Origin of the sequence: Stenotrophomonas sp. TWI587, assembly GCF_039674145.1 — a bacterium.
Taxonomy (GTDB): Bacteria; Pseudomonadota; Gammaproteobacteria; order Xanthomonadales; family Xanthomonadaceae; genus Stenotrophomonas; species Stenotrophomonas maltophilia_AY.
Genome location: NZ_JBDJMW010000008.1, coordinates 1 through 112,935, shown reverse-complemented (window position 1 = coordinate 112,935; position 112,935 = coordinate 1). Strand labels below are relative to the sequence as shown.

The 112,935-nt window shown below is 67.1% G+C and carries 103 protein-coding genes, 1 other RNA gene and 1 riboswitch (1 of these 105 only partly in view); of the genes, 36 read left to right on the top strand and 68 right to left on the bottom strand.

Annotated features, from left to right (window positions below):
* The 5 genes from ABE464_RS14290 to ABE464_RS14270 form a co-directional block, all read right to left on the bottom strand.
* Positions 1–75, bottom strand: the 5' portion of a protein-coding gene (locus tag ABE464_RS14290; RefSeq protein WP_346472507.1) for an efflux RND transporter permease subunit. The gene continues 3,051 nt to the left of window position 1, outside the view; only the first 75 of its 3,126 coding nucleotides appear in the window; its start codon is at positions 73–75; the stop codon falls past the left edge of the window.
* On the bottom strand, positions 72–1,169 hold the full coding sequence (locus ABE464_RS14285; protein ID WP_346472506.1) for an efflux RND transporter periplasmic adaptor subunit: 1,098 nt from the start codon (positions 1,167–1,169) through the stop codon (positions 72–74). Before ABE464_RS14285 ends, ABE464_RS14290 begins: the two co-directional genes overlap by 4 nt.
* A 248-nt stretch (positions 1,170–1,417) precedes the next feature.
* Positions 1,418–3,475, bottom strand: a complete 2,058-nt coding sequence (locus ABE464_RS14280; protein ID WP_346472505.1) for a TonB-dependent copper receptor — start codon at positions 3,473–3,475, stop codon at positions 1,418–1,420.
* 69 nt (positions 3,476–3,544) lie between these two features.
* Positions 3,545–4,015: a hypothetical protein gene (locus tag ABE464_RS14275; RefSeq protein WP_346472558.1), complete on the bottom strand. Its 471-nt coding sequence runs from the start codon at positions 4,013–4,015 to the stop codon at positions 3,545–3,547.
* A 247-nt stretch (positions 4,016–4,262) separates the two neighbouring features.
* Entirely contained in the window at positions 4,263–5,246 is a 984-nt protein-coding gene (locus tag ABE464_RS14270) for a LysR family transcriptional regulator (RefSeq protein ID WP_121039345.1), read from the bottom strand.
* A 238-nt stretch (positions 5,247–5,484) separates the two neighbouring features.
* Here ABE464_RS14270 and cysK point away from each other — a divergent pair, with 238 nt between their 5' ends.
* Positions 5,485–6,444 (top strand): cysteine synthase A, encoded by a 960-nt coding sequence (gene cysK / locus ABE464_RS14265; protein ID WP_346472504.1) that lies wholly within the window; start codon positions 5,485–5,487, stop codon positions 6,442–6,444.
* Positions 6,445–6,684: 240 nt separating this feature from the next.
* Positions 6,685–7,284: an O-acetyl-ADP-ribose deacetylase gene (locus ABE464_RS14260; RefSeq protein ID WP_346472503.1), complete on the top strand. Its 600-nt coding sequence runs from the start codon at positions 6,685–6,687 to the stop codon at positions 7,282–7,284.
* 4 nt (positions 7,285–7,288) lie between these two features.
* Here the strand turns inward: ABE464_RS14260 and ABE464_RS14255 are convergent, their stop codons facing one another.
* The 8 genes from ABE464_RS14255 to gap form a co-directional block, all read right to left on the bottom strand.
* Entirely contained in the window at positions 7,289–8,605 is a 1,317-nt protein-coding gene (locus ABE464_RS14255; RefSeq protein ID WP_346472502.1) for a M1 family metallopeptidase, read from the bottom strand.
* A gap of 127 nt (positions 8,606–8,732) precedes the next feature.
* The gene (locus tag ABE464_RS14250) at positions 8,733–9,737 is read right to left on the bottom strand and encodes a class I fructose-bisphosphate aldolase (RefSeq protein ID WP_088432708.1); all 1,005 of its coding nucleotides are present in this window, start codon (positions 9,735–9,737) and stop codon (positions 8,733–8,735) included.
* 151 nt (positions 9,738–9,888) lie between these two features.
* A complete protein-coding gene (pyk, locus tag ABE464_RS14245; RefSeq protein WP_121039358.1) occupies positions 9,889–11,355 on the bottom strand; it encodes a pyruvate kinase in 1,467 nt (488 codons plus the stop codon).
* A gap of 213 nt (positions 11,356–11,568) precedes the next feature.
* Positions 11,569–12,210 carry an HAD-IA family hydrolase gene (locus ABE464_RS14240; RefSeq protein ID WP_259259313.1) on the bottom strand — a complete coding sequence of 214 codons (642 nt, stop codon included), beginning with the start codon at positions 12,208–12,210 and terminating at the stop codon, positions 11,569–11,571.
* On the bottom strand, positions 12,207–13,382 hold the full coding sequence (locus tag ABE464_RS14235; protein WP_346472501.1) for a phosphoglycerate kinase: 1,176 nt from the start codon (positions 13,380–13,382) through the stop codon (positions 12,207–12,209). Before ABE464_RS14235 ends, ABE464_RS14240 begins: the two co-directional genes overlap by 4 nt.
* Positions 13,383–13,496: 114 nt before the next feature.
* Positions 13,497–14,840 (bottom strand): DUF3999 domain-containing protein, encoded by a 1,344-nt coding sequence (locus ABE464_RS14230; RefSeq protein ID WP_346472557.1) that lies wholly within the window; start codon positions 14,838–14,840, stop codon positions 13,497–13,499.
* A 32-nt stretch (positions 14,841–14,872) separates the two neighbouring features.
* Positions 14,873–17,566, bottom strand: coding sequence for a DUF2339 domain-containing protein (locus tag ABE464_RS14225; protein WP_346472500.1), 2,694 nt, complete (start codon positions 17,564–17,566; stop codon positions 14,873–14,875).
* 179 nt (positions 17,567–17,745) lie between these two features.
* Positions 17,746–18,747, bottom strand: coding sequence for a type I glyceraldehyde-3-phosphate dehydrogenase (gene gap, locus ABE464_RS14220; protein ID WP_259259306.1), 1,002 nt, complete (start codon positions 18,745–18,747; stop codon positions 17,746–17,748).
* A 199-nt stretch (positions 18,748–18,946) separates the two neighbouring features.
* On the opposite strand from gap, the gene ABE464_RS14215 reads away from it, so the two are divergent.
* From ABE464_RS14215 to ABE464_RS14205, 3 genes are all read left to right on the top strand, one after another.
* Positions 18,947–19,576 (top strand): OmpW family outer membrane protein, encoded by a 630-nt coding sequence (locus ABE464_RS14215; RefSeq protein ID WP_346472499.1) that lies wholly within the window; start codon positions 18,947–18,949, stop codon positions 19,574–19,576.
* A 209-nt stretch (positions 19,577–19,785) separates the two neighbouring features.
* Entirely contained in the window at positions 19,786–20,601 is an 816-nt protein-coding gene (locus tag ABE464_RS14210) for a S1/P1 nuclease (protein ID WP_346472498.1), read from the top strand.
* 10 nt (positions 20,602–20,611) lie between these two features.
* Positions 20,612–21,418, top strand: coding sequence for an MBL fold metallo-hydrolase (locus ABE464_RS14205; protein ID WP_346472497.1), 807 nt, complete (start codon positions 20,612–20,614; stop codon positions 21,416–21,418).
* 58 nt (positions 21,419–21,476) lie between these two features.
* On the opposite strand, the gene ABE464_RS14200 is transcribed toward ABE464_RS14205, so the two are convergent.
* Genes ABE464_RS14200 through ABE464_RS14190 form a run of 3 tightly spaced genes read right to left on the bottom strand, consistent with a single transcriptional unit; the run spans position 21,477 to position 23,612 of the window.
* The gene (locus ABE464_RS14200) at positions 21,477–22,046 is read right to left on the bottom strand and encodes a hypothetical protein (RefSeq protein WP_346472496.1); all 570 of its coding nucleotides are present in this window, start codon (positions 22,044–22,046) and stop codon (positions 21,477–21,479) included.
* Positions 22,043–23,254, bottom strand: coding sequence for a TonB family protein (locus ABE464_RS14195; protein WP_346472495.1), 1,212 nt, complete (start codon positions 23,252–23,254; stop codon positions 22,043–22,045). The genes ABE464_RS14200 and ABE464_RS14195 overlap by 4 nt, the downstream gene beginning before the upstream one ends.
* Complete coding sequence (locus tag ABE464_RS14190; RefSeq protein ID WP_259259297.1) at positions 23,247–23,612, bottom strand: BlaI/MecI/CopY family transcriptional regulator; 366 nt, start codon at positions 23,610–23,612, stop codon at positions 23,247–23,249. Before ABE464_RS14190 ends, ABE464_RS14195 begins: the two co-directional genes overlap by 8 nt.
* Before the next feature lie 247 nt (positions 23,613–23,859).
* Between ABE464_RS14190 and ABE464_RS14185 the strand changes: the two genes are divergently transcribed.
* Positions 23,860–25,806, top strand: a complete 1,947-nt coding sequence (locus ABE464_RS14185) for an acetyl-CoA hydrolase/transferase C-terminal domain-containing protein (RefSeq protein WP_346472494.1) — start codon at positions 23,860–23,862, stop codon at positions 25,804–25,806.
* A gap of 95 nt (positions 25,807–25,901) precedes the next feature.
* Here ABE464_RS14185 and tkt read toward each other — a convergent pair whose 3' ends face one another.
* The 13 genes from tkt to ABE464_RS14120 form a co-directional block, all read right to left on the bottom strand.
* Positions 25,902–27,911: a transketolase gene (gene tkt, locus ABE464_RS14180; RefSeq protein ID WP_346472493.1), complete on the bottom strand. Its 2,010-nt coding sequence runs from the start codon at positions 27,909–27,911 to the stop codon at positions 25,902–25,904.
* 151 nt (positions 27,912–28,062) lie between these two features.
* Positions 28,063–29,406, bottom strand: coding sequence for a dicarboxylate/amino acid:cation symporter (locus ABE464_RS14175; RefSeq protein ID WP_123730323.1), 1,344 nt, complete (start codon positions 29,404–29,406; stop codon positions 28,063–28,065).
* A gap of 67 nt (positions 29,407–29,473) precedes the next feature.
* A complete protein-coding gene (locus ABE464_RS14170; protein ID WP_346472492.1) occupies positions 29,474–31,177 on the bottom strand; it encodes a BatD family protein in 1,704 nt (567 codons plus the stop codon).
* Complete coding sequence (locus tag ABE464_RS14165) at positions 31,174–32,886, bottom strand: VWA domain-containing protein (RefSeq protein WP_346472491.1); 1,713 nt, start codon at positions 32,884–32,886, stop codon at positions 31,174–31,176. The genes ABE464_RS14170 and ABE464_RS14165 overlap by 4 nt, the downstream gene beginning before the upstream one ends.
* Positions 32,883–33,890, bottom strand: a complete 1,008-nt coding sequence (locus ABE464_RS14160; RefSeq protein ID WP_346472490.1) for a VWA domain-containing protein — start codon at positions 33,888–33,890, stop codon at positions 32,883–32,885. The genes ABE464_RS14165 and ABE464_RS14160 overlap by 4 nt, the downstream gene beginning before the upstream one ends.
* Positions 33,887–34,348: a DUF4381 family protein gene (locus tag ABE464_RS14155; protein ID WP_346472489.1), complete on the bottom strand. Its 462-nt coding sequence runs from the start codon at positions 34,346–34,348 to the stop codon at positions 33,887–33,889. Before ABE464_RS14155 ends, ABE464_RS14160 begins: the two co-directional genes overlap by 4 nt.
* The gene (locus ABE464_RS14150) at positions 34,345–35,268 is read right to left on the bottom strand and encodes a DUF58 domain-containing protein (RefSeq protein WP_346472488.1); all 924 of its coding nucleotides are present in this window, start codon (positions 35,266–35,268) and stop codon (positions 34,345–34,347) included. The genes ABE464_RS14155 and ABE464_RS14150 overlap by 4 nt, the downstream gene beginning before the upstream one ends.
* A 5-nt stretch (positions 35,269–35,273) precedes the next feature.
* Entirely contained in the window at positions 35,274–36,296 is a 1,023-nt protein-coding gene (locus ABE464_RS14145; RefSeq protein ID WP_346472556.1) for a MoxR family ATPase, read from the bottom strand.
* A gap of 139 nt (positions 36,297–36,435) precedes the next feature.
* Entirely contained in the window at positions 36,436–38,412 is a 1,977-nt protein-coding gene (locus ABE464_RS14140) for a type IV pilus secretin PilQ family protein (protein ID WP_346472487.1), read from the bottom strand.
* 20 nt (positions 38,413–38,432) lie between these two features.
* Entirely contained in the window at positions 38,433–38,969 is a 537-nt protein-coding gene (locus ABE464_RS14135) for a pilus assembly protein PilP (RefSeq protein WP_346472486.1), read from the bottom strand.
* The gene (locus tag ABE464_RS14130; RefSeq protein WP_346472485.1) at positions 38,966–39,643 is read right to left on the bottom strand and encodes a type 4a pilus biogenesis protein PilO; all 678 of its coding nucleotides are present in this window, start codon (positions 39,641–39,643) and stop codon (positions 38,966–38,968) included. Before ABE464_RS14130 ends, ABE464_RS14135 begins: the two co-directional genes overlap by 4 nt.
* Entirely contained in the window at positions 39,640–40,461 is an 822-nt protein-coding gene (locus tag ABE464_RS14125; RefSeq protein WP_346472484.1) for a PilN domain-containing protein, read from the bottom strand. The genes ABE464_RS14130 and ABE464_RS14125 overlap by 4 nt, the downstream gene beginning before the upstream one ends.
* The gene (locus tag ABE464_RS14120) at positions 40,461–41,519 is read right to left on the bottom strand and encodes a pilus assembly protein PilM (RefSeq protein ID WP_123730869.1); all 1,059 of its coding nucleotides are present in this window, start codon (positions 41,517–41,519) and stop codon (positions 40,461–40,463) included. The genes ABE464_RS14125 and ABE464_RS14120 overlap by 1 nt, the downstream gene beginning before the upstream one ends.
* A 223-nt stretch (positions 41,520–41,742) precedes the next feature.
* On the opposite strand from ABE464_RS14120, the gene ABE464_RS14115 reads away from it, so the two are divergent.
* The gene (locus ABE464_RS14115; RefSeq protein WP_346472483.1) at positions 41,743–44,163 is read left to right on the top strand and encodes a penicillin-binding protein 1A; all 2,421 of its coding nucleotides are present in this window, start codon (positions 41,743–41,745) and stop codon (positions 44,161–44,163) included.
* 162 nt (positions 44,164–44,325) lie between these two features.
* Positions 44,326–44,973 (top strand): hypothetical protein, encoded by a 648-nt coding sequence (locus ABE464_RS14110; protein WP_346472482.1) that lies wholly within the window; start codon positions 44,326–44,328, stop codon positions 44,971–44,973.
* An 18-nt stretch (positions 44,974–44,991) separates the two neighbouring features.
* Here ABE464_RS14110 and ABE464_RS14105 read toward each other — a convergent pair whose 3' ends face one another.
* Positions 44,992–45,756: an alpha/beta hydrolase gene (locus tag ABE464_RS14105; protein ID WP_346472481.1), complete on the bottom strand. Its 765-nt coding sequence runs from the start codon at positions 45,754–45,756 to the stop codon at positions 44,992–44,994.
* A 96-nt stretch (positions 45,757–45,852) separates the two neighbouring features.
* Between ABE464_RS14105 and ABE464_RS14100 the strand changes: the two genes are divergently transcribed.
* Positions 45,853–46,629: a helix-turn-helix transcriptional regulator gene (locus ABE464_RS14100; protein WP_346472480.1), complete on the top strand. Its 777-nt coding sequence runs from the start codon at positions 45,853–45,855 to the stop codon at positions 46,627–46,629.
* 61 nt (positions 46,630–46,690) lie between these two features.
* Here ABE464_RS14100 and ABE464_RS14095 read toward each other — a convergent pair whose 3' ends face one another.
* From ABE464_RS14095 to ABE464_RS14050, 10 genes are all read right to left on the bottom strand, one after another.
* The gene (locus ABE464_RS14095) at positions 46,691–47,056 is read right to left on the bottom strand and encodes a NirD/YgiW/YdeI family stress tolerance protein (protein ID WP_346472479.1); all 366 of its coding nucleotides are present in this window, start codon (positions 47,054–47,056) and stop codon (positions 46,691–46,693) included.
* Between the two features lie 149 nt (positions 47,057–47,205).
* The gene (locus tag ABE464_RS14090) at positions 47,206–48,483 is read right to left on the bottom strand and encodes a citrate synthase (protein WP_070471144.1); all 1,278 of its coding nucleotides are present in this window, start codon (positions 48,481–48,483) and stop codon (positions 47,206–47,208) included.
* A gap of 316 nt (positions 48,484–48,799) precedes the next feature.
* On the bottom strand, positions 48,800–49,060 hold the full coding sequence (locus tag ABE464_RS14085; RefSeq protein WP_019183873.1) for a type B 50S ribosomal protein L31: 261 nt from the start codon (positions 49,058–49,060) through the stop codon (positions 48,800–48,802).
* Positions 49,061–49,172: 112 nt separating this feature from the next.
* Positions 49,173–50,108, bottom strand: coding sequence for a nucleoside hydrolase (locus ABE464_RS14080; RefSeq protein ID WP_346472478.1), 936 nt, complete (start codon positions 50,106–50,108; stop codon positions 49,173–49,175).
* Positions 50,109–50,195: 87 nt separating this feature from the next.
* Positions 50,196–52,307 carry an ATP-dependent DNA helicase RecG gene (recG, locus tag ABE464_RS14075; RefSeq protein WP_346472477.1) on the bottom strand — a complete coding sequence of 704 codons (2,112 nt, stop codon included), beginning with the start codon at positions 52,305–52,307 and terminating at the stop codon, positions 50,196–50,198.
* 1 nt (position 52,308) lies between these two features.
* Entirely contained in the window at positions 52,309–52,701 is a 393-nt protein-coding gene (locus ABE464_RS14070; RefSeq protein WP_121039448.1) for a RidA family protein, read from the bottom strand.
* Between the two features lie 320 nt (positions 52,702–53,021).
* Complete coding sequence (locus tag ABE464_RS14065; protein ID WP_346472476.1) at positions 53,022–55,181, bottom strand: bifunctional (p)ppGpp synthetase/guanosine-3',5'-bis(diphosphate) 3'-pyrophosphohydrolase; 2,160 nt, start codon at positions 55,179–55,181, stop codon at positions 53,022–53,024.
* Positions 55,182–55,338: 157 nt separating this feature from the next.
* A complete protein-coding gene (gene rpoZ, locus ABE464_RS14060) occupies positions 55,339–55,638 on the bottom strand; it encodes a DNA-directed RNA polymerase subunit omega (RefSeq protein ID WP_005410877.1) in 300 nt (99 codons plus the stop codon).
* Between the two features lie 112 nt (positions 55,639–55,750).
* Entirely contained in the window at positions 55,751–56,416 is a 666-nt protein-coding gene (gene gmk, locus ABE464_RS14055) for a guanylate kinase (protein WP_346472475.1), read from the bottom strand.
* On the bottom strand, positions 56,413–57,273 hold the full coding sequence (locus ABE464_RS14050) for a YicC/YloC family endoribonuclease (protein WP_346472474.1): 861 nt from the start codon (positions 57,271–57,273) through the stop codon (positions 56,413–56,415). Before ABE464_RS14050 ends, gmk begins: the two co-directional genes overlap by 4 nt.
* Before the next feature lie 119 nt (positions 57,274–57,392).
* Here ABE464_RS14050 and rph point away from each other — a divergent pair, with 119 nt between their 5' ends.
* The 7 genes from rph to pepQ all read left to right on the top strand — a co-directional run bounded on the left by rph (position 57,393) and on the right by pepQ (position 64,688).
* On the top strand, positions 57,393–58,121 hold the full coding sequence (rph, locus tag ABE464_RS14045) for a ribonuclease PH (protein WP_346472473.1): 729 nt from the start codon (positions 57,393–57,395) through the stop codon (positions 58,119–58,121).
* Complete coding sequence (locus ABE464_RS14040; protein WP_176988321.1) at positions 58,118–58,507, top strand: VOC family protein; 390 nt, start codon at positions 58,118–58,120, stop codon at positions 58,505–58,507. The genes rph and ABE464_RS14040 overlap by 4 nt, the downstream gene beginning before the upstream one ends.
* Entirely contained in the window at positions 58,504–59,097 is a 594-nt protein-coding gene (gene rdgB / locus ABE464_RS14035; RefSeq protein WP_346472472.1) for an RdgB/HAM1 family non-canonical purine NTP pyrophosphatase, read from the top strand. Before ABE464_RS14040 ends, rdgB begins: the two co-directional genes overlap by 4 nt.
* Positions 59,097–60,314: a radical SAM family heme chaperone HemW gene (hemW, locus tag ABE464_RS14030; RefSeq protein WP_346472471.1), complete on the top strand. Its 1,218-nt coding sequence runs from the start codon at positions 59,097–59,099 to the stop codon at positions 60,312–60,314. The genes rdgB and hemW overlap by 1 nt, the downstream gene beginning before the upstream one ends.
* A 132-nt stretch (positions 60,315–60,446) precedes the next feature.
* Entirely contained in the window at positions 60,447–62,930 is a 2,484-nt protein-coding gene (locus ABE464_RS14025) for a DUF1631 domain-containing protein (protein ID WP_346472470.1), read from the top strand.
* A complete protein-coding gene (locus ABE464_RS14020) occupies positions 62,927–63,277 on the top strand; it encodes a PilZ domain-containing protein (protein ID WP_346472469.1) in 351 nt (116 codons plus the stop codon). The genes ABE464_RS14025 and ABE464_RS14020 overlap by 4 nt, the downstream gene beginning before the upstream one ends.
* 82 nt (positions 63,278–63,359) lie before the next feature.
* Entirely contained in the window at positions 63,360–64,688 is a 1,329-nt protein-coding gene (pepQ, locus tag ABE464_RS14015) for a Xaa-Pro dipeptidase (protein ID WP_346472468.1), read from the top strand.
* A 118-nt stretch (positions 64,689–64,806) separates the two neighbouring features.
* Here the strand turns inward: pepQ and ABE464_RS14010 are convergent, their stop codons facing one another.
* Entirely contained in the window at positions 64,807–66,132 is a 1,326-nt protein-coding gene (locus ABE464_RS14010) for an aminopeptidase P N-terminal domain-containing protein (RefSeq protein ID WP_346472555.1), read from the bottom strand.
* Positions 66,133–66,139: 7 nt separating this feature from the next.
* The gene (locus ABE464_RS14005; RefSeq protein ID WP_346472467.1) at positions 66,140–66,688 is read right to left on the bottom strand and encodes a UPF0149 family protein; all 549 of its coding nucleotides are present in this window, start codon (positions 66,686–66,688) and stop codon (positions 66,140–66,142) included.
* A gap of 199 nt (positions 66,689–66,887) precedes the next feature.
* On the opposite strand from ABE464_RS14005, the gene ABE464_RS14000 reads away from it, so the two are divergent.
* From ABE464_RS14000 to ABE464_RS13965, 8 genes are all read left to right on the top strand, one after another.
* On the top strand, positions 66,888–67,109 hold the full coding sequence (locus tag ABE464_RS14000) for a TIGR02449 family protein (RefSeq protein WP_346472466.1): 222 nt from the start codon (positions 66,888–66,890) through the stop codon (positions 67,107–67,109).
* Positions 67,106–67,405 (top strand): cell division protein ZapA, encoded by a 300-nt coding sequence (locus ABE464_RS13995; RefSeq protein WP_123730298.1) that lies wholly within the window; start codon positions 67,106–67,108, stop codon positions 67,403–67,405. The genes ABE464_RS14000 and ABE464_RS13995 overlap by 4 nt, the downstream gene beginning before the upstream one ends.
* A 131-nt stretch (positions 67,406–67,536) precedes the next feature.
* Positions 67,537–67,721, top strand: a non-coding RNA gene (gene ssrS, locus ABE464_RS13990) — 6S RNA.
* 79 nt (positions 67,722–67,800) lie between these two features.
* Positions 67,801–68,403, top strand: coding sequence for a 5-formyltetrahydrofolate cyclo-ligase (locus ABE464_RS13985; RefSeq protein ID WP_346472465.1), 603 nt, complete (start codon positions 67,801–67,803; stop codon positions 68,401–68,403).
* Positions 68,404–68,411: 8 nt separating this feature from the next.
* A complete protein-coding gene (locus ABE464_RS13980) occupies positions 68,412–68,888 on the top strand; it encodes an EVE domain-containing protein (RefSeq protein WP_313213073.1) in 477 nt (158 codons plus the stop codon).
* 27 nt (positions 68,889–68,915) lie between these two features.
* The gene (gene rpiA, locus ABE464_RS13975) at positions 68,916–69,563 is read left to right on the top strand and encodes a ribose-5-phosphate isomerase RpiA (protein ID WP_346472464.1); all 648 of its coding nucleotides are present in this window, start codon (positions 68,916–68,918) and stop codon (positions 69,561–69,563) included.
* 45 nt (positions 69,564–69,608) lie between these two features.
* Complete coding sequence (locus tag ABE464_RS13970) at positions 69,609–70,061, top strand: DUF192 domain-containing protein (RefSeq protein ID WP_123730294.1); 453 nt, start codon at positions 69,609–69,611, stop codon at positions 70,059–70,061.
* Between the two features lie 62 nt (positions 70,062–70,123).
* Positions 70,124–70,969, top strand: a complete 846-nt coding sequence (locus tag ABE464_RS13965) for a tetratricopeptide repeat protein (RefSeq protein WP_346472463.1) — start codon at positions 70,124–70,126, stop codon at positions 70,967–70,969.
* A 43-nt stretch (positions 70,970–71,012) separates the two neighbouring features.
* Here ABE464_RS13965 and ABE464_RS13960 read toward each other — a convergent pair whose 3' ends face one another.
* A complete protein-coding gene (locus ABE464_RS13960) occupies positions 71,013–71,204 on the bottom strand; it encodes a rubredoxin (protein WP_037553342.1) in 192 nt (63 codons plus the stop codon).
* A 72-nt stretch (positions 71,205–71,276) separates the two neighbouring features.
* Here ABE464_RS13960 and thiE point away from each other — a divergent pair, with 72 nt between their 5' ends.
* Entirely contained in the window at positions 71,277–71,918 is a 642-nt protein-coding gene (gene thiE, locus ABE464_RS13955; RefSeq protein ID WP_346468585.1) for a thiamine phosphate synthase, read from the top strand.
* Positions 71,915–73,204 (top strand): glutamate-1-semialdehyde 2,1-aminomutase, encoded by a 1,290-nt coding sequence (gene hemL / locus ABE464_RS13950; RefSeq protein WP_346472462.1) that lies wholly within the window; start codon positions 71,915–71,917, stop codon positions 73,202–73,204. Before thiE ends, hemL begins: the two co-directional genes overlap by 4 nt.
* Positions 73,205–73,253: 49 nt before the next feature.
* Here the strand turns inward: hemL and azu are convergent, their stop codons facing one another.
* Entirely contained in the window at positions 73,254–73,712 is a 459-nt protein-coding gene (azu, locus tag ABE464_RS13945; protein ID WP_346472461.1) for an azurin, read from the bottom strand.
* A gap of 113 nt (positions 73,713–73,825) precedes the next feature.
* Between azu and ABE464_RS13940 the strand changes: the two genes are divergently transcribed.
* On the top strand, positions 73,826–74,437 hold the full coding sequence (locus ABE464_RS13940) for an HAD-IA family hydrolase (RefSeq protein ID WP_346472460.1): 612 nt from the start codon (positions 73,826–73,828) through the stop codon (positions 74,435–74,437).
* Between the two features lie 32 nt (positions 74,438–74,469).
* On the opposite strand, the gene ABE464_RS13935 is transcribed toward ABE464_RS13940, so the two are convergent.
* The gene (locus ABE464_RS13935) at positions 74,470–75,699 is read right to left on the bottom strand and encodes an acetylornithine transaminase (protein ID WP_346472459.1); all 1,230 of its coding nucleotides are present in this window, start codon (positions 75,697–75,699) and stop codon (positions 74,470–74,472) included.
* A gap of 65 nt (positions 75,700–75,764) precedes the next feature.
* Between ABE464_RS13935 and ABE464_RS13930 the strand changes: the two genes are divergently transcribed.
* The gene (locus tag ABE464_RS13930) at positions 75,765–76,637 is read left to right on the top strand and encodes an ion transporter (protein ID WP_346472458.1); all 873 of its coding nucleotides are present in this window, start codon (positions 75,765–75,767) and stop codon (positions 76,635–76,637) included.
* Here the strand turns inward: ABE464_RS13930 and ABE464_RS13925 are convergent, their stop codons facing one another.
* Positions 76,638–77,603, bottom strand: a complete 966-nt coding sequence (locus ABE464_RS13925; RefSeq protein ID WP_346472457.1) for a YiiG family protein — start codon at positions 77,601–77,603, stop codon at positions 76,638–76,640. It abuts the gene before it with no gap.
* 81 nt (positions 77,604–77,684) lie between these two features.
* Positions 77,685–78,503, bottom strand: a complete 819-nt coding sequence (locus ABE464_RS13920) for an NAD(P)-dependent oxidoreductase (protein WP_346472456.1) — start codon at positions 78,501–78,503, stop codon at positions 77,685–77,687.
* 116 nt (positions 78,504–78,619) lie between these two features.
* Here ABE464_RS13920 and ABE464_RS13915 point away from each other — a divergent pair, with 116 nt between their 5' ends.
* A complete protein-coding gene (locus ABE464_RS13915) occupies positions 78,620–79,291 on the top strand; it encodes a hypothetical protein (RefSeq protein WP_346472455.1) in 672 nt (223 codons plus the stop codon).
* A gap of 69 nt (positions 79,292–79,360) precedes the next feature.
* Here the strand turns inward: ABE464_RS13915 and ABE464_RS13910 are convergent, their stop codons facing one another.
* Complete coding sequence (locus ABE464_RS13910) at positions 79,361–80,023, bottom strand: serine/threonine-protein kinase (RefSeq protein WP_346472454.1); 663 nt, start codon at positions 80,021–80,023, stop codon at positions 79,361–79,363.
* Between the two features lie 102 nt (positions 80,024–80,125).
* Here ABE464_RS13910 and ABE464_RS13905 point away from each other — a divergent pair, with 102 nt between their 5' ends.
* A complete protein-coding gene (locus tag ABE464_RS13905) occupies positions 80,126–82,129 on the top strand; it encodes a VTT domain-containing protein (RefSeq protein WP_346472453.1) in 2,004 nt (667 codons plus the stop codon).
* 53 nt (positions 82,130–82,182) lie between these two features.
* On the opposite strand, the gene ABE464_RS13900 is transcribed toward ABE464_RS13905, so the two are convergent.
* From ABE464_RS13900 to ABE464_RS13890, 3 genes are all read right to left on the bottom strand, one after another.
* A complete protein-coding gene (locus ABE464_RS13900; protein ID WP_346472452.1) occupies positions 82,183–82,761 on the bottom strand; it encodes an LON peptidase substrate-binding domain-containing protein in 579 nt (192 codons plus the stop codon).
* A gap of 12 nt (positions 82,762–82,773) precedes the next feature.
* On the bottom strand, positions 82,774–84,138 hold the full coding sequence (gene mpl, locus ABE464_RS13895) for a UDP-N-acetylmuramate:L-alanyl-gamma-D-glutamyl-meso-diaminopimelate ligase (protein WP_346472451.1): 1,365 nt from the start codon (positions 84,136–84,138) through the stop codon (positions 82,774–82,776).
* 333 nt (positions 84,139–84,471) lie between these two features.
* The gene (locus tag ABE464_RS13890; protein ID WP_259259244.1) at positions 84,472–85,035 is read right to left on the bottom strand and encodes an adenylate kinase; all 564 of its coding nucleotides are present in this window, start codon (positions 85,033–85,035) and stop codon (positions 84,472–84,474) included.
* 141 nt (positions 85,036–85,176) lie between these two features.
* Between ABE464_RS13890 and ABE464_RS13885 the strand changes: the two genes are divergently transcribed.
* On the top strand, positions 85,177–86,433 hold the full coding sequence (locus tag ABE464_RS13885; RefSeq protein ID WP_346472450.1) for a 6-phosphofructokinase: 1,257 nt from the start codon (positions 85,177–85,179) through the stop codon (positions 86,431–86,433).
* A gap of 50 nt (positions 86,434–86,483) precedes the next feature.
* Here ABE464_RS13885 and ABE464_RS13880 read toward each other — a convergent pair whose 3' ends face one another.
* Positions 86,484–86,987, bottom strand: coding sequence for a hypothetical protein (locus ABE464_RS13880; RefSeq protein WP_346472449.1), 504 nt, complete (start codon positions 86,985–86,987; stop codon positions 86,484–86,486).
* A 268-nt stretch (positions 86,988–87,255) separates the two neighbouring features.
* Here ABE464_RS13880 and ABE464_RS13875 point away from each other — a divergent pair, with 268 nt between their 5' ends.
* Complete coding sequence (locus ABE464_RS13875; RefSeq protein WP_346472448.1) at positions 87,256–89,283, top strand: sodium-translocating pyrophosphatase; 2,028 nt, start codon at positions 87,256–87,258, stop codon at positions 89,281–89,283.
* Between the two features lie 60 nt (positions 89,284–89,343).
* Here the strand turns inward: ABE464_RS13875 and ABE464_RS13870 are convergent, their stop codons facing one another.
* From ABE464_RS13870 to ABE464_RS13850, 5 genes are all read right to left on the bottom strand, one after another.
* Entirely contained in the window at positions 89,344–90,072 is a 729-nt protein-coding gene (locus ABE464_RS13870; protein ID WP_346472447.1) for an energy transducer TonB, read from the bottom strand.
* Entirely contained in the window at positions 90,069–90,494 is a 426-nt protein-coding gene (exbD, locus tag ABE464_RS13865; protein ID WP_346472446.1) for a TonB system transport protein ExbD, read from the bottom strand. Before exbD ends, ABE464_RS13870 begins: the two co-directional genes overlap by 4 nt.
* 9 nt (positions 90,495–90,503) lie before the next feature.
* Positions 90,504–91,235, bottom strand: a complete 732-nt coding sequence (exbB, locus tag ABE464_RS13860; protein WP_346472445.1) for a tonB-system energizer ExbB — start codon at positions 91,233–91,235, stop codon at positions 90,504–90,506.
* A 113-nt stretch (positions 91,236–91,348) separates the two neighbouring features.
* The gene (locus ABE464_RS13855; protein ID WP_346472444.1) at positions 91,349–91,741 is read right to left on the bottom strand and encodes a YbaN family protein; all 393 of its coding nucleotides are present in this window, start codon (positions 91,739–91,741) and stop codon (positions 91,349–91,351) included.
* A gap of 49 nt (positions 91,742–91,790) precedes the next feature.
* A complete protein-coding gene (locus tag ABE464_RS13850; protein ID WP_346472443.1) occupies positions 91,791–92,378 on the bottom strand; it encodes a biliverdin-producing heme oxygenase in 588 nt (195 codons plus the stop codon).
* Between the two features lie 163 nt (positions 92,379–92,541).
* On the opposite strand from ABE464_RS13850, the gene ABE464_RS13845 reads away from it, so the two are divergent.
* The gene (locus tag ABE464_RS13845) at positions 92,542–92,799 is read left to right on the top strand and encodes a DUF2789 domain-containing protein (protein WP_346472442.1); all 258 of its coding nucleotides are present in this window, start codon (positions 92,542–92,544) and stop codon (positions 92,797–92,799) included.
* A 93-nt stretch (positions 92,800–92,892) separates the two neighbouring features.
* Here the strand turns inward: ABE464_RS13845 and ABE464_RS13840 are convergent, their stop codons facing one another.
* The 5 genes from ABE464_RS13840 to ABE464_RS13820 all read right to left on the bottom strand — a co-directional run bounded on the left by ABE464_RS13840 (position 92,893) and on the right by ABE464_RS13820 (position 98,653).
* On the bottom strand, positions 92,893–95,808 hold the full coding sequence (locus ABE464_RS13840; RefSeq protein ID WP_346472441.1) for a TonB-dependent receptor: 2,916 nt from the start codon (positions 95,806–95,808) through the stop codon (positions 92,893–92,895).
* Positions 95,809–95,949: 141 nt separating this feature from the next.
* Positions 95,950–96,912, bottom strand: coding sequence for a FecR domain-containing protein (locus tag ABE464_RS13835; RefSeq protein WP_346472440.1), 963 nt, complete (start codon positions 96,910–96,912; stop codon positions 95,950–95,952).
* A gap of 113 nt (positions 96,913–97,025) precedes the next feature.
* Positions 97,026–97,526: a sigma-70 family RNA polymerase sigma factor gene (locus tag ABE464_RS13830; protein WP_346472439.1), complete on the bottom strand. Its 501-nt coding sequence runs from the start codon at positions 97,524–97,526 to the stop codon at positions 97,026–97,028.
* A 127-nt stretch (positions 97,527–97,653) separates the two neighbouring features.
* On the bottom strand, positions 97,654–98,124 hold the full coding sequence (locus ABE464_RS13825; protein WP_346472438.1) for a hypothetical protein: 471 nt from the start codon (positions 98,122–98,124) through the stop codon (positions 97,654–97,656).
* A 37-nt stretch (positions 98,125–98,161) separates the two neighbouring features.
* Positions 98,162–98,653, bottom strand: coding sequence for a hypothetical protein (locus ABE464_RS13820; RefSeq protein ID WP_346472437.1), 492 nt, complete (start codon positions 98,651–98,653; stop codon positions 98,162–98,164).
* 248 nt (positions 98,654–98,901) lie between these two features.
* On the opposite strand from ABE464_RS13820, the gene ppa reads away from it, so the two are divergent.
* Entirely contained in the window at positions 98,902–99,438 is a 537-nt protein-coding gene (ppa, locus tag ABE464_RS13815) for an inorganic diphosphatase (protein ID WP_019183821.1), read from the top strand.
* A gap of 154 nt (positions 99,439–99,592) precedes the next feature.
* A complete protein-coding gene (locus tag ABE464_RS13810; protein ID WP_346472436.1) occupies positions 99,593–100,714 on the top strand; it encodes an HDOD domain-containing protein in 1,122 nt (373 codons plus the stop codon).
* 56 nt (positions 100,715–100,770) lie between these two features.
* Here the strand turns inward: ABE464_RS13810 and ABE464_RS13805 are convergent, their stop codons facing one another.
* The 6 genes from ABE464_RS13805 to thiC all read right to left on the bottom strand — a co-directional run bounded on the left by ABE464_RS13805 (position 100,771) and on the right by thiC (position 110,316).
* Positions 100,771–100,980 (bottom strand): hypothetical protein, encoded by a 210-nt coding sequence (locus ABE464_RS13805; RefSeq protein WP_346472435.1) that lies wholly within the window; start codon positions 100,978–100,980, stop codon positions 100,771–100,773.
* 172 nt (positions 100,981–101,152) lie between these two features.
* On the bottom strand, positions 101,153–104,014 hold the full coding sequence (locus tag ABE464_RS13800) for a TonB-dependent receptor (protein ID WP_346472434.1): 2,862 nt from the start codon (positions 104,012–104,014) through the stop codon (positions 101,153–101,155).
* A gap of 69 nt (positions 104,015–104,083) precedes the next feature.
* The gene (locus tag ABE464_RS13795) at positions 104,084–104,965 is read right to left on the bottom strand and encodes a helix-turn-helix transcriptional regulator (RefSeq protein WP_346472433.1); all 882 of its coding nucleotides are present in this window, start codon (positions 104,963–104,965) and stop codon (positions 104,084–104,086) included.
* A 114-nt stretch (positions 104,966–105,079) separates the two neighbouring features.
* Positions 105,080–107,413 (bottom strand): winged helix-turn-helix domain-containing protein, encoded by a 2,334-nt coding sequence (locus ABE464_RS13790; RefSeq protein ID WP_346472432.1) that lies wholly within the window; start codon positions 107,411–107,413, stop codon positions 105,080–105,082.
* Positions 107,414–107,663: 250 nt separating this feature from the next.
* Positions 107,664–108,341, bottom strand: a complete 678-nt coding sequence (locus tag ABE464_RS13785; protein WP_346472431.1) for an ion channel — start codon at positions 108,339–108,341, stop codon at positions 107,664–107,666.
* Between the two features lie 97 nt (positions 108,342–108,438).
* Complete coding sequence (thiC, locus tag ABE464_RS13780; RefSeq protein WP_346472430.1) at positions 108,439–110,316, bottom strand: phosphomethylpyrimidine synthase ThiC; 1,878 nt, start codon at positions 110,314–110,316, stop codon at positions 108,439–108,441.
* A gap of 141 nt (positions 110,317–110,457) precedes the next feature.
* Positions 110,458–110,559: riboswitch (TPP riboswitch) on the bottom strand.
* 289 nt (positions 110,560–110,848) lie between these two features.
* On the opposite strand from thiC, the gene ABE464_RS13775 reads away from it, so the two are divergent.
* Positions 110,849–112,417 carry a BCCT family transporter gene (locus ABE464_RS13775; protein ID WP_346472429.1) on the top strand — a complete coding sequence of 523 codons (1,569 nt, stop codon included), beginning with the start codon at positions 110,849–110,851 and terminating at the stop codon, positions 112,415–112,417.
* Positions 112,418–112,935: the final 518 nt, after the last annotated feature.

Below are 112,935 nucleotides of genomic sequence, written 5' to 3'. Positions count from 1 at the left end.
GCCCAGCACGACCAGCAGCAGGCTCATCACCACGGCGAAGACCGGCCGCTGGATGGAAATGTCGGAGAGTTTCATCCGGCGGTATCCGGCTGGGCAGCCTGCGCCGGTGCCGGGGTGGCGGGCGCGGCGGGGGCTGCCGCTTCGGCCTGCACTTTCAGGCCCGGGCGCAGCTTGCCGGTGCCGTCCACAACGATGCGGTCACCGGCCTTGAGGCCTTCGCGGATTTCCACCACACCGCTGCGGCGCCCACCGGCAATGATGTCGGCACGCTCCACGGTCTGGTCCTGCTTGACCCGGAACACGTAGGAATCACGGCCAACCTGCACCACCGCGATTTCCGGTATCACCAGCGCCTGGCGCTCCGGACGGAACATGCGCACATCCAGCAGCATGCCCGGGCGCAGCGCGTGATCGGCGTTGATGAAATCGGCGCGGACGGTGACCGCGCGCGTGCCGGGATCGACACGGGTATCGATGGTGGCGACCTCGCCTTCGAAACTGCGGCCCGGGTAGGCCACGCTGGTGGCAGTGACCTTGTCGCCGTTGCTCAGCGAGGCCAGCTCGGCCTCCGGCACCTGGAAGTCCACGTGCATGCGTTCGATGTCATCCAGCGTGGTGATCGCGGTACTCGGCGTCACCAGCGAACCGGCGCTGACCTGACGGATGCCCAGCACGCCGGCGAACGGTGCGCGCACCCGGCGGTCGCCGATGTCCGACTGCATTTCACGCACACGCGCCTCGGCGGCATCGCGGATGGCGCGCTGCGTATCCAGGGTGGAGCTGGCCACCAGCTGCTGGGCCGCGAGTTCGCGCTGCCGCTTGTACAGCTGATCCGCTTCCTGGAAGGTCGCCTGGGCCTGCAGCAGGGCCGCTTCCTGGGCCTGCCCGCGCAGGGTCACCAGCGGGGTGCCGGCGCTGACCTGCTGGCCACTCTCGAAGTGGACCGTCTCGATGATTTCGCTGACCTTGGCGGTGACCGTCACCGACTCGCGCGCCTTCGCCGTGCCCAGCGCCTGCAGGGTGTCGCTCCATGCCGAGGTCTGCACCACCTGGGTGGTGACCGGTACGGCGTCTGCCTGCCGGCGAGCGGTCTCGTCTTTACTGCCACACCCAGCCAATGCGACCAAGGCGATGCCAGCGGCGAAGCGCGCTGCGATGCGTCCCAACATGTAATGCGATCCCGGTTGTTTCTCGACCGCCGAGTGTATAGAGGGCCCGGGTGAAGGCATATGTGCCAAGCGTTTACCGGCGCCTTCACATCTGCCGGTGACGGGCGAAAGCCCTTTCGTGCTGGGGGGCGCGGCACGTGTATCGCCATGTATCGACGCATGTCGAAATGCCCATCGCCGCGCCACCCTGCCCGGGCAGGCGCCGTAAGCGACGGGCGGGACGTGAACGCCCCGCCCGGCTACCGGACTCAGTACCGGTAATTCACTTTCAGCCAGGCGGTGCGGCCGGGCTCGTTGATCCGTACCGGATCGGCCGGGAAGCCGAAATCGGCGCTGCCGGCCAGGTTCAGGTGTTCGCTGTAGGCACGGTCGAACAGGTTGTCGACGCCGGCGCTGAACAGCAGCGCCGGGTTGACCCGGTAGCTGGCGTTCAAGGCCAAGGTGGCGAAGCCGGCGCTGGGGCCCAGATCGCGGGCGACCACGTTGCCCTGCCCCGCCGCGACCCGGCCCTGGTGGGAGACCGCACGCGCCAACGCCCCCAGCGTCCAGCGCCCGCCTTCCCAAGCAGCGCTGAGCCGGGCTTCCAGCGGCGGCATCTGCGGCAGCGCGCGGCCATCATCGCGGTTTTCGCCCCAGGCGTAGGCCAGCGTGCCGCCGAGTTTCCACTGCTGTGCCAGCTGCCACTCCGCGCCCGCCTCCGCGCCGGCAATGCGCGCATCGACATTGCTGGCCTGGCTGGTGCTGCCCATCATGCCGCCCTCGCGATAGGTGAACAGGATGTAGTCCTGAATACGGCCGGCATAGGCCGAGACCCAAGCGTTGAGGCGATCGGTGCGGTACTGCAGGCCGAGATCGAGCTGGGTGGTCTTTTCCGGCTGCACACCGGTGAAGGCGTTGACCGCGCCAGCCGGGCCGAGCGTCGGCGAGAACAGTTCCCAGTAGTCGGGCATGCGCTCGCTGTGCCCGACGCCGGCGTACCAGGTCAGGGCGGGGGCGATGTCGCGCTCGAACCGGACGAAGCCACTGCCCAGATTCTCGCGCCGGGTCTGCCCGGCGGTGGGATTCGGCATGGCCATCATGCCGGCGGTCGCGCGCTCGTCCTTCACCTCGGCACGGTCGATGCGCAGGCCACCGATCCAGCGCTGCGCGGTGCCCTCGCCCAGGGTGATCTCGGTGAATGCCCCGAGGTTCTCGAAGCGCGCATCGGTGCGCCACGGCTGCTGCCGGTACGTGTTGCGCCCCATCGCATTGCGGCTGCGATGGCGGCTGTCCTGCGCATCCATGCCGGCCACGATGGCGATGTTCTGCCAGCGCCATTCCGAAGCGATGCGGCCCCCCGTGGTGCGGCGATCGACATTGGATGCCATCGGCATCGGCATGCTGCTGGCCGGGTTCGGCGTGCGCAACGTGTAGTTGTCCATCACGTGGTCGGCATCGTTGTAGTACAGGTTGGCCTGCAGCCTGTCCCATGCGCCGGGCAGGTTGTCCTTCTCCAAGCGCGCGGCGTAACTGGTGCGCTTGAACGAGGCGCCGTCCATGCCGCGTCCGGCGTAGCGCGCGATCGCATCGCCGGTGCCGGCCGACAGCTCAAGCACGGTATCGGCATCGGGGGTCCAGCCGACCGCGACATCGCTGTTCCACTTGCGCCACCTGGAGGGCACCACGTCGCCGTTGCCGTCCTTGTAGTCGTCCGATTCGGAGCGGTTGCCGTTGACGCGCACGTAGCCCGGCGACGCGCCGGCAGTGAGATCCAGCACCTGGTCATTGCGGTTGCGCGAGCCGACCAGGGCGCTGGCAGTGATGTCCATCCCCGGCTGCTCGAACCGGGGGGTATCGCGCTCGAAGCGCACCGTACCCGCCGAGGCGCCGGCGCCCCAACGCACGCTCTGCGGCCCCTTGATGATGGTCAGCCGATCGAAGGTTTCCGGGGCGATGTAGGACAGCGGGTTGTCCATGCGCGAGGGACAGGCGCCGATCAGGTTGCCTTCGTTGCTGACGATGTTCAGGCGCGAACCGAACATGCCGCGCAGCACCGGATCACCGTTGGTGCCGCCATTGCGGATCGCCGAAAAACCGGGAACCGTCTTCAGATAGTCCGCGCCATCGCTGGCCGGGACCGGCTGCCGCGGCAGGCGCGGATCGGTGACCCAGTGCAACGGCGATGAGGGCGCGGTGGCGGTGACCACCAGCGTATCGAGGGTGCGGGCGTCATCATTGGTGGCATGCAGCGGCAGCGCGACCAGGGCCAGCGACAGGGAAACAGACAGGCGCGTCAGTGCGCCCGCGCTGCGGGAAGAAACAGTCATGGTGGAACTCCAGAAAAGCACACAGGCACGCGCCGCCATCACGGCGACACGGGCAGGAGGGCGGCGGTTTCAGGAGATCGCGGGGGGACCGCGTGCGGCGTGGGCCGGCCAGCGCAGGCTGCGTGGCGTGCCCACCGCGCGCAGGACGCGTGGTGCGATGACCGGCAGCGCCGGCAGCAGCAGGATCAGCACCGCCAGCCACGGCATCAGCCGCGAGGCCATCATGCAGTACTCGCAGGCATCGCCATGGCCGGCGTGCTCGCTCATCGGTGGCGACGATGCGGGGGTGTCGTGGGCGCTTGGCAGGGCGTGCATCGGCATGGGTTGCATCGCCATGTCATGGCGCGCCATGTCGTGCTGCTGCATGTCGTGGTGGTGCACGTCGCGCTGCGCGATGTCGTGCTGCATGTCGTGCCCGGCGTGGGCATCGGGCGGCACGGGCGGCACGGGCATCGCGTGGGTCATGCCGGTCGGCATCAGCATCACCGGCGCCTCGGCATGCGCCTGTTGCCAGCGGCTGACCAGCGGCGCCAGCGCCATCAGCAACGTCGCCACGAAGGCAAGCTGCAACAGGACGGCATACGGGCGACGGCGGACGTTCACCCCGTCATGGTAGCGCCCGAGCGTTGGCCGGCCGACCCGACGCCCTGCGACCAACCGTCGCAGCGGCCCTTTCGAAGCGCCCACCGAACCCCTCAACCCCTCTGGAGAAAAGCCCCCTTCTGTTGAAGGGGGCGCGCCAACGGCGCGGGGTAGAGGGGGAATGCGCGGGCAGCCATCACCGTCGCTAGACGGTGATGGTCTGCGTCAGCGATTCCCACGTCGGCGGCAGCGGCCAGTTGGCCTCCTGGTTGCCGTCGATCACCCGGCGCAGGTCGCGGGTATCGATCTGCGGGGCGAGCACGTGCACCAGCTCCAGCGCGTAATCGCGCAGCACGCGGTCGCGCGGCAGCACCGCCCAGGCGATGCACTCGTCGATCGGCGCCGGGGCCGGCCAGGACCGCAGGTCTTCGTCGCTGGCGTTGACCGCCATTTCCGCCAGCAGGCCCACCCCCAGGCCGGTGCGCACGTAGGTCTTGATCAGGTCCGCATCCAGGGCGGTCAAGGCGATGTCCGGGGTCAGCCCGGCGCTTGCGAAGGCGCGCTGCAGCGAGGAGCTGCCGCGGGTGGAGGATTCGTAGCTGATCAGCGGGTGGCTGGCGAGCGCCTGCAGGTCCGGCGCCGCGCCCGGGCGATCCAGCGCGTGCCCACGCGGCACCAGCACCAGCCGGCGCCAGCGGTACAGCGGAATGGCCAGGCCGGCCGTGGGCTCACCGCCCGCGGTGCTGATGATGGCGATGTCCGCATCGCCCTGGCTGAGCAGGTCCAGCGCGTCGCTTTCAGCAGCCTGCTGCAGATGCACGCTGACCTGCGGGTAGGCCTGCTTGATGCGCGCCACCGCCGGCGGCAGCACGAAGCGCGCCTGGGTATGGGTGGTGGTGAGCACCAGTTGGCCCTGGCTTTCACGGCGCTGGTTGGCCGCATAGGTGCGGATATTGTTGGCCTCGCCCAGGACGGCGCGGGCGCGGCCGATCACTTCCACGCCCGCCGGGGTCACCGCTTCCAGGCTGCGGCCCTTGCGCACGAACAGCAGAAAGCCGAGTTCATCCTCCAGCTGCTTGAGCTGTTTGGACAGGCCGGGCTGGGTGGCGTGCACACGGGACGCCGCCAGCGTGATGTTCAGCTCGGCGTCGGCGATGGCGACCAGGTAGCGAAGTTGAGTCAGCGTCATGGGCGGGCGATACGGCGCATGGAGAGGGGGCCATCCGACTGTAGGGCAAATGCCGTCACCAGCTTATAACCAAACGTTGTTTAAGAAGGTAATCAGGTCATTTCGCGCGGTCATATGCCAGCGGTACGGTCTGACCGACCCCGGCCCGGCCGCGCGCGGGCGCCTTGCGCCGCCACCGGCCCGACCCTTCCCCTGCCGCACGGCCCCCGGGCGGCACCGACTTCTCCGGAGCATCCCCATGGCCCTGTACGACTCCATCCTGGACACCATCGGCAACACCCCGGTGGTGCGCCTGCACCGTCTCGCCCCCGAGCACGTCACCCTGTACGCCAAGGTCGAGTCGTTCAACCCCGGTGGCTCGGTCAAAGACCGCCTGGCGCTGGCGATCATTCTCGACGCCGAGGCCAAGGGCCTGCTCAAGCCCGGCGATACCATCGTGGAAGCGACGTCGGGCAACACCGGCGTGGCGCTGGCGATGGTGGCCGCCGCGCGCGGCTACAAGTTCGTGGCCACGATGGTGGAGACCTTCTCCATCGAGCGCCGCAAGCTGATGCGCGCCTATGGCGCCAAGGTGATCCTGACCCCGGCCGCCGAGCGTGGCTCGGGCATGGTGCGCCGGGCGAAGGAACTGGCCGAGGAACACGGCTGGTTCCTGGCCAGTCAGTTCGCCAACCCGGCCAACCCGGCCTATCACCGCAACACCACCGCCCCGGAAATCCTGCGCGATTTCGCCGGCAGGCGACTGGACTACTTCGTGACCGGTTGGGGCACCGGCGGCACCCTGACCGGCGTCGGCGAGGTGCTCAAGGTGGCGCGACCGGAGACCCGGATCGTCGCCACGGAGCCGGAAGGCGCTGCCCTGCTCAAAGGCGACGAGTGGAAGCCGCACAAGATCCAGGGCTGGACCCCGGATTTCGTGCCGGAGGTGCTCAACCGCGGTGTCTACGATGAACTGCTGACCATCGACGACGCCCGCGCGATCGAGACCTCGCGCCGGCTGGCGGCCGAGGAAGGCATCTTCGTGGGCATCTCGGCCGGTGCCACGGTCGCCAGCGCGCTGGACATCGCCGCCAAGGCCGCACCCGGCTCGGTGATCCTGGCGATGCTGCCCGACACCGGCGAGCGCTACTTCTCCACCCCGCTGTTCGCCGACATCAACGAAGGCTCCGACGACGACTGGCTGGCCGGTCTGCCCTGATCCCGGCGTTGGTCCGTATGAACGAAACGCCCGCCTTGATCGGCGGGCGTTCTGCTTGGTGACGCGCTTCATCTTCCGTGAAGCGATCCGGCGGCATCGTGTGAATGTCAGCCAGCGCCCGCCGGGTCGCACTGCCTGAGACGACGATGACGCAGCCTAGATGTCGCGCAGGTTACGGTGCAGCGCAGGCACGTCATTTCGTTGTATGGACCCGGTATCAGCACGTAAGGAGCGGTACGCATGAAGATCGAAGTGTGGCAGGGCGACATCACGACCCTGGCGGTGGATGCGATCGTCAATGCGGCCAACGAATCCCTGCTCGGCGGCGGTGGCGTGGACGGCGCGATCCATCGCGCAGCCGGCCCGCAGCTGCTCGACGCCTGCCGCGCCCTGCCGGAGATCCGCCCCGGCATGCGCTGCCCGACCGGGGAGGTGCGCGAAACTCCGGCGTTCGATCTGCCGGCAAAGCACGTGTTCCATACGGTCGGCCCGGTCTGGCAGGACGGTCTGCGCGACGAGCCGGCGCTGCTGGCCAACTGCTATTGGAAGTCGCTGCAGCTGGCTGAAAAGCTGGAACTGGAATCCATCGCCTTCCCGGCGATCAGCTGCGGGGTGTTCGGGTATCCGCTGCACCAGGCCGCCCATATCGCCGCCACCGAAACCCTGACCTGGCAGCGCTCGCACCACCAGCCACGCCGGATCATCCTGGTGGCGTACAACGCGGCCACGTACAAGGCCTACCAGTCGGCGCTGGCGGCGGCAGGCCAGCCGGTTGAACCCTCGACCTCGGCGATCTTCGCACCGCTGCCGTTGGGGCTGCCGCCGGCGGCAGCGCACTGACGCGTCAACCGACGCCGTAGACCCACTGCGCGAAAAATGGCTGCAATGATCGGCCGGCCGCGGTTTCCATCGCACGCTGGAAATCGGCGGTCACCACCGACCGCCCATCATTGGCCTGCGTGTACGCACGGATGCCGCGCCAGAACGCGGCCTCGCCCATTTCGCCGCGCAACAGGTGCAGTACGTACGCGCCCTTCTGGTACACCACCGCGCGGTCATCGCCGGTCGGCGCGCTCCAGTCCGCGTACACCAGCGCATGATCCGCGCCCTTGGCACGCAGCGCGTCCAGCCGCGTGCGCCAGATGGTGACCTGCGCCTGGTAGGCCGCCTCTCCCTGCGCCTGCTGGAGGTAGGCGGCGGTCATGAAGTTGGCCATGCCTTCGTTGAGCCAGAAATGTTCCCAGCCGGCGCAGGTCACCCGGTTTCCCCACCACTGATGCGCGGCCTCGTGCGCCATCAACGCGGTTTGGGCGGGGTCTTCCAGCAATTGCTGGCCGTAGCGCTCGGACATCAGCGACAGCCCGGCCATTTCCTGCCCGATCGTGCGGGCCACCAGCGCCTGCTGATAGTCGCCGCGATACGGCAGTCCCGCGCGTGCGGCGAAGAAATCCAACATCGCGCCCGTAGCGGTGAACACGCGCTGCAGCTGCTCGGGCGAGCGCTCCCTGGACAGGAACCGCAAGCCGGTCGCGCCATGCTGCTGTGTGGCTTCGTGATAACGGCCCGCGGTGAAGCCGTAGACATACCCCGGCATCGGCGTCTCCAGATGCCAGCGATGTTCGATGCGCCCATCGGAAAGCGTGCGCACCGGCAGCGCGCGACCGGTCCCGGCGGCCAACAGGCCCGCCGGCAGGGTCACGGACAGGGCCAGCGTGGCGCGCTCGTCGGGGGCATCCACCGACGGCATCCACTGACTGGTCGAAAAGATCGTGTAGACCTCGTCGCGCTCGGGCGCGAATTCCAGGCCATACGGCGGTTGGCCGTGATAGCGGATCGTCACGCTGGCGGTATCGCCGCGCGCAAGCGGTTCGGCCAGCGTGATGTGCACCTTCGCCTCGTCCTGCGCGAATGCCAACGCGCGATCGCCCTGCAGCGCCGCCGTCACCTTGAGCGCGCCGCTGTCCAGCGTCACTGCGCGCAGCGCATGCTCGGCCCGGAACCGCACCGTCTGCTCGCCAGTGACGCGCTTGTGGGCGATGTCGGGCACCAGCGCGACCTCGTAATGCAGCACATCGAAGCCGCGCGATGGCACAGCGTGCGCCGATGCGCTCACCAGCAGCAACGGCAGCACACACAGCCAGATACAGAAGCGAGCGAACATGAGACCCATCCATGCGAAGGTGGACCGCATCGTGCCAGAGCACGCGCGCCTTTGCGCACCGTTGTATCGCGCAAACAAAAACGCCGGCACAAGGCCGGCGTTCTCGTTGACGGTGGTCAGGCGTGAATCAGCCGTTCCACTTTCCCAGGGCGGCCTGGCCGTTTTCCTTGGCGCGATCAAACACGGTCTGCTGTGCCTTGGCGACGTTGGCCTTGGTGTCCTTGGCCCACAGCTTCAGCGCGGCCTGCTGCATGGCACGGCCGTAGGAGAAGCTCAGCGGCCACGGCAGGTTGCCCATCTGGTTCATGGCATTCAGATGCGCGGTGGACTGCTCATCGCTCTGGCCACCGGACAGGAACACCACGCCCGGCAGGATCGCCGGCACGGTGCTCTTGAGGCACATCACGGTCGACTCGGCCACTTCCTCGACGTCGGCCTGCTCTTCGCAGCCCTTGCCGGAGATGACCATCGAGGCCTTCAGGATGGTGCCTTCCAGCAGCACGTTCTGCTGGTACAGCGCGTCGAACAGCGAACGCAGGGTGGCTTCGGTGACTTCGTAGCAGGTCTCGATGTCGTGGTCGCCGTCCATGATCACTTCCGGCTCGACCATCGGCACCAGGCCGCATTCCTGGCACAGCGCGGCATAACGGGCCAGCGCGTGGGCGTTGGACTCGATGCAGGTACCCGACGGGATGCTTTCACCGATGTTGATGACCGCACGCCACTTGGCGAAGCGCGCACCCAGCTTGTAGTACTCCTGAAGACGCTCACGCAGGCCGTCCAGGCCTTCGGTAACCAGCTCGCCCGGGCAGCCGGCCAGGGCATGGGCGCCCTTGTCGACCTTGATGCCCGGAATGATGCCCTGGGCCGCCATGTACTTGGCGAACGGGACGCCGTCCTTGGTGGACTGACGGATGGTCTCGTCGTACAGGATCGCGCCGGAGATGTGCTCGTTCAGCTTGGGCGTGGTGAGCAGCAGTTCGCGGTAGGCGCGACGGTTCTCCTCGGTGTTCTCCAGGCCGACGCTGGCGAAGCGCTTGCCGATGGTGCCGGTGGATTCGTCGATCGCGATGATGCCCTTGCCCGGGGCGACCATGGCCTGTGCGGTTTCAGCCAGCTGTTCGATGCTCATGTACTTCCTGTGGCGGGTGCGGGAAAACGCCAATTATAGACCCCGCCTCCCGTGAACTGACCGTCCACGGAATCTGGAAACGATTCCATCTGAAACGACGAACCCGCGCGGCCGTGAGGCCACGCGGGTCCGGGTGGTGCGGGTGGGTCGGTTAGAGTTCGCCGAGACCGCTCGCACGGCCGTCTTCGCCGACTTCCAGCAGGCGCAGCGTGTTGGTCGCGCCATGGGTTTCCATGTGCTCACCGCTGGTGAAGACGACGCGGTCACCGCTCTGCAGCTGGTTCGCTTCGAACAGCAGGCGGATGCTGCCGCGGGCGGCTTCGCGCGGGGTCAGACCGCGGCTGTCGAAGTTGATCGGGAACACATCGCGCATCAGCGCCATCTGGCGGCGGGCGCCGTCATGGCGCGTCACCGCGAACACCGGTGCCGAGGCACGGAAGCGCGACAGGTAACGCGCGGTACCACCGGATTCGGTCATCGCCACGATCGCACGCACGCCCACGTGCTGGGACAGGAACATGGTGGCCATGGCGATCGCCTGATCGGCACGTTCCAGGTTGCGCGGCGAGGCACCGAAATCGGTCTCGGTCTGGAACTGGCGTTCGGCACCGAGGCAGATACGCGCCATCGCTTCGACCGCCTTGACCGGGTACATGCCCGCGGCGGTTTCGGCCGAGAGCATCACCGCATCGGTACCGTCGATGACCGAGTTGGCCACGTCCAGCACTTCGGCGCGGGTCGGGATCGGGCTTTCGACCATCGACTGCAGCATCTGGGTGGCGGTGATCACCACCTTGTTCTGCGCCAGCGAGGCCTTGATGATCTTCTTCTGCAGGCCCGGCAGTTCGGCGTCGCCGATTTCCACGCCCAGATCGCCACGCGCGACCATGACCACGTCACTGGCGTCGACGATCTCTTCGAGGTTGTCGATCGCTTCGGTGCGCTCGATCTTGGAGACCAGCGCGGCGTAGCAGCCGTGCGACTCGGCGATCTCGCGCGCGTCGTTCATGTCCTGCGCGTTGCGGCAGAAGGACACGGCGATGAAGTCCACGCCGATCTTGGCCACGATGCCGATCAGTTCTTTGTCGCGCTCGGTCAGCGCGCCCAGCGACAGGCCGCCGCCCTGCTTGTTCAGGCCCTTGCGGTCGGACAGCACGCCGTCGTTGAGCACGGTGTTGATGATGCGCTCGCCCTGCACTTCGGTGACCTGCAGCTGCATCAGGCCATCGTCGAGCAGCAGGATGTCACCGGCCACCACGTCCTGCGGCAGGCCGAGGTAGCTCACGCCCACCTGGGTGGTGTCGCCAGCCGGTGCGTTCGGCGAGGCGACCAGGTCGAAGCGGTCGCCCGCCTTGAGCTTGATCTTGCCTTCGGCGAAACGCTCGATACGGATCTTCGGGCCCGGCAGATCGGCCAGGATGCCCACTTCCACGCCAACACGAGCGGCGGCGGCGCGCACATCGGCGGCACGCTTGGCCTGGCCGGACGGGTCACCGTGACTGAAGTTGAGGCGAACCACGTTCACGCCGGCGCGGAAGAGATCCTCCAGCACGCCCGGCGGGTCGGTCGCCGGTCCGAGGGTGGCAAGGATCTTGGTGCGACGCTGACGCTCAATCATGGTTAATGGGCTCCCGTTAAAGGAGTGAAATTAGCACACCCATCACGTCCCATGAATACGATTACACCGCTGGCACGCTTGGGTTTCGCTGTTGTCCTGCAGACAGCGCGAGACGACCGGGCGGACAGCGGTTTGACCGCCCGGCGGCCAGCCCCAATCGCGGCGGGCCTTTGCGCGGGACATGCGGCGGCGTACGGAACGCCGCCGCGGCCCTCAATCGATCAGGGTGAGCAGGTCGTCCGGTGCCTGCGCGAGATGCGCCGCCCCGGCCGCCGTGAGCTCTTCGGCACCGCCGAACCCCCACAACACGCCGATATTGCGCAGACCGTGATGGCGGGCGCCTTCGATATCCATGCGCCGGTCGCCGATCATCCAGCACTGCGCCGCGGTCAGCGACAACCGATGCAGGGCCTCGGCGACCAGCTGCGGCTTCTCGCTGCGGCTGCCATCCGGGGTGGCCCCGATCACATCCTCGAAGCAGTCGCCGAACGGCAGGTGCTCGACGATGCGCCGGGCGTGCGGCTCGTTCTTGGCGGTGACGATCGCCAGCCGATGGCCGCGTTCCTTCAAGGCCTGCACGACCTGGCCGATCCGCGGGTAGACCTCGTGCTCGCGCCAGCCGACCACGTCGAAGCGCTCGCGGTAATACGTCACCGCCTGTTCGACCTGGGCCGGATCGTTGAACAACGGCGCGAAGCTGGTGCGCAGCGACGGCCCGATCCAGCGCCGCAGGTCTGCCTGTGGCGGAACCGGCAGGCCCATCTGGGTGAGCGCATGCGCCACGCACCCGGTGATCCCGACGGCCGAATCGATCAGCGTGCCGTCGAGATCGAAGAACAGCACATCGCGGCTCACGAGCCGCGGGCCTCCAGCGCGGCGACGGCCGGCAGAGTCTTGCCTTCCAGGAACTCCAGGAATGCACCGCCACCGGTGGAGATGTAGCTCACCTCGCCCGCGATGTCGTACTTGTCGACCGCGGCCAGGGTGTCGCCGCCGCCGGCGATCGAGAACGCCGGCGAGGCCGCGATGGCACGGGCCAGCGCTTCGGTGCCATGGCTGAAGGCCTCGAACTCGAACACGCCGACCGGGCCGTTCCAGACCACGGTGCCGGCCTTGGCGATCAGGCCAGCGTAGTGCTGGGCCGTCTCCGGGCCGATATCCAGGATCAGGTCATCCTCGGCCACGTCGGCGACGGCCTTCACCGTGGCGTCGGCGTCCGGCAGGAACTGCTTGGCCACGACCACGTCGGTCGGCAGCGGGATGTCGGCGCCACGCGCCTTGGCATCGGCCACGATCTTCTTCGCGGTGTCCAGCAGGTCCGGCTCATACAGCGACTTGCCGACCGAGTAACCGGCGGCCGCGATGAAGGTGTTGGCGATGCCACCGCCGACGATCAGCTGGTCGACCTTGCCGACCAGGCTGGAGAGCAGTTCGAGCTTGGTGCTGACCTTGCTGCCGGCCACGATCGCCAGCAACGGCGGGGCCGGGGCGAGCAGCGCCTTGGCCAGCGCGTCCAGTTCGGCCATCAGCAGCGGACCGCCAGCGGCGACCGGAGCGAAGCGGATCACACCATGGGTGGAGGCCTGCGCGCGGTGCGCGGTGCCAAAGGCATCCATGACGAACACATCGCACAGCGCGGCGTACTTCTTCGCCAGCGTTTCATCGTCCTTGCCTTCGCCGACATTCATGCGGCAGTTTTCGAGCAGCACGATCGAGCCCGGCGCGACGTCCACGCCATCGACCCAATCACGCACCAGCGGCACCTCGACACCCAGCAGCTGGGACAGGCGCAGCGCCACCGGGGCCAGCGAGTCGGCCTCGCTCCACACGCCTTCTTTTGGCCGCCCCAGGTGCGAGGTCACCATCACGGCGGCACCCTTCTCCAGCGCCAGCTTCAGCGTCGGCAGCGACGCGGTGATGCGCTGCTCGGAGGTGATCTGGCCGTTGTCGATCGGCACGTTCAGATCCTGGCGGATCAGCACGCGCTTGCCGGAGAGATCGAGGTCGGTCATGCGAACGATGGACATAAGCAACTCTTTGGCTCTGAAGAAGGAAGGGCGCCGCACGGCGCAGACGATCATTGTCCCGGCTGCGCGGGTGCATCGCAAATCCATAACAGGGACGGAGGTAGTTAAGCGCGCTTAACTACCTCCGTCCCCGTTAAGACGCGGCTGGCGCAGCAGGCCCACCGCGAAGCCACCGACGATCAGTACGCCGATCACCAGCAGCGCCCACAGCAGCCACTGTTTCCAGTCGCGTTGCGGGGCTACCGCAGCATCGCCGGCGAGGACTTGCGGTGCACCCTGCACGGTCGCCTGCGCCGGTTGCCACTGCGCGCCATGCTGCTCACGCAGCTGCGCGATCACCGTGGCGACCGGTGCCTCCTGGCGCTCGGCACGCACGCTGCCGGCGGCCACCGCAAACGGCGGCTCGCCCTGGCTGAGGAACACCAGCGCTTCGGGCTGGTAACCAAGCTTGAGCGTCGGCGCAGGCATCGACTGCGCCTGGCCGGCCACCAGCTTCCAATAGCGATCACGCGTGCTGCGCGTCAGCGGCTGGGTCTGCGATTGGCGTCGGTCGGCGGCGTCCTGCAGTTGATAGGCCACCCACGGGCCGGCACGCACCTGCCACGGTTGGTCGGCATCATCGCGGCTCAGCAGCGTCCATTGCACCACGCTGTTGTCGGCGGTGGCGATGTCGGCCTGCGCGATGGGGAAGCGCCCATCGAGGTGATACTCGAATTCGCCAGGCTTGCCGGCGGTGCCGGTCAGCGACTGCCAGCGCCACGCGATCGCCTGCGCGGTCGGTGCGAGCTCGGCCTGCACCGTGGACAGCGCCGGCAAGGCATCGGCGCCGATCGGCAGGATCCGGAAGTACTTGGCCTGGCGCGCGATCTCGATGCGGCGCTGCTGCAGGCGGCGACCTTCGTGCTGCAGGTCCACCAGCGGCACGTCGTCGGCGATGCGCAGCCAATCGCGCAGATCGTTGCTCATCTCCACGCGCACGCGCGCCTGCAGCGGCGACTGTGTCTGCCAGTCCAGGCGCAGGGCCTGCACGCCGGACTTGAGGGCACTGGCGTCGATCAGCCAGCCCGCCGGCTGTCCAGCCGCCCCACCCCGGCCCAGCCGCGCTTCCACCCGCCGCACGCTGCCGTCGGTATTGCGCTCGGTCAGCAGCTGCAGGTCATCGCCGGAGGTGCCGGCCATCGGCGGCAGCGGGAACCACGAGAGCGTCTGCCATTGCGGCGCCTGCGCCAGTGGCTGGTCGGCGGCCAGCAACGCCGACGGCAGTGCCTGGCCTTGTGCGTTGAACACCTGCACATCGGCCAGGCGTGGCGATACCGCAGTGCGGTACACGCCATCGTCGAGCGTCAGCCGGTAGGCGCCGGCCTGCGGCTGTGCGAGCTGCAGCGGCCATTGCTGGCGATAGGCCTGGCGGTCGTCGGTGGCCTGGGCCTGGGCCAACGCCAGCGTCGGAACTGCCATCGCAGCGAGGAGGATCAGCGGGCGAAAGGTCTTCAAGACTGTGCCTCCACGGCGGGCTCGGGCGCGCGTGGCGGCGCCGGTGCCAGATAACCCACGACCGTGCACAGCAGGCCGTAGGCGATGAAAGAAGAAATGCCGAGCAGGTTGCCCAGATGCTGGCGGTCGATCAGCACCAGCTTGGCCAGCACCACCCCCATCAGCACCGCGCCTACCAGCCACAGGACACGTTGCCCGCGGCGCGAGCCCCATACCCAGCTGATCACGCCAAGCACGCTCCAGACCACGGTCAGGCTGGTCTGGGCGAGGGTCGAGGACCACAAGTGCTCGTTCCACGGCACCCCACCCCAGTGGTGCACGGCATGCAGGGTGATGCTGGTCAGGGCGACGAAGCCGGCAATCGCCAGCAGCGGTATGCGCAGGGCACGCAGGCGCTCCGGGGCCTGCGCCGACCACAGCCAGCGCGCGGCCAGCACCAGCACCGCCACCTGCGCCAGTTCCACCGGGTTGAGCAGCGGCAGCCACGGCAACGGTGCGGCACCGGCAGGCACCAGCAGCAGACCCGCCCAGCTCACCCCCAGCACTGCGAACAAGGTGGTCTGCAGCGGTGTGCGCATGGCGTCGAAACGCTCGCCGAGTGGCACCGTCAGCCAGCGCCAGCGCAGCAGCGCCACTGCGGTGACCAGCAGCCACGGCAGCAGCATCAGGCCCAGGCCCCACCCTTGCGCCAATGCGAAGCGATCAGCCAGCCACAGGCAGGCCAGCGACACCACCGAGGGCCACAGCAGCCACCACAGGAACTGCGCAGCCAGCGAGCTGCGGTCTTCGCCACCGCGCAGGCACCACAGGCTGCGCACACCCAGCAGCGCGAACACGGCCCAGGCCAGCGCGCCATGACCCGCGAACGGTTGCTGATGTACGTCGGCCTGCCACAGCGCCAACGGGAACGCGGCCAGTACCATCGCCAGCGTGGTCAGTACCAGCGCGCGCGCCGGCCAGCGGCGATGCATCTCGGCGGCCAGCCACGCGGTGACGGCGGCGGCGATCAGCAGCGCGTCGGGCTCGGTGCGGTGGGTGACGAAGCGCAGGATCTCGTGGCTGACACTGCCCAGCCACCACAGCAGGCCCCACAGGTAGTAGACGATGGCCGGCGCATCGCGCTGCGCGCGACGGTAGCTGAAAGCGGCGGCAAAACCAGCCAGTGCCAGCAGCAGGCCACTCATGAAGGTCGGGTTGGCGATGGCCGTGGCGTCCAGATGCCAGTAGTCCGCGCCGACCACGAAGCCGAACGCGGCGCCCAGGGTCAGCAGCGCACCGGCGATCTGCGGCAGCCAGCGCTGCTGGCGCAGGCCCAGCCATGCCAAGGCGGCTCCTTCCAGTGCGAACACGCTGGCGGTGGCGCGTGCGGACAGCGCCAACGGCACCGCCAGCGTCGCAAAGCCCACCGCGAGTACCGCATGCGACTGACCCAGCGCGGTGTAGCGCTCACGCTTGAGCAGCGCCCATGCCAGGCCTGCATACAACGCGGCCAGCGCGAGCGAACACAACGCCAGCAGCAGCCGGTCGTCATGCAGCAGGCCGGCCTGCAGCGAGAACGCGATCAGCGGCGTGCCGAACACCAGGCTGCCATCGATCAGATCGCGCTTTTCCGCGCTCTGCCGGCGCGCGTAGAGGATCGGGATCAGCAGGTAGAAGGCGAAGAACAGCAGCAGGAACGGCTCGGTGCTGGCGAACTTGTCCGCGCTGTACTGAAGCACGCCCCAGGCCGTACCGATGCCGAACGTGAACGCGAAACCGAGCAGATTCAGCGCGCGCCACGGGCGCCACCAGGCAATCGCCAGGATCGCGGCGTTGAGCAAGGCGTAGTACGAGAACAGCGCGACATGGTTGCCGCTGCCGGTGGACAGCCAGATCGGCGCCATGAAGCCGGCCAGGATGCCGAGCACGGCCAGCGTGCGCGAATTCTGCACGACCGCCAGCACGCCCATGCCGGCGATCAGCAGCACGCTGAGCGCAAAGGCCGGCGCGGCGGGAATCAGGTCGTAGCGTTTGAACGCGGCGAAGATGGTCAGCAACAGGACGCCGATCGCCCCACCCTGCAGCGCGAGCGCGAACAGGCGCCGGGTATCGCGCTGCACCCAGCCGAACACCAGCCCGGCCAACGCGGCGACCGCGATGGCGGCCAGGCGCAGCTCGATCGGTGCGTTCAACCAACCCTGGTCGCTGGCGTATTTGAGCAGGGCGGCCACACCGGCCAACAGCACCAGCATGCCGATCTTGACCGGCACGTTGCCCTCGGTGAACCACTGTTTGATGGTGCCGACGATGCGCTCGCCGATGCCGGGGCCTTCTGCTTCGGCCGGCAGGATCGGGGCAACCGGCGGCACGGGCGCCGATGGCGGCAGCGGCGGTGGCATCGCGGCGGCCGCAGCAGCCGCTGCAGGTGCAGGTGCAGCCATGGCGTCCGGGGTCTGGACGGGCGTCTCGACCGCGGGCTGCATGGCGAAGTCCAGCGGCGCGGCCACCGTGTCCACGGATTGGATATCCGTCCAGCGCAGCGGCCGCTCGGGCTCGGCGGAGGCCGACGACGCTTCCCAGGCAGGCCCGGCCGCGCGTTGCTCCAGCGCGGCCACGCGGCGGCGCAGGCCGGCGATCATCACCAGCGCCACGATCAGCAGCAGCGGGATCGCCAGCAGCACCAGCACCAGCAGGACAATCAGAGCTTCCATTCCAGGCCATCCTCAAGAGGTCGCCACGGCTGCGCCCGACAGGCGCAGTGCCGATGGCACGCGGGCCATGCTAATGGATCGGAGGCACGGGCGGGATCAAGGCGCTGATTGGTCTGCCTGAAACGACAGACCCCGGCACGGGGCCGGGGTCTGTGGAATGACGCAGGAACAGCGCTGGCTTACGCAGCGACGACCTTGACCATTTCCAGGCACTTGTTGGAGTAGCCCCATTCGTTGTCGTACCACGACACCAGCTTGACGAAGGTGCCATCCAGCGCGATGCCGGCATCGGCGTCGAACACCGAGGTGTGGGTTTCGCCGCGGAAGTCGGTCGCCACGACCTTGTCTTCGGTGTAGCCCAGGATGCCCTTCAGCGCGCCTTCGCTCTGTGCCTTCACTTCAGCGCAGATCTCGGCGTAGGTGGCTTCCTTCTCCAGCTCGACGGTCAGATCGACCACCGACACGTCCGAGGTCGGCACGCGGAAGCTCATGCCGGTCAGCTTCTTGTTCAATTCCGGGATCACCACGCCGACGGCCTTGGCCGCGCCGGTGGAGGACGGGATGATGTTCTCCAGGATGCCACGGCCACCGCGCCAGTCCTTGTTGGACGGGCCATCGACGGTCTTCTGGGTGGCGGTCGCGGCGTGCACGGTGGTCATCAGGCCACGCTTGATGCCCCACTTGTCGTTGATGACCTTGGCCAGCGGCGCCAGGCAGTTGGTGGTGCACGACGCGTTGGAGACGATCGCCTGGCCGGCGTAGGTCTTGTCGTTCACGCCGAACACGAACATCGGGGTGTCGTCCTTCGACGGCGCCGACAGGATCACCTTCTTGGCGCCCGCGTCGATGTGCTTCTGCGCGGTTTCCTTGGTCAGGAACAGGCCGGTGGATTCGATGACGACGTCCACGCCGACGTCGTCCCACTTCAGGTTGGCCGGATCGCGTTCCTGGGTCAGGCGGATCTTCTTGCCGTTGACCAGCAGGTCGTTGCCGGAGACCTCCACGTCGGCCTTGAAGCGGCCGTGCACGGAGTCGTACTTCAGCATGTACGCCAGGTAGTCCGGCTCCAGCAGATCGTTGATGGCGACGATTTCGATGTCATTGCCGAAGTTCAGCACGGCCGAGCGCAGTACGTTGCGCCCGATGCGACCGAAACCGTTGATGCCAACCTTGATTGCCATGTTCACAAGCTCCTGCAGCCGCGACGGTGCGGCGCCGATGGAAAGGGGTGTTCATTCTAGCAGGGCCGGACCCGGGCAGGCCGTGGGAGCCGAATGGGAACCGGTTACAACAGTAAATACCCGGATTGATCCGGATCAAGGCGCGCAGGCGCGTGGACGGGAAAACTGGCGCCATTCCAACCCGCCACGAGACCGTCTCATGCGCAAGACCTCCCCCCTCCTGCTCTCCAGCCTGGCCGCCGCTCTGGCGCTGGCCGCCTCCCCCGCCATGGCCCAGTCCAAGGGTGACTGGACGATCGGTGCCGGCGTGCACCAGGTTGCTCCGAAGTCCAACAACGGCTCGCTGGCCGGCGGCACGCTGAAGGTCGATGTCGACAACGACATCAAGCCGACCATCACCGGTGAGTACTTCATTGCCGACAACCTCGGCATCGAACTCCTGGCGGCACTGCCGTTCAAGCACGACATCAACATCGCCGGCCTGGGCAACGTGGGCAGCACCAAGCACCTGCCGCCGGTGGTGTCGCTGCAGTATCACTTCAACAGCAAGGGCAAGGTCTCGCCGTTCCTGGGCGCGGGCATCAACTACACCACGTTCTTCAGCGAGAAGACCGGCGGCGCGTTGGCTGGCAGCAAGCTGAAGATGGAAGACTCCTGGGGCCTGGCCGCCCATGCTGGTCTGGACTTCGCGATCAACGACAAGGGCTCGCTGCGCGTGGATGTGCGCTGGATGGACATCGACAGCAAGGTGAAGCTGGATGGCGAGAAGATCGGCACCGTCAATATCGACCCGCTGGCTTACGGCGTGTCGTACGTGTTCAAGTTCTGATCGGCGGATCAGAGCCCAACAAGGCAACACCCTCGCAGCAAGACAATTCCCCGGCTTCGGCCGGGGTTTTTTTTCGATCTTCTTGCAGCTGTTTGGCACGCATGAGGCGGCGGCAGCGTCTGGCCTTCCAGCGAGATGGCCGACCTCAGCCTGCAGCCGGCCAGATCCCGGCAAACCCGCAGCACGGTCAGCCCGCTAGAATGCCGCGGATGAAGATGCCCTCCCTGCTCCCGGCCACCGCGCTTGCGCTGGCCCTCGCCCTTGTTTCCACCGATGCCCTGGCCTGGGGCGCACAGGGCCACCGGCTGGTGGCGCGGATCGCCGAGACCCGGCTGACCCCGCAGACCCAGGCCGAGGTCCACCGCCTGCTCGCTGCCGAGCCGGATCCGACATTGCACGCCATCGCGCCGTGGGCTGACCAGCTGCGGGCCAAGGATCCGGACCTGGGCAAGCGCTCGGCTGGCTGGCACTACGTCAACATCGGCGAAGATAAGTGCCACTACAACGTGCGCAAGCACTGCAAAAACGGCAACTGCGTGGTCGAGGCACTGAAGGCGCAGACCAAGATCCTGCGCGACCGCAGCAAGCCCGACGCCGAGCGCGCGCAGGCGCTGAAGTTCGTCGTGCATTTCGCCGGGGACATCCACCAGCCGATGCATGCCGGCTACGGCCAGGACAAGGGCGGCAACGATTTCCAGGTGCAGTTCAACAACCGCGGTACCAACCTGCACTCGCTGTGGGACAGCGGCATGCTGAACGAGCAGCAGCTGGATGACGACCAGTACCTCAAGCGTCTGCTGGCCCTGCCCGAGCCCAAGCTGGCCAAACGTTCCAACATCGATGTCGATGCTGTCCAATGGGCCGAAGCCAGCTGCCGGATCGCCATTGCACCTGGCGTTTACCCGGACAAGCGTACGCTGGCCCCGAGCTATGCGGCGACCTACCGCCCGGTCGCCGAGCGTGAGCTGCGCGTGGCCGGTGAACGCCTGGCCGTGCTGCTCAACGACACTCTGGGCAAACGCTGAGGTCAGCACCATGTCACTGCACGTCGCCAGTTTCTTCCACCCGGACAGCCACACCTTCAGTTACGTGGTGCATGACCCGGCGACGCTGCAGGCGGCGGTGATCGATCCGGTGCTGGATTACGACCCGGATACCGATGCACTCGGTGCAGGGCCCTTGCAGCCGCTGCTTGCCCATGTGCGCGACAGCGGCCTGAAGGTAGGTTGGCTGCTGGAGACACACGCCCATGCCGATCACATCAGCGCCGGGCGCTGGCTCAAGACGCAGTGGCCCGATGCGACGCTCGCCATGGGCCAGGGTATCGTGCAGGTGCAGCGCACGTTCGCACCGCGCTACGCACTGGACGTGCCGACCGACGGCTCGCAGTTCGACCGTCTGTTCGCCGATGGCGAGCGCTTCGCGCTGGGTGATCTCGAGGGCGAGGTGATCGCCGTGCCGGGCCATACCAGTGACAGCGTTGCGTATCGGATCGGCGATGCGCTGTTCACCGGCGATTCGCTCTTCATGCCCGACGGCGGCACCGCCCGCTGCGATTTCCCGGGCGGTGATGCGGGACAGCTGTACCGGTCGATCCAGCGGTTGCTGGCATTGCCCGACGCGACCCGTGTCTTCATCTGTCACGACTACGGTCCGGGCGGCCGCGAGGTCGCCAATCAAACCACGATCGGCGAACAACGCGCGCACAACATCCATCTGCGCGATGGCATCAGCGAGGCGGACTTTGTCGCCACCCGTCAAGCCCGTGACGCCACCCTGCCCGAGCCGAAACTGATGCAGCCCTCGGTAAAGGCCAACCTCCAGGGCGGTCCGGAAAGGTAGCGCCGGCCGCTGGCCGGCACCCCCTTATTGCCCGGTTGACACAGGTCGCCTTGCCTGTTCAGCGTCCTTGCCGCCGCACCACGTGTTGCCCTTTCACGATCTCGAACGTGAAGCCGTACAGCAGGCTTACCGGCACCGGTTCGATGCGCTCAGCGCCTTCGCAGTCTCCCCGATCCGTCGGCACGCGCTGCGGGGGAAAATGACAGACCGCTGCGGGGGTGTAGCGCCACATCGCCACGGCTTCCTGCGCGGCCTGCATTAGCGGCGCGTTCTCCGGCGCATTGCCGGCCGCGCACTCGCCGCGATCACTCAACGGCACACTGCGCTCCACCCTGCCCTGCGCATCGATCACCACCTGCAGGCACACCATGGTCGGTGCCAGCTCGCGCCGAGGATCGCGCTCCCCGACCACCGGATCGGGCGCCGCGTAGAGCTGCGGCATGCGGTAGCCCTCGGTGGGGCCGAGCTGATACGTCCCCACCTGCGCGCTCCCGGTGGTGCCCCCGCTGGCCTGCAGACGCTGGTGGTCCACGTTCTCGGCACGCGTGTCCACCGTGGTGATCTGATCGTGCCCTGCACAGCCCGACAGAAGCAGCAAAGACAGCGCCGTTGCCACCTCCCGCCTCATCGCGCGGGCTCGTCGTCATCCATGGCGAACGTGACAGGAATCTTCAGCGCCGAGGCGACCGCTTTGCCATTCTTGATCGCTGGTTCGAAGGTCCACTGCTCCGCGGCAGCCACCGACGCCGCATCGAAGATGCCCGCCGGGGTGGCCTCCAGCACGCGCACGCTGGTGGCCTTGCCGTCGGCGTCGACGTTCACCTGCAACACGACCTTGCCGACGATGCCTTGCTCGAAGGCAATCTTCGGATAGGACGGTGGCGGCATCATGCGGGCAGTCGCACCGCGATCGGCCGGCATATCGACCTGTCCCATCCCGCTGACGGCAGCCGCTGCGCTGCCCTGGCTGGCCCAGGCCACTGTGCCCAGACCCACACACAACCCGACCACCAGCACCTGCCCGGCCATCCACGGCAATGCGTTCCGCTTGTGTTCCTTCAACATGGCAATACGCTCCTTCAACATCGGTTGGCTGCGCCAGTGGCAGGCCATCGGCGCAACCGGGTGGACCAACTGCGCCTTCAGCAACGCGTTGGCATAGAGCCGGCGCAGGGCCGGATGCGGGTCGACCGTGCGTGCGTCGCAGGCCAGTTCCTGGTCCCGCAGGAACCGGCGCGCCACCCACGGCAGCAACGGGTGGAACCAGAACACGCAGCGCAGCGCGGCCAACGCGGCGTTTGCCCAGGGATCGCCATGACGGCGGTGGCTGTGTTCATGGCGCAGGATCAGGTCCTGCTCGGCGGGGCTGAACCGCTGCTCGAAGTCCGGGCCGACCACGATCCGCGGCTTCCACAGGCCCACCAGCGCCGGCAGGCCGGGATCGCGACTGGCCTGCCAGCTGCCATCCCCGCGCAGTTGCAGCTTCCCCAGCGCATGTTCAAAGCGACGTTGCGCGCGCCAGCTGAGGCCAGCCATCGCCACTGCGCCCAGCAGCCACACCGCCAACAGCAGCAGCGGCCACTGCGAAGCATCGCTGGGCACGGCAGGCGCGCGCAGGGCCGAGGCCATGACCATCACCGGCTCTGTCTCAGTGATCGGCAGCCGTGGCAGTGGCAGATAAGGCACCACCAGCATCAACGGCAGCACCCACCAGCTGCGATACGCCAGCGCCGCGCCGCCCAGACGCAGCAACACCGGCCGTGCGGCGGCCACCACAAGCGCCGCCAGCGCCAGCCAGACGCTGGCCTGCAGCAACCCATCAAGCAGCTCAGTCATGGTCCAGCTCCCGGATCAGTTGCTTGAGCTCGGCGATGTCCTGCGCGCTGAGCTCCCCGCGCTGGCTGAAATGCGCAACCAGCGGCGCGACGCGGCCATCGAACACGCGATCCAGAAAGCCTTCGCTCTGTTCGGCCACCCAGGCGTGGCGCTGCAGCACCGGCGAATACAGATAGCGGCGCCCGTCGCGGCTGGCACTGATCGCCCCCTTGGTCAGCAGCCGATTGAGCAGCGTCTTGATGGTGGGCTCGGCCCAGTTCCGGCTGGCCAGCGCGGCCATCACCTCATCGGCGCCCAGCGGATGATTGCGCCACAGCACCTCCATCACGACAGCTTCGGCTTCACTGATCTGGCTCATCATTTACACCCGTAATCGACGGTTCGATTACGCCCGTAATCAGCACGGGTGTCAACCCCTTCGACAGCCGGTTCATGCAGCCACTGCCAGCATCGGTGCATGCCCCACGGAGCCCTCGATGAGACGCTGCCGAATATTCGATGACAGCGGTGCACGGTCCCTGCGCACCGGCGATGACGTCGCGCGTCGCCGTCTGTTCAACCCCGGAATGCTGTAATGACCGCATGATTTCGCAGGATAGTGCCGCATGACCGAACACCTGACCGACCTGGACGCCGCCGTCGACTGGCTGCTGCAGCGGGTCGATGGCCCCCTGCGCATCGGCGCACCGCTGGCGCTGGGCAAGCCGCACCGGCTGCTCAACGCCCTGTACGCGCGCGTGGAAAATGATGCCTCGCGGCCGCTGCAGCTGTACACCGCGTTGTCGCTGAACCCGCCGCGCGGCGGCGCCGGGCTGGAAGCACGCTTCATGAAGCCGTTCGCCGAGCGTCATTTCGGCGAGGACTTTCCGCGGCTGGCCTACGCCGATGCGATGGTGCGCGACCAGCTGCCGGCGCATGTGCAGGTGGAAGAGTTCTACATGCAGTCCGGTGCACTGCTCGGCTCGTCGCAGGCGCAGCGCAGCTACACCAGCCTCAACTACACGCACGCCGCCGATGCGGTGGCCCAGCGCGCGCCGCACGCGATCGTGCAGAAAGTAGCCATGCGCGCGAATGACCGACGCCTGTCGCTGTCGTGCAACAACGACATCACCCAGGACACGCTGGATGCGATGGTCGCGCGCGGGCTGCCCCGGCCGTTGATGATCGCCGAGATCGATCCGCAGCTCCCGTATCTGGACGGCTCGGCCACGGTGGATGTGTCGTTCTTCGATCTGGTGATTACCCCGCCCGGGCCGTACCCGGAACTGTTCGGTCTGCCGCGCCAGCCGGTCAGCGATGCCGACTATGCCATCGGCCTGTACGCCAGCACGCTGGTGCGCGATGGTGGCACGCTTCAGATCGGCATCGGCACGCTGGCCGATGCACTCAGCCATGCGCTGGTACTGCGGCATACCGACAACGCACGGTATCGCCAGATTCTGCAGGCGCTGGATCCCGGCCTGGCCCACCACCCCACCGTGCTGGAATGCGGTGGCCTGGAGCCGTTCGAGATTGGCCTGTATGGCTGCAGCGAAATGCTCAACGAAGGCTTCCGCCGGCTGGTCCAGACCGGCGTGATCCGGCGCAAGGTGCATGACGATCTGGCGCTGCTGCAGCGGATCGAGAACGGCACCGCGTGGACCACCGATTACGCCACCCTCGAGGCCGAGGGCCAGTACCTGCACGGTGCGTTCTACCTGGGCTCGCCGGAGTTCTACCAGTGGCTGCGCGACCTGCCCGATGACGAGCGCAGCGCGATCGGCATGCGCCGCATCAGTGAGATCAACCAGCTCTACGGTGGCGATGAAACGCTGGAGCGGATGCAACGCCGCGATGCGCGCTTCTTCAACTCCTGCATGATGGCCACCGCGCTCGGCGCCGCTGTCTCCGATGCACTGGAAGACGGGCGCGTGGTCTCCGGCGTGGGCGGCCAATACAACTTCGTGGCGATGGCGCATGCCCTGCCCGGCGCCCGCAGCGCGCTGATTTTCCGCGCCACCCGTGAGGACAAGGGCGTGCTGCAGTCCAACGTGCGCTGGAACTACGGGCACACCACGATCCCGCGGCATCTGCGCGATCTCTACATCAACGAGTACGGCATCGCCGATCTTCGCAACATGACCGACGAGGACTGCGTGATCGCCATGACTGCGATCACCGATGCGCAGTTCCAGTCGGCACTGCTGGACAAAGCGAAAGCCTCGAAGAAGCTCGCGGCTGGTTTCACCGCGGCCGGTGATGGGCGGCGCAACACAGCCGCCGCCGTCAGCGCCGCGCTGGCACCGTTCCGCCAGTCCGGCCTGTTACCGGACTATCCGCTGGGCAGCGATTTCACCGAAGTGGAGCAGCACCTGGTCAAGGCGCTGGGCTGGCTGAAGCAGAACACGCAGACGCCGATGGCCAAGCTGCGCACGGTGCTGGCGGCGGTGACGCAACCGGCCGGTGATGGGGATCAGGCCTATCTGCAGCGAATGGGACTGGAAGCGCCGAAGACGTTCGGCGAACGCATCGAGGCGCGGCTGGTTCGGTTGGGCTTGGCACGCACGGCGTGATGCGCGCCGTCCATCAATCCAGAACGCAGAAGGCCGGCGTTCGCCGGCCTTCCTTTTGATGGCGCCGAGCGTGGCTCGGCGCTATCCAGCCGCCATCAGTTCGCCAGCTGCGCCTTGGCCGCAGCCACGACGTGCTCGGCGGTGATGCCGAAGTGCTTGTACAGCGCGTCCGCCGGGGCCGACGCACCGAAGGTGTCGATACCCACCACCGCACCGTCCAGGCCCACGTACTGGCGCCAGAAACCGGTGACACCGGCTTCCACGGCCACGCGGTTGCGCACGGCGTTGGGCAGCACGGACTCGCGGTACGCCGCGTCCTGACGTTCGAACACGTCGGTCGACGGCATCGACACCACGCGGGTCTTGATGCCGGCGGCATCCAGTTCCGCCTTGGCAGTCACGGCCAGGCCCACTTCCGAACCGGTGCCGATCAGGATCACGTCCGGCACGCCGCCTTCGGCGTCGGCCAGCACGTAGCCACCGCGCGCGATCTGGGCGACCTGTTCGGTGCTGCGCGGCTGGTGCGGCAGGTTCTGGCGGCTGAACACCAGGCAGCTCGGGCCATCCTTGCGGGTGATCGCCGACTTCCAGCTCACCGCCGATTCGACCGCATCGCACGGGCGCCACACATCGTTGTTCGGGATGTACCGCAGCGAGGCCAGATGCTCCACCGGCTGGTGGGTCGGGCCGTCTTCGCCGAGGCCGATCGAATCGTGCGTGTACACGTGGATCGCATGGGCCGGGATCAGCGCGCTCATGCGCACGCCGTTGCGGGCGTAATCGCTGAACACCAGGAAGGTGGCATCGAACGGAATGAACCCGCCATGCAGGGCCAGGCCGTTGGCGATCGCGGTCATGCCGAACTCGCGCACGCCGTAGTAGACGTAGTTCGCGTTCGGGTCATCGGTGGCGACCGACTTGCTGGCCTTCCACAGGGTCAGGTTGGAGTGCGCCAGATCGGCCGAACCGCCCACCAGCTCCGGCAGCAGCGGGGCGAACGCTTCGATCGCCAACTGCGAGGCCTTGCGCGAGGCGATGGTCTGGCCATCGGCCTGGACCTGGGCGATGTAGGCATCGGCCTTGGCGATGAAGTCAGCCGGCAGCTCGCCGTGCGAACGACGGATCAGCTCATCGGCTTCGGCCGGGAACTGCGCGGCGTACTTGTCGAACTGCTGTTCCCACTCCGCCTGGCGCAGGGTGCCGGTACCGCCGGCACGCCAGCCGGCGTAGATCTCTTCGGGAATCTCGAACGGGCCGTACGGCCAGCCCAGCTGCTTGCGGGTCGCGTCCAGCTCATCCTTGCCCAGCGGGGCGCCGTGGCTGGATTCCTTGCCCGCCTTGTTCGGCGAACCGAAGCCGATGGTGGTGCGGCAGCAGATCAGGGTCGGCTTGTCGAACTGCGACAGCGCGCTGTCGATCGCGGCCTTGATGCTGTCCGGATCGTGGCCATCGACGCCGCGCACCACGTTCCAGCCATAGGCTTCGAAACGCTCGGGGGTGTTGTCGGTGAACCAGCCATCGGTGTTGCCGTCGATGGAGATGTGGTTGTCGTCCCAGAAGCAGACCAGCTTGGACAGGCCCCAGGTACCGGCCAGCGAGGCGGCTTCATGCGAGATGCCTTCCATCAGGCAGCCATCGCCCAGGAACACCCAGGTGCGGTGGTCGACGATCTCGTGTTCCGGACGGTTGTAGCGCTGTGCCAGCAGTTTCTCGGCCAGCGCAAAGCCCACGGCGTTGGCCAGACCCTGACCCAGCGGACCGGTGGTGGTCTCCACGCCGGGGGTTTCATGGTGTTCCGGATGGCCGGCGGTCTTGCTGCCGAGCTGGCGGAACTGCTTGAGCTGTTCGATCGGCAGGTCGTAGCCGCTCAGGTGCAGCAGCGCGTACTGCAGCATCGAGCCGTGGCCGTTGGACAGCACGAAGCGGTCGCGGTTGAACCACTTGGGATTCTTCGGGTTGTGACGGAGATAGTCGTTCCAGAGCACTTCGGCGATGTCGGCCATGCCCATCGGCATGCCGGGATGACCGGACTTGGCGGTTTCAACCGCATCAGCGGCGAGGAAGCGGATGGCATTGGCCAACTGGCGGCGGGTAGGCTGCGTCATGGTTCTGTCGGAATCGGGAGGCGGCCGCGAACGTGCGGGCGGCCCATTGTCCCACAGCTGATCGACCGGGTCAGGCCGGAGACAGGCCAGCCGTTAAACGAAGACGCCCCGCGCGAGGCGGGGCGTCAGGGAACACCGGGCCTGCGCAGGCTTAGTCGCGCGGGGCCGGCGCGGGTGCCGGGGCCACGGCCGCCACCACCGGGCCATCGTCCACCTCGCCCTTGGCCACCAGGGTGGTCAGGGCCAGATCGCCGGTCACGTTCAGTGCGGTACGGCACATGTCCAGGAAGTGGTTCACGCCCAGGATCAGGCCGATGCCCAGCGGGTTCACGCCGACCATCGCGCAGATCATCGCCACCACCGGCAGCGAGCCGGAGGGCACGCCTGCGGTGCCGATACCGCCCAGGATGCAGACCGCCATCACCATGATCTGCTGGCCGATGCTCAGGTCCACGCCGAAGAACTGCGCCAGGAAGATCACTGTCACGCCCTCGAACAGCGCGGTGCCGTTCTGGTTGGCGGTGGCGCCGACGGTCAGCACGAAGCGCGAGACTTTCTGCGGCAGGCCCATCTGGTCGGCCACGCGCAGCGCGGTCGGCAGGGTGGCGTTGCTGGAGGCGGTGGAGAACGCCATCACGGTGGCCTCCTGGGTGTCGCGGAAGAACGCCAGCGGCGAGCGCCCGGACAGCCACACGGCCACGCCGTAGGTCACCACCATGTGCAGGCCCAGCGCCAGCACCACCACGCCCACGTAGGCGCCCAGGCGGATGATCAGCTCGAAACCGAACAACGCGGCCAGGTTGAACATGAAGCAGGCCACCGCGTACGGGGCCAGGCGGATGACCAGATTGATCAGGGTCATCGAGACTTCGAAGATGCCTTCGATGGCACGACGCAGCGGGGCCACCTTCTCTTCGGGCGAAAGCACCATGCCGATGCCGAACATCAGCGCGAAGAACATCAGCGACAGGATCGCGCTGTTGCTGGAGGCCGCCTCGACCACGTTGCCCGGTACGATCGACAGCAGCATGTCCATGCCCTTCGGCGTGCCATGGATGCCGGCGACGATTTCCTTGCTGCGCTCGGCATTCTCGGCCAGCATCTGCGCGGCCACGACCGGGTCCACGCCCACGCCGGGCTTGAGCACGTTGACCAGCACCAGGCCGATGCCCACGGCGATGCCGGACAGGACGATGGTGTAGGCCAGTGTCTTCCAGCCGATGCGGCCGAGGGCGCGGATGTCGCCCATCTCCGACACGCCCATGATCAGCGCCGAGAAGATCAGCGGCACGATCAGCATGAAGATCAGATTGAGGAACAGCCCCGACGCCGGGCTGGTGATGTAGTCCATCACCCATTTGGCCACGCCGCTCAGGCCGTCAACGGTGCCGCCGAGGGCATGCACGGTCAGCCCGAGGACCAGGCCGATGATGAAGCCAATGCCCATTTTCCAGTGCAAAGGCAGTTTCTGCCGGGTCGTTGCGGCCTCAGTCATGGAGCGGCGTTCCTCGAAAAAATGAAATCAGCTTAGCAAAGGCAGCCGCCCTGACCGACACGCCTTTTTATGAATGCGCAGATGGGTACAACGGCGCAAGGCCATTGTTCTGCGCGGCCGCGCGCACCCGCCAGTGTGGTCCGTCATGGAAGGCACGCCGCAGGTCCTGCCGGGCCTGCCCGACATCGCCGCCCTGCCCGCCCCAACGGACCTGCTGCATCCTTACCAATGCCTCGCGCTGCTGGGCATCGTCGAGGTGCTCCAGCACCTGGTCCAGGGTCTGCACACCGCCCATGCCCGCCAGCACCGCGACGATCTCATCGAGCCCGCCCGCTTCCATGGCACGGCGCAGATCGGCGCGGGTGTACGCGCTGCGTGCCGCGGCGGCGGGAACGCCGCCTTCGGCACCGCGCACGGCAACCGGGCGCCCGCGTCGGCGCCAGCCCCAGGCCAAGGTAAGCAGCCACAGCACGGCCAGGCCGGCCGACAGCCCGATCCAGCCCCACGGCCGTGACGCGCCCTGCGCCGGGGCCAACTGCAGGTCGGGTGAAGATGCCGCCGGCTCGCCCGGCAGGGCCGAGATGGTGTCTACCGGCAAGGTCGGCGCGGCAACGCCACCAACGCCGGTGGCGATGTCCAGCTGCAGGTCCGGCAGGCTGGCACTGCGCGGCTGGCCGGCCGCGACATCCCACCACGCCATGCGCAGCCCCGGCACGGTCAACGGCCCGGCCTGACGCGGCACGATCGCAAAGCGCCGGGTGAGCTTGAGCTGCGGCGTGTTGCCGTTGAAGGTTTCATCGAACTGCGGCGGCTCGGCGAACACCTGCGCGCCTGGGCCGACGTCCGGCACCGGCAGCTCCGGGAACTGCGCCTTGGTCGCGCCCTCGGCTATCGCCTCGACCACGATGGTGGCCGCTTCACCGGCACGGCCGGTGGTGGGCGCGGCGGTGTAGCGCAGGCGCAGCCCGTGCAGGGGCAGCCACGGTTGCGGTGCCGAGGCTGGCTGCGCCTGGACCTGCAGCGTGCGCTCGGCCGAGGCGGCACGCAGCCGGCCATCACCGCCGAACATGTCATTGAAGAAGCCCCCCGCGCTGCGCCCGTTGAACTGCGCGGCCGGCAGCACCAGCGGGCCGCTGCGTTCGGGGATCAGCAGAAAGCGCCGCTCCACCACGTTGTAGCGGCGGCCGTTGACCTCGCGCACCTGGCTGCGGTCATCGCCCACCCGCTGCAGCGATGCACCGGCCGGCGTATCGAGCACCAGTTCACCACTGAGCAGCTGCGCGGCGTAGAACAGCCGCACCACCACGCCCACGCTCTGCTGCACATAGGGTGTGGGATCGTCGACCTCGGTTTCCAGGAACACGGCGGCGTTGCTGCTGGCCGCCGCCGGGGCAGCGGCGCTGCTGGCACCGACCTGCAGGGTGAGTGGCTGCGTGCGGCTGCTGCCCACCTGCAGAGCGGGGATCTGCAGCGTGCCGCTGCGCCTGGGACTGAGCAGCACGGCATACAGCGCACGCGAGGTCATCGCGCCATTGGTCCACTGCACCTGGCGACTGCTGGTCTGGTTGCTGAGCTCGAAGTCGGTCCGCAGCGGGCCGTAGTCCGGCGCCCCGCCACCCGCATCGGATTCGATGTTGAGGGTGACGGTATCGCTGTCGGTGATCTGCTCGCGGTCCAGCCAGGCGCGGGTCTGCGCGTGCGCGGCCATGCTCGCGCACAGCAGCAGGGCGAGCCCGGCGCGCAACCAGCGCTGTATCGTGGAATGTGTCATCGCCCTTCCCGTTTCCTGCGTTCATTTTCCAGCTGGAACTTGGCCCGCAACAGGCTGCCCGGGTCATCCGGCACGCGACGCATCCAGGCTTCGACGGCCTGCTGCTGCTCGCGTTGCTGCGGCGTGCCGCTGACCTGGCCCTGCGCCTTGTCGGTGCCGTCGTGCTTCCCTTGGCGCTGCATCGCCTGCTGCATGCGCTCGCGCTGGGCCGCGTCGGCCTCGGCCTGCGCTTGACTGTCGGCCGCTTGCGGCGACTTCTCGCCCGTTGATTGGCCATCCTTCGGATCACCGGACGAGGGCGGCGGCGAACCGTCACCGTCCTTGCCCTGTCCTTGGTTCTTGCCGGCGTCGGGCTTGTCGGGTGGGTTCTTTCCGTCTTTCTGATCGTTGTTCTGGTCGTTGTTCCGGGGGGGCTTGCGCTTGCGTGCGGCATCGACCGCGGCGCGGTTGGCGACCGCGTCGGCCATGCCCGGATGCTTCTTCAGCGCGCGGTCGTAAGCGTCGATGGCCGCGTCGTACTGGCCCTGCCGCGCCAGCGCGTTGCCCAGGTTGTACCAGCCGGCATCGGTATCGATCCCCTCGAACTGCTGCTGCGCCGCCTTGAAGTCGCCCTTGCGGTACGCATCCACGCCGGTGGACAGGCGCTGCTGATCGACCTGATCGCCGCGTTGCCACCACGTGCCTTCTGCTGCGTGCGCAGACGTCGGCATCGCCATCGGCAACGCTGCCATCATCACCAGCACCGCCAGCGCACCGCGCCGACGGAACGCGAACAAGGCCAGCAACATCAGCGGCGGCAGCAACCAGAAGCCCTCATCGCGCCAGGTACGGCCCTGCCCTTCGCGGCTATCGTCGGCGCTGACCCGCGGGATCAGCACATCAAGCGCGGCCAGATCCTTGTCGTCGCTGGCGATGCGCGCATAGCGACCGCCACCGCGGCTGGCCACGCCGCGCAGGGTGGCCTCTTCCAGCCGCGCCCGCACGATCTGGCCCCCGCCGTTGCGATACGCCGCGCCCTGCGGCGTGCCCAACCCGAGCACGGAGACCACGAAGCCCTGCGCACGTGCCGAGGCCGCGGCCTGCCCGGCATCCGCATCGGCGCGGTCGGTGAGCAGGAGAATGTCGCCGCCGCGCGCACCGGATTGCTGCAGCAGCTTCACCGCGGTTTCCAGTGCACGGTCGGCACGCTGACCATCGCGGGGCATGACGTCCGGTGCCAGCGCGTCCAGATACAACGCGACATTGGCCATGTCGTCGGTGAGTGGCGCCACCGTGTAGGCATCATCGGCATACACCAGCAGGGCGACTTCGCCGCCTTGGCGCTCGCGCAGCAGCGTGGCCAGTTTGGCGCGCGCCTGCAGCAGCCGCGAGGGCGGCAGATCGGTCGCGGTGACCCGCGAGGAAAGATCCAGCGCGACCACCAGCGGCGACGGCGTCTGCCACAACGGTTGGGCGACCTGCCGCCATGAGGGACCCGCCAGTGCCACGATGGCGATCGTTGTGCCGAGCAGCAGCAGGATCAACCCGCCCCAGGCGCGACGGTCGCGGCCGACCAGCAGATGTCGCAGCAGATGCGCATCGACCGCGTGCCGCCACACATTGCTGCGACGCCGACGCAGCCACCAGATCGCCACCAGCAGCGGCAGCGCGAGCAGCGCCCACAACGCATCAGGGCGCATGAAGTGCAGTGCAGTCCAGTTCGCGATCATCGCCACCGCCTCGGCAGCAGCCAGGCCAAGCCGGCCAGCAGCAATGCCAACGCCAGCGGCAAGGCGTAGCGTTCGATCCGCGGCCGCACCGCCGGGCCAGCGGATTTGACCGGCTCCAGCCGTTGCAGCTCGGCGTAGATACCGGCCAGCTCTTCGGTGTTGCGCGCGCGGAAGGAGCGGCCACCGGTGAGTTCGGCGATCTTTTTCAAGGTGGCCTCGTCGACCGGGTCTTCGCCGGGGGCGATCTGCACGCCGAACAGGCTGATGCCGCCGTCGCCGCCAAAGGCCACGGTATAGACGCGCACGCCTTCGGTCTGCGCCAGTTCGGCCGCACGCAGCGGTTCAAGCACGCCGGCGTTGCTGACGCCGTCGGTAAGCAGGATCAGCACGCGCTGGCCCTCGGGTTGTTCGCGCAGGCGCTTGACCGCCAGCGCGATCGCATCGCCAATGGCGGTCTCGCGACCGGCCAGGCCGACCACGCTGTCGCGCAGCTGGTCGCGCACGCTGGTGAGGTCGGCGGTCAACGGGGTCAGGGTGTAGGCACGCTCACCGAAGATCAGCAGCCCTACCCGGTCGCCCACACGGCGGTCGAGGAAATCGGCGAGCACGGCCTTGGCCGCGGTCAGGCGCTCCACCACCTGGTTGCCGAGCATCATGTCCGCTTCGCTCATGCTGCCGGACACGTCCACCGCGAGCATCATCTGCCGGCCCTGCTGCGGCGGCGTCACCGCCTCACCCAACTGCTGCGGCCGCGCGGCGGCCACGCACAGGCAGGCCCAGGCGAGCCACAACACGGCACGGCCCAGCCCTGCCCCGGCGCCGCCCGACGCAACGCCCAGCGACTGCAGTTGATCGGCCGCATACGGCACCCGCAACGCGGCACCCGCGCCGGGCCGCGAAGGCCACCACCGCATCAGGATCGGCAGCGGCAGCGCCAGCAGCATCCACGGCCACGCCAGCCCGTCGAGCCAGCTCAACCATGTCGGCAGTGTGAGTGCGATCATCGGCGCCGCTCCGTCAACAGCGACAGATAGCGGCGGCGTGCGAGCACCCGCAAGCGCTGCACCGCCTCTGCATCCACGCTGGGGCGGTAGCCGCCATCGCGCAGCAGCGCACCGTCGCCCTCGGAAAAAGCGCGGCTGTTCTTTTCATCGAGAAAGGCCAGCCATTCACTGCCCTGCAGACGTTCCGCGCCGGGCTGGTACCGACGTGCCGCGCGGCGCAGCAGCTCGGCGATCGCCGCGACCTCCAACACTGGCGAACCGGCCTGGGCTACCTGGGCATCGAACAGATCCAGCCAACGCTGGCGTGCACGGCGCCGGCGCCATTGCCAGATCCAGATCGCGGCCACCACCACGACGATGGCAGCCAACACCAGCCACCAACCGGGCGCAGGCGGCCACCACGACGGTGACGGTGGCAGCTGCACATCGCGCAGCGGCAGCGACGCAGCGGCGCTCATGCCACCACCGCGGTTGGCAACGGGCTCAACCAGCTGTCGCTCGCGTCATCGGTGGCGACCACATGCACCTGGATGCGGCGCGCGGCCAGACTGTTCTGCAGCGCTTCCAGTGGGGCCACGAAACGGTCGCGCCAGTGCTCGCGCACCGCTGCGCTGCCCAGATCCAACAGCACGCGGCGGCCCTGCGAAAGAAACGGCAATGCCTCGGCCGGCGGTGCCAGCTCCAGCGGATCGACCAGCAGCATCACCACCACTTCATGGTGCATGGCCAACGCGGCCCAGCGCGCAGGGCTGATCGTGGCCGCGCGCGCCGGATCGGCCAGCACCACCACGCGTGCACCGGGGCGCAGCAGCCGCGCCGCCTGCTCCAGCGCGCGATCCAGGCCGGCGTCTTCGGCGGGCGGTTCGGCGTACCAACGGGTCAGGGCATCGAGCACGCGCAGCACACCGCGCGTGCCGCCGGCCGGTGCGATCGGCGGCTCCTGGGTGCTGCCACGCACGGCAGCTAGGCGGTCGCCCTGGCGCTGCGCCAGCCACGCCGCGACGGCACCCACGCGCGCGGCCTGCACGGATTTGAAGCGGACCCGCGTGCCGAAATACAGCACCGGGTCAGTATCGGCGACCAGCAGCGTCAAGCGCTCGCGCTCGGCCTGGAAGAGTTTGGTATGCGCGCGCCCGGTGCGCGCGGTGACGCGCCAGTCGATGTGCCGGGCGTCATCGCCCGGCACGTACTCGCGCGACTCGGCGTACTCCATGCCGCGCCCGCGCGCGGGCGACGGCGCACTGCCGGCATGACCGAGCCGACCACGCCGCGCCGGTGGCGCGCGATGCGCACTGCGGCGCAACGCCACCAGTTCGGCCAGGCTCGGCTGCAGGCCATCGCCTTCCAGCGGCGTGGCGGTATGCACGGGCACGTCCATGGCGCTCAGGGCGCCGGCACGCGGGCCAGCAGCTCGGCAACCAGCCGCTCGCCGTCCCACCCCTCGGCGGTGGCTTCATAGCTGGGCAGCACGCGATGTCGCAGCACGTCCGGGGCCACGCTGCGCACGTCTTCCGGGGTCACGAAGTCGCGGCCGGCCAGCCAGGCACGCGCACGTGCGCAACGCTCCAGCGCGATCGAGCCACGCGGGCTGGCGCCCCAGGCGATGCGCCGGGCGAGTGCCGGGTCGTAACGGGCGGCATCGCGCGAGGCCAAGACGATTTCGATGAGATAGCGCTCCAGCGCCGGCGCCATGTGCAGCGACAGCACCGCCTTGCGTGCAGCGAACACATCGCTCAACGGCATGCGGGCGGGCGCGGCGGCCGGGGTGGACAGCGCCTCCCGGGCCCGCTCACGCGCCAGCCGCAGGATCTCGGTCTCGGCGTCCGAATCCGGGTAGCCGATCCGGACGTGCATCAGGAAGCGGTCAAGCTGGGCTTCGGGCAGCGGGAAGGTGCCCTCCTGCTCGATCGGGTTCTGCGTGGCCATCACCAGGAACAGCGACGGCAGCGGATAGGTGTGGCGGCCCACGGTGACCTGGCGCTCGCCCATCGCTTCGAGCAGCGCGGACTGCACTTTGGCCGGCGCCCGGTTGATTTCGTCGGCGAGCAGGATCGGGTGGAAGATCGGGCCAGGCACGAACTCGAAACGCCCTTCCTGCGGACGCCAGATCTCGGTGCCGGTCAGATCGGCCGGCAGCAGATCCGGGGTGAACTGCACGCGGGAGAAATCCGCATCGAGGCGGGCGGCCAGCGCGCGGATGGCCGTGGTCTTGGCCAGGCCGGGTGCGCCTTCCACCAGCAGGTGGCCATCGGCCAGCAGCGCGGTCAGCAGGCGCTCCACGAGCGCGCTCTGGCCCACGATCTCAGCGGACAAGGCATCGCGCAGAGCGCGGAACGCATCGTGCAGGCGGTCGTGCTCCACCGGAGCGGATGAGGGGGTATCGGGCATGGGGGGCGGCAGATTCATGGCATCCATGTGACCTCCACGGTGGGCAGAGGTTCCATCGCCATGATGGCAGGACAGCGCCGGTTACGACATCAAGATTGGCTGAACGCAGAAAGGGCCGCACGGGGCGGCCCTTTCGTCACTGCGACGTCGATGGATCTCAGTTGACGGCAGGGTTGGACTTGGCCACGCGCAGCACTTTGGGGGTCACGAACACCAGCAGTTCGGCCTTGTCCTTGTTGCGGCTGCGCTTCTTGAACAGATTGCCCAGGAACGGCACGTCGCCCAGGAACGGCACCTTGTTGATGCTGGTGCGGTCGGTGAACTCGTACACGCCGCCGATGACCACGGTCTGACCGTCGTCCACCAGCACCGCAGTGTTCACTTCGCGGCGGTTGATGGTCGGCACCTGGCCGTAACCTTCCAGCAGAATGTACTGCTCCACTTCATCCTTCTTGACCGCCATGTTGAGGAACACACGGTTGTCGTTGGTGATGGTGGGGGTGACCTTCAGCTCCAGAACCACTTCCTTGAACTGGACGTTGGGCTGGGCCGCGGCACCGGCCGCACCGCCACCGCTGATGGTGACGTAGCCGATTTCCTTACCCTGCTTGATCACCGCTTCGCGCTGGTTGGTGGTCACCACGCGCGGGTTGGAGATCACTTCGCCGCGCGATTCGGCCTGCATGGCCGAGAGCTCGACATCCAGCAGGTAACCGGCATTGAGGATCGACAGCGCAAGCGAGCCGGGATTGTTGATCGCGGCCACCGGCAGGTTCCAGTTCAGGCCTTCGGCGAACTTGGTCGGCCCACGGACCGGAATCGCGCCGGTGCGGCCACCGGCCACCCACTCGTTGATCGCCTTCTGGTACTCGGCGTCCTTGGTCCCGCGATCGGTGATGTTGGAATGGTTCTGGTCGGTGTTGGCACCGAAGAACACATCCTGGCGGCTGCCGCTGATGCCGAACTTGGCACCGAGTTCGCGCGCGAACGTATCGGTGGCGATCACGATGCGGCTTTCGATCAGCACCTGGTCGACCGGGCGGTCGATCACGTTGATCAACTCACGCATCCGCGCGATCTTCTTCGGGATGTCGCTGATCATCAGCGTATTGGTGCGCTCATCGGCCACGATGCGCCCGCGCGAGGACAGGAACCCGCTGTCTTCCTGCGAGCTGCCGCCGCTGCCACCGCTGCTGCCGCCGATGCCCTTGGCTTCGGTCAGTGCTTTGAAGATCGCCCCGGCATTGTGGTAGTTGATCTGCACGTAATCGGTGACCAGATCCTCGCGGTTCTCGATCGCGATGCGCGCGTCTTCCTTGTCCTGTTCGAACTTGGCCAGCTCCGGCTGCGGCGCGACCCAGATCACGCCGCCATCGCGGCGCTTGTCCAGGCCCTTGGCCCGCAGCACGATGTCCAGTGCCTGGTCCCACGGCACGTTGACCAGGCGCAGGGTCACATTGCCCTGCACGCTGTCGGAGGCGACCACGTTGAGGTTGGATTCCTCGGCGACCAGCTGCAGCACGGTGCGGACCGGCACATCCTGGAAGTTGAATGTCACCGGCTTGCCGCTGTAGCCGCGCTGGCCCAGTGCTGCCGCTGCCTGGCTCACGCTGGTGGCGGTGATCGCGCCGGCCGCCGGTGCTGCCTGGCGTGGACTGATCTCGACCACGTACTCATTGCCGCTCTGGTAGGCCAGCGACTCGAATGCGGTATTGGTGTTGAGGACCAGCTGGGTGCCGCCGCCGTAGGGCTTGGGATCGATGCGCTGCACCGGCGTGGCGAAGTCGGTCACGTTGATCGGCTTCTGCAGGCTCTCCGGCAGGCGCGCGTTGCCCACGTCGATGACGACGCTGTTGCCCTGGCTGCGCAGGTCCGGGCTGGCGCCCTGCCCGTCGAACTGCAGGATCAGTCGGCCGGCGCCATCGTCGCCGCGCTTGAAATCGATCTTGGACACCGACAGCGAGGCCGGTGCGCCTGCCGGCGCGGTGGTGGCCGCCGGCTTGGGCACTGCGCCGCCGGGCGTCGCCGCCATCAGCGTACCGTTGGCCACCATGAGCGCGACTCCCAGCGCGCACAGGTGGAGCAACTTATGGCGCCGGACGGAATGCAGCCGCAGGGCGTTGGAAAAGGTCATCGTGCTATCCCCATAATCATTCATTGATCTTCAAGCGCGAGCGTTGCCGGACGTTCCAGCCAGCCACCCGCGCCATCCGGCACCAGTTCAATCAGCTCAATCCGGTCCTCGAAGACCCCGGTCACCCGCCCGTCGCTCTGCCCCAGATAGACGCCCGGACGCACCCGATAGGTGACCTTGTCCGGTGCCATCACCAGCACGACGAGCCCGCCCCCACGGCCGATCGAACCCACCATGTCCAGGCTGTCCAGCGGGAAATCTTCCAGCGGCTCCTTGCGGCGGTTCGGATCCGGACGCAGCCCCGATCCCCCTTGCGGATTGGCCCAGGCGTCGGTGAACGGGTCGCGCATCCCCTGCGCGGAATATTCAAACGTCTCGAACTGCTGCATCACCGGCAGCGGCTCAAGCGGCGGTGCCGGACGTGCACGCACGTCGGCCACCCACTTTTCCAGGTTGGGCGCATCGCCGGGGGTACTGGTCACGCCGCGTGCGCAGCCGGCCAGCAGTGCGACCCCCAACAGGCCGCATACCCGTGCGGTCGAGGTCAGGCGGCTCATTTCCGGCCTCCCTTCTTCGCGGCTTTTTCTTTTTCAGCGGCGGCCTTCTCCTGCGCTTCCATCTCCACGTCATCCAGGTAACGGTAGGTCTTGACCGTTCCGGACAACTCCAGCGCACCGCTGCGGGCGGTGATGCCGGTCTTGGGATCCTTCGGCTTCAGGTTGATGTCGTGCATGGTCAGGATGACCACGCGCGGCAGCGAGGCCACACCGCTGACGAACGCACCGAACTGGTGGTAACTGCCCACCATGCGCAGGGCGATCGGCTTTTCGGCGTAGAACTCCTTGGGCTGCTCGGCACCCGGCTGGAACAGCTCGTTGGACAGGCCGCTGGACAGTGCCGTCTGCGAGATGTCGATGATCAGGTCCGGCATTTCGGTCTTGCTGGGCAGCTGGCGCAGCATCTGCTGCAGCACCTGCTCCATCTGGGTCAGCTGCTGCTTGAGCGGCTCCAGGTTGACCGCACGGCCCTGCTCTTTCTCGAACTCACCGCGCAGCTGGCTCTCACGGCTTTCCAGCGAGGCCAGCTCATCGCGCTTGCCACTGATCAGCAGGAACCACGACATGATCATGATGAACAGCGCCAGCAGCACGCAGAACACCACTTTGGCCTTCTGCGGCCAGTTGCCGATGTTGTTGAAGTCCAGCTCTTTGAGATTGATCTTCTGGCTCATGCGGCGGCCCCCTTCTGGGCCGGGGCCGGCGCCGCCGGTTGTGCAGGTTGCGTGGACGGCACGATGCGGCTACCGGCAGGTTTGGCCGGGTCGGCGGCATCGGGCGATGCCGGTGCATCCGTCGCCGGCGCCGGCGACAACGGCGCCACCGGCGGAACCGGCGTGGCGCCCGGCGGCGCGGGATCGGCGGTCGGCTCGATCACACTGCCATCGGCGGCCAGCTCGGTAACGCTGCTCTGGGCGGGCAGATTCACCTTGACCACGAACATGTACGGCAGCGACTTGATGTCCGCGACCGGACCGCTGGCCGCGCCCGCCTTGTCACGCTCCGGGGCTTTGGCTTCGATGATCGACAGCTCCGGGTTGGTCATCCAGCCCGAGCTTTCCAGGTTGCGCATGTAGGCGCTGACCCGTGCGTTGGATTGCGTGCGGCCTTCCAGGGTCAGCACGTCGCCCTCCTGCTTGAGCGTGGTCAGCACCACCCCGTCGGGGATGGTCCGGACCAGCGCATCGAACAGGTGCACCATCTGCGAGCGCTTGGCCTGCAGTTCCTCGATGACGGCCTTGCGGGCCAGCAGTCGATCCTTCTGCCGGTCCAGGCGCTCGATTTCCTTGTTCTGCTCCTTGACCTTGTCGATCTCGGCCTGCAGGAAGGTATTGCGATCGGCCTGGCCGCTGACCTGACGGTCGTAGTAGAACCAGATCAGCAGCGACAACAGCAGGCCACCGATGGCCGCCCCGCCCAGCATGGCGTAGAAGTCGCGCTGGCGTTGCTTGCGCCGCTCGGCGCGCCAGGGCAATAGATTGATACGCGCCATCAGTCAAAGCTCCTCAGCGCCAGACCGGTCGCGATCATCAGCGCCGGGGCGTCCTGGGCCAGCGCGTGCGCCTGCACCTTCGGACCCAGCGTCATCTGTGCCAACGGGTTGGCCACCACGGTGGCCACGCCCAGCTGCTCTTCCACCATGTCCGGCAGGCCGGTCAGGGCCGCGCAACCGCCGGCGAGCACGATGTGGTCGACCCGGTTGAACTCGCTGCCCGCATAGAAGAACTGCAGCAGGCGGCTGATCTGCTGGACGGTGGCTTCCTTGAACGGCTCGAGCACTTCCATCTCGTAGCTTTCCGGCAGCCCACCCTGGCGCTTGGCCAGGCCTGCTTCCTCATAGGTCAGCCCGTAGCGGCGCATCACCTCGTCGGTCAGCTGCTTGCCACCGAACACCTGTTCGCGGCTGTACAGGCTGCGGCCCCCGCGCAGGACATTCAGGGTGGTCATGGTGGCGCCGATGTCCACCAGCGCGACCACGCCATCACTGGCCACCGGCAGTTCGCTGGCGACCAGGGCAAAGGCGTTCTCGACCGCGAAGGCCTCCACGTCCATCACCCGCGCGACCAGCCCGCCCAGCTCCAGTGCCGACTGGCGCAGCTCGACGTTCTCCGAACGCGAGGCGGCCAACAGCACCTGGACCATTTCCGGGTTGTTCGGAATCGCACCCAGCACTTCGAAATCGAGGTTCACTTCCTCGATCGGGTACGGGATGTAGTTGACCGCCTCGAGCTCGACCTGGGCTTCCATCTCGTTCTCGTCCAGATCGGCCGGCATCGGGATCAGCTTGGTGATCACGGCCGAGCCGGCCACGGCCGCGGCGGCATGCCGTGCCTTGGTCCCGGAGCGGTTCACGGCACGTCGAATGGCCTCCCCGACCGCTTCGACCTCCACGATGTTCTTTTCCACGACCGCATTCGGCGGAAGCGGTTCCACGGCGTAATGTTCCACGCGGAAACGATTGCCGCTGCGGGATAGCTGCAACAGCTTTACTGCAGTCGAGCTGATATCGACGCCGATAAGAGGCGACTGGCTTTTTGGGATAAGCCCCACGGTTTCTCCCCTGCCGATGGGCACTTGGACGCAGAACCTGCGACCGCGCATTAATAACGTTTTTTTTGCAAATCGCAACCGTCAAGCTGTAAAACGAGCACCACTGCTCGTTTCACGCGTCCCCAGACGGTGATCGACTGCTCTCCCCAGGAACAACCCCAGCCGTTCCCTTGCGTAATCTATACTCTGCGACCACGAAATTCGCAATCGGAATCTGTCACTGATGACACGTCTTCGCCGTTGGCTGCGCTGGATGCTGGTCGCGTTCCTGGTCCTGGCATTGATCGGCGCCGCGGTTGCCGGCGGCCTCTACTACGCCATCTCCTCCAAACTTCCGGACGTGCAGACCCTGCGCGACGTGGAGATGCAGGAGCCCATGTATGTCTATGCCAGCGATGGCAAGCTCATGGCGGTGTTCGGCGAGACCCGGCGCACCCCCATCACCATGAAGGACGTCCCGGAGCGCCTCAAGCAGGCCTTCCTGGCCACCGAGGATGCCCGCTTCTACGAGCACGGCGGGGTGGACTACAAGGGCATCGGCCGCGCGGTCTGGCTGCTGGCCACCACCAACGACAAGCGCGTGCCCGGTGGCTCGACCATCACCCAGCAGGTCGCCCGTCAGTTCTTCCTGAGCTCGGAGTACAGCTACACCCGCAAGCTGGCCGAGATCCTGCTGGCGCGCAAGATCGAGAGCGAGCTGAGCAAGGACGAGATCTTCGAGCTGTACCTGAACAAGAGTTTCTTCGGCAACCGCGCCTACGGCGTGGCCGCCGCGGCCGAGTTCTACTACGGCAAGAAGCTGGGCGAGCTGGACCTGGACGAGATGGCCTCGCTGGCCGGCATCCCCAAGTTCCCCTCCTCCGGCAACCCGATCAGCAACCCCGAGCGCGCCCGTGAGCGCCGCGACTTCTATGTGCTGCAGCGCATGGCCAGCCTGGGCTTCATCTCCCAGGCCGAGGCCGACGCGGCCAAGGCCGTGCCGATGCACGCCACCGCGCATGAGCCGCCGGTGCAGGTCGAGGCGCCCTACGTGGCCGAACTGGTCCGCCAGGAAATGATCGCCCGCTTCGGCGGCGACGTGGTCAACAAGGGTTACCACGTGACCACCACGATCAATGCCGAGCTGCAGACCGCGGCCAACCTGTCGGTACGCGACGGGCTGCTGGCCTACGACCACCGCCACGGCTGGCATGGCGTGGAGCAGCACGCCGAGGTCCCGGCCGATGCCGATGCCGCCGCGCTGGCCCTCAAGCTGGTCGGCATCCCGGCCCAGACCGGCCTGCTGCCGGCGATCGTGGCGGCCACCGCCGCCGATGGCAGCGCCACCGTGGTGCTGGGCAACCGCAGCGAAGTGGTGCTGCCGGCCAGCGCCGCCCGCTGGACCAACAAGACCCCGGCCAAACTGGTCACCCGCGGCGACATCGTGCGCGTGCGGGCGGGTGAGAAAGAAGGCGAGTGGCTGCTCGACCAGATCCCGCGCGGCCAGGCCGCGCTGGTCTCGCTGGACGCCGAAAACGGCGCGCTGAAAGCGCTGGTCGGCGGCTTCAGCTTCTCCGGCAACAAGTTCAACCGTGCCACCCAGGCGCGCCGCCAGCCGGGGTCGAGCTTCAAGCCCTTCATCTACGCCGCCGCCTTCGACAAGGGCTTCAATCCGGCCTCGATCGTGCTCGATGCCCCGGTCGTGTTCCGCGACCGCCGCGGCAAGACCTGGTCGCCACAGAACGACGGCGGCGGTTTCCGCGGCCCGATGCGCCTGCGTGAGGCGCTGGTGCAGTCGCGCAACCTGGTCTCGGTGCGCCTGCTTGATGGCATGGGCGTGGATTACGCGCGCAAGTACATCAGCGAGTTCGGCTTCGCCGAGGCCGAGCTGCCGCCGAACCTGTCGATGTCGCTGGGCACCGCCTCGCTGACCCCGCTCTCGGTGGCGCGCGGCTATGCGGTGTTCGCCAATGGCGGCTCGCGCGTGGACACCTGGCTGATCGACCGGGTCACCGACCGTGACGGCGTGGAAGTGTTCAAGGAGAACCCGGCCATCGCCTGCCGCGACTGCGCTGGCAGCAGCGGCGTGCCGGTCAGCCAGGTCGTGGACGGCTTCAACTTCGGCTCCGCGCCCGCGGCCAACGCCGCACCGGCCAAGCCGCAGCAGGCTGCCGCCGTCGAAGTGCCGGTACCGGTCAACCCGGATGCCAAGGTCGCGCCGCGCGCGATCGATGCCCGCACCGCGTACCAGCTCAACTCGATGATGCGCGACGTGGTCCAGCGCGGCACCGGTACCGCGGCCAAGGTGCTCGGCCGCGAGGACGTGGGTGGCAAGACCGGCTCGACCAACGATCACCGTGATGCGTGGTTCTCCGGTTTCGGCGGCCCGTACGCGACCACGGTGTGGGTCGGCCGCGACGACTTCCGCTCGCTGGGCTACCGCGAGTACGGCGGCCGCGCCGCCCTGCCGATCTGGATCGAGTACATGCGCGTGGCGCTGAAGGACACACCGATCGCGCAGAACGAGCCACCCTCGGGCATGGTCCAGGCCACGCTCAACGGTGCGACCGAGTGGGTCAAGGTGGAGGATATGGAGAAGCTGGAGGAGTACGACTTCAACGGCCACACCCCGCAGGCCGACGACGCGGCGTTCGATATCTTCTGACCACATGCGCCGGGTACGCCCGGCGCCGCGATGGAGAACAGGCCGGGCACTGCCCGGCCTTTTTTTGACTTCCCCGCGGGTGGACCCACGCGTGACGCGACTCTACCCGCCTGTCACATCGCCGGTGTACATTGCCGTGCAGGTCGCCAAGGAGTACCGGTCATGCATCGAGCCCGTCAGCATGCAGCCACCCAGACCCGTGAGCGTCGCCACCAGCTGGCGCATGAAGCCGCCCGCCTGATGGCCGAGGGCGGCATCCGCGACTATCACCAGGCCAAGCTCAAGGCTGCCACCCGGCTCGGCATCCATGACGATGCCTCCCTGCCCCGCAACACCGAGATTGAAGATGCCCTGCGCGAGTATCAGCGCCTGTTCGCCGGTGCCGACCATGCCGCGCAGCTGCGCCAACGCCGCGAGGCCGCCCTGCGCGCGATGGATTTCCTGCAGGGGTTCTCACCGCGCCTGTGCGGCCCGGTGCTGGATGGCACCGCCGATGCCAACAGCCCCGTGCAGTTGCAGGTACACAGCGACGATGCCGATGCCGTGCAACGCTACCTCGATGAGCATGGCATCCCGGCCGAATCGCGTACGCGTCGGCTGCGGCTGGACCGCGAACGCAGCCTGGATGCGCCGGTATGGGTGTTCAGTGCCGAGGATCTGACCTTCGATATCGCCGTGCTGCCTTACGATGGCCTGCGCCAGCCGCCGCTGTCGGCCATCGATGAGAAGCCGATGCGGCGCGCGTCGGCCGCGCAGCTGCGCGAGCTGCTGGCCGACAGCGAGATCGAGGGGTATCTGGGCCGTCGGTGAGTGTACGCGCGGCCTGCTTCATGTCTTGCCGAACGGGACCAGAAAGCGCTCGATCGCCGCAGCCAAGGCCAGCGGTGTTTCGTTCATCGGGTAGTGACCCGTATTTTCCAGCACCTCCAGGGTCGCCTGCCGATAGCGGCGCAGGTAGGTCCTGTCCATCAGTGCCGCGTTGAACACCGGATCGTGCTCGCCGATCAGCACCTTCACCGGGTGCCGGCCGACGATCTCCGCGCTGAAATCGGTGTCCGCCCAAGCCGGGAAGTACGCCGCGAACGCCTCGGGTGCCGCGTGCTCCATGGAGTGTTGCGCCTTCCAGTCCAGCCACGCGGCGGGCAACCGCCCACCGGTGCTGCGGTCGATGATGCCCCGGCGGATGCTCACGCTGCCCGCGGCCGCTTCAAGCAACTGCCGCGTGGGTGAATCGTAGGCGATGCCACCGCACGGCACGGGCGCCACGGCGACCAGCGCGCGCACGCGATCCGGGGCGAGCACCGCGATCCGCTCGATGGCCATGCCGCCCATCGAGTGCCCAACCAGGCTGAAGGTCTCGATGCCCAGCGTGTCGGCCAAGGTCAGTGCATCGCTGGCGATCTCATCGATGGTGTAGTTGCCACGCACATCGCGCATCCCGCCGTAGCCGCGGCAGTCCATGAACACATAGGTGAACTGCTCACCGGACAACCACGGTTCGATGGGGTCGAACGCGTGCGCGTCGCCAAACCAGCCGTGCAGAACCAGGACAGGATGCGCGCCGGTGCCGACGCGATGAAAGGTATTGGGCATGGCTGCACCGTGCGGGCGTTAGGTTGGGCCGCGATGTTAGGGCGACGGCGCTTGGCCCGCCGTCGATATCAGGCCGATGGCGATAGAATCCGGGCCATGCGCAATACCCTGCTCGATCCCTTTGAAGACCTGCCGCGCGCCGTGGTGGTCACCGCCAACGACTACGCCGCCGGATCCGTCTTCCCCGACCACGCGCATCGGCGCGGTCAGTTCGCGTTTGCCTCGCGTGGCACCATCAGCCTCACCACACCCGAAGGACACTGGCTGGTGCCGCCACAGCGTGCCTGCTGGGTGCCCGCAGGCGTCGCGCACGCCATGGCGATGCGTGGCCCGGTCACGATGCTCAATGTCTTCGTGGCGGCCGAAGAAGTGGCGGCGGTCCAGTTGCCGGTGCGCTGCGGCGTGTATGCCGTATCGGCGCTGCTGCGGCACCTGATGGACGATGCGGTCGATCTGCCGGCACTGTACGAGCTGGAGGGGCGTGCCGGCCGGCTGATGCAGCTGCTGGTCGCGGAGATCGCCGCGATGCCACGCCTGTCACTGCATGCACCGCTGCCCCGCGATCCGCGCCTTCTCCGCGCCTGCCAGCAGCTGTTCGATGCGCCCTCGATCGACGCCACGCTCGATGAGGTCGCCGTCGAGGCGGGCATGAGTCGCCGTACGTTCACCCGCCAGTTTCGTGCGGAAACCGGGGTGGGGTTTGCCGAATGGCGTCAGCAGGCCTGTCTGCTCGCCGCGATTGAACGGCTGGGTGCCGGGCAGCCGGTCACCCGCGTCGCACTGGACCTGGGATACGCCAGCCCAAGTGCGTTTTCGTCGGCCTTCCGCCGCGTGCTGGGGGAATCGCCCAGCCGTTACGCGGAAGTACGCTGAAGATCGCCATACGCTGAACGCAAACGCCCCGCACTGCGGGGCGTTCGACGGTGCAGGCAGATCAGCGTGTGCCGACGATCCGCACATGCTCCACATCGATATCGGTGGGCTTGAAGCGATGCGTATCGACTTCTCCCTGCAGCTCCACCACGGTCGTCGCGCTGACGGGCTGTCGGTCGGGCAGATCCTTGTCGTCGATCTCGACGTCGATCTCGCCGGTGGCATCCTTGAAGCGATAGCGTTCGTGGCCGATCTTGGCGATCAGCGTGCCCTGCAGCACGACGGGCTGGTCATCGCGCTGGTCGCGTGCTTCGGCGACGGTGGTGACCGCGCTGGTCGCGCCAGGGCCGGTGTACTGGGCATGTGCGCCGGCGCTGACCAGGCTCAGCGGTACGGCGATGAGGACAGCAGCAATCAGACGATTCATGAGGGACTCCATGGGCGTGAGGGTGACCGCCAAGGTTGTACCTCGATCGAAGTGAGGCCCATGCAAGAAGTACGAAAACAGGCGCCCGGCGCCACCCAAAAAAAACGCCCCGCAGTGCGGGGCGCTTTCATCACAACCTGCCGGGGCGATCAGCCCTGGTAGTCGCGCACATCGCTGCCGGTGTAGACCTGGCGCGGACGGCCGATCTTCATTTCCGGATCCACCTGCTGTTCCAGCCAATGTGCCACCCAGCCGGAGGTACGGCCCAGGGCGAACATGACGGTGAACATTTCGGTCGGGATCTGCAGCGCCTTGTAGATGATGCCGCTGTAGAAATCGACGTTCGGGTACAGCTTGCGGGCGACGAAGTAGTCGTCCTGCAGCGCGGCCTGCTCCAGCTTGACGGCAACGTCCAGCAGCGGATCCTGCACGCCCAGCTGTTCCAGCACCTTGCCGGTCATCACACCGATGACCTTGGCGCGCGGGTCGAAGTTCTTGTACACGCGGTGGCCGAAGCCCATCAGGCGGAAGCCGGAGGTCTTGTCCTTGGCCTTGAGCACGGCCGATTCGACGTTGTCGGCCGAACCGATCTCTTCGAGCATCTTCAGCACGGCTTCGTTGGCACCGCCGTGGGCCGGACCCCACAGCGCGGTGACGCCAGCGGCGACCGACGCGTACGGGTTGGCACCGGTCGAACCGACCAGACGCACGGTCGAGGTCGAGGCGTTCTGCTCATGATCGGCGTGCAGGATGAACAGCAGATCCAGCGCCTTGACCACGTCCTGGTTCAGCTCGTACTGGCCATCGGCGGACTCGAAGGTCTGCTTCAGGAAGCGGCTGACGTAATCCAGCGAGGTGTCCGGCTTGTTGGCCGGCAGGCCCTTGCCGTGGCGGTAGATCAGGGCCGACAGGGTCGGCACCTTGGCGATCAGGCGCACCGCGGCATGGCGACGCTGTTCGGCGTCGGACAGGTCCAGCGAGGCGTGGTAGATGCCCGACAGCTGCGCGATGGCGGCGGTCAGGATGGCCATCGGATGGGCATCCTTGGCGAAGCTGCCGATCAGCGTGTTGATCGACGGATCCACATCGGCTTCGGCCGCCAGCTCGTCGGTGAAGGCCTTCAGCTGCTCGGCGCTCGGACGCTCGCCGTTGATCAGCAGGTAGGCCACTTCGACGTAGCTCGACTTTTCCGAGAGCTGCTCGATGGGGTAACCGCGATACAGCAGCACGCCCTTGTCACCGTCGATATAGGTGATGGCGGACTTGCAGCTGGCGGTGGCGGTGAAGCCGGAGTCGTACGTGAAGAGACCGGTTTCCTTGGTCAGCTTCGAGATATCGACGCAATCGTTGCCGAGCGTGGGTTTGATGACTGGCAGAACAACCGACTTGTCGCCGGCGTTGAGCGTGACCTGATCAAGATCGGACACTGTGTGCGCTCCTCGAGGGAAGGCGCCCGCCCAAGCGCATGGGTCAGGCACGTGAAGGAAGTCCACGATCGTTATCGTGGATCCCGCCATTATCGCACAGCAACATTTTCGACGCCCTAGGACGGAAGTCGTAGACGCCGGTTGCGGACCCCACCGCAGCCGCTATCCCAGCGCGCGCAAGGGCTCGCGCCAACTCACGGACACAGCGTTCCGTCGGCGGGGCATGCGGGCCTCACCTGGCGTTCAGCAAACCGGAAACAACAAAAAACAACGGCCGCCAAGGCGACCGTTGTTTTCAAGCAGCTGCGTCGACAGATCAGGCTGCGGTCGGCGCCGGCTTGCCGAAACGCTTCTGGAACTTGTCGATACGGCCGCTGGTGTCGATCACCTTGTGCTTGCCCGTGTAGAACGGATGCGAAGCCGAGGAGATTTCAACCTTGACGAGCGGGTACTCGTTGCCGTCTTCCCACTTGATCGTGTCCTTGGTGGACATGGTCGAACGGGTCAGGATCTTGAAATCAGAGGTAACGTCGTGGAAAACCACGTCGCGGTAAGCAGGATGAATATCGGCCTTCATGGGCGCGCACCGTAATAAGGGCTGGTGGTCAAGAGCGGCATTATAGTCCCGGCCGCCGCAAAGGGCAAGCCGGGTCCATCAACCGTGCGAAAGGTCCGCCGCAGCGGCGTCATCAGACGCCGAGTGCCGCCCTCACCTGGGCCTCGAAGCGACCCTGGTCGTAGGCCATCAGCAGCTGAGTGTTGTCAGGCTGCCCGGTCTGGCGGTTCCAGTCGACAATGGTAGCACCCCGGCTGTGCACACCGGCCAGTTCCACGTTCAGGGGACGCGATTCCACCCGCAGCGCGCCTTCCGGCTGGAGCGCCCAGGCCATCGCCAGGGCATCGGCGGCGTACCAGCGCTCGCCACGGCTGTCTTCAGACCACAGGCGGGTCTGGCGCGAGATCAGCTCGTAGAACCGGGCCTTGTCGCTGTCGGCGGCCAGCCACTGCTCCACATCGGCGTGCAGCAGGCCGTGGGCCACGGTGGCTTCCCAATCGGCCACTTCGATGTGCGGGAAGCCGGTGAACACGATGTGCGCCGCCTCCGGATCGAAGGCGATGTTGAACTCGGCGGCCGGGGTGATGTTGCCGTGGCAGGTGACCGCGCCGCCCATGACCAGGAAGCGCTTCACGCGCTGCGGCAGGGTCGGGTCGAGCTTGAGGGCCAAGGCCAGGTTGGTCAGCGGACCGAGCGCGACCAGGAACAGTTCACCGGCGTATTCGTGCGACAGGCGCAGGATCGCCAGTGCGGCGTGCTCTGCTTCGGCCTGGCGCTTGGCGGCCGTCAGGTTGACGTCGCCGAAGCCGTCGGCGCCGTGCACATGGGCGGCATCGACGGAGGGGTGCAGCAGCGGGTCGGCGGTGCCGGCGTAGACCGGCACATCGTCGCGGCCAGCCACTTCGCACAGTTTGAGGGCATTGCGGACCGTGTGGTCCAGGCCAACGTTGCCGGCGGCGATGGTCAGGCCAACGATATCGTGGCGCTCATCGGCAAAGGCCATCAACAGGGCCAGGGCATCATCGACACCCGGGTCGGTGTCGATCAACAGCGGAATCTTCTTGCTCATCGTTGCCGTCTTGATAATCGGCAAGGGACTTTCGCACCCTGTCATGACAAATACAAGGCGGTGCCCTTGGCGCCATGCGGCAGGGCGTTATGCCGACGCGTAGCGCACGGCCGTGCCGATCCAGCGCCGCACCACCTGATCGGCGACGTCAGGTGCCTCCGACAGCAGTCGCTCGGCCAGGTCATGCACGCCCGGGAGCAGATCCGCGTCGCGGGCCAGATCGGCCATCCTGAAGCCGGCCAGGCCGGTCTGTCGTGTGCCCAGCAGTTCGCCCGGGCCACGCAGCTCCAGATCCTTCTCGGCGATCAGGAAGCCATCATTGGTCTGCCGCATTGTTTCCAGCCGCTCGCGCGCCATGTTCGACAGCGGCGCCTGGTACAGCAGCACGCACCGCGACACGGCCGAGCCGCGCCCTACCCGGCCGCGCAGCTGATGCAGCTGGGCCAGGCCGAGACGCTCGGCGTTCTCGATGATCATCAATGAGGCATTGGGGACGTCCACGCCCACTTCGATCACCGTGGTGGCCACCAGCAGATCGATCTCACCGGCCTTGAACGCGACCATCGTCGCCAGCTTCTCACTCGCCTTCAGCCGCCCGTGCACCAGCCCGACGCGCACTCCTGGCAGCAATGCCTGCAGCGATTCGAACGTGGCTTGGGCGGGTGTCGCATCGAGCTCTTCGCTTTCTTCGATCAGCGTGCAGACCCAATAGACCTGCTGGCCTTCGCGGCAGGCCACCGCGATGCGTTCGATCAGCTCCGGCCGGCGATCGTTGTTGAGCGCCACGGTCTGCACCGGTGTACGCCCCGGCGGCAGCTCATCGATCGCCGAGACATCCAGATCGGCGTACTCGGACATCGCCAGGGTGCGCGGAATCGGCGTCGCCGTCATCACCAGCTGGTGCGGCACGCTGCGTCCGTCCGCGCCCTTGTCGCGCAGCGCCAGCCGCTGGTGCACGCCGAAGCGGTGCTGCTCATCGACGATCGCCAGCGCGAGATCTTTGAACACCACACTGTCCTGCATCAGCGCGTGGGTACCGACCACCACCTGCGCCTCACCCGAGGCGACCTCGGCCAGCACCTTGGTGCGCGCCTTGCCGGTGACCTTGCCGGCCAGCCATGCGGTGCGCACGCCCAGCGGTTCCAGCCAGGCGCGCAGATTGTTCATGTGCTGCTCGGCGAGCAGTTCGGTGGGAGCGGCCAGTGCGACCTGCTTGCCCCGCTCCACCGCCAGCATCGCCGCCAACGCGGCCACCACGGTCTTGCCCGAGCCCACATCGCCCTGTACCAGCCGCAACATCGGATGCGCCTTGGCCAGGTCCTTGCGGATCTGCTCGAACACGCGCTGCTGCGCACCGGTCAGCTGGAAAGGCAAGCTGTCGCGCAGCTGCGCAACCAAGGCACCCTGCCCGCGCAGCGACGGCGCGTGATGCGCCTGCAACGCCATGCGCTGACGGCGCAGACTCAAGTGGTGCGCCAGCAATTCTTCAATGGCCAGGCGACGTTGTGCCGGATGCCGGCCCGCGGCCAGCGCCACCAGATCCGCGTCCGGCGGTGGCCGGTGTACGGTCAGCAGCGCACTGCGCAGCGACGGCAGGCCCAGCCCGGACAACCAACCCGGCGGCAACAGTTCAAGCAGGGATTCTTCCGGCAGCTTGTCCAGTGCCAGCCCGATGAATTTCCGCATCGTGGCCGGGCCCACCCCCTCGACCGCCGGATACACCGGATCGAGGCTGTCGCCCAGCTCGTCATCCTCATTGCCGCCCATCACCCGGTAACTGGGATGGACGATCTCCAGCCCGTGATGGCCGGGCTTGGCGGTGCCGTAGCAGCGGATACGCGTGCCCACGGCAAACTGCGAGACCTGCTGGGCGCGGAAATGGAAGAAACGCAGCACCAGCGTACCGTACGAATCGTCCTCGATCGCGACCTTGAGCACCGGCCGATAGCGGAATCCCCGCTCCACCGCACTCACCCGCCCCTCCACCTGCGCCGCCACCCCCGGCTGCAACTGGGCGATGGTGGTCAGCCGGGTACGGTCTTCATAGCGCAGCGGCAGATGCAGCCACAGGTCCTGCAGCGACAACAGGCCACGGGCGGCCAGCTTGATCGCCACCGCCGGCCCGATACCGGAGAGCATCGACAACGATGCCTCCCCGGCCGCGGCCAGCGCCGGTGCAGGAGCCCGTGACCGCGCCACGTCAGGCCTGGTCGAGCACCATCACCGCATCGACTTCGAAGTTGGCGGCCTTCGGCAGACCCGCCACTTCGATGGTCGAACGCGCCGGGAACGGCGCCTTGAAGTAATCCTGCATCACTGCGTTGACCTTGGCGAACTCGCCCAGATCGGTCAGGTACAGGCCCAGACGCACGATCTGATCCAGCGAACCACCGGCCTCTTCGGCCACAGCCTTCAGGTTGTCGAACGCACGACGCGCCTGCGCCTCGATATCGCCCACACCCACGATGTCACCGGTTGCCGGATCCAGCGGAATCTGGCCCGAGAAATACACGGTGTTGCCCGCACGCACGGCCTGCGAATACGGACCAATGGCCGCCGGGGCCTTGGCGCTGGTAATGATCTGACGGGACATGGAAACTCCACGATTCAAAAGGGGGAACGCAATTGTAGCGCCCCCGCGGGTAGCGCCACGCCATGCGTGGACGCCCCCCACCCGCGCAGCGCCAATGACCCATCCGTTCGCGGTAGCCACGCCACCTCTCTCCGCACCCCCGCACGCCTTGGCAGGGAGGTGACGGGTGGGCCGGGGCAGGACCGTGTGTTGCCATGGATGGCAACACACGAGCTTACAGGGACGTACTTGCAGCGGGTCCTGCCCCGGCCTGCCCGTCACCTCCTCCACGCAGCGAGAAGGCGCACGTGAACCGCCGTTGGCGGGTAGCAGTTCGCGCGTTACTGGCGCCTGACCGACTGCACCACCGACAACCGCCGCAGACGCCGCATCACTTCAGCCAAGTGGTTCCGATCGCGCACCTGCACGTTGAAACACAGCACCGCCGCATTGAAATCGCGGTCCAGATAATCCACCCGCTCGATGTTCGAATGGCTCTGCGCGATCGCCGCCGCCAACTGCGCCAGCACGCCGGTGCCGTTCTCCACCTCCACGATCAACGACGTATCGTAGTCACCCGACACCGTCGTATCCCACCCGATCGGCACCCAGCGCTCCGGCGACTTGCGCAGCTCGGCCAGGTTCGGGCAATCCAGCCGATGCACCACGATGCCCTTGCCGGCCGTGTGGTAGCCCATGATGTCGTCACCCGGAATCGGCTGACAGCAGTTCGCGAAGCTGACCACCCCGCGCTCGCTGCCGTTGATCAGGATCTTCTCCTGCGAATGCTTGGAGTGCGCCCCACCGCGCAGCTCCGCATACGCCATCAACGCCTGCGCTGCCTGGTTGGGCATCCAGTTGCCCAGCGCCACTTCGGCCAGCAGGGCCTCCAGGCGCGGATACCGGTGCTCGGCCAGGAACGCATCCAGGCGTCCCTTGGGCAGGCGTTCCAGCGAACTGTCCATCGCCTCCAGCGCACGATCCAGCATCCGATGGCCCAGCTGCACCGCGTCCTCGTGCTCCAGCTGCTTGAGCTGATGACGGATCGCCGTGCGCGCCTTCGAACTGACCACGAACTCCAGCCACTGCGGCTTGGGCGTGGCCGAGCGCGCGGTGATCACTTCCACCGTCTGCCCGCTGACCAGCTTGGTGCGCAGCGGCACCAGCTTCTTGTCCACGCGCGAGGCCACGGCCATGTTGCCCACATCGGTATGCACCGCATAGGCGAAATCGAGCGCCGTGGAATTGCGCGGCAGCGCCAGGATCTTGCCCTTGGGCGTGAACAGATAGACCTCGTCCGGGAACAGGTCCACCTTGACGTTGTCCAGGAACTCCAGCGACGAGCCCGCGGCCCGCTGCGAATCGATCAACTCCACGATCCAGGCATGCGCACGGCTCTGGGCGCTGTTGGGCGAGTCGCCACCGAACTTGTAGGTCCAGTGCGCCGCCACACCACGCTCGGCGATCAGGTCCATCTCCTCAGTGCGGATCTGCACCTCGATCGGCGAGCCATACGGCCCGAACAGCACCGTGTGCAGCGACTGATACCCGTTGGCCTTGGGGATCGCGATGAAATCGCGGAAGCGCCCATCCAGCGGTTTGAAGGTGGCATGCACCGAACCCAGCGCGTGATAACAGTTGAGCACGTTGCGCACCACCAACCGGAACCCGAACACATCCATCACCTGATCGAAGGATTTGTTCTCGTCGCACATCTTGTTGTAGATGCTCCACGGCGTCTTGATCCGGCTGACCAGACGGTGCTCCAGCCCTTCCTTGGCCAGGCGCTGGCTCAACTGCACCTCCACCTGCGCCATCGCCTCGCGGCGCACCACCGGTTGGCTGCGGATGTGTTTTTCCAGGATCGCGTGGCGCCACGGGTACAACGCCTTGAACCCGAGGTTCTGCAGCTCGCTCTTGACCAGGCTCATGCCCAGCCGCTGCGCGATCGGGGCGTAGATCTCCAGTGTCTCGCGTGCGATGCGGCCGCGTGCCTCGCGGCTCTGCGCGCCCAGCGTGCGCATGTTGTGCAGGCGGTCAGCCAGTTTGATCATGATCACGCGCAGGTCGCGCGACATCGCCAGCAGCATCTTGCGGAAACTCTCCGCCGCCGCTTCCTGGCGGTCGCGGAATTTCAGCTTGTCCAGCTTGGTGACGCCATCGACCAGTTCGGCCACCGCTTCGCCGAACTCGGCGGCCAGCTCTTCACGGGTCAGCGGCGTGTCTTCGATGGTGTCGTGCAGGATCGCAGCGATCAGCGCCTCCACGTCCAGGCCAAGCTCGGCCAGCACCTGGGCCACGGCAACCGGATGGGTGATGTAGGGCTCGCCGGACTTGCGGGTCTGGCCGGCATGCGCGGCCGCGCCTACTTCCCAGGCGCGGCGCAGCAGCGGCAATTGGTCGGGCGGCAGATAGTGCGCTGCGCGCTCAAGCTGGAGGACATAGTCGGGTACGGCCGCGCCGGCGGGCGTGGCGACCTTGGCAGTGGGGCCTGGGTTCATGCTCAAAGACTATGCCAGCGGCGTGATATCGGCAAACCCCTGAACAGGGAGTTTCACCTGCAACAACACGCGTGCACCGGATCCACCGGCCGCACAAACGAAACAGCCCGCCAGAAGGCGGGCTGTTCGCAGCAACAACAACGAACGCGCGAGGCGATCAGTCGTCGTTCTTGGACATGTCTTCGTCGGCAACGACTTCGGCAGCGGCCCATTCCAGTGCTTCACGCTCGGCACGCTCGCGCTCGGCCTTCTCGACTTCGTCGATCAGGGCGTTGTCGATCTTGCGGGCGGCAATTTCGCGCAGCGCCAGCACGGTCGGCTTGTCTTCGGTTTCGCTGTTGTCCAGGGTGGCCTGGACGCCATTGGCCAGCTGACGGGCGCGCTTGGACGCCATCATGACCAGTTCGAAACGGTTGTTAACGACTTCCAGACAATCTTCTACGGTGATGCGGGCCATGCGGGCTCCCGGCAGCCGGTGAGGGCTGCTCAATCGAATGAGGGAAAGGGGACGGATTGTACCGGCCAGGGCTGGACAAAATCAAGCCAACCGGCTAGTACCCCGTTGAGAATCAGTCGGTTGTGGCCGGATCCTGGGTCAGCAGGGCCTGGATGAGCCCCGCGTGGCGGACCTTCTGGGCCTCCCGGCGCAGGCGGCTGGCCGTGAAGATGGCGCACAGTTCGTCCACCGCGGTCTCGAAGACCTCGTTGACGATCACGTAGTCGAAGTCGTTGAAGTGCAGCATCTCTTCACGCGCGGCGGACAGGCGCTGGGCGATCACTGCCTCGCTGTCCTGCCCGCGCTTGCGCATCCGGTCCTGCAGCGCCTGCTTGGACGGCGGCAGGATGAACACGGTGACCGTGCCCGGCACCAGCTGACGGACCTGCTGGGCCCCCTGCCAGTCGATCTCCAGCAGCACGTCCTGGCCGGCCGACAGCTGCGGCTCGACCGACTGACGGGCGGTGCCCTTCCAGTCGCCATGCACCCAGGCATGCTCGAAGAAGTCGCCGGCGGCGATCATCCGCTCGAATTCCTCGGCGCTGACGAAGTGGTAGTGCTCGCCATTGATCTCACCGGGGCGCGTGGCGCGCGAGGTGAACGAGATCGACAGGGCGATCTGCGGGTCGCGGGCCAGGGTGGCGTTGACGATGCTGCTCTTGCCGGCCCCGGAAGGCGCGGCGACGATGTACAGGGTGCCGCGCGCAGGTGCGCCGACGGGCGGGATCGGGCTGCTCATTCGATGTTCTGCACCTGTTCGCGGATCTGGTCGATCAGCACCTTCAGCTCGACGGCGGCATTGGAGGTGCGGCTGTCCACCGATTTGGAGCCCAGCGTGTTGGCCTCGCGGTTGAACTCCTGCAGCAGGAAGTCCAGCCGGCGGCCGACCGGCTCACGCTGCTTGAAGACGCGGCGGATCTCGGCGATGTGGCTGCCCAGGCGGTCCAGTTCCTCGTCCACGTCCAGCTTCTGCAGCCACATCACCAGCTCCTGCTCGGCACGGCCGGGATCGACCGGATGCGGCAGGTCGGCCAGGCGGGCGGAAAGCTTGGTGCGCTGGCCTTCGCGGATGAGCGGGATCAGGGTGGTGACCTCGGCGGCGATGCGCTCGATGCTGTCCACGCGTTCCTGGATCGCGGTGGCCAGCTTGTCGCCTTCACGCTCACGCGCGGCGACGAAGCCGTCCAGCGCCGTATCCAGCAGCGCCAGGGCTTCGGCATGCAGCGCAGCGGCATCGACCGCCTCGCCCTGCATCACGCCCGGCACCTGCAACAGTTCGGTGAAGCTCACCTGCAGGCTGGGGAAACCCGAGGACAACCGGGTCGCCAGCTCGCCGAGCTGGCCCAGCAGCGCATCGTTGACCACCAGTGCCCCGGTGACCTCCGGCGCGCGCAGGCGCATGACCAGATCGATCTTGCCGCGGCTGCAGCGGGAAGCGACGCGCTCGCGCAGGTGCGGCTCCAACGCACGCAGTTCTTCGGGCAGGCGCACGCCCACCTCCAGGAACCGGTGGTTGACCGAGCGCAGCTCACAGGCCAGCGTGCCCCAGCGGGTGGCGCGCTCGCCGTTGGCATAGGCGGTCATGCTTCGAATCATGCGGGTTTCCGGTGCTCTCAAAGTGCAAATGGTACCCTAGCGGTCTCCTTAGAGCCTCCTCGCCCGCCGGTCCCCGGCCCGGGCGTGGCCCCGCATCCCCGTCTTACCGGAACTTGAGCATGACTGATTCCCGTCCCAGTGGCCGCCAGGCCGACCAGCTGCGCGAAGTGCGCATCGAGCGCGCCTTCACCCGTCACGCCGAGGGCTCGGTCCTGGTCAGCTTCGGCGAGACCCGCGTGCTGTGCACCGCCACCGTGGAAAACCGCGTGCCGGGCTTCCTGCGTGGCAAGGGCGAAGGCTGGGTGACGGCCGAGTACGGCATGCTGCCGCGTTCGACCCACACCCGTAACGACCGCGAAGCCGCCCGCGGCAAGCAGGGTGGCCGCACGCTGGAAATCCAGCGCCTGATCGGCCGCACGCTGCGCGCCTGCATTGACCGCGGCGCACTCGGCGAGCGCACCATCACTCTGGATTGCGACGTACTGCAGGCCGATGGCGGCACCCGTACCGCCGCGATCACCGGCGCCTACGTGGCCCTGGTGGATGCGGTGAACTTCCTGATCAAGCGCGGCGACATCAAGCGCAACCCGATCTTCGGCGCGGTCGCCGCGGTGTCGGTCGGCGTGTACCGCGGCACCCCGGTGCTGGATCTGGATTACGCCGAAGACAGCGATTGCGATACCGACATGAACGTCGTGATGAACGACGGTGGCGGCTTCATCGAATTGCAGGGCACCGCCGAAGGCCATGCGTTCCGCCGCGATGAACTGGATGCGCTGCTGGCGCTGGCCGAGAAGGGCATCAAGGATCTGTTCGCCGCGCAGCAGGCGGCCCTGGCCCAGGCATGAACCGTCGCATCGCCCTGACCACCCTGGTGGTGGCCGACTACGACGAGGCGATTGCCTGGTACACCGGCGCGCTGGGCTTCACCCTGATCGATGACATCGACCAGGGTGACAAGCGCTGGGTCGTGGTCGGGCCGACCGACGGCAGTGCGGCGGCCTTGCTGCTGGCGCGCGCGAGCAACGACGAACAGCGCGCGCGGATCGGCAACCAGACCGGCGGCCGGGTCGGCTTCTTCCTGAACACCGATGATTTCTGGCGTGACCACGCGGCGATGACCGCGCGTGGCGTGACCTTCCTCGAAACCCCACGCGAGGAGGTCTACGCAACGGTCGCGGTGTTCCGCGATCTGTACGGCAACACGTGGGATCTGCTGGAGCCCAAGCAATGAAACTGGTCCTGGCCAGCGGCAACGCCGGCAAACTCAAAGAACTGCAGGCGATGCTCGCCGGCCTGCCGCTGGAGATCGTGGCGCAGGGCGAGCTGGGCGTCAGTGACGTGCCGGAAACCGGCCTGACCTTCGTCGAGAACGCCCTGATCAAGGCGCGCCATGCCTGCCAGAGCACCGGCCTGCCCGCGCTGGCCGACGACTCGGGCCTGATCGTAGATGCGCTCGACGGCGCACCCGGCCTGTACAGCGCGCGCTACGCCGGCAGCCCGACCAACGATGCCGCCAACAACGCCAAGCTGCTCGAGGCGATGCGCGACGTACCGGCCGATCGCCGCACGGCCCGCTTCTACGCAGTGATCGTGCTGCTGCGCCATGCCAATGACCCGCAGCCGCTGATCTGCGAAGGCAGCTGGGAAGGCGTGATCGTCGATGCGCTGCGCGGCAGCCACGGCTTCGGCTACAACCCGCTGTTCCTGGACCCGGTGCTGGCGCAGACCGCTGCCGAAATGGCGCCGGACCTGAAGAACGCGATGAGCCACCGCGCCAAAGCCCTGCAACTGCTGAAGCAGAAACTGCCCGCCCTGCTCTGATGTCACACGACCACTGCTCCCACCTGCCCGGCGAAGCCTGCACCGGCGATCACGACCACGCCCCGCGGCTGGTAACGCCACCGCTGGCGCTGTATGTGCATCTGCCGTGGTGCGTGCGCAAATGCCCGTACTGCGATTTCAACTCGCATGCGGCCAAGGGCGAGCTGCCGTTCGAGGCCTACATCGATGCGTTGATCCGCGATCTCGATCAGGACCTGCCGCTGGTCTGGGGCCGGGTGGTAAGCAGCGTGTTCTTCGGCGGCGGTACACCGAGCCTGTTCCCGCCGGAGGCCATCGACCGCTTCCTGCAGGCGGCCTCGGCGCGGCTGCGCTTCGCACCGAACCTGGAAGTGACCCTGGAGACCAACCCGGGCACCGCCGAGCACGGCCGTTTCGACCGCTACCGTGCGGCCGGCGTGAACCGGATCAGCTTCGGCATCCAGACCTTCAACGACGCGGCGCTCAAGCGCCTGGGCCGCATCCACGACAGTGGCGAGGCGGAGCGGGCGGTGAAGCTGGCGCAGGACGCCGGCTACGACAACTTCAACATCGACCTGATGTACGCGCTGCCGCAGCAGACGCTGGCCCAGGCCGAGCATGACCTGGAGCGCGCCTTTGCGCTGCAGCCCACGCATATGTCGCACTACCAGCTCACGCTGGAGCCGAACACCGTGTTCTTCGCGCGGCCGCCGCAGGGCATCCCCGACGAGGATTCGGCGTGGGACATCCAGGAGCACGGCCAGCAGATGCTGGCCGAGGCCGGCTACGCGCAGTACGAGGTCAGCGCCTATGCCAAGCCGGGCCGGCAGAGCCAGCACAACCTCAATTACTGGCGCTTCGGCGATTACCTGGGGATCGGCGCCGGCGCGCACGGCAAGATCAGCAGCGGTGCAGAAGAGCACGTGCTGCGCCGCTGGAAGCACAAGCATCCGCAGACCTTCATGGATACCGCCGGCACCTTGGCTTCGATCGGCGGCGACGATGTGATCAGCGCCGAGCGCCTGCCGTTCGAGTACATGCTCAACCTGCTGCGCCTGCATGAAGGGTTTGGCCTGAAGGATTTCGAATCGCGTACCGGCCTGGACCGGGCGCAGATCGCCGAGCCACTGCGCCTGGCCGTGGCCAACGGCTGGATGACCGTGACCGGCGATTACGCCACGCCGACCGAACTGGGCCGGCGCTTCACCAACGACGTGGTCGAGCTGTTCCTGCCCTGACGTTGCGGCTCCTGCCCCGAGGGGCAATGCCGGCCGCTGGCCGGCTCCTGGCCCGCCAGACGGGCCCGTTATGGCAGGGACCCGGCGAAACCGTTAGATTCCGTGTTCTCAGGGGAGCTGGAAGAACATCGGATGTCTGCGCCCGCACCTTCGTCGTCCCAGCCTGACATGACCCGATTTGCGGACGTGGCCGCGCCCCCGCGCGTGCGTCGCCTGCTGGCCGCGCTGCACGGGCTGGCGGTGCAGACCCTCACCACCCCGCTCAAACTGACCATCGTCGAGCTCGAGCGCGAGCTGTTCCGCGATGCCGAGCGGGCGCGCAACAGCCAGATCCAGGCGGACATCTTCGCCCAGGCCCGGCAGCTGCATGAGGTCAACGCGCAGTTCGGCCCGCGCTTTCTGGCCGCGCTGGGCGCCAGCCTTGCGACCCTGCGTGGGCCCCGGCACACCCAGCGTACCGTCCCGACCGAGGTGGCCGTCACCGCCACCGCGCTGACCCTGGTCAACGACACCGACGTGGATCGCGACATCGTCCTGGTCGATATCATCCGCCGCGAAGCGCAGCGCTCGGCCAGCGCGCTGCAATTGCTTGGCCAGCGTTTCGGCGTGCTCGCCGCCGGCCCGGCCTTCGATGTCGACGACCTGCCGTTCGGGCCGCAGGTGTTGTGCCGGATCGTGCGCGACCTGGGTGAGGACTTCGCGTTGGCCCTGGAAACGCAGCTGGCGCTGTACCGCGTGTTCGACCGCCAACTGCTGGAACGGCTGGGTGAGCTGCTGGAGCGCGCCAACATCCTGCTGGCGCACGAAGGTGTCCTGCCCGGGCTGGTCTACACCCCCTATCTGGCGCGCTCGGCCACGACGCGCCGGATCATCACCGGCCCCGAACGCGGCCTGCCCGGCGCCCGTGGCGGCGCCGCCGCACGCCCGTTGACCGGCTGGAACGGCAGCGCCCCCAGCGCCGGCTGGGCAGCCATGACCCAGGAAGCCATGGCGATGGCGCCGCCGGCCGCCGGGCCGGCCGACCGCACGCCCACCGATGACGGTGCCGCGGCCGCGGCGTCGGCGTCGGCATCGACGCCTGCATCGTCGACGGCCACCCACGCCTCGCCTGCGGCGGCCGACCTTGGCGCCCCGGCGATGTCGGCCCTGCACCAGTTGCTGGGTGCGGCCCGCCAGGCGCATGCCGCCGGGTCGGTGCCGGGCGGTAGCGCGATGGCCGCGCAGGCCGTCGCGCCGCCGGGTGAGGTACCCGGGCATCCCACCAACACCGCGTTCCTCGCCCCCGAAACTCCCGCCGCTCTGGCCGTTCCCGCTGAGGCCGTGCACGCCACGCTGGCCAAGCTGCAGACCCAGGCAATTGCCCCGGGCGGAGCGCGCCGCAGCATGGCCGATCTGCACAACGCCCTGCTTGCCCAGGTCCGCGCGGACCATGGCGCGCAGGCGGCCTTGACCGTCAAGGACAGCGACACCTTCGATCTGCTGGACATGCTGTACGGGCAGATCCAGCGCGAGGTCCGGCCCGAGGCCGTGGCCGCCGACCTGCTGACCCGCCTGCAGGTGCCGGTCGCCCGTGCTGCGTTGTCCGACCCGGCGTTCTTCGTGCGTGACCAGCACCCCGCGCGCGAACTGCTCAATGCGGTGGCCGAGGCCGGCGCCAACTGGCTGGGCGAGGAAGACGTGGACCCGCAGTTGGTGCAGAAGCTCGGCCACGCCGTTGATCAGGTGGTCAACCAGTACGACGGCGATGTGGCGGTGTTCGACACCGCCAACGAGGAAATCCAGCAGCACTTCCGCGCCCTGGCCCACAAGGCCGAACTGGCCGAGCGGCGGCATGTCGAGGCTGCCCGCGGCAAGGAGCGGCTGGAAGCGGCCAAGCAGCAGGCCAGCACCAGCATCGAGCAGCTGTGCGCACAGGCCGCGCCCCCGCGCTTCGTGCAGGCCCTGCTCAAGCAAGCGTGGTCGGACGTACTCACACTCACCCTGCTGCGCAACGGCGAGACCTCGCCGCAGTGGCAGCAGCGCCAGCAGGAAACGGCCCGGATCGCCGAGGTCACCTGTCTGGCGCCCGGCGCGGCCGAGCGCGATGACGTGCTGGGCAGCGAAGTCGAATCGGCCCTGCTGCAGGTCGGCTATCACCAGGACGAAGCCGCCGCCATCGCGCGGCGCCTGTCCACGCCCGGGGGCGAGGACGATAGCAGCTCGCGTACCGAACTCACCGCACGCCTGCGCGCCCGCACCCGGCTGGGCGAACAGGCCGACGCCAGCGACCCGCGCAAGGTCGCCCCGCTCGCGCGCAGCACCGCCGAGGACGACTGCTATCGCCAGCTGCGCACGCTGCCGTTCGGCACCTGGTTCGAATTCACCACCAACCAGCAGGGCGATGTGCGCCGGCAGCGGCTGTCCTGGTACAGCCTGATCACCGACAACGCCCTGTTCGTCAATCAACGCGGGCAGAAGGTCGGCGAGCATTCGCTCGATGCCCTGGCACGGCTGATGGCACACGGTCAGGCGCGGATCGTCACCGAAGACAAGGGCAGGCTGATCGACCGCGCCTGGCAGGCCACGTTGCGCACCCTGCGCTCGCTGGCCGGCAGCCCTGCGGAGAACGCCGGATGACCACACCCGATACCCGCCGCGCCCCGCGCCGCCAGGTGACCGAGCTGGTGCCCGTCACCGACCAGATGGCCGAGACCGTGATCGGCCGGCTCGGCAATGTCTCCGAGACCGGCATGCTGATGCTGGCCTCGGTGCCGATGCAGGACGATGCGCTGTACCAGCTGCAGTTCACCATCGCCGGGCCACAGGGGCAGCCGCTGCTGATCGAGGTGGGCGTGCACCTGCTGTGGAGCGAGCAGACCCATGCGCCGGGCCAGGCCTGGGTGGGCTTCCGCTTCCTGACCCTGGCGCGCGAAGCACGCGAGCAGCTGCGGCAGTGGATCGCCGAGGAAACTTCGGCAGTGTGAGCGCCGGTTCCGGCACAGCACCGACGGCGCGATTACGGCAGAATCTAGGGCTGCATTCCGCACTGTCAGCGAGCTTCATGCCATGAACCAGCCAGACCTCGGCGCCCTGTATTCCCACCATGCCAGCGTGATGCGCCAGCGCGCCGATGAAGCGCTGGCCCGTGGCGGCTTCGACCATCTGGTGATTCCCAGCGGCACGCAGCACTACCAGGCCTTCGACGATCGCGATTACCCGTATGCAGTGAACCCGAATTTCAAGGCCTGGCTGCCACTGACCAAGCTGCCCAACAGCTGGCTGGTGTACACCCCGGGGCAGCGCCCCACGCTGATTTTCTACCAGCCCTTCGATTACTGGCACGTGGTGCCCGATGCACCGAATGGCTGGTGGGTCGAGCATGTCGACATCAAGATCATCCGTAAACCCGAGGATGCCCTGGCGCTGCTGCCGAAGGACGCGACCCGCTGCGCGATTCTCGGTGAGCCGCAGAGTACGCTGGGCGCGTTCGTGCCGAACAACCCGGCGCCGGTGATCGATTACCTGGACTGGCAGCGCGGCTACAAGACCCCCTATGAAATCGCGCTGATGCGCGAAGCCCAGCGACTGGGCGTGCGCGGCCACCGTGCCGCCGAGGCCGCGTTCCGCGCTGGCGCCAGCGAGTTCGAGATCCACATGGCGTACTGCCGTGCGGTCGGCCAGGACGCCAATGAGCTGCCGTACGGCAACATCATCGGCCTCAACGAACACGCCGCCGTGCTCCATTACACCGATCTGGGCCGCAGCGCGCCGGCCCCGCTGCGCAGCTTCCTGATCGACGCCGGTGCCAGCGCGTACGGCTATGCCAGCGACATCACCCGCACCTACGCGGCGAGCGGACATGACGAATTCCAGGCCCTGATCGACGCGGTGGACGCGGCCCAGCAGCAGATGGGCGCCGCCGTGCGTGCCGGCGTGGATTACAAGCAGCTGCACATCGACGCACACCTGTCGCTGATGGGCATCCTCAAGGACTTCGGCGTGCTCAACGTCTCGCCCGAGGCGGCGTTGGCCACCGGCGTCAGCGCGGCCTTCTTCCCGCATGGTCTGGGCCATCTGATCGGCCTGCAGGTGCATGACGTGGCCGGCTTTGCGGCCAGCGACCGCGGTGGCCGCATCGAGCGCCCGCAGGGTCATCCGTACCTGCGCATGACCCGCGTGCTGGAACCCGGCATGGTGGTCACCATCGAACCGGGCGTGTACTTCATCGACATGCTGCTGGACGAAGTGAAGCAGGCGGGCAATGGCGCCAGCATCAACTGGGACCGCGTGGACTTCTTCCGCCCGTATGGCGGTGTGCGGATCGAGGACGAGGTGCTGTGCACGGAAGGCGAGGCCGACAATCTGACCCGCCCGGTGTTTGCAGCCGCCAGCTGAGGGGGAATGCGGGTGCCGGCCAGCGGCCGGCACTACCGGTGTGCTGCACCGCACGGCCACCGGTGCCTTCGTCACGCACTGCGCAGCCACCCATGGGGTGGCTCTACCCTAAAGCGGATCAGCGCCTGGCCATCGCTTCTTCGATCTCATCGGCACTGCGCGCCAACGCAGCGGTCAGCACCTGATGGCCGTCCTCGGTGATCAGCACATCATCTTCGGTGCGGATGCCGATGCCACGCCAGCGCGCGTCCACGCTGCGGTCATCCGGTGAGACATACAGGCCCGGCTCGATGGTGAACACCATGCCCGGCTCCAACATCCGCGAATCCCCCGCCAACCGGTAATCGCCCACGTCGTGCACGTCCAGGCCCAGCCAGTGCCCGGTCTTGTGCCGGTAGAAACGCTGGTAATGCGCTTGGGCGATGTTCTCTTCCAGCGTGCCCTTGAGCAGGCCCAACCGCAGCAGACCTTCGGTCAGGGTTTCCACCGCGGCCAGATGGCCGGCTTCGTACGCATTGCCCGGCCGGGCCTGGGCCAGCGCCGCGGCCTGCGCCGCACCGACCAGATCATGCAGCGCGCGCTGTTCGGTGCTGAAGCGACCGTTGACCGGGAAGGTCCGGGTGATGTCACTGGCGTACCCGCGGTACTCGGCACCGGCATCGATCAGGACCAGCTCGCCATCCTGCGAGCGCGCATTGTTGTCGCGGTAATGCAGGATGCAGCCGTTGGCACCGGCACCGACGATGCTGCTGTACGCCGCACACGCATCATTGGCCCGGAACACGCGCTCCAGATCGGCCTGCAGTTCGTACTCGTGGATGCCGGGCGTGGCCACGTGCATCGCGGCACGGTGGGCCTGCACGCTGATGTCGGCCGCGCGCTGCATCAGCGCGATTTCCGCCGTCGATTTGAACAACCGCTGCTCGTGCAGCAGGTGGCCCAGCTCCAGGAATTCATGCGGCGGCTGCGCGCCATGGCGCACCTGCGAGCGCACCCGGTTGACCCAGCCGATCAGCTTGAGATCGAACTCGGCATCGCGGCCGAAGTGGTAGTACACCCGCGAGCGCCCTTCCAGCAGGCCGGGCAGGATGTCGTCCAGATCGTCGATCGGGTAGGCATCGTCCATACCGTACCGGGACACCGCCCCTTCCTGGCCGGCGCGCGCGCCGTCCCAGGCTTCGCGGTCGGCGTCGCGCTCGCGGCAGAACAGGATCACCTCGCCATGCCGGCGGCCCGGAATCAGGACCAGGACGGCCTCCGGTTCCGGGAAGCCGCTCAGGTACCAGAAGTCCGAGTCCTGGCGGAACGGGTAATGCGTATCCAGGCTGCGCACCCGCTCGGACGCGGCCGGCAGCACCAGGATCGCGTCATCGCCGGCCATCTCCATCAACTGCTGGCGGCGACGTGTGTATTCGGCGGCGGAGATGCCGGTCAGCTGCCGGATATCCATCTCAGTTCAGACGCTGCCGATGGCGCGCGGCCATGACGCAGTCGCCGTGCAGGAGCAGCACCGCCACGCGGATGAACTCTTCGATCTCGGCCAGCGCGTCTTCGTCATCGTCGTTGCCGCTTTCGAAGTCTTCGCTGGAGGCCTGGGCCAGCTTGGCCAGATCGGTCAGGGCCTCATCCCCTTCTTCGGACAACGCCGGGCGGTTCTGGCCCGAGCCCAGCCCGAAGCCGCCCAGGAACGCACGTGCCCAGGTGAACAGGGCATCGGCCTGCGCAGCGGTATCGGTGGCATCGCTGAGCAGCAGTTCGAACGCGAAATCGCGGTCTTCCATCTGCGCCACGCTGGCATCGAGCAGGCGCGCCAGGGCGTCACCTTCGGCCGGGGTCGGCAGGTTGTCATCGGCCAGCACGCGGGCCGGCCATTCACGCACCGGCGCACCGCCGGCGGACAGCCAGCCGCACAGGCCGCCGTGCAGTTCAGCGGCGCTGGCGCCCAGGCCCAGGGCCTGGCTGGCCTGGTTTACGTCGTCGACACTCGGGAGTTCGGTCATCTTGGGGCTCGATCAGATAAAGGTGCCACCGCAGCCGATCACTACGGTTTGTGAGCGCGACAGTGTAGCAATCCGTCCGTGTCCGCCGGGTTGCGGCGGGCGTCTGCGGGGCCCGTCCCTGCGCCGCGGGGCCGACCGTCGGCAGGCCCCGGCAATATTCGCTTGACCGGCCCATCTGCCCTTGCCTATCGTGCCGGACATGGAACCCGCCGATGCCATCGCCCAATTGCAGGCCTTCGCCGCCCGGGTGGAGGCGTTGCTTGAGCGCAACCAGCGCCTAGCCGAGGAAAACCGCAGCCTGCGCCACCAGCAGGAGCAACTGGTCGGCGAGCGCTCCCAGCTGCTGGCCAAGAACGAGCAGGCCCGCTCCCGGGTCGAAGCGATGATCACCCGCCTCAAATCCCTGGAGCAGCACACATGAGCCAGACCGAACCGGTCAGTGTCCGCATCCTGGATCGTGAATACACGGTGGGCGTGGGCGCCGAGGAGCGCGAGAGCCTCACCGCCGCCGCCCGCCTGCTGGACGCCAAGATGCGCGAGATCCGGGGGAGCAACCGGATGGCCGCGGTGGACCGCGTCGCGGTGCTGGCCGCGCTGAACCTGGCCCACGAGCTGCAGCAGCTGCGCGACGAGCACGCCCGGCAGGCGATCGCGCTGCAGCAGACCCTGAGCGATCTGAATCGGCGCCTGGATCGGGCGTTTGACGGCGCAGGTTGATCCACGCATCGGTTCCACGCGGTGTTTGATTACACACGTGCATCGCGCGGCCTTCATCGATCTGAATTGACATGCAATTGGGCCGACGAACGGACTGGTCGAATCGCACAAGAGGGCTATAATCCTCGTCGCGTTCTCTGCTGTGAACGACGGCGTGTGCAAACATTCGCCTTGTCCCTTAATTACGACCACGGGTGCGCGACGGCGCCGGGAGTGCAAGTCCGCCTTGTAGCGGGAAGCCCGATGGAACCCCAGCGTACCCACTTGAACCCCGGGTTCAAGGTCGTTTCGCATGCATCGTCACGGCGGAGAATGCAATATTCCAGCAAGAGCGGCGTTCCCATGGGACGTCGCTCTTGTTTTATCCGCTTCCCCCGCACGCTCCGGACCCAGGCATGACCGACCCGCGCTCCGCACTGCGCCAGCAGTTGCGCCAACGCCGCCGTGATCTCCCCGCCGCCGTGCGCCTGGCCGCCGCCGACCACCTGGCCGATGGCCTGCTCGCCCTTTCTTTCGCGCCTGCGCAGGGCCACGTCGCCGGCTACTGGGCGATGGATGGCGAGATCGCACTGCACCGCTGGCAGATGCAGCTGCCTCCCGGACTCACCTACTGCCTGCCGGTCCTGCACGAGAAAACGCTGCGCTTCGCGCCGTGGCGGCCCGGGCAGGCACTGACCACCAACCGCTTCGGCATTCCCGAACCCGACCTTCCGCTGGAAGACACCCTCGCGCCGGAACAGATGGCGATGGTCGTCGCACCGCTGGTTGGTTTCGACGCACACGGCCGCCGGCTGGGCATGGGAGGCGGCTGGTATGATCGCAGCTTCGCATTCCGCCACCAGCGCCCGGCGCCGCCGTGGCTGGTCGGGGTCGGCTTCTCGGTCCAGCAGGTCGATGATCTGCCGGTACACCCGTGGGACGTCGCGGTGGATGCGATCTGCACCGACGCGACCACCCTTGTTCCTGTACCGGCCGATGGCCGGCACCTACCGCGATAAATCCACGCATGACCGCACGCAAGCGCTACTGGCTGATGAAGTCCGAACCGGACGCCTTTTCCATCGATGATCTGCAGCGCGTGGGCCGTGAGCCCTGGAACGGCGTGCGCAACTACCAGGCGCGCAACTTCATGCGCGATGGCATGAAGGTCGGCGACGGGGTGATGTTCTACCACTCCAACACCAAGGTGCCGGGCATCGTCGGGTTGGCAACGGTCGCCAGCGAGGCGTATCCGGACGACACCCAGTTCGATCCCGGATCCGATTACTACGACGCCAAGGCAACCCGCGAAGAACCGCGCTGGATGCTGGTGGACGTGGCCTTCGAGCGCAAACTGCGCGACACGATTTCGCTGGACGAGATCAAGCTGCACGCCGATGCGCTGGGCGAAGGATTCCCGCTGACCGCGCGCGGCAACCGCCTCTCGATCCTCCCGGTGACTGCCGCGCAGTGGAAGCTGCTGCTGTCGCTGGAAAAACACTGACCCCCTTCCCTCCAAGAGTTGCCCGCCATGTCCGAAGCCAAGCGCCTGGCCGCTGAAAAAGCCATTGAATACGTCGAAGACGGCATGATCGTCGGGGTCGGCACCGGTTCCACCGTGGCCTACTTCATCGATGCCCTGGCCAGGATCCAGCACCGCATCAAGGGCGCCGTGTCCAGCTCGGACCAGAGCACCGCACGCCTGAAGCAGCACGGCATCGAGGTGCTCGAGCTCAACCATACCGGCAACCTGTCGCTGTACGTGGACGGGGCCGACGAGTGCGACGGCAACAAGAACCTGATCAAGGGCGGCGGCGCCGCGTTGACCCGCGAGAAGATCATCGCCGAGGCCAGCGAACGCTTCGTGTGCATCATCGACCCGAGCAAGCAGGTCAAGGTGCTGGGCAAGTTCCCGCTGCCGGTGGAAGTGATCCCGATGGCCCGCAGCCTGGTCGCCCGCCGCATCATGGACATGACCGGCGGCCAGCCGACCTGGCGCGAGGGCGTGGTCACCGACAACGGCAACGTGATCCTGGACATCCACCACCTGGAGATCACCGACCCGGTCAAGCTGGAGCGCGAGCTCAACCAGCTGCCGGGCGTGGTCGCCGTTGGCCTGTTCGCGCGCCGCCCGGCCGATGTGGTGATCATCGGCGGTGAGCCGCCGATCGTGATCTGACCCCGTGGCCGGCCCGTGCGCCGGCCACCCCAACGAGGTACGCCCATGTCCCTGTTGCGCCTGCTGCCCCTGCTCCTGCTGTTCACCCTGACCGGCTGCGCCAGCACCAACGCCCGCCACTGGGTGGAGCTGGACGGCAACCGTTACCACGTTGAGCTGGCCACCAACGACGACACCCGCGCCCGCGGGCTGATGTTCCGCGACCAGATGCCCGAGGATCACGGCATGTTGTTCATCCACGAACGCGAAGAGCTGCAGGCGTACTGGATGAAGAACACCAAGATCGCCCTGGACATCCTGTACTTCGATGCGCAGCGCCGCCTGGTCAGCCAGCAGCGCGATGTGCCGCCGTGTTCGGCCGGTGATCGTTGCCCGCCTTACCCCAGCAGCGAGCCGGCCCGCTACGTGCTGGAACTCAATGCCGGGCAGGCCGAAAAGATGGCGCTCAAAGACGGCACCGAGCTCACGTTCGGTCCCGGCATCGCCGACGGTAAATAAAACTGTCCGGATAAACGCGCCGCGCCCTTGAATCGCGGCGCGTTTGTCGCCAGTCTTGTCCCATGCAGGGGCAGATCACATTGCCGACGTGGGACTCACTGGCCGAGCTGGATGACGAGGCGCTGCCGCTGTTGCCGACCGCGTTGCTGATCGCCCGGGACGAATACCCGGACCTGGACCCGGCCGTCTACGAGGCGGTCCTGCAGAGCCACGCTGACCACCTGCGCACCGAGATCGCCACGATCGACATGTGGCCGCTGAAGATTGCCGCGGTCAACCGCCACCTGTTCGACGAGCTGGGCTACAGCGGCGACCACGGCGAGTACTACGACCCGCGCAACAGCTATCTGAACCAGGTCTTCGAACGGCGCCTGGGCAACCCGATCTCGCTCGCACTGGTGCAGATGGAAGTCTCGCGCCGGCTTGGCATCCCGCTGGACGGGGTGTCCTTCCCCGGGCATTTCCTGGTGCGCCTGCCGCTCAATGACGGGGTGCTGGTGATGGACCCGTTCAACGGCGGCCGCCCGCTTGGCGTGGAAGAACTGCGCGAACGCGCGCGCTCACACCTGGGCGGGGAAGTCCCCGACGACGATGTGCTGGCCCAGATCCTGGATCCGGCGCCGGCACGCGCGATCCTGATGCGGATGCTGCGCAACCTGCATGGCGTGTACGTGGAACGGGGGGAATGGGACCGCGCCGCGCGCAGTGCCGACCGCCTGCTGAAGCTGGCGCCGGAACAGGACGATGCCCTGCGTGACCGCGGCATGGCCTACCTGCAGCTGGATTACGAGGCCGGTGCGCGCAGCGACCTGGGGCTGTATCTCAAGCGCAATGCCAAGGCCAGCGACGCACAATTCGTGCGCGAGAAGCTGGTCGGCCTCGGTGGCGTGGTGCCGCGCCTGCATTGAGCGCACCAAGACGCGCACCCGGGCGATGGCGTCCGGGCGTTGCTCAGTCGACTTCGACCATCTCGAAATCATCCTTGGTCACGCCGCAGTCCGGGCACGTCCACGTATCGGGAATGTCTTCCCAGCGCGTGCCCGGCGCGATGCCTTCTTCCGGCAGGCCGTCCTCTTCCCTGTACAGGAACCCGCAGACAACGCACATCCAGGTGCGGAAGGTGGTGGCGGTAGCGTCGGTCATCGGATAATCACGGTGGGACAAGGGCAGACAGCCCGCATTGTCCCACTCCCGTTGCACTACCGGTAGCCATTGATGAATCACGCTTCAGCCCCCACGCCGCCGCGCGGCGTCTACCTGATCACCCCGGACGAGCCCGATACCGCCCGTCTGCTGGCGCGTACCGCGCCGCTGCTGGCCACCGGCGTCACCCTGCTGCAGTACCGCAACAAGACGGCCGATGCCCCGCTGCGCCGCGCACAGGCCGAGGCCCTGCAGGCGCTGTGCGCCCGCTACGCCACTCCGCTGATCATCAATGACGACCCCGCGCTGGCCCAGGCGGTCGGTGCAGCCGGCGTGCACCTGGGGGAGGACGATGAAGGGATCGCCGCCGCGCGCGCCCTGCTCGGCCCGACCGCCATCATCGGCATCTCCTGCTACGACGATCATGCGCGTGCCGAACGCGCCGCCGCCGCCGGTGCCAGCTACCTCGCCTTTGGCGCCTTCTTCGCCAGCAACAGCAAGGCCACCACCCGCCGCGCCACGCCCGACCTGCTGCGGCAAAGCGCCGCACTCGGGCTGCCGCGGGTGGCGATTGGCGGGCTGACGCCGGACAATGTGGCACCGCTCATCGCTGCCGGCGCCGATCTGATCGCCGTCATCAGCAGCGTGTACGCCGCACCCGATCCGGTCGCCACGCTGCACGCCTACCTCGATTGCTTCCAGGAACCCGCATGAACCACGACCAGTCCCACGCCCTGTTCACCCGCGCCCAGAAGCTGCTGCCGGGTGGCGTCAACTCGCCGGTGCGCGCGTTCAAGTCGGTCGGCGGCGAGCCGTTCTTCGTCAAGCGCGCCGACGGCCCCTACCTGTATGACGTGGACGACAACCGCTACATCGATTACGTCGGCTCCTGGGGCCCGATGATCGTCGGCCACAATCACACCGCGGTGCGCCAGGCGGTCAAGCAGGCGATCGGTAATGGTCTGTCGTTCGGCGCGCCGTGCGAAGCCGAAGTGACCATGGCCGAGACCCTGACCCGGCTGGTGCCGTCCTGCGAGATGGTGCGCATGGTCAACTCCGGCACAGAGGCCACGCTGTCGGCGATCCGGCTGGCACGCGGCGCCACCGGCCGCACCCGCATCGTCAAGTTCGAAGGCTGCTACCACGGCCACGGCGACTCGTTCCTGGTCAAGGCCGGCAGCGGCATGCTGACCCTGGGCGTGCCGACCTCGCCGGGCGTTCCCGCCGGCCTGAGCGAACTCACCCTGACCCTGCCGTACAACGATTTCGAGGCGGCCACCGCGCTGTTCGCCGAACAGGGCGAGCACATCGCCGGGCTGATCATCGAGCCGGTGGTCGGCAACGCCAACTGCATTCCGCCGCGCGAAGGCTACCTGCAGCACCTGCGCGCGCTGTGCACGCAGTACGGCACGGTGCTGATCTTCGATGAGGTGATGACCGGCTTCCGCGTGGCGCTAGGCGGCGCGCAGGCGCATTACGGCGTCACTCCGGATCTGACCACCTTCGGCAAGATCATCGGCGGCGGCATGCCGGTGGGCGCCTACGGTGGTCGTCGCGAACTGATGTCGCAGATTTCCCCGGCCGGCCCGATCTACCAGGCGGGCACGCTGAGCGGCAATCCGGTCGCGATGGCCGCAGGCCTGGCGATGCTCGAGCTGGTGCAGGAACCGGGCTTCCATGATCGCCTGAGCGCTGCTGCAGCACGCCTGTGTGCGGGGCTGGAGGCTGCGGCGGCAGACGCGGGCGTTGCCGTGACCACCACCCAAGTCGGCGCGATGTTCGGCCTGTTCTTCACCGATCAGAAGGTGGAGACCTACGCGCAGGCTACCGCGTGCGACATCGCCGCGTTCAACACCTTCTTCCACGCGATGCTGGAGCGCGGCGTGTTCCTGGCCCCCTCTGCGTATGAAGCCGGCTTCCTGTCCAGCGCCCACGACGACAGCATCATTGATGCGACGCTCGACGCCGCCCGCGAAGCGTTCAAGGTCGTCAAGGGCTGATCAAATAACAGGGACGGAGGTAGTTAATAACTACCTCCGTCCCTGTTAATCAACCGAATACGAAGCGGCCCTTCATCATGGCAAAGTGGCCGGGGAACGAGCAGAAGAAGGTGTAGTCACCGCCCTTGGTCAGCTTGGCGGTGGAGAAGGTGACGCTGGTGCTCTGGCCACCGCCGATCACCGGCGTGTGCGCCAGCACGCGGGCATCGCCCTTGGGCAGGTAGCTGTCGGCCAGCGTCGTGCGCATGCCGGCCATCGCGACCGGCTGGTAATCGGCGGTGCGCGTCAGTACCCAGTTGTGGCCCATCGCGGTTGCGGCGAGCTTGCCAGTGTGGCGCAGGGTCAGTTTGACTTGGGTGCAATCGGCGGCGACCTTGAGTTCCTTCTGGCTGAAGCTCATCTGGTCGGTGCTGTCGATGGCGATCGCGCAGACGCGCGCATGGGCGGCCGGGGCCAGCATCAGGCCAGCGAGCAACACGGGGGCAAGCAGTTTCAAGGCGATCTCCATCAGGCAGTCCCCGCGATTCTAGTGACCGCCCGTGCAGGCGACGTGCGACGCGATGTCGCAGCGCAGGCACTGGCTGGGTTACGGTCAGCCCTGGACCTGGACGAGACTGCCCCATGCCGCGTGTGATCGAGTGCGTGCTGCTGGATTTCGATGGCGTACTGGTGCGCTATGCGCGGCATCTGCGTGTGCGCCACCTGGCCGCGAGCATCGGCTGCAGTGCGGCGCAGGTGCAGGCGGCGCTGTTCGACAGTGGGCTGGAACGCGCCTACGACAGCGGCATGGCGACCGACGCCTACCTGCAGCAACTGGGCGATGCGCTGCAGGCCACGATCAGCATCGCGCAGTGGCAGGCCGCGCGCATCGCGGCATGCACACCGGAAACTGGCGTCATCGAACGCGTGGCACGCATCGCGCAGACACTGCCGATCGGCATCCTGACCAACAATGGGGCCCTGATGGCCCAGACGATTCCGCAGCTGCTGCCGACACTGGCCGATGCTCTGCACGGCCGCATCCTGTGCAGCGGTGCGCTGGGCGGACGCAAGCCGGATCCGGCGATATTCACGCAGGCGGTGGGGCTGCTGGGCGCGCGTGCCGAGCGCACGCTGTTCATCGATGACCTGTTCGTCAACGTGCGCGGGGCACGGCTGGCCGGCCTGCAGGCGGAGACCGCGGCGGACAGCCGCGCGTTCGGCAAGATCATCAAGCGGTACGCCCTGCCGTAGAGCCGACCGTTGGTCGGCTCTACCGCCGTTGGCTAGCGCGTCGCGATGAACGACTGCACGGCCGCGCGAAGACGCTTCAGGCCTTCGGCGATCTCTTCGTCGGTGATGTTCAGCGACGGCACGAAGCGCAGCACGTCCGGGCCAGCCTGCAGGGTCAGCAGGCCGTGCTCGGCGGCGTGATCCAGGATGGGACCGGCCTGGCCGGCGAAATCCTTGTCCAGCACCGCGCCCAGCATCAGGCCGCGGCCACGGACCTGGCTGAACACCTTGAACTCGTCGTTGATCTTGCCGAGACCATCGCGCAGCGCCTGCGACTGACGGCTCACGTTGTGCGCGATCTCCGGCGAGGACAGCTTGCGCAGCGCCACCCGGGCGACGGCCGCCGCCAGCGGATTGCCACCAAAGGTGGTGCCGTGCGCGCCGAACTGCATCACCTCGGCCACCTTCGGGCCGGCCAGCATCGCGCCGATCGGGAAGCCGCCGCCCAGTGCCTTGGCCAGGGTGACGATGTCCGGTGTGATGTTGTCCTGCCAGTGCGCGAACAGCGTGCCGGTGCGGCCCATGCCGGCCTGGATCTCATCCAGCACCACCAGCGCGTTGTGCTGGTCGCACAGCTCGCGCACCCGCTTGAGGAAGCCCGGCTTGGCCGGCATCACCCCGCCCTCGCCCTGAATCGGCTCCAGCATCACCGCCGCGACGTCGCCGGCGGCCATCGCGGTTTCCAGCTGTACCTCGTCGTTGAAATCGACATAGCGGAAGCCACCGGGCAGCGGCTCGTAGCCTTCCTGGTACTTCGGCTGGGCGGTGGCGGTCACCGCAGCCAGGGTGCGCCCGTGGAAGCTGCCGCGGAAGGTCACGATCACGCGCTGGTGCGCCGGGCGGCCGAGCGAGGAGGCCCACTTGCGGACCAGCTTGATCGCCACTTCGTTGGCTTCAGCACCGGAGTTGCAGAGGAACACGCGCTCGGCGAAACGCGAGGCGGTGACCAGTTCCTCGGCCAGGCGCAGCGGCGGCTCACTGTAGAACACGTTGCTGGTGTGCCACAGCTTGCCGGCCTGCTCGATCAGCGCCGCGGTCAGGTCCGGATCGTTATGGCCCAGGCCACAGACGGCGATGCCGGCGGCCAGGTCGATGAACTCACGGCCCTGGTTGTCCCAGACGCGCGCGCCCTGGCCGCGTTCGAGCACCACCTGGCGCGGTTTGTAGACCGGCAGGTAGTAATGCGACAGGGACAACAGCGGATCGGTGGCAGCGGCAGTCATGGCAGTCAACGGCTCAGGAAAGATGCCATTCTCGCGCTTTGGGCCGGTGGGGCACAATGCGCCCCATGCGACCGTTCACCGCCCCCCAGCTCAACCCCGCGACCGAGGCCGGCTGGCGCCGCCAGTGGTTCGACATCATCTACCGCCACGACACCCGGCCCTCGCGCAATTTCGACCTGCTGCTGGTCTACGCGATCATCGCCAGCGTGGTGGTGGTCATGTTCGACAGCGTGCAGCGCTTCCATGCGGCCTATGCCGACGGGCTCTACGTGCTGGAATGGGTTTTCACGGTGCTGTTCACCGCTGAGTACATGTTGCGGCTGGTCGTGGTCAAACGCCCGCTGCGCTACGCATTCAGCATCTGGGGGATCATCGATCTGGCCTCGATCCTGCCGACCTACCTGTCGCTGTTCATCCCCGGCGCGCAGAGCCTGCTGGTGGTGCGCGCGCTGCGCATCCTGCGGGTGTTCCGGATCCTCAAGCTGACCCGCTACATCGAAGAAAGCGGCGTACTGATGGAGTCGCTGTGGCGCAGCCGCCGCAAGGTGCTGCTGTTCCTGTTCACGGTGATCACCATCACCATCATCGCCGGCACCATGATGTACGTGATTGAAGGCCCCAACCACGGCTTCACCAGCATCCCCAGCAGCATGTACTGGGCGGTGGTGACCATGGCCACGGTGGGCTTCGGCGACATCGTGCCGCAGACCGTGCTGGGCCGCTTCGTCACCTCGGTGCTGATCCTGATCGGCTACAGCATCATCGCCGTACCCACCGGCATTTACACCGCCGAACTGGCCAACACCATGCGCGATGCCGAGCATGCCGCACGCCGGGATGCGCGCGGCTGCCCGCACTGCGGGCTGGAAGGCCACGAACCGGACGCCGTGCATTGCCGCCACTGCGGCGACAAACTGCCACCGGCCTTCAATATTTGATCAGCGTGCGCCGCTGGTCTGGGCCAGGCGGTTGCTCATGTCGACCAGATCGTTGTAACTGACCAGCAAGGCTTCGGCCGAGCCCTGCGGGTTGCTGATCCGCCCACCGCTCTCCATCAGCATCTGCTCGCTGCGGGTGTACGGCTTCTTTGACTCGACGCGCTCGATACGGCGGCCGGCATCGCGGGCCAGCGCATCGGCTGCGCGCTCCACGTGCCCCCACATCGCATCGCCCTTGCCGATCTTGTCATCCTGCGCCTGCTGCAGCAGCGCCTGGAACGCGGCGAGCTGGGTGCGTGCCACCGCCAGATCGGGCGTCTCGCTGTTGAGCAGCTGCGTGAGCTGCTTGCCATCATCGAGGATCTTGATCTGGTAGTACGCCATCGAGCGGCCTTCGGAAGCTTCAATCTCCTGGAGCTGTTCGGCACGGCGTTCGTCTTCACGCTTTTCCAGCGCGGCATCCAGCGCGGTGCCTGCATCGAAGAAGGCCATGTATGCCTTCATCAACGGCGCATGCTGGCTGCGCATTCCGGCATGGTCATCGCGCAGGTAGTCCTCACGGCTGTAGTAACGGTCGGCCTGCTCGATCAGGGCGTACAGGTCGACGAAGGTCTTCTGGTAAGCGCTTGCCGCCGGATCCAGTGCGGGCTCGGCCGGCGTCATCGCGAGCGCGGCGACCATCGGGGCGTTGCACGCCTCCACACGATGCGACAACACCGTACCCGGCCCACGCACATTCTTCTCATTGCCGGTCGGGCCGGCCTCCGGATCCTGCATCCAGCCGATGTACTGCTGGAAGCCTTCGTGGATCGGCTGTTCGACGGCGTTGAAGCAGGCGATGTAGGCGTTCACCTTCTCCACGCCCTGGGTATCGGCGACGCTGCCCGGGCCCTTGCTGCAGGCGCCGAGCAGAGTGATCAAAGCGATGGCGGCGGCGAGCGGCGCGGTCCGTGTGCGAGATGACATGCGAGTGTCCATACCAATGGGGGGACGCACCATAGCAGCCGGAGGTGTGCAGCCGCTGTCATCGCACGCGCCAGCCGCGTATCACTCCAGGAACAGATCCGGCATCAGCGGACGCGACGGATCGACGGCGTAGCCGCTCAGATCGGTGATGCCGGCCTGCGCCAGCACCTCGTCATCCAGCAGGAACTGCCCGCTGAAACCGGTCGCGTCGCGGCATAGCACCGCATGCGCGGCGTCAGCCAGGATCGCCGGCGTGCGGCAGCCTGCAATGTCCACACCGGGAATCATGTTGATCGCATCGGTGGCGATCACCGTGCGTGGCCACAGTGCATTGACCGCCACGCCCTGCGGGCCGAACTCGGCCGCCAGGCCGAGGGTGACGAAGCTCATGCCCATCTTGGCCAGGGTATAGCCGGTGTGCGGGCCCCACCACTTCGGATCAAGCGTCGGCGGCGGTGCCAGCGTCAGGATGTGCGGGTTGGGCGCCTGCAGCAGATGCGGCAGGCAGGCCTGCGCGCACAGGAAGCTGCCGCGCGAATTGACCTGCTGCATCAGGTCGAAGCGCTTCATCGGCGTATCCAGCGTGCCGCGCAGCCAGATCGCGCTGGCGTTGTTGATCAGGATGTCGATGCCGCCGAAGGTATCGACCGTGGCGGCGACCGCCGCGCGCACCTGGTCCTCCTCACGGATGTCGCACTTCAGCGCCAGCCCCTGCCCGCCCGCGGCGTTCACTGCCTCGGCCGCGCTGTGGATCGTGCCCGGCAGCTTGGGGTTGGGCACGGACGACTTGGCGGCGATGGCGACATTGGCGCCGTCGCGCGCCGCACGCAGCGCGATGGCCAGGCCGATCCCGCGCGAGGCGCCGGTGATGAACAGGGTCTTGCCTTGCAGACTGGCCATGCGCGGGTTCCTTCGGTGCGATTGCAATGGACCCGCATTATGCCGCCCTGGCGCACACGCCGGATTCATGCGCGGCGTCGATACTGACTGCTTCCGTTCTGCATGGAATCAGCGACATGACGGCGATCCGCCTTCCCCTGACCGCGTTGGCCCTGGTGCTGAGTGTTGCGGCCTGCCAGCCTGCCGGCGACCCGGCTGCATCCGCCACGTCGGCAGCCGCCACGGTGCCGGGCACCGCCGGTGGCGTCTCGCCTTTCAGCGACGCGGCGATCTGGGATGGTGAGGTGGATGCCTGCCGAGGCCAGGCACCGGTGGCTGATGATTGCCTGGCCAAGGCCATGCAGGCCGCCAAGGCCAGTCCCCAGGCGATCGCGGCAGCGCATCAACTGGGCGCGCAGGGCAACCCCGGCTATGTGAGTGCATGGCGAAACCAGGACGGCGTGGGCATCGCCACCATCGAGTATCCGTTCCGCGCCAATACCAATGAAGGCACGCTGCTGGTCGACAGCGCCGGACACACGGTGGATGTGGATGCGGATGTTCTGCCGGAGATGTCGCGCGCCGACGCCACGGTCAAGCCGTTCCTGGATGCGCACCCGGAGGCCACACCGTTCGCACCGGCCGAGGCCGGCGGCAGCGAAGCGCTGCCCAACGGGGGCGTGCGCCTGATCTACAGCGCACCGATGCGTACCTGTCACGCCTGCGCGGACGATGGGATGCTGCGGGTCGCCTACGATTTCGATGCGGAGCGCCGCTTCAGCGGGAAGCAGATCCTCGATCTGCGCTGATCACCTGCGCGTGGTCAGCGTCAGCCGGCCGCTCGCCCGGTCATTGCGGCGAGTGCGCGCCGCCTGCGCTCACGGCTTGGGGCCCTGCCCTTCGTTGTCTTCCCAGTGCAGGATTTTCCGCGTGACGAAGCGGTAGACCGGCTTGCCGGTACGGAACCAGAGATCGCGCACCCATGAGGTGCGCTTGAGCAGCCGCTTTTCCACCGGGGTCAGCGACTGCCTGCAATACATGCGCTTGTGCTTGAGCAGATGGCGCAGGTCTTCGCGGGCGAGCAGGCGCATCCAGCGTGAGCGCGGATCGCCGATCACCGCCAGCTGGAAATCGATCAAGGCCGGCGAGCCGTCCTCGCGCACCAGCCAGTTGGCCTCCTTGGCCAGGTCGTTGTGTGCGATGCCGTGGCGATGCACCTGCTGCAGCAGACGTCGGGCCGCGTGGAAGTAGGCCAGGTCGCCATGCGGCGGACGCTGGTACATGGCATCACCGGCCATGAAGCTGCGGTCCAGCCAGCGCCCGTTCCAGCCCAGCAGCCGCGGCGTGGCGGGCATGCCATCCAGATGTGCCAGCGCGCGCGCCTCGCGCCGGGCCAGCCACCACGCCGGCAGCCGCAGCCACCAGGGCGTGGCCTCCAGATCACGGCGCACGAAGCGCTGGCCGTCTTCCTCCATCAGCAGGATGCGGCCGAAACTGTCGGCTTTGAGGGCGGTCGGCGCGGGGTCGGCAGGACGTGTCATGCCGCCATTCTAGGCGGGTGATCGCGTTCATTCACTGCAGATGCCGCACATTCCCGGCGTCTGGCGGGCAGTCAGTCACTTTGCCCCCTCTATAATCCCCCGATGGACTCGTCATGGATCGATGCCACGCTTGCGTGGATCTCAGCTCACCCCGTGCTTGCCGGTGCGGTCATTTTCCTCATCGCCTTCTGCGATGCCGTCATCGTGCTGGGCGCGATCGTGCCCGCGTTGCCGCTGCTGTTCGCCGTGGGTGTGTTCATCGGCCTGGGCCAGATCTCCGGGCCGTACGCGGTGGCGTGCGCCGCGTTGGGGGCGTTTGCCGGTGACGGCATCAGCTATTGGATCGGCCGCCGCTGGGGCGATCGCCTGCGCGGCTTCTGGCCCTTCAGCAAATACCCGCAGCTGCTCGACCGTGGCGAGACGATGTTCCGCCGCAATGCTTTCAAGAGCATCCTGGTGGCGCGCTATGTCGGCGCGATCCGTCCGTTCGTGCCGGCCATCGCCGGCATGATGAAGATGCCGCTGTCGCGCTACATCCAGGCCAGCGGCATCGCCAGTCTGTCCTGGGCCGTCCTGTTCCTGGCGCCCGGCTGGGTGCTCGGCGAGGCGTATGACGCCGTCGCTGCGGTCGCCGGCCGGCTGGTGATGGTATTGGCCCTGCTGGGCGTGATCATGGGCCTGGTCTGGGCAATCGTGCTGTATGGCTACCGCTGGTCGGCCTCGCGCATGGACAGCTGGCTGGCCAGCCTGCTGGACTGGTCACAGCGCCACCCGACCCTGGGCCGTTATTCAGTGGCGGTGTTCGATCCGCAGCGCCGTGAATCGGTGCCGCTGGCGATGCTGGCCGTGATGCTGCTGTTGCTGGGCTGGGGCTGGTTCGCCTTGCTGATGGCCGTGGTCGCGCACGGCGAACCGCTGATGGTGGATCTGGCCGTGCATCACGCGATGCTGGCCCTGCGCAATCCACTGGCCGATTACCCGATGGCCGCGCTGGCCTCGCTGGGGGCCTGGCAGGTCCTGCTGCCGGCCACGGCGGCCGGCATGGGCTACCTGCTCTGGCGTCGCCGCTGGATGGCGGCCGCACACTGGCTGGCCGCGCTCGCCTTCGGCCTGGCGCTGTGCAAGCTGCTCGGTGCGACGGTGGACGTGGTCCGCCCGCCGGATGCGAGCAGTGGCTTCGGCTTCCCGTCCGTCTCGGTCACGATGGCCACGATCACCTTCGGGTTCTTCGCGGTGCTGATCGCCCGCGAACTGCCGGGGCGTACCCGTGTATGGCCTTACCTGCTGTCGGGCATCATCGTCAGCCTGATCGGCTTCGCCCGCATCTACCTCGGCGCGCATTGGCTGAGTGATGTGATCGGCGGCATGTTGTTCGGTCTGTTCTGGCTGCTGGTGCTGGGCATCGCCTACCGCCGCCGGTTCAACCGCTCGTTCTGGGTCAAGCCGGTGGCATGGCTGTTCTACGGCACCTTCGCCGTGGCGGCGCTCTGGTATGCCCCGCGCAACATCCCGGTGAAGCTGGCGCGCTTCGAGCCGGCCCAGCCGACCCCGGCACCGCTGGATGCCCAGGCCTGGTGGACGACCGAGTGGCAGAACCTGCCGTCGCGCCGCAATGAGTTCGATGACGATCAGCGCTGGCCGCTGGATGTGCAGGTGGCCGGTCCGCTGGCCCCGTTGCAGCGCCGGCTGGAAAGCCAGGGCTGGCGCGTGCAGCCGCAGGCCGGCTGGGAGCAGGCGCTGCTGATGCTCGACAAGTCCTCCGACAAGGACACGGTACCGGTGCTGCCGGCCACGCTGGATACGCAGGTCGAATCGCTGCTGATGCTGCGTGCGGGCAATGCACCCAATGAAATCTTCGCCCTGCGCCTGTGGCCGGCACCGGCACGCCTGGCGGCGCCGGACAACGAACCGCTGTGGCTGGGCAGTGCCCAGACCCTGCACTACCAGCAGCACTTCAAGCTGATCGGGATGTGGCGGCCGATGCGCGGCATCGACCCGTCGCTCAATGCGGTCCGCCAGGCACTGGATGGCCTGCCACAACAGGTGGATACCCATCCGGAAACCGAGATGCCGGTGCTGCGCGTGCGCATGCCTCCGGCCCAGTGATGCAGCGCCGGGGTTGCCCGGACTAGAGGCGCAACGCGGGGCGGGACCGCGCGTTACGGCATCCAGTCCAGCAGTGCCTGCAGGCGCTGGTGCGGATCATCGTGTTGCAGCAGTTGCAGGCGTTGCGCGTCCTGCAGCGGCAGCAGCTCGGCCAGGCGCCAGCCGACCCAGCTGGCCTGCTCCATCTGCGCCGGGCTGACCGGGGCGAACGCCGCACCGGCCTGTTCGATGATGTGCTCCAGCACGGTGGCCATCAGTGCATGTTCGGGCTGCAGTTCGTCGTCGCTGTCGGCGGCGCACCAGGTCACCTCGGCGATGATCAGCCCGTTGTCGCGTACGCGGGTCCGATCCACATGGAAGCGGCGCTGGCCGCGCAGGCGCAGTACCAGCACGCAATCGGCGCCCACGTCGAAATCCTCGATCCGCGCTTCGACCCCATAGGCGGCCGGCAACGCCGGCGCACCGATCTCCTCACCGTCCAGGATCAGGCAGACACCGAAGGCTGTACCCGCACGGCTGCATTCGCGCAGCATGTCCAGGTAGCGGCGTTCAAATACCCGCAGGCCCAGCGCAGCGCCGGGCAGCAGCACGGTGTGCAGCGGGAAGAGGGGCAGCGAAGCGGTATCGGTCATGGCCGGCGGTACTCAGGGTTTCTGCAGCTGCGCCAGGAAGCGGCGCGGCGCCCCATCGAAACCGCCGTTGGACATGAACACCACATGGTCGCCCGGGGCGGCGATCGCGCCCAGCTGGGCCAGCAAGGCATCGGTGTCCGGCACGGCATGCGCTTCGCCCCGCACGGCGGCGATCACGCTGGCCGCATCCCAGGCCAGCTCGGGGCGGTGCAGGAACACCACCGCGTCGGCACCGTCCAGCGAAGGCGCCAGCGCCTGCGCGTGTGCACCCAGCCGCATGGAATTGCTGCGCGGCTCCATCGCCACCACGATGCGGGCATCACCGACCTTGGCACGCAGGCCATCGAGCGTCGTGCGGATCGCGGTGGGGTGGTGGGCGAAATCATCGTAGAGGGTGATGTCGCGTGCCTGGCCGATCACTTCCATCCGGCGTTTGACGCTGCGGAACGCGGCCAGCGCCGGGATCACCGTGGCCAGCTCGACGCCGACCGCATGCGCCGCAGCGAGGGCGGCCAACCCGTTGAGGACATTGTGCCGGCCGAGCAGCGACCAGCGCACTTCACCGACCCGCTCGCCGCGGTGGTGCACGACGAACACGCTGCCGTCGGCCTCCACCAGCTCGGCGTGCCATTCCAGCGCGGGATCAAAGCCGAAGCGCTCCACCGGGGTCCAGCAGCCCATCGCCAGTACCTCAGCGAGATAGGCATCCTCGCCATTGACGATCAGTCGCCCGCGCGCGGGCACGGTGCGGATCAGGTGGTGGAACTGGCGCTGGATCGCGGCCACGTCCGGGAAGATATCGGCGTGGTCGTATTCAAGATTGTTGAGGATCGCCACCAGCGGCCGGTAGTGCACGAACTTGCTGCGCTTGTCGAAGAACGCGGTGTCGTACTCGTCGGCCTCGACCACGAACTCACGGCCGCTGCCGACGCGCGCGGAGACCCCGAAATCCTCGGCCACGCCGCCGATCAGGAAGCCCGGTTCCCGCCCGGCGCTGTGCAGCAGCCAGGTCAGGATGGTGGTGGTGGTGGTCTTGCCATGGGTGCCGGCGACGGCCAGCGTGTCGCGGCCCGGCAGCACCTGTTCGGACAGCCACTGGGCGCCGGAGATATAGCGCTGGCCGGCATCCAGCACCGCTTCCACGGCGGGATTGCCACGCGACAGCGCATTGCCGATCACCACCTCGTCGCAGTCCGGCGCCACGCTGTCGGCGCGGTAGCCCGGATCCAGGGCGATGCCCAGGCGTTCGAGCTGGGTGGACATCGGCGGATAGATCGCCTGGTCGCTGCCGCGGACCGTATGGCCCTTCTCGCGCGCCAGTGCGGCCACGCCGCCCATGAAAGTGCCTGCAATGCCAAGGATGTGGATCGTGCTCATGCGTACGATTGTCGCCGATCACCATCGCCGATGGAGATCGCCGTCAGACAACTCCTAGTCGACTATAAGAAAAGTCCAGCGGGGTGTCGGGGAATTCCCGATAGCGCCGTACTGTGAAGACGGACACAATTGTCTCGGCCAGCCGCAGTACCCCATTGGTCCTACTCCCCAAGAGGCCATCCCCAGGGGGGCTCATGCTGCGGGGCTCTGAGCAAGCCCGCTCGCTGGCACCTTCAAACCACACGCCTGGTCCCTTCGGGGGCCGGGCGTGTGTGTTTGCGGGCCCTGCACATGCGGTGCGGGTGCGGTGCCGCCGTAGCGGCACCGACGGGCTCAGGCCTGGATCGCGGCGCGGATGCGCGCTTCCACATCGTTCAGTTCGCCCACGCCATCCACGCGTGCGAGCGTGCCGCGGCCGGCATAGAAATCCACCACCGGCGCGGTCTGGTCGTTGTAGACCTGCAGACGCTGGCGCACGGATTCGGGATTGTCATCGGCACGGCCCTGTTCGGCCGCACGGCCGGCGATACGCTCGACCAGCAGTTCGGTCGGCACGTCCAGCTGCACCACGGCATCCAGCGGCTGGCCGATCTTGGCCAGCAGGGTGTCCAGCGCGTTGGCCTGGGCCACGTTACGCGGGTACCCGTCGAGGATGAAGCCATTGGCCACATCGTCCTGGCCCAGGCGCGACTCGAGCATGCCCAGCAGGATGTCGTCGGACACCAGATTGCCGGCATCCATCACGGCCTTGGCCTGCTTGCCCAGCTCGGTGCCGGCGGCCACTTCGGCCCGCAGCAGATCACCGGTGGAAATGTGCGCAATCGAAAGATGTTCCTTCAGGCGCGTCGCCTGTGTCCCCTTGCCCGAACCGGGCGGTCCCAACAGAACCAATCGCATCAACCTGACTCCAACTTGGTAAGAAAACGGAGGGCGCGCGCCCCGGGAATGTCCACAATCACGCTGCACCGCAATACGCGCACTTTACCCCATCCGGGTAATGTCTCTGCAATGTCCGTCCCCCCAGACCAAGGTCGAACCATGTCCAAAGGTACCCTCCTCTACGCCCAGTCAGGTGGCGTCACTGCCGTTATCAATGCCACCGCCTCGGCGGTCATCAGCACGGCCAGGGCCAAAGGAATCAAGGTCTTGGCCGCGCGCAACGGCATCCTCGGCGCGCTCCGCGAAGACCTGATCGACACTTCCAGGGAGACCACGGCCGCCATCGCCGCCCTCGCCCACACCCCCGGCGGCGCGTTCGGCTCGTGCCGTTACAAGCTCAAATCGCTGGAGGCCGACCGGGCCAAGTACGAGCGCCTGCTCGAGGTCCTGCGTGCCCATGACGTACGCTGGTTCCTCTACAACGGCGGCAACGATTCGGCCGATACCGCCTGGAAGGTCTCCCAGCTGGCCAAGGCTTTCGACTACGACCTGACCTGCATCGGTGTGCCCAAGACCATCGACAACGATCTGGCCGTGACCGATACCTGCCCGGGCTTCGGCTCGGCCGCCAAGTACACCGCCGTCTCCGTGCGCGAAGCCGCGCTGGACGTGGCCGCGATGGCAGAGACCTCGACCAAGGTGTTCGTCTACGAGGCGATGGGCCGCCACGCCGGTTGGCTGGCCGCCGCCGCGGGCCTGGCCGGCCAGGGCGCCGACGACGCCCCGCACATCATCCTGCTGCCCGAGCGCGCCTATGACGAGGCCGCGTTCCTGGCCAAGGTCAAACAGGTGGTCGAGCGCGTGGGCTACTGCGTGGTGGTCGCTTCCGAAGGCATCCAGACCGCCGACGGCCGCTTCGTCGCCGATGCCGGCGGCGGCACCGATTCGTTCGGGCATACCCAGCTCGGTGGCGTGGCTTCGCAGCTGGCCGCGCGGGTCAAGGATGGGCTGGGCTACAAGGTCCACTGGACCCTGCCCGACTACCTCCAGCGCTCGGCGCGCCACCTGGCCTCCAGGACCGACTGGGAACAGGCGCAGGCGGTGGGCAAGGCAGCGGTGCAGTTCGCGCTGAAGGGCCAGAACGCGGTGATGCCGGTGATCGTGCGCACCAGCGACACGCCCTATCGCTGGAAGATCGAGGCAGCCCCGCTGCACAAGGTGGCCAATCACGAGAAGAAGATGCCGGCCGGCTTCATCCGCCGCGATGGCTTCGGCATCACCGACAAGGCCCGCGCCTATCTCGCCCCGCTGATCAAGGGGGAAGCCCCGTTGCCCTACGGGCCCGACGGGTTGCCGAAGTACGTGACGCTGAAGAACGTGGCGGTGAAGAAGAAGCTGCCCGCCTTCGAAGCGTAATCGACCCGTTAGTGCCGGCCGCTGGCCGGCACTAACGGTACGTGGTCAGATCAGTTGCAGGCCTTGCCTTCGACCTTCATCTGCGCGGCGAACATCGGCACCTGCGCGATCTTGCCGGCAGCCGCCTGCTTCTTGGCGTCTTCCAGGTAGATGCGCGACTGGCCCTGCCCATCGAGTTCCGGCTTGGTGGTGACCGGCATCCGCCACACGCGCACCACTGCCTGCTGCGCCGGGCACGACGCATTCGGCACGCGGATCACATCATTGAGCTTCCAGCCCTTGGCTTCGCTCGGCTGCGCCTTGTCGTAATCAACGAAGCGCGCACGCGGCTGGCACTGCTCGCTGGTGCGGACCACCGCGAACTTGTAGGGCTGTGCCGCCTCACCGGTGAACACGCCTTCCAGCCGCGCGCAGGCTTCGGGAATCTGGCGCAGCGTGTGGGCCGCACCTACCGCCTGCGGTGTGCCGGCGGCGCGCTGCAGTTCGGGGGTTTCGGCGGCGAAGGCGGACACGGCAGGCAACAGGGCCAGCCACAACAGATGACGGGGGGACATGGCAGGACTCCAACGGCTGGGGATGGGCCGAGGCTGCCAGTGGGTGGCTGAACGGCGTGGCAAAGGCCGCGGGCAAGCGGTTTGAAATCCTCGCTGGCATGCATCGAGGATTTGCCCGCATACTCGGGCCACCAGGGAGTGCTGAACACCGCCACACGCTTGACGACCGGGCACGGTCTGAACGGGTTGGTTCATGGTTGCAGCCTGTTGTGCCCCCGCGTGGTGCGTTCATCCAGATCTGGATGCCATCCATCACCCGGGAGGGGACATGCTGGAACGTTACGGGCTTTCTCTGGCGCTGTTGTGCGCCATTCTCGCGATTCTCTACGGCATCGTGTCGGCACGCTGGATCCTCCGGCAACCGGCTGGCAATGCCCGCATGCAGGAAATCGCCGCCGCCATCCAGGAAGGCGCACGCGCCTATCTCAACCGTCAGTACCTGACCATCGCCATCGCCGGCGCCGTGCTGTTCGTGCTGGTCGGCCTCTTCCTCAGCTGGTACACCGCGATCGGTTTCGCGATCGGTGCCGTGCTCTCCGGCGCGGCCGGCTACATCGGCATGAATGTGTCGGTACGCGCGAATGTGCGCACGGCCGAGGCCGCCCGCAACGGCCTGAGTGCGGCCATGGACGTCGCGTTCCGCGGCGGCGCGATCACCGGCATGCTGGTGGTCGGTCTGGGCCTGCTGGGCGTGGCCGGCTACTACGCGCTGCTGCTGCGGCTCGGGCTGGATGTCGCACAGACGCTGCACGCGCTGGTCGGGCTGGCCTTTGGCTCGTCGCTGATCTCGATCTTCGCGCGGCTGGGCGGCGGCATCTTCACCAAGGGCGCCGACGTTGGCGCGGACCTGGTGGGCAAGGTCGAAGCCGGCATCCCCGAGGATGACCCGCGCAACCCGGCAGTGATCGCCGACAACGTGGGCGACAACGTCGGCGACTGCGCCGGCATGGCGGCCGACCTGTTTGAAACCTATGCGGTCACCGTGATCGCCACGATGCTGCTCGGCAACCTGATGATCGCCGAGGCCGGGGCGAATGCGGTGCTGTATCCGCTGGTGCTGGGCGGTGTCTCGATCATCGCTTCGATCGTCGGTGCGCTGTTCGTCAAGGTGAAACCCGGTGGCTCGATCATGGGCGCGCTATACAAGGGCGTGATCGTGTCCGGTGTGCTGGCGGCGATCGCGTTCTACCCGATCACCACACAGTTGATGCCCGACAACGCACACGGTGCGCTGAACCTGTACTTCTGCGCCCTGATCGGACTGGTGCTGACCGGGCTGATCGTGTGGATCACCGAGTACTACACCGGCACCCAGTACAAACCGGTGCAGCACGTGGCGCAGGCCTCCACCACCGGGCACGGCACCAACATCATCGCCGGCCTCGGTGTCTCGATGAAGTCCACTGCCCTGCCGGTGATCGCGGTATGCGTGGCGATCTGGCTGGCGCAGTACTTCGGGGGGTTGTACGGCATCGCCATCGCCGCCACCGCGATGCTCTCGATGGCGGGGATGATCGTGGCACTGGATGCCTACGGACCGATCACCGACAACGCCGGTGGCATCGCCGAGATGGCTGAACTGCCGCCGGAAATCCGCGACATCACCGACCCGCTGGATGCGGTCGGCAACACCACCAAGGCGGTGACCAAGGGCTATGCGATCGGCTCGGCGGCCCTGGCGGCGCTGGTGCTGTTCGCCGATTACACGCACAACCTGCAGGCAGCCAACCCGGGGGAGATCTTCGCCTTCGACCTGTCCAACCATGAGGTGATCATCGGCCTGCTGATCGGCGGTCTGATTCCCTACCTGTTCGGCGCGATGGCGATGGAAGCGGTGGGTCGCGCCGCGGGTGCGGTGGTGGAGGAAGTCCGCCGCCAGTTCCGCGAGATTCCCGGGATCATGGACGGCACCGGCAAGCCGCAGTACGACCGCGCGGTGGACCTGCTGACCCGCTCGGCGATCCGCGAAATGATCATCCCCTCGCTGTTGCCGGTCGCGGTACCGGTGGTGGTCGGGCTGCTGCTCGGGCCACGCGCGCTCGGCGGCCTGCTGATCGGCACCATCGTCACCGGGCTGTTCGTGGCGATCTCGATGACCACCGGCGGCGGTGCGTGGGACAACGCCAAGAAGTACATCGAAGACGGCCACTTCGGCGGCAAGGGCAGCGAGGCGCACAAGGCCGCGGTGACCGGCGATACCGTCGGTGATCCCTACAAGGACACCGCCGGTCCGGCGATCAACCCGCTCATCAAGATCATCAACATCGTGGCCCTGCTGCTGGTTCCGCTGCTCTGAGTCAGGACGGACACGCTGGCCTCAGGCCAGCGTGTCCTTGCAGCGCGCGTGACACGCGCCTCAACGCCGCCGCAGGAAGAACGTCACCGGCACCATCACCTCCACCAGGTCACCAGTGATCTCCGCTGGCGGCGGTGGCAACGGACTGCCGCGCCGCACCGTGGCCAGCGTCTCCTCGTCCAACAGCGGATGACCGCTGCTCTGGCCCAGCCGAATGTTGGCGGCGTTGCCCTGCCGGTCCACCGAGAAGCGCACGTAGGCCACGCCCTGCTGGCGCAGGCGTTCGGCCTGGCGCGGGTAGCGACGGTACTGTTCCAGATGGCCCAGCAGCAGGCCCTGCCAGGTCACGGCCGCGCTGCCCTGACGGCCGGCCACGGTCTGCGTGGCGGCATAGCGCTCGGACGGTCGCGCCGACACATCCGGCGGCGCCAGCGTCTGGTCCACGTTGTGCTGGTCCGTCGGTTCTTCTTCGCGGGGTGTCTCGCGGCGCAGGACGTCCTGTGCGTCCGGGCTGTCGTCCGGCGGGAGATCCACCTTCGGCACCGGCGTGGGCTCGGGCCGATGCTGTTCCTGCTGCAACGGCCCGGGTGGGATCTCCTTCGGCGGTGCGGACGGCGCCTCCGGTACCGGCGCCAACTCCACCATCACCGCTTCCACCGGCGTGTCACTGAGCAGCACCGGGGCACGCTGCTGCCACCACAGCGCGCCGCCGATCAGCACTGCATGGACGGCCAACACAAAGGCCAGGCTGCACGCCCAACGCAACGTGGCGGTGGTGTCGCGGCTCATTCGCTGCGCTGCTCCACGCCGACCAGTGCGATCCTGCGATACCCGGCCGCGCGCAGCGCGTTCATGGTCTGCATCAGCTCGCCATACGGCACGGCCTGATCGGCGCGCAGGTAGATGCGCTGCTCGTGATCCCCTGCGGTCAGCCGCTCCAGCGCGGCGTTCAAACCGTCAGGGCCGACCGGTACGTCGTTGATGCTCAGCGACAGATCGGCCTGCACCGAGAGGAACACGGGTTCGGCATCGCGCGGCTGCGGCTTGGCGGTACTGGCCGGCAGGTCCACGGGCGTATCCACGGTGGCCAGCGGCGCGGCGACCATGAAGATGATCAGCAGTACCAGCATGACGTCGATGAAGGGGGTGACGTTGATCTCGTGGCTTTCTTCCAGCGCGTCGTCGTCGTGGCGGGCGGTCTTGATGGCCATGACCGGTCCTCAGCGCGCGTCGCGGGCAGCTGGCGCATTGCCGAGCCGGTCCAGATCGCGCGAGACCAGTTGTTGTACGCCGGCGGACAGATCACCGAGCAGGCCGCGGATGCCGGCCAGCACACGGGTGAAGTGGTTGTAGATCACCACGGCCGGAATCGCCGCGACCAGGCCCAGCGCAGTAGCCAGCAGCGCCTCGGCGATGCCCGGCGCGACCACGGCCAGATTCGTGGTGTTGGCGTGGGCGATGCCGATGAAACTGTTCATGATCCCCCACACCGTGCCGAACAGGCCGACGAACGGTGCAATCGCGCCGATGCTGGCCAGCAGGCCCACACCGGTACGCAGCTGCCGCGCATGCGCCAGTTCGATGCGCTCCAGCCGCGAGGCCACGCGCTCCTTGATTCCGACCGGATCGTGCGCGTCCTGTGAGAGGCGCAACTCGGTGCGGGCGGCGTCGATCAGGTCGTGCGCCGCGCCGTCGTCGAGCACTGCATGGGTCTGCGCCCCCGGCAGGTGCGCCGACTGCAGCAGCAGCGCGCGTGCCTGGCGCAGCCGCGTGCGCTGTCGGCCCAGCTCCCAGGTCTTGGCGACCAGCACTGTCCAGGTGGCGATGGAGGCGAGTGCCAGTCCGATCATCACGGTCTGCACCACGCCATCGGCGGCCTGGTACATGCCCCACGGGGTCAGGTCATGTGGCAGCGCTGCCACGGTGGCAGGAAGGGCGATCGGCAGGGTCATCGGCGGGTTCATCGGTCAGGGGCGTCGCGGCACGGTGCAGGCCGGACGCAGGAAAGGAATGGGAGCGGTGTCCAGCAGACCCGGTGCGGATGCCTGGCGGGTCGGCGGTAGGTTCAGCGCTCTGACGGGGGAGCCGGCACGCCGGGCGGCCGCGGCGCAGGACGGGACAGCACATACGCCGCGCTGGCCACGAAGAACAACCCGACGCCGATCAACAGCGGCCAGGACGGGTGTGCGCCCCAGCAGAACATGACAAAACCGAACGCCATGCCTGCGCCGGCAAAGGCCTTGCCCTTGCGGCTGATCGCACCTTGCTCACGCCACAGGCGCAGCGGTGGACCGTAACGGGGATGCTCGAGCAACCGTCGCTCGAATGTCGGCGAGCTGCGCGCAAAGCAGCCGACGGCCAGGATCAGGAAGATCGTGGTCGGCATCACCGGCAACAGGGCGCCGATGACGCCCAGCGCCACCATGATCCAGCCCAGGCCGAACCAGAGCCAGCGCATCATGGGCGGCCGGGGTGATCCGGCACGGCGGGCGGCCAGCAAGCGGCGATCATGCGAATTCTTCCTCGACATGCCCGTGCACGCTGCGGAATGCCGCGTCGGCCGCATCGATCATCTGCTGCTCCTGCGCGTCGGTCAGCGCTACGCCATCGAGCGCGGCGGTGAACTCGCGCCAGTGGCGGGCGGCCCCATCGGGATGGGCGGCCAGGTGGCGGGCGCCGAAGTTGCTGTCCAGGCCGAGCCGGGCGGCCATTTTGTACAGCACGGTGCCGCCCAGGTTGGAGCCTTCGGCGACGTACAGCCACCCCAATGCCGCGGGCAGTGGCAGGTCACCATCCAACCGGGTGGACGCAGGCAGTGGCAGCGTCTGTTCCAGGTCGGAAAGATCACGGGCGATCAGCGGCAGTCGACGCCGCTCGTCCAGGTCCGGCAGCAGCGCGTCCAGCGCGGGACTGCCGTAGAGCGCATCGATGTCACGATGGAAGCGGTACTGCACGCGCAGGAATCTGGCGAACAGGTCGCGGCTGGCGAAAATGTCGCCGGCCATGATGCGTTTGTCCAGCGCGCCGTGGCTGTCACGGGTGGCGGCCTTGAGGCGTTGGCTGCGGGTAGCTTCGGGAGTATCGATGACGATCATGGCACTGCTTGTTGGGAAGTGGGGCGCGGTTCTCTGTTGAAGACGTCTGGCACGGGTGCGACCCCAAGCCCATTGTCGCGCGGCCCGGGTTGCGACCGTCACATGCCACCGTCACGGCCTTGCCCCGATAATACGGACCACGCCCTGCCACTGGAATGACCTGATGATCACCACCGAACCGCGCATGACCAATCTGTTCCTGCAGCTCGGCCTGGAGGCCAGCGAGGAGGCCATCGCCGCCTTCATCCGCGACCACCAGCTGTCCAACGAGATCCGCCTGATCGAAGCGCCGTACTGGAACGACGGGCAGCGCCAGTTCCTGACCGAACAGCTGCGCTCGGATGCGGAGTGGGCGATCGTGGTCGATGAGCTCAGCGAAGCCCTGCACGCCGATGCGACCGAGCAGGCCAACGCCAGCTGAGCGCTGGCTTGAACGAAATGCCGTCCGGCCGCCCGATGCGCCGGCCGGCGGCACGCAGGGGCCGGCAATGCCGGCCCCTGTCGTGTCCGGGCATCAGTAGCGGTAGGTCAGTGCCAATCGCATGGTCCGGCCCGGTGCGGGCATCACGCCCAGCGCCAGTGGATCGAGGTAGTAGCGGTCGGTCAGGTTGTCCACGTTGAGATCCACCGCGAACTGCTCGCTGGCCTGCCAGCTGGCGAACAGATCCACGAGGATCGCCGGACGGTACAGCTGCTGGATCGCCGAGAGCCCGACGTTCCATTCCTTGTCCAGTTCGCTGATCGGGCCGGCGTTGTGGATCACCCGGGTGCCGACGCTCAGGCGTTGATCGAACAGACGCGAGCCCAGGGTCAGGTTGACGTTGTAGCGCGGCGGGTTCTGGGTGTTGCTGTAGGACCCCTCAAAGCCACCGTCGACGCAGTCCGGGGTGTTCTTCAGTTCCTCGATCTTCCGCTGGATGCCGTAGGCCCGGCGTTCGGCGGCGATGTCCGGCGCGCAGGTCTTGGCCTGAATGTAGTAGTGCGCGGACAGATCGGCGAAGACCGTGCCGCTGTCATAGCTGGACTGGAACTCCACGCCGGAGACCTTGAAGCGGTCCACGTTGCGGATCAGGCCCGCCGACAGGGTGCGGTAGTCGCGGGTGATCAGATCATCGATGCGCGTATCGAAGTAGGCCAGCTTGAAGCCCGCTTGGTCGCCCTCGGTGAACAGGCTGTGGCGCACCGTGCTTGCACCCACTTCCCAGGTCCCTGCCCGCTCCGGCTTGAGTTCACCGGTGGGCTTGGCCGCGGTGAACAGGCCCAGGGTCGTCTCGAACAGGCTCGGCAGCTTCACGCTTTCGGCGTACTTCACGTACACCATCGTGTCTTCGTCGAAACGGTAGGCGACGCTGGCACTGGGCATGAAGGCACTGTCGCGCCGACGGATCGGCTGCGACCAGGTCCAGCTGACCGGCACGCTCAGATCTTCGGCATCATCGGCGTCGTAGAAGTTCCAGCCGGTGATGTCGCCGACCGTGCCCTTCTCATACGGTGATGCCAGCAACGAGGCCTCGGTGAACTGGCCATTGGCATCCGGATACCAGTTCAACATGGCGATGCGCTTGGCGCGCCATGCCGGCAGATTGGGGTTGCCGTCCAGCAGCTGGGTGTAGCGGTACTGACCGATCACGCCGTAGCTGCCCGGCGTCGCCAGGCGGTTGCGGTCGTGCACGTTGACGCGGTTGTAGCGGCCACCGACCACCACTTCCCAATGCTCGTCCGGCTGCCATTTGACCGAGGCCACCGCACTGTATTCCTTGCGCTCGGCGTTGCGCAGGAAGCGGTTGTTGACCAGATCGTCGTGCATGATCGGCGAATGCGGGCCGGGACCGACGTCCTCATCGCTGAAGGACAGACCGTAGTCCAGCGTGAACAGGCCGGCGCCGGAATCCAGATGCGTGGTGTTGCCCACATCGAAGCCGAGCCGGGTCTGGCTCAGCTCATTGCGGTAGGCGTCCTTGTAGCCCGGATCGGTGTTGAACGACGGGCCGTCGTACCACTCGGTGCGGCGATCGAAGTACCACGGGGTGATGCCGGTCAGGCCGTTGTACATCAGGCTGTCGGCGTCGGTGTACCAGAGGTTGGCCTTCAGATCGATCAGCTCATTGTCCGGGTTGAAGCGGTAGCGCAGGTTGTAGGCATCCATGTCCACATGGCCCGGATCCCACTGCGGCACGCGGTCGCGGTCCACCCGGATGATCTGCGAGGCCATGATTTCGCCGGCGGTGCCTTCATAGCGGCGGTAGCCGGCTTCCAGCGTCTGGTTGTCATCGATGCGCCAGGTGCCCTTGAGCAGGAACGACTCCGAGCGCGAGGAGGTATTGAACACCTCGGTATCCGGCGGATTCAGCGGCGCCAGGGTACGCCGGGTCTGCGGGAAATCGTCGTAGCCGTGCTTGCCGGAGAAATAGTTGCCGTTCTCGCGCCAGGCGTACGCTGCGACCAGGTCGAAACGATCCCACTGCTTGGCGGTGGCGATGTTGAAGAACTGGCTGCCCAGCGCGCTGCGGTCGGTACGCGGTGCGGCGTCATAGGCGGGCACGTTGTTGGCGCTGGCATTGGCCAAGCCGGTGCGCACGCGCAGCCCGGCGTCACGGCCATCGCGCAGCACATCCTCGACCTTCAGCGTTTCCATCTCCACCACGCCGCCGATGCCGCCGGAGGCATTGACGCCCAGGCTCGGCCCCTTGGTGATGGTGATGTTGGAGATCAGGTCGGGATCCAGATAGGTGCGCTGCGACTGGCCCGCGTAACCCCGGTAGGTATCCATGGTGGACTGCCCACCGTCGATGATCACCGGGATGCGGCTCTGGCCCTGGATGCCGCGGATGTTCACATCCAGCGCGTTGGCGGTGCGTGGGTCGCCTGCGGTGACGCCGGCCACGCCCTTGACGATGTCCGAGGTGGAGGTACCGCGGAAGCGCTCGATGGTGTCACGCGCGATGTAGGCGCTGGAACCGGCGGTGCGGTACACCTCCAGCGCGCGTTCGGCATCGCTGCCGCCCTCGATGCGATCACCGGCCACGCTCAGTGCGTCGGTGACGATCAGGTCGTCGTCGTTGGCGGCCACCGCAGCGCGCTCCACCGTGAACGCGTCCGGTCCGACCTGGCGCATGCTCAACCCACTGCCCTGCAGCAGACGCAGCAAGGCGGCCTGCGCATCCATCTGACCGCCGACCGGCGAGGACGTCACGCCCTCGGCCAGTGCGGCCGGATAGGCGACCTGCACGCCGGACTGCCGCATGTAGGTGCGCAGTGCATCGGACAACGGCTGGGCGGGGATATCGAAACGCTGCGTGGCCGCACTAGGCGCCGGGCTGGACTGGGCCAGCGCCGGCAATGCGGGTGCGGCCGCCAGGCCGGCAGTGAGCAGGGCGATGCAGAGACGTGACGGACGCGGGCGACGGCCCGCGCGGGTGGAGATGCGCATGGAAGAACCTGTCAGAGGATCGGTGCCGCAGAGGCGGGTCACCCGCACGCAGGTGCGGATGCAGCGGACGTACGTGGCGGCGGCGGGTACGTTATGCCGGGTAAGACGAACGAACAGCCCACAGCCCCAAGACCGATTGCGCTATTGCGCCGGTGCCACGATCGCCACGCCCATCGGCAGGCGGGTGACGCTCAACCCTGCACTGACCGCCAGCGCATCGAGCGCCTGCTCCGGCCGATCAATGCGGAGCGCCGCGTTGACCGCCGGCAAGGCCGACAGATCGCCGCGCACGAAGGTAGCACCCGAGCGGTAGCGCGCAATGCGCTGCACGGCCTCCTCCACGCTGGCCGCCTCCAGCAGCAGCTCGCCGTCGCGCCAGGCCGCAATGCGGTCCAGGGCGACATCGTCCAGCCGTGTGACCCGGCCGGCGGGCGCAAAGCGTGCACGCTGGCCCGCCTCCAGATAGGTCCAGCCGCCTCGGTCGGTGGCGGCAACCCGCACACGCCCCTGCTCGACCACCGCCTCCACCTCGTCCTTCCAGCGGGAGACCGCAAACGCGGTGGAGATGTCTTCAACCACACCGCCCTGCGCTTCTACCTGGAAGGGGCGGGACGGCTCGTGGGCCACCTCGAACCAGGCCTGGCCGCGCAGCAGCGCGATGCGGCGCACGTGACCGTCGTAGTGGACGGCGATGGCGCTGTCGGCATCCAGTACGGCTCGACTGCCATCGGGCAGCGATACTCTCTCGATCGCACGCGTGCTGCGGTGATCGGCCTGCAGCCGCAGCCAGGCATCGGGGGCGACCCACGCCAGGACCAGCAAGGCTGCCGTCGCCACGCTCCACGCGTGCCAGCGGGCTCGCCGTCGACGCGGTACCGGCGCTGCCGGCGCAGGAGGGCGCGGCCCAAGACTGCGCCAAAGCTGACGCTCGTGTTCGAAGGCATGCCGGTGGCCGGGCTCACCCAGCCACTGTTCGAAGGCACGCATCTGCCCCGCATCGGTCGCGCCGGAGGCCAGCCAGGCGATCCAGGCGCGCGCCTGCACCGCGACAGCGTCGGAAGGGGGTGGCAAGGGAGAGGAAGACGAAGGGGGGTGCGGGCTCATGGCTGGCGATGGGTGGCGCAGTCACGCGCGGGCAAGGGAAGGACGCAGTCAACACGCCATTATGATCAAGACGGTCGGCAGGCGTGTATCCCCAAGCCGGATATCGGCGTGCGTCAGCGCCCGTTGCGCGCCCAGGCCAATCGCTGCAATGCGCTGCGCACGTGATTCTCCACGGTCGTCACCGACACCCCCTGGCGCCTGGCGATGTCCGCCTGGGTCATGCCCTGCAGGCGGTTGAGCCGGAAGATGGTGCGGGTCGGCTCGGGCAGATGCTCAGCCGCCTCCAGCACGCGCTGCAGTTCGTCCTGCGCCATGACCTGCTCTTCGGTGGAGAGCACTTCGTCCGGCCCCCACAGGTAATGATCGGCGAGCAGGCGCGTGCGCCGCGTGCGCTCACGGCCATGATCCGTGGCCAGATTTGCCGCCAAACGATAGAGATAGGCGCGGGGATTGCTGATCGGCTGCCCGCTGTCCACGCCACGCGCCTTGAACCACATGGACTGGATCACATCTTCCGCGCCGCCGTCACTGCCCAGAATGCGCTGGACCAGGCGCAGCAGCGCCGGGCGCTCGCGGATCAACAGTTCGGTAAGGGTGGTGGCGTTGGAAGACATGGACCGATGCATGTAGCGGGACCGCCGGACGGCGGCCATCCGTAAGCGGCGGCATGTTACTCCGCAAATGAGAATGCGTCACGTTTGAGCGCATGTGGTCCGGGCATGACATGCCGCCGCGCGGCCCTTACAGGCACGACGTCAATCCGTCGTAGATGCTGTCCCGGGTTCCGGGGAGCGCCGCATGCAGGGCGTCGTCCTGCTCCAGCGTCTGAAGCAGCACGGGCAGCAGCGTCTGGGCCGCCAGCGGTGCGCGGCATGCCCACGTCCGCGCCTCCACCGCGATACGGCCAGTCGCATCGTCCACGCGCGCCGTGCTGCCGGTGAATGTCCACAGGCATTCCCCCACACGGCCCGTGGCAACCTGCACCGAACACCGGAAGCGCAGCGCCTGCAGGTTGTGGAACTCGCCCTCGCAGAACGTGTCCCCGCAGATGGCGTCGAAGCCGCGCACCAGGCGCGCCTCCACAGCGCGGAAGCGCTCCCGGCCCTCGGCCTCGCTGGGGTACTCGCGTGCATCGACGTAGGGACCGGCGGCGTGGCCGGTGGCAATGGCCATACAGGAGGCAAGCAGCATGCCCGCAACGAGGGTCTTCATCGGCAGTCTCCAATGCAGAGTGAAAAGGGCTGACAGGTCAATTGAGGCAGTCGAACAGCGCGTCGTGCATCGAGAGGCCCGAGCCGGGCAGAGGTCTGCGCAGCGGGTCGCGACCTGCCAAGGCCACATGCAGGGTCTCCACCGGCGTATTCGCCCCGAGTGGCGCTTCGCAGGCCCAGGTGCGGCTGTCCGGGACCACCCGGCCGGTGCCACGCTCCACCTCGAGGTTGCCAGCGCCGATCACGAGGGTGCAGGCCTGGACGGTGCCGCTGGCCGCATGGACAGAGCAGCGGAACTGCAGCGCGATATGGTTGCTGTATTCGCCCTCACAGTAGGTGTCACCACACAGATCGTGGAACGCCCGGATCAGGCGGTCCTCCAGATCGTAGAAGCGATCCCAGTTGGCTTCCTTGTGTGGGAAGTCGACCAGATCCACATACGGGCCCTCGCGCGCGGAGGCGCTGCAGATGCCGGCCGCCAGCACTGCCAAGGCCAGGGAAAGGGGGGCCAGCAGGTTCATCAGCTTCATCACCAGGCTCCAGACGGGTTGGTTGACATGATCGGCAGAGGCGCGCACGGCAGATATCGGCGCCCACCCTGCCAATGGGTGAGGATTTCCAGCGGCGGCCGGTGGTCCCCTGCCCCGGGCCGGGCCGGGCCGGGCCGGGCCGTGCCGAGTCGGTGAAATGCTCGTCCGGCGAATGGCCGCTGCACGGCGGCCGGCAATGGGCCTAAAATGGCGGACTTTGCGCCCCTACCCCCTCTCGGAGTAAACCCATGGGTCTGGAACTCGTCTCGCCCGGCAAGAACCCGCCGGAAGAAATCAACGTCATCATCGAAATCCCGAAGGATTCCGAGCCGGTGAAGTACGAAGTGGACAAGGAAACCGGCGCGATCTTCGTCGACCGCATCCTCTCCACCCCGATGCGCTACCCCTGCAACTACGGTTATGTGCCGAGCACCCTGTGCGGTGATGGCGACCCGGCCGACGTGCTGGTGGTGCTGCCGCTGCCGCTGGTCCCGGGCTCGGTCGTGCGTTGCCGTCCGGTCGGCGTGCTCAAGATGAGCGACGAAGCCGGCAGCGACGAGAAGATCCTGGCCGTGCCGATCTCCAAGGTGTTCAGTGGCTATGCCCACGTCGAAGACATCGAGCAGGTGTCCAGCCACTGGCTGGAGCGCATCGGCCACTTCTTCGAGCACTACAAGGACCTGGAAAAGGGCAAGTGGGTCAAGCTTGATGGCTGGGGCGGCGCTGCCGAAGCCAAGAAAATCCTGGTTGAGGCGCACCAGCGCTACCTCGGCAACATCGCCTGAGACTGAACCCCATCGCTCCGGCAGACCGCTGCCGGAGCGATGCGCATCACGTTTTTTCAATGCGGCACATCACTATTCGTGCCGGATTGGGTACATTGCGTCTCTTCACACCGTCCACGGTGCGTTTCACCGTGGTCAGCCAGGGGACCGTGTCGTGCGCATTCTGCTTGTTGGGGACGAAGCCAGCCTGTCGGCTGAGCTGTTGGAATTCATTGCCGATCTTGGGGAAGAGTGGCAACCGCTGACCGCCGTTGATGGTCAGAGCGCCATGGGCATCGTGGCCGGCCTGCCGGTCGATGCGGTGATCGTGTGCCCGCAGCTGCCAGATCTCAACGCCACCACGCTGCTCGGCCAGATCCGTACGCTGCGCCCCGAGACCATCCGCATCGCCCTGGTGGACGCCGAACACGGCAACCGCCCGCCACCGGCACGCCTGATCGGCGTGGCCCATCGGTTCCTGCCGATGCCGCTGGCCCCGGAAGTCCTGCTCGAAGCACTGACCAGCCTGGAAGAGCTGCGCGAACTGCTCGACAGCGCGCGCCTGCGCAGCGCCATCGGCCGGATCGAGAAGCTGCCCTCCCCGCCCCACCTTTACCTGTCGCTGACCCAGGCGCTGGAACACGACGACGACACCAACACCGCCGACGTGGCCAAGCTGGTCGCCGCCGATCCGGCCATCGCCGCCAAGGTGCTGCAGCTGTCCAATTCGGCGTTCTTCAACAACGGCCGGATCATTTCCGACCTGCGCACCGCCGTGACCCGGCTGGGACTGTCGACCCTGCGCGACCTGGTCCTGGCCAGCGAAGTGTTCTCCGCCCAGCCGCTGTCCGGCGCCGAGCGCAACTCGCTGCAGCAGCGCGCGCTGCTGGCCTCGCGCCTGGCCGCCAAGCTGCTGCCGGAGTCCAGCGCGGAACTGGGCGCCACCGCGGCCCTGCTGGCCGATATCGGCCTGCTGCTGCCCGGCGTGCGCAATGAACGCAGCGAGCCGGACGACACCGCTGACGACCGTCCCGGCCACGCCGAGGCCGGTGCCTACCTGCTTGGCCTGTGGGGCCTGCCGATGCCGATCATCGAGGCGGTGGCCTTCCACCTGCAGCCGCAGAAGTCCAACACCCGCAGCTTCTGGGTGACCGGTGCGGTGCATGTGGCGCTGGCCCTGATCAACGGCGATCCGGTTGATGAGGAGTACCTGCAGCGCGCGGGCGTGCTGAACAAGTTGCCGCTGTGGCGTGAACATGCCAATGCGCTGATGGGGCTGGTCGCCGCCGACGCCTGAGTGATGGGTAAAGCGTTCTCAAAGGATGGCGCGCCCCGTGGCGCGCCATCGTCGTTTCAGCGCTGCGGACAGGCGTCCAGCACGCAGTCGCGCCAGAGTGCCTCGCAATACGCCGGCAGATGCTGGCCCGACGCGATGCACTCCAGGCGCAGTTGTTCGCAGTAGCGACCGCCCTGGCACACGATGAGGCCGGCCGATGCGCTGCCGGCAAGGGCGATGGTGCCGAGGAACACAGCGGCGAGTTTCTGAGCGAGCGTGATTTTCATATCGATCTCTCAATCGTCCACGATTGGACCGATTGACGGTATCAACTGCATTTCCGCTCGAAACGTGAGGCGGATCACCCTTCGCTGAAACTCAGATTTTCCTTATCCCACAATGCAAAGAGGGCGGACCTTGCGGTCCGCCCTCCTTTTTTTTCACCAATGCTTCGATGGATCAGAAGCGCTGGGTGTACTTCATGTACAGGAAGCGACCGATGTCGAAGCCGCCGTAGTAGGCGAAGCTCGAGTTCGGCTGCGTGAACATGATCGGGCCCTGCTTGTCGAACAGATTGTTCGCGCCCACCGCGATCGTGGCATCCCACGGCGCGTTGTAGCTGACCTGCAGGTCGTGGAACGTGTTCGAACCGGTCTTGCGGATCGGCATTGCATCGCCGTCGACGTAACGGTCCGGCAGGGTGCACGGACGTGCAGCCACGCAATCTTCCTTCATGCCCGAGTAGTAACGAGCCATGTAGGACACGCCGAAATCGCCGCGCGACCACGTGATGCCCACGTTCGAACGGACGCGGAACAGGCCGGCATCGCCAACACGGCCCTGCATGACCGTGTTGCCTTCACCGTTCTGGGTTTCTTCGTCGTACTTGGACAGGTAGCTGGTCTGCCAATCGATGGCGAACTGGCCGATCGACAGTTCCGGCAGACGGTACTTGATGCCCAGGTCGTAGCCTTCGGTTTCCATGCGGCCCAGATTGGCCAGGCCGTAGGTCATCGAGTTGATGTGGCCATCGGCTGCACGGGTGTGGCTGGCGCAACGCGATGCATCACCGGCGACGTAGCACTCGCGCAGGATGCGGTCGACGCTGTCAGCGATGATCATGTCGCTGATTTCGTACTTGTACCAATCCAGCGAGATGTCCAGGCCCTGCACCCAACGCGGGCTCCAGACCATGCCGAAGGTGGTGCTCTTCGAGGTTTCCGGCTTCAGGTTCTCGTTGGAGCCGGAGATGAACTGGTCCGGGGTGGCGCACGGCGTCGCGGTGCACGGGGTCAGACCCTGGCCCACCTGCGTGTAGCCAACCGGCACGCCGGCGGCGGTGCACGAGGCATTGCCGTTGACGCTGCCCGGCGCGGTGATGCCGCACGGATCGGTGTACGACTCGAAGCTGCTGTTCAGGCCGCCGTACAGATCGTTGATCGACGGCGCGCGGAAGCCTTCGGCGTAGGTGCCGCGGACCAGCAGTTCGTCGATCGGACGCCAGGTGAAGCCGAACTTGGAGTTGATGGTGTCGCCGAAGTTGCTGTAGTCCGAGTAACGGCTGGCAGCGTTCAGGGTCAGTTCCTTGGCGAACGGCACGTCCGCCAGGATCGGCACGTTCAGTTCGAGGTAGAACTCGTCCAGCTCGTAGCTGCCCTGGGTGGTCTGGGCACCCAGACCGGTCGACTCACCCGACTGCGCGAACGCGTCCGGCGAGAAGCGGCCTTCTTCCTTACGGTGCTCCACGCCCATCGCGAGACCGACTTCGCCGGCCGGCAGCTCGAACAGCGAGCCGGACAGGTTGGCGGTGTAGCTGGTGGTCTTGGTGTAGCCGGTGTCGGTGAAGTACGGGAACAGGAAGGCCTGAGTGGCCGCATCGGACAGCGAGCCCGGGCCTGCCACGCCATACGGCAGCAGCGGGTTCCACGGACGGCAATTGCCGACGGCATCGCCCGGCGAGCCGCACTGGGCAACGCCGTTGGCATCGATGTACGAAGCACCCAGGGCCTGGCGCGACGCGATCAGGCTCATGTCGCCATGACCGGTCTTGGTCGATTCGTTACGGTTCCACAGTGCACCGACGTCCCAATCCCAGGTCTTGCCGGCGAACTCGAAGTAGCCGCTGACGGTCGGCGCGAAGCGCAGGGTCTTCAGCTGGCTTTCGGTGGTACGCGGCATTTCCCACAGGCGGCGACGGAAATCGACGTCCGCACCGGTCGGGTTGAAGGCGCTGTCAGCCGACAGCGGGGTGCCGAAGGCCTGCGACTGGTACGGGTAACCGGCGATCTGCTGGTCCGTGGTGCGCTCGTTGTAGAGCACGTCCGCGTTGAAGGTGATCGCGTCGGTGAGGTCGTAGTTGCCGTTGACGTACACGGACTTACGCTCGATACCGGTCTGGACCATCATCTGCTGGTTGGCATTGACGCGGTCGGCCGAGGTTTCGGCGCGGTAATCAGCACGGTTGGTCGGATCGCCACCTTCGCGCAGGGTGAACCAGCGCTGGTCGGCCGAACCGACGTAACCCGGCTGACCTTCTTCCAGGTCCGGGGTCAGGCAGGGGTCGCAGAACGCGCCGTTCTGGTTGATCGGGCTGTTGCCCGAGCCCGGGTAGTTCGGGCCGGCATTGCCGTCACGGCTGAAGAAACGATCCTTCGCCCAGACCGGATCAGCCTTGTAGTACTCGGCGGCCATGGTGATGCCGCCCCGCTCGCCCTGCGAACCCAGGGTGAAGGAGTACTGGTTGGTCGAACCGTCGCCCTGGCCGTACTGGCCGAAGTAGACGCTGGCTTCGCCGCCGTCCACACGCTTGCGGGTGATCACGTTGACCACGCCGGCGATGGCGTCGGAGCCGTAGATGGACGATGCACCGTCCTTCAGGATCTCGATGCGCTCGATGGCGGCCATCGGGATCTGGCTCAGATCCTGCAGGCCCGAGGTGGAAGCGCCCAGGCGCTTACCGTTCATCAGGACCAGCGTACGCTGCGCGCCGAGGTTGCGGATGTCGACGTAGTAACCGCCCACATCCTCGCCCGATGCCAGCGACTCCGAACGCGAGATGGCCGGGGAACCGGCCGAGGTCATGTTCTGGAGCACGTCGGCGACGGAGGTGTAACCCTGCTTTTCCAGGGCTTCACGGGTCATCGTCAGGATGGGCTGCTGGGTCTCCATGTTGGCGCCACGAATGCGCGAACCGGTGACTTCAATGCGATCCAGATCGGTCGCGCCCTTGGCTTCCTGTGCGGAAGCGAAGGTCGGCGTCAGCGCAAGCGCAATGCCGGCGGGCAGAAGGCCCAGCCGCACTGCGGGAGTACGAAAATTCATTTATCTCTCCGAGGTACGTTAGTAGCGTGTTAAAACCGCCTCGGAAAGTTACGATTGCGTTGCAGTTAATTATTTGCGTGATGCAACCAATGACTTTGCCGAATCTGGCGACAGGTTCGCACCTGCCTCACGGTAGCGTGACGCGGACAACCCAAAGCGTGCCCGGAACGCCCGTGCGAAGCTGCAGCAGTTGTCAAATCCGCTCGCCGCGGCAACCTCGCCCACCATCATGTCGGTATCGCGCAGCAGATCCGCCGCGCGCTCCAGTCGCAGGCGTGCGGAGAGCGATTGCGGACTCTCTGCATACAGGCTCTGGAACGTTTTGGAAAGGTACCAACTGGAGAAGTTGGTGAGTTCGGCCAGTTCACCGATGCGCACCACGCGGTGGCTGTTGCCTTCCAGATAGAGACGCGCGCGCTGCATGCGCCCGAACACCTGGCGCTTGCGGCTGCGCGAACGGCCGGGGCAGCGCTGCACGCCGGTGGCCATGCCCTGCTGAAGGGCGGCCAGGTGCAGCAAGGCAGGACGAAGGGCCTGCATCGGGCGGTCACTGTCCAGCGCATCGCGCCACAGGCGCATCGCCACCCGCATCTCGCCGCGGGTCATGGTGCCGCGACCGGCGTACAGGTTGCAGTCGACCAGATCGCCCAGCGCGCGCAGCGCATCCGGCGACAGGCTCAGGCCAATGCACAGGCCATCGCGGCCGGCCTGCACCATCGGCTTGGAGTCTTTCTCAAAGGCGATCCACTCGCGCTGGCGCAGGCGGAACTTGCCTTCCTTGGATTCGACCCAGGCGCTGCCGCGGACCTGCATCCACACCGTGAAGGTGGTGCCGGCCGTCTGCAGGCTGCCCAGTCGGGCAACACCGAGACAACTCGGCAGCACGCCGTCGTCGGCGATCTTGTCCAGGGAGAGAGATTGACCGCGATCGGCCAGGGAAAGCTGACGCATGACTGCACCGTGTGTTTGCCTTTGCTGGCGTGCAGTTTTGCCAAGTCAGGCCACTTCCCTCAGGACATCTTGGCGAGATTGATCCGAATTCGCCACGACAACCTCACGAAGAACTTACGAAGGATCTTTTCCCTTCATAAACATGAGGTTGGAGAACGCGGGAAAGAACGAGGAGGTCGGTTCGGGCAGGTGCATGATGCCGATATCGGAGCCATCGGCCACCGCCAGGGCCACATACACGGCACTGCCGTCCGGGCTGGCGCTGAATCCATTGCCGGTGCCGAGCCTCTCGGGGTCCAGACAGGCGCCAGTGTCGCTGGTGGTCGCACTGAGCCGTGCAAACGCGGTCGCACAGTCGGCGCGATTGGACAGGTAATCGATCTGCCCGTTGCCGGAGACGGTCCACGCCCGGTAACGCCAGCGCGACGGCTGGTCGTCACGCACCTGGCGGATGCTCTGCGGGGTGAGGGCCGCATCGGCCGACCACAGACCACTGGCCGACAGCCGGGTGAACAGCACGCGTTCGCCGGCCACGTCGTAGCGTGCCTGGGAGACACCCTCGATGCTGCCCAGCAGGCGCCACGGCGTGGTGGTCCGATCAAACAGGGACAGGCGCATCCGCTCGTCTTCATCACGCTCCACCACCAGCATCTGCCCAGGCCGTTGCCCGTACAGCGCCTGCAGTGGCTGCGCGGCGGGCACGTCCAGGCGGACCGTCTGCTCATCACGCGGGGAGACTTCGAAGACCGCCGGGTTGGCATGTTCGTCACGCCCCAGGACCAGCAGATGACGGCTGTCGCGCGACCAGTCCGGGATCTGGCGGGTTTCCGGGCGCAGGCCCTCGATCGGGCGCAGGGATTCGGGACGTTGCAGATCCGCCCACCACAGCGAATAGCTGCCTGACCGGTTGGAACTGAACACAAGTTGGCGGCCGTCCGGCGCGATCATCGGCTGCGCATCGCGACCGCCCGATGCGAACAGGCGCTCGGGAACACCCGGACCGTCGGCACCGATCGGCACCTTGAACAAACCGAACTGCGCCCGCCGGTGCATGAAGGCCAGCATGTTGTTGCTGCGCGAGAGCGCTGGTGACTGGGCATCGTCCAGACCCAGATCACGCAGCGTGCGCGTGCGTGTGTCCAGCTCATACAGGCGCGCTTCGCTGTCGACGCGGCGACCAAACACGATGTGGCGGCTGTCGCTGCGCCACGCCCAACCGCGGATCTCGGCCGAATCGTTGGTGAGCTGCTGGGGCGCGCCGCCTTCGGCCGGGATGCGCCACAGATCACCGACCTGCGGATTGCGCACGAACACGATCCAGCGGCCATCGGGCGAATAGCGCGGTGCGTACTCAAAGCTGTCCGGGTCCGTGTCGTACTTCAGCGCGCTCCAGCTACCGCTGGCGAGATTGAAGGTGCGGATGCCGCGGTGTGCATAGGTGCCCGACAGCGAGCCGAACAGCAGGCCGCGCCCATCCGGCGTCCAGTCGAAGCTGAGCAGCTCGGTGCCATCGCAGCGCGTGACATGACGCTGCGCGCCCCCGGTGGCGCTGGCGATGAGCACCTCGCAACCGCCCCCCGGGCCGAAACGCGCGAAGGCGATGTCACGGCCGTTGGGCGACCAGTTCGGGAACCGGTCCGAATAGGTGTCCGGCGTATCCATCAGGACGCGCGCAGGCGCATTGCCCGAGGTCTGCACCTTGATGACGCTGCCCTGCCGCGACGGCACGCCGGCTTCGTAGGCGACCTGGGAGCCATCCGGGGACAGCGTGGGATAGGTTTCAAAGCCCGCCGATGCCGTGATCAGGCGATACGGCCGCTCCGGGCTGCCGATCACGCGCGTGCCGTCCTCAACGGCCGCTTCCACCGGCGTGGCGGGACGCTCGCGCTGCACGAGCAGCGCAGCCATGACCAGCATCGCGATCAGCATCGTCAGGCCGATGGCCAGCAGCACATAGCGGCGGACGCGGCGCCACCGCCGGCGCATCGGGTTGTCCGCTTGCCGGAGGGGTACCGGCGTGTCACTACCGGGCAGTGCGGCATCGACGAGCACGCCCGTCGCTGCGTCGTCCGCCTCGCCCAGGACACGCGGCTCTTCCACCACGCTCACCGGCACCAGCAGGCGATAACCGGTCTTGGCAATGGTTTCGATATAGGCCGTGCCCGCGTCTTCGTCGGTGGCGAAGGCCTTGCGCAACTGGGTGACGGCCTGGGTGAGCACGTCATTGGTGGGCAGCGTATCGGGCCACACCTCAGCGAACAGTTCATCGCGCGTCACCACGGTACCGGGCGAGCGCATCAGCGCCTTCAACACGCCCAGTGCCTTCGGAGTGAGACGACGCGGGCGACGCACGCCCACCACCATGACTTCCCGCGAGGAAAGTACTACGGTGCAATCGCCGATTCGGACTACATCGGCGGCGGGTCGCTCACTGTCGTTGTTGATCATTCCGGTGACACGAGTGAATGCAGGACTACTGGAACGCAGCATTCATCACAATCGACAACGATCGAACGAACCGCCAGATTCCGCACAAACCATCAGCGCAAAGCGCAAAAACACTGAAGGCGGCGAATACTAGCCTATGTGGGTTAACCGCACCTGTGTGTGCGGCCAACATCAGGCTCTCTCTCGCCGACGAAATTACATAAATTGATTCAGCATTCGCGCCTCCGGGCGCGAATTTTTTATGCGCGATTCAGTTTTGTATGCGCCGGATCATGGTCAATCCGACCAAGCGCGAGACCACCAATGCTACGTACATCACGCCTGCAAACTGCTCCAGCATGACCAATGCCCGGGCTTGGGGATGGATCGGCACCACGTCGCTCAGTCCCACCCCGGACAGCAAGCTGAAGCTGAGATAAAGCAGCTCCATCCAGGTACGCAGTTCCGTCTCGCTGGTAGCCATGAAACTGCCCGGATACCACTGCTGGCAGAGCGCGAACGCGAAGGCGAAGGCCCACGCCAACAGCGTGAAGGTGGCCCCCGCCGCGAACAGCTCATCGCGGGTCACTTTGTGGTCCTGCAGCATGTAGGCAATCAGGCTGCCCGCCGTGTAGAAGTACAGCAGGCATTCGAGCAGTTGCGCCGTTGTCACCAGCGCCGGGCGCTCCAGCAGCGCGCCTGAGATGGAAAACACCACCGAAGGAATCGCCAGCAGCAGGGCCACCCACATGCCCAGTGGACTGCGTCGCACGACCCACAGGGCCAGGCCGAGCACGGCGATGCCGAATGCACCGAACAACGCACGGCTTGCACCGGCCTCGTCCATCGCGGGGTACAGCAGCACGCCGAGCAGCTGCACGGCCAGCAGCCACGCAGACGGATGCCGGCGTGCAATCGCCAACCATTTGGTGCTGCGTGCTATCGCCATCGTCGTCCCCGCCCCTGCCTGTTCGCGCCGAGCTTAGCCGGAATCACGCAGGCGGCGGATGATGGCCGTGGTGGTACCCACCACCACGGCCAGTGCCTCATTCCTGCCGATACACCTCGGCCCCGAGATCCCGGAACTGCGCGGATTTCTCGGCCATGCCGGCCTCCAATGCCTGCTGCGCATCCAGGCCCTGCCCGGCCGCATAGTCACGCACGTCCTGGGTGATCTTCATCGAGCAGAAGTGCGGGCCGCACATCGAACAGAAGTGGGCCAGCTTGTGCGCGTCCTTGGGCAGGGTCTCGTCATGGAATTCCTTGGCCTTGTCCGGGTCCAGCCCCAGGTGGAACTGGTCCTCCCAGCGGAATTCGAAACGTGCCTTGCTCAACGCGTTGTCGCGGACCTGCGCGCCGGGGTGGCCTTTGGCCAGATCCGAGGCATGCGCGGCGATGCGGTAAGCCATGATGCCGTCGCGCACGTCCTGGCGGTTGGGCAGGCCCAGGTGTTCCTTCGGGGTCACGTAGCAGAGCATCGCCGTGCCGTACCAGCCGATCATCGCCGCACCGATCGCACTGGTGATGTGGTCGTAGCCCGGCGCGATATCGGTGGTCAACGGGCCGAGCGTATAGAACGGTGCTTCACCGCACTCGCGCAACTGCTTGTCCATGTTCTCCTTGATCAGCTGCATCGGCACGTGGCCGGGGCCTTCGATCATGGTCTGCACGTCGTGCTTCCAGGCGATCTTCGTCAGCTCGCCCAGCGTCTCCAGTTCGCCGAACTGCGCGGCATCGTTGGCATCGGCGATGCAGCCCGGGCGCAGGCCGTCACCCAGCGAGAAGGTCACGTCGTAGGCCTTCATGATCTCGCAGATGTCCTCGAAGTGTGTGTAGAGGAAGTTCTCCTTGTGATGCGCCAGGCACCACTTGGCCATGATCGAGCCCCCGCGCGAGACGATACCGGTCACGCGCTTGGCGGTCAGCGGCACGTAGCGCAGCAGGACGCCGGCGTGGATGGTGAAGTAGTCCACGCCCTGCTCGGCCTGCTCGATCAGCGTGTCGCGGAAGATTGCCCAGTTCAGTTCCTCGGCACGGCCATCAACCTTCTCCAGCGCCTGGTAGATCGGCACGGTGCCGATCGCCACCGGCGAATTACGCAGGATCCACTCGCGCGTTTCATGGATGTGCTTGCCGGTGGACAGGTCCATCACGGTATCGCCGCCCCAGCGGATCGCCCAGACCAGCTTTTCCACCTCCTCGGCAATGCCTGAAGACACCGCGCTGTTGCCGATGTTGGCGTTGATCTTGGTCAGGAAGTTGCGGCCGATGATCATCGGCTCGCTTTCCGGGTGGTTGATGTTGTTGGGCAGCACGGCACGGCCGCGCGCGATTTCATCACGGACGAATTCGGGGGTGATGATCGTCGGGATCGAGGCGCCGAAGGACTCGCCGGGATGCTGCTGCAGCAGTGCGGCGTCGCGGATCGCGTCGAGCCGCTGGTTCTCGCGGATCGCCACGAACTCCATCTCCGGCGTGATGATGCCGCGCCGTGCGTAGTGCATCTGGGTGACATTGGCGCCTGCCCGTGCACGGCGTGGCTGCAACCGCGATGGGAACCGCACCGCATCCAGACGTGCATCGGTTTCGCGCGAGCGGCCGAACGCAGAACTCAGGCCCTCCAGTACCTCGGTATCGCCACGTTCGGCCACCCAGGCCGCGCGCAGCGCAGGCAGACCGGCGGAGAGGTCGATAGCGACAGCCGGATCGGTATACGGGCCGGAGGTGTCGTAGACGGTGACCGGCGCATTCTCTTCGCCGCCAAACAGGGTGGGCGTACGGGTCAGCGTGATCTCGCGCATCGGCACCTGCAGATCGCTGCGCGAGCCCTGTACATGGATCTTGTGCGAGCCGGGAATCGGCCGGGTGACCGATTCAGAGAGTTGCTGGGCCTGTTGCTGCAGGGCGGAGAGCTGTGCGTTCATCGAGGCATCGTCCTAGGTTCAATCCCCGCACAGGGACTGTGCGGTTCTATGCGAGGGATTCGCATGGGAGGGACGAAACGGCGGCGCTCGACGGACGGATTGCGGGCGGTCTCCGGGCATGGTGGCCCTACGGCGCAATACATCTGCAGATGCGAAGCTTCCCTACGCCGGTATCAACCGGATCAGGTTCGAAGGGACTGTCTCAACCTTGGCCATTGGGCCGCGGTACCCCCGCTTCGGGGCGAATTAGAGCACAAAGCCACGGCCAAGGGGCACGGAGGGAAGCCGCGATTGTTTCGGTCAACGTTGCGTGTGAACACAGCGCCGACATCGGATGCACTAGGATGCTGCAGCGCGGTATGCGGTGCGATCCGGGAGTGACGTCCCGATCGTGCGTACACCACGTCCTGCTCGACGCCATTGACGTCTGTACTGACCGGCCTCGACCGGCTTGATCCGCCCCAGTCGTTGCCGCTGTGCCGCTGGAGATTGCAAGCCTCGGCTCGCCCCTACTGATCGGAGACACGCCTGCATGGTGTTCCGCATTTCCATCGCACTGGTCGCACTGCTGGTGCTGATCGCCGGCCTCGCGCCGGGCCCCTTCAACGAGGTCGTCCAGAGCGGCCTGTCCACCATCATCCGCAGTACCGGCTGGCTGTACCTGTTGGTGGTGTTCATCACCCTCTCCTTCCTGATGTACCTGGCCTTCGGCCGCTTCGGATCGCTGCGCATCGGCGGCGAGGATGCCGAACCTGATTTCTCCAACGCGAGCTGGATGTCGATGCTGTTCGCCGCTGGCATGGGCATCGGCCTGGTGTTCTGGGGCGCGGCCGAACCGATCTCGCACTTCGTGAAGCCACCGGAAGGACTGGCACCGCAGAGCATGGAGGCGGCGCGCGCATCGATGCGCTATGCGTTCTTCCACTGGGGCCTGCACCCGTGGGCGATCTATGCACTGATCGGCCTGGCGATGGCGTGGTTCCAGTTCAACCGCAATGGCCGTGGACTGATCAGCGATCTGCTGCAGCCGATCATCGGTGCGCATCACCGCGGCTGGATGGGTACCGTGGTCAACGTGGCCGCCGTCGTCGCCACGGCAATCGGCGTGGCAACCACGCTTGGCTTTGGCACGATCCAGATCGCGGCCGGCCTTGAGCGCGTGTTCGGCATCCAGGCCACGGTGCCCGTGCAGTTGACCATCATCGCGGTGGCATTCGTGCTGTACATGGCCTCCACCACCAGCGGCGTGCACCGGGGCATCAAGTGGTTGTCCAATTTCAATCTCGGCCTGGCCGCGCTGCTGCTGGCGCTGATCCTGGTGCTGGGGCCGACCGGCTTCATCTTCGACACGTTCACCACCACGATCGGCTCGTATCTCAATTCGCTGGTGACGATGAGTCTGCGCATGTCGCCGTTCTCGGGCAGCACCTGGGTGGCGGACTGGACGATCTTCTACTGGGCCTGGTGGATCGCGTGGGCACCGTTCGTGGGCTCGTTCATCGCGCGCGTCTCGCGTGGGCGCAGCATCCGTGAGTTCGTGCTGGGCGTGGTGATCGCACCGAGCGTGCTGGGCTTCCTGTGGTTCTCGGTATTCGGTGGCACGGCGCTGTGGTCGCAGATCTTCGGCCACGTGGATCTGGCGCAGGCGCTGGGCAATGGCTACGAGACGGTGCTGTTCACGATGTTCGACAGCCTGCCGATGCCGACGGTGCTGTCGGTGGTCGCGCTGGTGCTGTTGATCATCTTCTTCGTGACCTCGGCCGATTCGGCGGTGTTGGTGCTGGCGACGATGTCGACGGAGGAGTCGGGTGATCCGCCGCTGGCACGCCGCATGGTGTGGGGCGTGGCGATTGCGTTGATCGCGGGCGTGCTGTTGCTGGCCGGTGGTCTCACTGCGCTGCAGGGGATGATCACGATCGCCGCGTTGCCGTTTGCGTTGTTGATGCTGGCGGTGATGTGGTCGTTGTACCGGGTGCTGGATATGGAGCATGCGCTGCAGCGCCGCCGTGCGCAGCGTGCGCGGCGGTTGATGGATGAGTGGATCGAGCGGGAGATCGCGGCGCAGGAAGAAACGCGCGATGAGGCGGCTCGGGCGCCTTAGGGGGTCGGGTTGGTCGGGTTGGTCGGCTTGGTCGCTTAGAGCGGCACGCTTCCCGGGCTATCGGTGGGCGGGCCGGGACGGGTGGGTTGGCGGGACACGCCGTGAATCCGTCCTTGGAGGCTCATGTCGCGCCATCCATGGCGCTCATGGTCCCGACAACCCACCCGCCCCGTCCCGCTCACAGTTTCATGGTGGTTCTGGGAGAGCAGCCGAGCGATGCTCGGCATGGCGCGCGTCCGACCGACAGTTTCAGAGTTCCAACGCGAGCAGCGTAGCCACGCTCGACACAGCCGATTTTTCGCGTAGTGCGCTTCAGGTCGTTTCGACAAAGCAGCCGAACACGGCCCGACGCAGCAGTGTGCTCGACGCATCGGATCCCCGCTAAGAAAATGCAGCCACGCATGGCGTGGCTCTACCGTTTTTGCCATGCGCACCGACCCATTGTGGGTGGGTCGGGGTGGGGGGGGGGGGGGGGCCCGATGCAGGCGAGGTTTGGGGGATAAGAGCAGACAAAAGAA

What these genes read in the sequence shown, in the direction of transcription:
- ABE464_RS13790 (WP_346472432.1), bottom strand. Translation starts at nt 107,413, where the DNA reads ATGATCAACAACGACAGTGAGCGACCCGCCGCCGATGTAGTCCGAATC.
- gmk (WP_346472475.1), bottom strand. Translation starts at nt 56,416, where the DNA reads ATGAGCAGCCCGATCCCGCCCGTCGGCGCACCTGCGCGCGGCACCCTG.
- rpoZ (WP_005410877.1), bottom strand. Translation starts at nt 55,638, where the DNA reads ATGGCCCGCATCACCGTAGAAGATTGTCTGGAAGTCGTTAACAACCGT.
- ABE464_RS13985 (WP_346472465.1), top strand. Translation starts at nt 67,801, where the DNA reads ATGACCGACCCGCGCTCCGCACTGCGCCAGCAGTTGCGCCAACGCCGC.
- ABE464_RS13885 (WP_346472450.1), top strand. Translation starts at nt 85,177, where the DNA reads ATGTCCAAAGGTACCCTCCTCTACGCCCAGTCAGGTGGCGTCACTGCC.
- ABE464_RS13940 (WP_346472460.1), top strand. Translation starts at nt 73,826, where the DNA reads ATGCCGCGTGTGATCGAGTGCGTGCTGCTGGATTTCGATGGCGTACTG.
- ABE464_RS13920 (WP_346472456.1), bottom strand. Translation starts at nt 78,503, where the DNA reads ATGGCCAGTCTGCAAGGCAAGACCCTGTTCATCACCGGCGCCTCGCGC.
- rpiA (WP_346472464.1), top strand. Translation starts at nt 68,916, where the DNA reads ATGTCCGAAGCCAAGCGCCTGGCCGCTGAAAAAGCCATTGAATACGTC.
- ABE464_RS13890 (WP_259259244.1), bottom strand. Translation starts at nt 85,035, where the DNA reads ATGCGATTGGTTCTGTTGGGACCGCCCGGTTCGGGCAAGGGGACACAG.
- ABE464_RS14085 (WP_019183873.1), bottom strand. Translation starts at nt 49,060, where the DNA reads ATGAAGGCCGATATTCATCCTGCTTACCGCGACGTGGTTTTCCACGAC.
- azu (WP_346472461.1), bottom strand. Translation starts at nt 73,712, where the DNA reads ATGGAGATCGCCTTGAAACTGCTTGCCCCCGTGTTGCTCGCTGGCCTG.
- ABE464_RS14255 (WP_346472502.1), bottom strand. Translation starts at nt 8,605, where the DNA reads ATGTTCGCTCGCTTCTGTATCTGGCTGTGTGTGCTGCCGTTGCTGCTG.
- ABE464_RS13915 (WP_346472455.1), top strand. Translation starts at nt 78,620, where the DNA reads ATGACGGCGATCCGCCTTCCCCTGACCGCGTTGGCCCTGGTGCTGAGT.
- ABE464_RS14215 (WP_346472499.1), top strand. Translation starts at nt 18,947, where the DNA reads ATGCGCAAGACCTCCCCCCTCCTGCTCTCCAGCCTGGCCGCCGCTCTG.
- ABE464_RS14165 (WP_346472491.1), bottom strand. Translation starts at nt 32,886, where the DNA reads ATGATCGCGAACTGGACTGCACTGCACTTCATGCGCCCTGATGCGTTG.
- ABE464_RS13980 (WP_313213073.1), top strand. Translation starts at nt 68,412, where the DNA reads ATGACCGCACGCAAGCGCTACTGGCTGATGAAGTCCGAACCGGACGCC.
- ABE464_RS14100 (WP_346472480.1), top strand. Translation starts at nt 45,853, where the DNA reads ATGCGCAATACCCTGCTCGATCCCTTTGAAGACCTGCCGCGCGCCGTG.
- ABE464_RS13875 (WP_346472448.1), top strand. Translation starts at nt 87,256, where the DNA reads ATGCTGGAACGTTACGGGCTTTCTCTGGCGCTGTTGTGCGCCATTCTC.
- ABE464_RS14230 (WP_346472557.1), bottom strand. Translation starts at nt 14,840, where the DNA reads ATGGCAGTTCCGACGCTGGCGTTGGCCCAGGCCCAGGCCACCGACGAC.
- hemL (WP_346472462.1), top strand. Translation starts at nt 71,915, where the DNA reads ATGAACCACGACCAGTCCCACGCCCTGTTCACCCGCGCCCAGAAGCTG.
- ABE464_RS13830 (WP_346472439.1), bottom strand. Translation starts at nt 97,526, where the DNA reads ATGTCTTCCAACGCCACCACCCTTACCGAACTGTTGATCCGCGAGCGC.
- ABE464_RS14275 (WP_346472558.1), bottom strand. Translation starts at nt 4,015, where the DNA reads ATGGCGCTGGCGCCGCTGGTCAGCCGCTGGCAACAGGCGCATGCCGAG.
- ABE464_RS13935 (WP_346472459.1), bottom strand. Translation starts at nt 75,699, where the DNA reads ATGACTGCCGCTGCCACCGATCCGCTGTTGTCCCTGTCGCATTACTAC.
- ABE464_RS14225 (WP_346472500.1), bottom strand. Translation starts at nt 17,566, where the DNA reads ATGGAAGCTCTGATTGTCCTGCTGGTGCTGGTGCTGCTGGCGATCCCG.
- ABE464_RS13900 (WP_346472452.1), bottom strand. Translation starts at nt 82,761, where the DNA reads ATGACCGATACCGCTTCGCTGCCCCTCTTCCCGCTGCACACCGTGCTG.
- ABE464_RS13910 (WP_346472454.1), bottom strand. Translation starts at nt 80,023, where the DNA reads ATGACACGTCCTGCCGACCCCGCGCCGACCGCCCTCAAAGCCGACAGT.
- thiE (WP_346468585.1), top strand. Translation starts at nt 71,277, where the DNA reads ATGAATCACGCTTCAGCCCCCACGCCGCCGCGCGGCGTCTACCTGATC.
- ABE464_RS13970 (WP_123730294.1), top strand. Translation starts at nt 69,609, where the DNA reads ATGTCCCTGTTGCGCCTGCTGCCCCTGCTCCTGCTGTTCACCCTGACC.
- ABE464_RS14170 (WP_346472492.1), bottom strand. Translation starts at nt 31,177, where the DNA reads ATGACACATTCCACGATACAGCGCTGGTTGCGCGCCGGGCTCGCCCTG.
- ABE464_RS14050 (WP_346472474.1), bottom strand. Translation starts at nt 57,273, where the DNA reads ATGATTCGAAGCATGACCGCCTATGCCAACGGCGAGCGCGCCACCCGC.
- ABE464_RS14285 (WP_346472506.1), bottom strand. Translation starts at nt 1,169, where the DNA reads ATGTTGGGACGCATCGCAGCGCGCTTCGCCGCTGGCATCGCCTTGGTC.
- ABE464_RS14065 (WP_346472476.1), bottom strand. Translation starts at nt 55,181, where the DNA reads ATGAACCCAGGCCCCACTGCCAAGGTCGCCACGCCCGCCGGCGCGGCC.
- tkt (WP_346472493.1), bottom strand. Translation starts at nt 27,911, where the DNA reads ATGACGCAGCCTACCCGCCGCCAGTTGGCCAATGCCATCCGCTTCCTC.
- exbD (WP_346472446.1), bottom strand. Translation starts at nt 90,494, where the DNA reads ATGGCCATCAAGACCGCCCGCCACGACGACGACGCGCTGGAAGAAAGC.
- ABE464_RS13840 (WP_346472441.1), bottom strand. Translation starts at nt 95,808, where the DNA reads ATGCGCATCTCCACCCGCGCGGGCCGTCGCCCGCGTCCGTCACGTCTC.
- ABE464_RS14080 (WP_346472478.1), bottom strand. Translation starts at nt 50,108, where the DNA reads ATGAGCAAGAAGATTCCGCTGTTGATCGACACCGACCCGGGTGTCGAT.
- ABE464_RS13805 (WP_346472435.1), bottom strand. Translation starts at nt 100,980, where the DNA reads ATGAAAATCACGCTCGCTCAGAAACTCGCCGCTGTGTTCCTCGGCACC.
- ABE464_RS14130 (WP_346472485.1), bottom strand. Translation starts at nt 39,643, where the DNA reads ATGAGCCAGAAGATCAATCTCAAAGAGCTGGACTTCAACAACATCGGC.
- ABE464_RS13850 (WP_346472443.1), bottom strand. Translation starts at nt 92,378, where the DNA reads ATGATCGTCATCGATACTCCCGAAGCTACCCGCAGCCAACGCCTCAAG.
- ABE464_RS13785 (WP_346472431.1), bottom strand. Translation starts at nt 108,341, where the DNA reads ATGGCGATAGCACGCAGCACCAAATGGTTGGCGATTGCACGCCGGCAT.
- ABE464_RS14280 (WP_346472505.1), bottom strand. Translation starts at nt 3,475, where the DNA reads ATGACTGTTTCTTCCCGCAGCGCGGGCGCACTGACGCGCCTGTCTGTT.
- rdgB (WP_346472472.1), top strand. Translation starts at nt 58,504, where the DNA reads ATGAAACTGGTCCTGGCCAGCGGCAACGCCGGCAAACTCAAAGAACTG.
- rph (WP_346472473.1), top strand. Translation starts at nt 57,393, where the DNA reads ATGACTGATTCCCGTCCCAGTGGCCGCCAGGCCGACCAGCTGCGCGAA.
- thiC (WP_346472430.1), bottom strand. Translation starts at nt 110,316, where the DNA reads ATGAACGCACAGCTCTCCGCCCTGCAGCAACAGGCCCAGCAACTCTCT.
- ABE464_RS14040 (WP_176988321.1), top strand. Translation starts at nt 58,118, where the DNA reads ATGAACCGTCGCATCGCCCTGACCACCCTGGTGGTGGCCGACTACGAC.
- ABE464_RS14145 (WP_346472556.1), bottom strand. Translation starts at nt 36,296, where the DNA reads ATGAATCTGCCGCCCCCCATGCCCGATACCCCCTCATCCGCTCCGGTG.
- cysK (WP_346472504.1), top strand. Translation starts at nt 5,485, where the DNA reads ATGGCCCTGTACGACTCCATCCTGGACACCATCGGCAACACCCCGGTG.
- ABE464_RS14070 (WP_121039448.1), bottom strand. Translation starts at nt 52,701, where the DNA reads ATGTCCCGTCAGATCATTACCAGCGCCAAGGCCCCGGCGGCCATTGGT.
- ABE464_RS13925 (WP_346472457.1), bottom strand. Translation starts at nt 77,603, where the DNA reads ATGTCATCTCGCACACGGACCGCGCCGCTCGCCGCCGCCATCGCTTTG.
- ABE464_RS14160 (WP_346472490.1), bottom strand. Translation starts at nt 33,890, where the DNA reads ATGATCGCACTCACACTGCCGACATGGTTGAGCTGGCTCGACGGGCTG.
- ABE464_RS14190 (WP_259259297.1), bottom strand. Translation starts at nt 23,612, where the DNA reads ATGAGCCAGATCAGTGAAGCCGAAGCTGTCGTGATGGAGGTGCTGTGG.
- ABE464_RS14260 (WP_346472503.1), top strand. Translation starts at nt 6,685, where the DNA reads ATGAAGATCGAAGTGTGGCAGGGCGACATCACGACCCTGGCGGTGGAT.
- ABE464_RS14155 (WP_346472489.1), bottom strand. Translation starts at nt 34,348, where the DNA reads ATGAGCGCCGCTGCGTCGCTGCCGCTGCGCGATGTGCAGCTGCCACCG.
- ABE464_RS14000 (WP_346472466.1), top strand. Translation starts at nt 66,888, where the DNA reads ATGGAACCCGCCGATGCCATCGCCCAATTGCAGGCCTTCGCCGCCCGG.
- exbB (WP_346472445.1), bottom strand. Translation starts at nt 91,235, where the DNA reads ATGACCCTGCCGATCGCCCTTCCTGCCACCGTGGCAGCGCTGCCACAT.
- ABE464_RS13845 (WP_346472442.1), top strand. Translation starts at nt 92,542, where the DNA reads ATGATCACCACCGAACCGCGCATGACCAATCTGTTCCTGCAGCTCGGC.
- ABE464_RS14200 (WP_346472496.1), bottom strand. Translation starts at nt 22,046, where the DNA reads ATGAGGCGGGAGGTGGCAACGGCGCTGTCTTTGCTGCTTCTGTCGGGC.
- ABE464_RS14110 (WP_346472482.1), top strand. Translation starts at nt 44,326, where the DNA reads ATGCATCGAGCCCGTCAGCATGCAGCCACCCAGACCCGTGAGCGTCGC.
- ABE464_RS14020 (WP_346472469.1), top strand. Translation starts at nt 62,927, where the DNA reads ATGACCACACCCGATACCCGCCGCGCCCCGCGCCGCCAGGTGACCGAG.
- ABE464_RS13795 (WP_346472433.1), bottom strand. Translation starts at nt 104,965, where the DNA reads ATGCGTCAGCTTTCCCTGGCCGATCGCGGTCAATCTCTCTCCCTGGAC.
- ABE464_RS13820 (WP_346472437.1), bottom strand. Translation starts at nt 98,653, where the DNA reads ATGAAGCTGATGAACCTGCTGGCCCCCCTTTCCCTGGCCTTGGCAGTG.
- ABE464_RS14175 (WP_123730323.1), bottom strand. Translation starts at nt 29,406, where the DNA reads ATGACTGAGGCCGCAACGACCCGGCAGAAACTGCCTTTGCACTGGAAA.
- gap (WP_259259306.1), bottom strand. Translation starts at nt 18,747, where the DNA reads ATGGCAATCAAGGTTGGCATCAACGGTTTCGGTCGCATCGGGCGCAAC.
- ABE464_RS14195 (WP_346472495.1), bottom strand. Translation starts at nt 23,254, where the DNA reads ATGACTGAGCTGCTTGATGGGTTGCTGCAGGCCAGCGTCTGGCTGGCG.
- ABE464_RS13800 (WP_346472434.1), bottom strand. Translation starts at nt 104,014, where the DNA reads ATGAATTTTCGTACTCCCGCAGTGCGGCTGGGCCTTCTGCCCGCCGGC.
- ABE464_RS13930 (WP_346472458.1), top strand. Translation starts at nt 75,765, where the DNA reads ATGCGACCGTTCACCGCCCCCCAGCTCAACCCCGCGACCGAGGCCGGC.
- mpl (WP_346472451.1), bottom strand. Translation starts at nt 84,138, where the DNA reads ATGAGCACGATCCACATCCTTGGCATTGCAGGCACTTTCATGGGCGGC.
- ABE464_RS14105 (WP_346472481.1), bottom strand. Translation starts at nt 45,756, where the DNA reads ATGCCCAATACCTTTCATCGCGTCGGCACCGGCGCGCATCCTGTCCTG.
- ABE464_RS13995 (WP_123730298.1), top strand. Translation starts at nt 67,106, where the DNA reads ATGAGCCAGACCGAACCGGTCAGTGTCCGCATCCTGGATCGTGAATAC.
- ABE464_RS14125 (WP_346472484.1), bottom strand. Translation starts at nt 40,461, where the DNA reads ATGGCGCGTATCAATCTATTGCCCTGGCGCGCCGAGCGGCGCAAGCAA.
- ABE464_RS13855 (WP_346472444.1), bottom strand. Translation starts at nt 91,741, where the DNA reads ATGCGCTGGCTCTGGTTCGGCCTGGGCTGGATCATGGTGGCGCTGGGC.
- ABE464_RS14270 (WP_121039345.1), bottom strand. Translation starts at nt 5,246, where the DNA reads ATGACGCTGACTCAACTTCGCTACCTGGTCGCCATCGCCGACGCCGAG.
- ABE464_RS14150 (WP_346472488.1), bottom strand. Translation starts at nt 35,268, where the DNA reads ATGGACGTGCCCGTGCATACCGCCACGCCGCTGGAAGGCGATGGCCTG.
- ABE464_RS13825 (WP_346472438.1), bottom strand. Translation starts at nt 98,124, where the DNA reads ATGAAGACCCTCGTTGCGGGCATGCTGCTTGCCTCCTGTATGGCCATT.
- ABE464_RS14005 (WP_346472467.1), bottom strand. Translation starts at nt 66,688, where the DNA reads ATGACCGAACTCCCGAGTGTCGACGACGTAAACCAGGCCAGCCAGGCC.
- ABE464_RS14205 (WP_346472497.1), top strand. Translation starts at nt 20,612, where the DNA reads ATGTCACTGCACGTCGCCAGTTTCTTCCACCCGGACAGCCACACCTTC.
- ABE464_RS14135 (WP_346472486.1), bottom strand. Translation starts at nt 38,969, where the DNA reads ATGAGCCGCCTGACCTCGACCGCACGGGTATGCGGCCTGTTGGGGGTC.
- ABE464_RS13965 (WP_346472463.1), top strand. Translation starts at nt 70,124, where the DNA reads ATGCAGGGGCAGATCACATTGCCGACGTGGGACTCACTGGCCGAGCTG.
- ABE464_RS13835 (WP_346472440.1), bottom strand. Translation starts at nt 96,912, where the DNA reads ATGAGCCCGCACCCCCCTTCGTCTTCCTCTCCCTTGCCACCCCCTTCC.
- ppa (WP_019183821.1), top strand. Translation starts at nt 98,902, where the DNA reads ATGGGTCTGGAACTCGTCTCGCCCGGCAAGAACCCGCCGGAAGAAATC.
- ABE464_RS13960 (WP_037553342.1), bottom strand. Translation starts at nt 71,204, where the DNA reads ATGACCGACGCTACCGCCACCACCTTCCGCACCTGGATGTGCGTTGTC.
- pyk (WP_121039358.1), bottom strand. Translation starts at nt 11,355, where the DNA reads ATGATTGAGCGTCAGCGTCGCACCAAGATCCTTGCCACCCTCGGACCG.
- ABE464_RS14210 (WP_346472498.1), top strand. Translation starts at nt 19,786, where the DNA reads ATGAAGATGCCCTCCCTGCTCCCGGCCACCGCGCTTGCGCTGGCCCTC.
- ABE464_RS14025 (WP_346472470.1), top strand. Translation starts at nt 60,447, where the DNA reads ATGTCTGCGCCCGCACCTTCGTCGTCCCAGCCTGACATGACCCGATTT.
- ABE464_RS13905 (WP_346472453.1), top strand. Translation starts at nt 80,126, where the DNA reads ATGGACTCGTCATGGATCGATGCCACGCTTGCGTGGATCTCAGCTCAC.
- ABE464_RS14250 (WP_088432708.1), bottom strand. Translation starts at nt 9,737, where the DNA reads ATGAGCATCGAACAGCTGGCTGAAACCGCACAGGCCATGGTCGCCCCG.
- ABE464_RS13880 (WP_346472449.1), bottom strand. Translation starts at nt 86,987, where the DNA reads ATGTCCCCCCGTCATCTGTTGTGGCTGGCCCTGTTGCCTGCCGTGTCC.
- ABE464_RS14115 (WP_346472483.1), top strand. Translation starts at nt 41,743, where the DNA reads ATGACACGTCTTCGCCGTTGGCTGCGCTGGATGCTGGTCGCGTTCCTG.
- pepQ (WP_346472468.1), top strand. Translation starts at nt 63,360, where the DNA reads ATGAACCAGCCAGACCTCGGCGCCCTGTATTCCCACCATGCCAGCGTG.
- ABE464_RS14140 (WP_346472487.1), bottom strand. Translation starts at nt 38,412, where the DNA reads ATGACCTTTTCCAACGCCCTGCGGCTGCATTCCGTCCGGCGCCATAAG.
- ABE464_RS14095 (WP_346472479.1), bottom strand. Translation starts at nt 47,056, where the DNA reads ATGAATCGTCTGATTGCTGCTGTCCTCATCGCCGTACCGCTGAGCCTG.
- ABE464_RS13775 (WP_346472429.1), top strand. Translation starts at nt 110,849, where the DNA reads ATGGTGTTCCGCATTTCCATCGCACTGGTCGCACTGCTGGTGCTGATC.
- ABE464_RS13870 (WP_346472447.1), bottom strand. Translation starts at nt 90,072, where the DNA reads ATGAGCCGCGACACCACCGCCACGTTGCGTTGGGCGTGCAGCCTGGCC.
- ABE464_RS14185 (WP_346472494.1), top strand. Translation starts at nt 23,860, where the DNA reads ATGACCGAACACCTGACCGACCTGGACGCCGCCGTCGACTGGCTGCTG.
- hemW (WP_346472471.1), top strand. Translation starts at nt 59,097, where the DNA reads ATGTCACACGACCACTGCTCCCACCTGCCCGGCGAAGCCTGCACCGGC.
- ABE464_RS14235 (WP_346472501.1), bottom strand. Translation starts at nt 13,382, where the DNA reads ATGTCCATCGTTCGCATGACCGACCTCGATCTCTCCGGCAAGCGCGTG.